The organism is Aeromicrobium sp. P2_G6 (genome assembly GCF_056403535.1).
Map to the genome: position 1 here is coordinate 509437 of NZ_JBFUFH010000001.1, position 115343 is coordinate 624779.

Annotated in this window: 97 protein-coding genes and 1 tRNA gene (1 of these 98 running past the window's edge); 28 read left to right on the forward strand and 70 right to left on the reverse strand. The window is 65.1% G+C overall.

Going from position 1 to position 115343, the window contains the following annotated elements; genetic code table 11:
- The first annotated feature begins 63 nt into the window (after positions 1-63).
- Positions 64-594 (forward strand): M15 family metallopeptidase, encoded by a 531-nt coding sequence (locus AC1DVU_RS02530; RefSeq protein WP_476920849.1) that lies wholly within the window; start codon positions 64-66, stop codon positions 592-594.
- A gap of 734 nt (positions 595-1328) precedes the next feature.
- Here AC1DVU_RS02530 and AC1DVU_RS02535 read toward each other — a convergent pair.
- The 4 genes from AC1DVU_RS02535 to AC1DVU_RS02550 all read right to left on the reverse strand — a co-directional run bounded on the left by AC1DVU_RS02535 (position 1329) and on the right by AC1DVU_RS02550 (position 7666).
- A complete protein-coding gene (locus tag AC1DVU_RS02535) occupies positions 1329-2297 on the reverse strand; it encodes an aromatic alcohol reductase (RefSeq protein ID WP_476920850.1) in 969 nt (322 codons plus the stop codon).
- A 542-nt stretch (positions 2298-2839) separates the two neighbouring features.
- The gene (locus AC1DVU_RS02540) at positions 2840-3904 is read right to left on the reverse strand and encodes a LacI family DNA-binding transcriptional regulator (protein ID WP_476920851.1); all 1065 of its coding nucleotides are present in this window, start codon (positions 3902-3904) and stop codon (positions 2840-2842) included.
- Positions 3905-4106: 202 nt separating this feature from the next.
- Positions 4107-5477, reverse strand: coding sequence for a 2-oxo acid dehydrogenase subunit E2 (locus AC1DVU_RS02545; protein WP_476920852.1), 1371 nt, complete (start codon positions 5475-5477; stop codon positions 4107-4109).
- Positions 5474-7666, reverse strand: a complete 2193-nt coding sequence (locus AC1DVU_RS02550) for an alpha-ketoacid dehydrogenase subunit alpha/beta (protein WP_476920853.1) — start codon at positions 7664-7666, stop codon at positions 5474-5476. The genes AC1DVU_RS02545 and AC1DVU_RS02550 overlap by 4 nt, the downstream gene beginning before the upstream one ends.
- 158 nt (positions 7667-7824) lie before the next feature.
- Between AC1DVU_RS02550 and AC1DVU_RS02555 the strand changes: the two genes are divergently transcribed.
- The 4 genes from AC1DVU_RS02555 (at position 7825) to AC1DVU_RS02570 (ending at position 10919) form a co-directional block, all read left to right on the forward strand.
- Entirely contained in the window at positions 7825-8355 is a 531-nt protein-coding gene (locus AC1DVU_RS02555; RefSeq protein ID WP_476920854.1) for a VOC family protein, read from the forward strand.
- The gene (locus tag AC1DVU_RS02560) at positions 8352-9095 is read left to right on the forward strand and encodes a GntR family transcriptional regulator (RefSeq protein WP_476920855.1); all 744 of its coding nucleotides are present in this window, start codon (positions 8352-8354) and stop codon (positions 9093-9095) included. The genes AC1DVU_RS02555 and AC1DVU_RS02560 overlap by 4 nt, the downstream gene beginning before the upstream one ends.
- Positions 9092-10468, forward strand: coding sequence for an NADP-dependent succinic semialdehyde dehydrogenase (locus AC1DVU_RS02565; RefSeq protein WP_476920856.1), 1377 nt, complete (start codon positions 9092-9094; stop codon positions 10466-10468). Before AC1DVU_RS02560 ends, AC1DVU_RS02565 begins: the two co-directional genes overlap by 4 nt.
- 64 nt (positions 10469-10532) lie before the next feature.
- On the forward strand, positions 10533-10919 hold the full coding sequence (locus tag AC1DVU_RS02570; protein ID WP_476920857.1) for a RidA family protein: 387 nt from the start codon (positions 10533-10535) through the stop codon (positions 10917-10919).
- A gap of 70 nt (positions 10920-10989) precedes the next feature.
- Here the strand turns inward: AC1DVU_RS02570 and AC1DVU_RS02575 are convergent, their stop codons facing one another.
- The 4 genes from AC1DVU_RS02575 to AC1DVU_RS02590 all read right to left on the reverse strand — a co-directional run bounded on the left by AC1DVU_RS02575 (position 10990) and on the right by AC1DVU_RS02590 (position 15517).
- Entirely contained in the window at positions 10990-12297 is a 1308-nt protein-coding gene (locus tag AC1DVU_RS02575; RefSeq protein ID WP_476920858.1) for a M24 family metallopeptidase, read from the reverse strand.
- On the reverse strand, positions 12294-13229 hold the full coding sequence (locus AC1DVU_RS02580; protein WP_476920859.1) for an NAD(P)-dependent oxidoreductase: 936 nt from the start codon (positions 13227-13229) through the stop codon (positions 12294-12296). The genes AC1DVU_RS02575 and AC1DVU_RS02580 overlap by 4 nt, the downstream gene beginning before the upstream one ends.
- A 98-nt stretch (positions 13230-13327) precedes the next feature.
- On the reverse strand, positions 13328-14533 hold the full coding sequence (locus AC1DVU_RS02585) for an acyl-CoA dehydrogenase family protein (RefSeq protein WP_476920860.1): 1206 nt from the start codon (positions 14531-14533) through the stop codon (positions 13328-13330).
- Between the two features lie 63 nt (positions 14534-14596).
- Positions 14597-15517, reverse strand: coding sequence for an N-acyl homoserine lactonase family protein (locus tag AC1DVU_RS02590; RefSeq protein ID WP_476920861.1), 921 nt, complete (start codon positions 15515-15517; stop codon positions 14597-14599).
- A gap of 307 nt (positions 15518-15824) precedes the next feature.
- Here AC1DVU_RS02590 and AC1DVU_RS02595 point away from each other — a divergent pair, with 307 nt between their 5' ends.
- Positions 15825-16484, forward strand: coding sequence for a helix-turn-helix domain-containing protein (locus AC1DVU_RS02595; protein ID WP_476920862.1), 660 nt, complete (start codon positions 15825-15827; stop codon positions 16482-16484).
- Between the two features lie 7 nt (positions 16485-16491).
- On the opposite strand, the gene AC1DVU_RS02600 is transcribed toward AC1DVU_RS02595, so the two are convergent.
- Complete coding sequence (locus AC1DVU_RS02600) at positions 16492-17028, reverse strand: flavin reductase family protein (protein WP_476920863.1); 537 nt, start codon at positions 17026-17028, stop codon at positions 16492-16494.
- A 475-nt stretch (positions 17029-17503) separates the two neighbouring features.
- Between AC1DVU_RS02600 and AC1DVU_RS02605 the strand changes: the two genes are divergently transcribed.
- Both AC1DVU_RS02605 and AC1DVU_RS02610 read left to right on the forward strand, forming a co-directional pair.
- Entirely contained in the window at positions 17504-18748 is a 1245-nt protein-coding gene (locus AC1DVU_RS02605) for an acyl-CoA dehydrogenase family protein (RefSeq protein ID WP_476920864.1), read from the forward strand.
- A gap of 451 nt (positions 18749-19199) precedes the next feature.
- The gene (locus AC1DVU_RS02610) at positions 19200-19886 is read left to right on the forward strand and encodes a GntR family transcriptional regulator (protein ID WP_476920865.1); all 687 of its coding nucleotides are present in this window, start codon (positions 19200-19202) and stop codon (positions 19884-19886) included.
- A gap of 32 nt (positions 19887-19918) precedes the next feature.
- Here the strand turns inward: AC1DVU_RS02610 and AC1DVU_RS02615 are convergent, their stop codons facing one another.
- The 3 genes from AC1DVU_RS02615 to AC1DVU_RS02625 all read right to left on the reverse strand — a co-directional run bounded on the left by AC1DVU_RS02615 (position 19919) and on the right by AC1DVU_RS02625 (position 22511).
- A complete protein-coding gene (locus AC1DVU_RS02615; protein ID WP_476920866.1) occupies positions 19919-20563 on the reverse strand; it encodes an MBL fold metallo-hydrolase in 645 nt (214 codons plus the stop codon).
- Positions 20564-20644: 81 nt separating this feature from the next.
- Positions 20645-21844, reverse strand: coding sequence for a pre-mycofactocin synthase MftD (gene mftD, locus AC1DVU_RS02620; protein WP_476920867.1), 1200 nt, complete (start codon positions 21842-21844; stop codon positions 20645-20647).
- Between the two features lie 160 nt (positions 21845-22004).
- Positions 22005-22511 carry an SRPBCC family protein gene (locus AC1DVU_RS02625; protein WP_476920868.1) on the reverse strand — a complete coding sequence of 169 codons (507 nt, stop codon included), beginning with the start codon at positions 22509-22511 and terminating at the stop codon, positions 22005-22007.
- A 338-nt stretch (positions 22512-22849) separates the two neighbouring features.
- On the opposite strand from AC1DVU_RS02625, the gene AC1DVU_RS02630 reads away from it, so the two are divergent.
- Together AC1DVU_RS02630 and AC1DVU_RS02635 are read left to right on the forward strand one after the other, a co-directional pair.
- Entirely contained in the window at positions 22850-23587 is a 738-nt protein-coding gene (locus AC1DVU_RS02630) for a hypothetical protein (RefSeq protein ID WP_476920869.1), read from the forward strand.
- A 29-nt stretch (positions 23588-23616) separates the two neighbouring features.
- Positions 23617-24051: a hypothetical protein gene (locus tag AC1DVU_RS02635; protein WP_476920870.1), complete on the forward strand. Its 435-nt coding sequence runs from the start codon at positions 23617-23619 to the stop codon at positions 24049-24051.
- Between the two features lie 189 nt (positions 24052-24240).
- On the opposite strand, the gene AC1DVU_RS02640 is transcribed toward AC1DVU_RS02635, so the two are convergent.
- The 6 genes from AC1DVU_RS02640 to AC1DVU_RS02665 all read right to left on the reverse strand — a co-directional run bounded on the left by AC1DVU_RS02640 (position 24241) and on the right by AC1DVU_RS02665 (position 30587).
- A complete protein-coding gene (locus tag AC1DVU_RS02640) occupies positions 24241-25704 on the reverse strand; it encodes a gamma-glutamyltransferase family protein (RefSeq protein WP_476920871.1) in 1464 nt (487 codons plus the stop codon).
- A gap of 127 nt (positions 25705-25831) precedes the next feature.
- The gene (locus tag AC1DVU_RS02645) at positions 25832-26788 is read right to left on the reverse strand and encodes a branched-chain amino acid ABC transporter permease (RefSeq protein ID WP_476920872.1); all 957 of its coding nucleotides are present in this window, start codon (positions 26786-26788) and stop codon (positions 25832-25834) included.
- A 119-nt stretch (positions 26789-26907) separates the two neighbouring features.
- Positions 26908-27780 carry a branched-chain amino acid ABC transporter permease gene (locus AC1DVU_RS02650; RefSeq protein WP_476920873.1) on the reverse strand — a complete coding sequence of 291 codons (873 nt, stop codon included), beginning with the start codon at positions 27778-27780 and terminating at the stop codon, positions 26908-26910.
- Positions 27777-28538 (reverse strand): ABC transporter ATP-binding protein, encoded by a 762-nt coding sequence (locus tag AC1DVU_RS02655; RefSeq protein WP_476920874.1) that lies wholly within the window; start codon positions 28536-28538, stop codon positions 27777-27779. Before AC1DVU_RS02655 ends, AC1DVU_RS02650 begins: the two co-directional genes overlap by 4 nt.
- On the reverse strand, positions 28504-29277 hold the full coding sequence (locus AC1DVU_RS02660; RefSeq protein ID WP_476920875.1) for an ABC transporter ATP-binding protein: 774 nt from the start codon (positions 29275-29277) through the stop codon (positions 28504-28506). The genes AC1DVU_RS02655 and AC1DVU_RS02660 overlap by 35 nt, the downstream gene beginning before the upstream one ends.
- Positions 29274-30587, reverse strand: a complete 1314-nt coding sequence (locus AC1DVU_RS02665; RefSeq protein WP_476920876.1) for an ABC transporter substrate-binding protein — start codon at positions 30585-30587, stop codon at positions 29274-29276. The genes AC1DVU_RS02660 and AC1DVU_RS02665 overlap by 4 nt, the downstream gene beginning before the upstream one ends.
- Before the next feature lie 575 nt (positions 30588-31162).
- On the opposite strand from AC1DVU_RS02665, the gene AC1DVU_RS02670 reads away from it, so the two are divergent.
- Complete coding sequence (locus tag AC1DVU_RS02670; RefSeq protein ID WP_476920877.1) at positions 31163-31957, forward strand: YoaK family protein; 795 nt, start codon at positions 31163-31165, stop codon at positions 31955-31957.
- A gap of 1000 nt (positions 31958-32957) precedes the next feature.
- Here the strand turns inward: AC1DVU_RS02670 and AC1DVU_RS02675 are convergent.
- From AC1DVU_RS02675 to AC1DVU_RS02685, 3 genes are all read right to left on the reverse strand, one after another.
- Entirely contained in the window at positions 32958-34031 is a 1074-nt protein-coding gene (locus AC1DVU_RS02675) for an acyl-CoA dehydrogenase family protein (RefSeq protein ID WP_476920878.1), read from the reverse strand.
- Positions 34028-35203, reverse strand: coding sequence for an acyl-CoA dehydrogenase family protein (locus AC1DVU_RS02680; RefSeq protein WP_476920879.1), 1176 nt, complete (start codon positions 35201-35203; stop codon positions 34028-34030). Before AC1DVU_RS02680 ends, AC1DVU_RS02675 begins: the two co-directional genes overlap by 4 nt.
- 124 nt (positions 35204-35327) lie before the next feature.
- Positions 35328-36080: an SDR family oxidoreductase gene (locus AC1DVU_RS02685; RefSeq protein WP_476920880.1), complete on the reverse strand. Its 753-nt coding sequence runs from the start codon at positions 36078-36080 to the stop codon at positions 35328-35330.
- Positions 36081-36942: 862 nt separating this feature from the next.
- Between AC1DVU_RS02685 and AC1DVU_RS02690 the strand changes: the two genes are divergently transcribed.
- Positions 36943-37626, forward strand: coding sequence for an SDR family NAD(P)-dependent oxidoreductase (locus AC1DVU_RS02690; RefSeq protein WP_476921591.1), 684 nt, complete (start codon positions 36943-36945; stop codon positions 37624-37626).
- 84 nt (positions 37627-37710) lie between these two features.
- On the opposite strand, the gene AC1DVU_RS02695 is transcribed toward AC1DVU_RS02690, so the two are convergent.
- From AC1DVU_RS02695 to AC1DVU_RS02725, 7 genes are all read right to left on the reverse strand, one after another.
- Positions 37711-38568 (reverse strand): SDR family NAD(P)-dependent oxidoreductase, encoded by an 858-nt coding sequence (locus AC1DVU_RS02695; protein ID WP_476920881.1) that lies wholly within the window; start codon positions 38566-38568, stop codon positions 37711-37713.
- A 202-nt stretch (positions 38569-38770) separates the two neighbouring features.
- A complete protein-coding gene (locus AC1DVU_RS02700) occupies positions 38771-40324 on the reverse strand; it encodes a long-chain-fatty-acid--CoA ligase (RefSeq protein ID WP_476920882.1) in 1554 nt (517 codons plus the stop codon).
- Positions 40321-41259, reverse strand: coding sequence for a crotonase/enoyl-CoA hydratase family protein (locus AC1DVU_RS02705; RefSeq protein WP_476920883.1), 939 nt, complete (start codon positions 41257-41259; stop codon positions 40321-40323). The genes AC1DVU_RS02700 and AC1DVU_RS02705 overlap by 4 nt, the downstream gene beginning before the upstream one ends.
- A 7-nt stretch (positions 41260-41266) precedes the next feature.
- The gene (locus AC1DVU_RS02710; protein ID WP_476920884.1) at positions 41267-42268 is read right to left on the reverse strand and encodes an NAD(P)H-dependent flavin oxidoreductase; all 1002 of its coding nucleotides are present in this window, start codon (positions 42266-42268) and stop codon (positions 41267-41269) included.
- Positions 42265-43818 carry an acetolactate synthase large subunit gene (locus tag AC1DVU_RS02715; RefSeq protein ID WP_476920885.1) on the reverse strand — a complete coding sequence of 518 codons (1554 nt, stop codon included), beginning with the start codon at positions 43816-43818 and terminating at the stop codon, positions 42265-42267. Before AC1DVU_RS02715 ends, AC1DVU_RS02710 begins: the two co-directional genes overlap by 4 nt.
- A complete protein-coding gene (locus AC1DVU_RS02720) occupies positions 43818-44636 on the reverse strand; it encodes an HpcH/HpaI aldolase family protein (RefSeq protein ID WP_476920886.1) in 819 nt (272 codons plus the stop codon). The genes AC1DVU_RS02715 and AC1DVU_RS02720 overlap by 1 nt, the downstream gene beginning before the upstream one ends.
- A gap of 581 nt (positions 44637-45217) precedes the next feature.
- Positions 45218-46333 carry a class II histone deacetylase gene (locus AC1DVU_RS02725; protein ID WP_476920887.1) on the reverse strand — a complete coding sequence of 372 codons (1116 nt, stop codon included), beginning with the start codon at positions 46331-46333 and terminating at the stop codon, positions 45218-45220.
- Between the two features lie 241 nt (positions 46334-46574).
- Between AC1DVU_RS02725 and AC1DVU_RS02730 the strand changes: the two genes are divergently transcribed.
- Complete coding sequence (locus tag AC1DVU_RS02730; RefSeq protein ID WP_476920888.1) at positions 46575-47621, forward strand: zinc-binding dehydrogenase; 1047 nt, start codon at positions 46575-46577, stop codon at positions 47619-47621.
- A 178-nt stretch (positions 47622-47799) separates the two neighbouring features.
- On the opposite strand, the gene AC1DVU_RS02735 is transcribed toward AC1DVU_RS02730, so the two are convergent.
- From AC1DVU_RS02735 to AC1DVU_RS02765, 7 genes are all read right to left on the reverse strand, one after another.
- A complete protein-coding gene (locus AC1DVU_RS02735; protein ID WP_476920889.1) occupies positions 47800-48393 on the reverse strand; it encodes a TetR/AcrR family transcriptional regulator in 594 nt (197 codons plus the stop codon).
- Between the two features lie 231 nt (positions 48394-48624).
- The gene (locus AC1DVU_RS02740) at positions 48625-49497 is read right to left on the reverse strand and encodes an ABC transporter ATP-binding protein (protein ID WP_476920890.1); all 873 of its coding nucleotides are present in this window, start codon (positions 49495-49497) and stop codon (positions 48625-48627) included.
- Entirely contained in the window at positions 49494-50492 is a 999-nt protein-coding gene (locus tag AC1DVU_RS02745; protein WP_476920891.1) for an ABC transporter ATP-binding protein, read from the reverse strand. Before AC1DVU_RS02745 ends, AC1DVU_RS02740 begins: the two co-directional genes overlap by 4 nt.
- Positions 50489-51355 carry an ABC transporter permease gene (locus AC1DVU_RS02750; RefSeq protein ID WP_476920892.1) on the reverse strand — a complete coding sequence of 289 codons (867 nt, stop codon included), beginning with the start codon at positions 51353-51355 and terminating at the stop codon, positions 50489-50491. The genes AC1DVU_RS02745 and AC1DVU_RS02750 overlap by 4 nt, the downstream gene beginning before the upstream one ends.
- Positions 51352-52299 (reverse strand): ABC transporter permease, encoded by a 948-nt coding sequence (locus AC1DVU_RS02755; protein WP_476920893.1) that lies wholly within the window; start codon positions 52297-52299, stop codon positions 51352-51354. The genes AC1DVU_RS02750 and AC1DVU_RS02755 overlap by 4 nt, the downstream gene beginning before the upstream one ends.
- Positions 52299-53855, reverse strand: a complete 1557-nt coding sequence (locus AC1DVU_RS02760) for an ABC transporter substrate-binding protein (RefSeq protein ID WP_476920894.1) — start codon at positions 53853-53855, stop codon at positions 52299-52301. The genes AC1DVU_RS02755 and AC1DVU_RS02760 overlap by 1 nt, the downstream gene beginning before the upstream one ends.
- A 204-nt stretch (positions 53856-54059) precedes the next feature.
- Positions 54060-55691 (reverse strand): amidohydrolase, encoded by a 1632-nt coding sequence (locus tag AC1DVU_RS02765; protein WP_476920895.1) that lies wholly within the window; start codon positions 55689-55691, stop codon positions 54060-54062.
- A gap of 127 nt (positions 55692-55818) precedes the next feature.
- Between AC1DVU_RS02765 and AC1DVU_RS02770 the strand changes: the two genes are divergently transcribed.
- Complete coding sequence (locus tag AC1DVU_RS02770; RefSeq protein WP_476920896.1) at positions 55819-56430, forward strand: TetR/AcrR family transcriptional regulator; 612 nt, start codon at positions 55819-55821, stop codon at positions 56428-56430.
- A gap of 118 nt (positions 56431-56548) precedes the next feature.
- Positions 56549-59518, forward strand: coding sequence for an aminotransferase (locus AC1DVU_RS02775; protein WP_476920897.1), 2970 nt, complete (start codon positions 56549-56551; stop codon positions 59516-59518).
- Positions 59519-59973: 455 nt separating this feature from the next.
- Here the strand turns inward: AC1DVU_RS02775 and AC1DVU_RS02780 are convergent, their stop codons facing one another.
- Positions 59974-61533: an ABC transporter substrate-binding protein gene (locus AC1DVU_RS02780; protein ID WP_476920898.1), complete on the reverse strand. Its 1560-nt coding sequence runs from the start codon at positions 61531-61533 to the stop codon at positions 59974-59976.
- Between the two features lie 889 nt (positions 61534-62422).
- Here AC1DVU_RS02780 and AC1DVU_RS02785 point away from each other — a divergent pair.
- Both AC1DVU_RS02785 and AC1DVU_RS02790 read left to right on the forward strand, forming a co-directional pair.
- Complete coding sequence (locus AC1DVU_RS02785; protein ID WP_476920899.1) at positions 62423-63001, forward strand: dihydrofolate reductase family protein; 579 nt, start codon at positions 62423-62425, stop codon at positions 62999-63001.
- A gap of 429 nt (positions 63002-63430) precedes the next feature.
- Entirely contained in the window at positions 63431-64465 is a 1035-nt protein-coding gene (locus AC1DVU_RS02790) for an NADP-dependent oxidoreductase (RefSeq protein ID WP_476920900.1), read from the forward strand.
- A 437-nt stretch (positions 64466-64902) separates the two neighbouring features.
- On the opposite strand, the gene AC1DVU_RS02795 is transcribed toward AC1DVU_RS02790, so the two are convergent.
- The 3 genes from AC1DVU_RS02795 to AC1DVU_RS02805 form a co-directional block, all read right to left on the reverse strand.
- Positions 64903-66135, reverse strand: a complete 1233-nt coding sequence (locus tag AC1DVU_RS02795; RefSeq protein ID WP_476920901.1) for an IS110 family RNA-guided transposase — start codon at positions 66133-66135, stop codon at positions 64903-64905.
- A gap of 895 nt (positions 66136-67030) precedes the next feature.
- Positions 67031-68731: an AIPR family protein gene (locus AC1DVU_RS02800; protein ID WP_476920902.1), complete on the reverse strand. Its 1701-nt coding sequence runs from the start codon at positions 68729-68731 to the stop codon at positions 67031-67033.
- A 318-nt stretch (positions 68732-69049) separates the two neighbouring features.
- On the reverse strand, positions 69050-70618 hold the full coding sequence (locus tag AC1DVU_RS02805) for an SNIPE associated domain-containing protein (protein WP_476920903.1): 1569 nt from the start codon (positions 70616-70618) through the stop codon (positions 69050-69052).
- 1085 nt (positions 70619-71703) lie between these two features.
- Between AC1DVU_RS02805 and AC1DVU_RS02810 the strand changes: the two genes are divergently transcribed.
- On the forward strand, positions 71704-71883 hold the full coding sequence (locus tag AC1DVU_RS02810; RefSeq protein WP_056210020.1) for a helix-turn-helix transcriptional regulator: 180 nt from the start codon (positions 71704-71706) through the stop codon (positions 71881-71883).
- Entirely contained in the window at positions 71883-72959 is a 1077-nt protein-coding gene (locus tag AC1DVU_RS02815) for a tyrosine-type recombinase/integrase (protein ID WP_476920904.1), read from the forward strand. Before AC1DVU_RS02810 ends, AC1DVU_RS02815 begins: the two co-directional genes overlap by 1 nt.
- A 7-nt stretch (positions 72960-72966) precedes the next feature.
- Here the strand turns inward: AC1DVU_RS02815 and AC1DVU_RS02820 are convergent.
- Positions 72967-73039, reverse strand: a tRNA-Thr gene (locus AC1DVU_RS02820).
- A gap of 95 nt (positions 73040-73134) precedes the next feature.
- Here AC1DVU_RS02820 and AC1DVU_RS02825 point away from each other — a divergent pair.
- Positions 73135-73425, forward strand: coding sequence for a chorismate mutase (locus tag AC1DVU_RS02825; RefSeq protein WP_082582276.1), 291 nt, complete (start codon positions 73135-73137; stop codon positions 73423-73425).
- Between the two features lie 79 nt (positions 73426-73504).
- Here AC1DVU_RS02825 and AC1DVU_RS02830 read toward each other — a convergent pair whose 3' ends face one another.
- The 9 genes from AC1DVU_RS02830 to topA all read right to left on the reverse strand — a co-directional run bounded on the left by AC1DVU_RS02830 (position 73505) and on the right by topA (position 85864).
- Complete coding sequence (locus tag AC1DVU_RS02830) at positions 73505-75040, reverse strand: alpha/beta hydrolase (protein WP_476920905.1); 1536 nt, start codon at positions 75038-75040, stop codon at positions 73505-73507.
- The gene (locus AC1DVU_RS02835; RefSeq protein WP_476920906.1) at positions 75037-76179 is read right to left on the reverse strand and encodes a DNA polymerase III subunit delta'; all 1143 of its coding nucleotides are present in this window, start codon (positions 76177-76179) and stop codon (positions 75037-75039) included. The genes AC1DVU_RS02830 and AC1DVU_RS02835 overlap by 4 nt, the downstream gene beginning before the upstream one ends.
- Positions 76176-76817: a dTMP kinase gene (gene tmk / locus AC1DVU_RS02840; RefSeq protein ID WP_476920907.1), complete on the reverse strand. Its 642-nt coding sequence runs from the start codon at positions 76815-76817 to the stop codon at positions 76176-76178. Before tmk ends, AC1DVU_RS02835 begins: the two co-directional genes overlap by 4 nt.
- Before the next feature lie 9 nt (positions 76818-76826).
- Complete coding sequence (locus AC1DVU_RS02845) at positions 76827-77684, reverse strand: methyltransferase domain-containing protein (RefSeq protein WP_476920908.1); 858 nt, start codon at positions 77682-77684, stop codon at positions 76827-76829.
- A 31-nt stretch (positions 77685-77715) separates the two neighbouring features.
- Positions 77716-78126: an MmcQ/YjbR family DNA-binding protein gene (locus AC1DVU_RS02850; RefSeq protein ID WP_476920909.1), complete on the reverse strand. Its 411-nt coding sequence runs from the start codon at positions 78124-78126 to the stop codon at positions 77716-77718.
- A gap of 9 nt (positions 78127-78135) precedes the next feature.
- Positions 78136-79305 (reverse strand): low temperature requirement protein A, encoded by a 1170-nt coding sequence (locus AC1DVU_RS02855; RefSeq protein WP_476920910.1) that lies wholly within the window; start codon positions 79303-79305, stop codon positions 78136-78138.
- Between the two features lie 43 nt (positions 79306-79348).
- Positions 79349-81439, reverse strand: a complete 2091-nt coding sequence (locus tag AC1DVU_RS02860; protein WP_476920911.1) for a phosphoinositide-specific phospholipase C-related protein — start codon at positions 81437-81439, stop codon at positions 79349-79351.
- A gap of 61 nt (positions 81440-81500) precedes the next feature.
- On the reverse strand, positions 81501-83135 hold the full coding sequence (locus AC1DVU_RS02865) for an FAD-dependent oxidoreductase (protein ID WP_476920912.1): 1635 nt from the start codon (positions 83133-83135) through the stop codon (positions 81501-81503).
- A gap of 41 nt (positions 83136-83176) precedes the next feature.
- Positions 83177-85864: a type I DNA topoisomerase gene (gene topA / locus AC1DVU_RS02870; RefSeq protein ID WP_476920913.1), complete on the reverse strand. Its 2688-nt coding sequence runs from the start codon at positions 85862-85864 to the stop codon at positions 83177-83179.
- 141 nt (positions 85865-86005) lie between these two features.
- On the opposite strand from topA, the gene AC1DVU_RS02875 reads away from it, so the two are divergent.
- Positions 86006-87226, forward strand: a complete 1221-nt coding sequence (locus AC1DVU_RS02875; protein ID WP_476920914.1) for an MFS transporter — start codon at positions 86006-86008, stop codon at positions 87224-87226.
- Positions 87223-87711, forward strand: a complete 489-nt coding sequence (locus AC1DVU_RS02880) for an N-acetyltransferase family protein (RefSeq protein WP_476920915.1) — start codon at positions 87223-87225, stop codon at positions 87709-87711. The genes AC1DVU_RS02875 and AC1DVU_RS02880 overlap by 4 nt, the downstream gene beginning before the upstream one ends.
- Positions 87712-87782: 71 nt before the next feature.
- On the opposite strand, the gene AC1DVU_RS02885 is transcribed toward AC1DVU_RS02880, so the two are convergent.
- The 3 genes from AC1DVU_RS02885 to AC1DVU_RS02895 form a co-directional block, all read right to left on the reverse strand.
- On the reverse strand, positions 87783-89249 hold the full coding sequence (locus AC1DVU_RS02885) for a DUF7059 domain-containing protein (RefSeq protein WP_476920916.1): 1467 nt from the start codon (positions 89247-89249) through the stop codon (positions 87783-87785).
- An 80-nt stretch (positions 89250-89329) separates the two neighbouring features.
- The gene (locus AC1DVU_RS02890) at positions 89330-91747 is read right to left on the reverse strand and encodes a sodium-translocating pyrophosphatase (protein WP_476920917.1); all 2418 of its coding nucleotides are present in this window, start codon (positions 91745-91747) and stop codon (positions 89330-89332) included.
- Between the two features lie 101 nt (positions 91748-91848).
- Positions 91849-92193, reverse strand: coding sequence for an STAS domain-containing protein (locus AC1DVU_RS02895; protein WP_476920918.1), 345 nt, complete (start codon positions 92191-92193; stop codon positions 91849-91851).
- 92 nt (positions 92194-92285) lie between these two features.
- Between AC1DVU_RS02895 and AC1DVU_RS02900 the strand changes: the two genes are divergently transcribed.
- Positions 92286-94610 carry a DEAD/DEAH box helicase gene (locus tag AC1DVU_RS02900; protein ID WP_476920919.1) on the forward strand — a complete coding sequence of 775 codons (2325 nt, stop codon included), beginning with the start codon at positions 92286-92288 and terminating at the stop codon, positions 94608-94610.
- A gap of 144 nt (positions 94611-94754) precedes the next feature.
- Here AC1DVU_RS02900 and AC1DVU_RS02905 read toward each other — a convergent pair whose 3' ends face one another.
- From AC1DVU_RS02905 to ssd, 8 genes are all read right to left on the reverse strand, one after another.
- Positions 94755-95087, reverse strand: coding sequence for an Rv3654c family TadE-like protein (locus AC1DVU_RS02905; protein ID WP_476920920.1), 333 nt, complete (start codon positions 95085-95087; stop codon positions 94755-94757).
- A 23-nt stretch (positions 95088-95110) separates the two neighbouring features.
- Positions 95111-95461, reverse strand: coding sequence for a TadE family type IV pilus minor pilin (locus tag AC1DVU_RS02910; protein WP_476920921.1), 351 nt, complete (start codon positions 95459-95461; stop codon positions 95111-95113).
- Positions 95461-95676: a DUF4244 domain-containing protein gene (locus tag AC1DVU_RS02915; RefSeq protein ID WP_476920922.1), complete on the reverse strand. Its 216-nt coding sequence runs from the start codon at positions 95674-95676 to the stop codon at positions 95461-95463. Before AC1DVU_RS02915 ends, AC1DVU_RS02910 begins: the two co-directional genes overlap by 1 nt.
- Positions 95677-95736: 60 nt before the next feature.
- Complete coding sequence (locus AC1DVU_RS02920) at positions 95737-95910, reverse strand: DUF4244 domain-containing protein (protein WP_476920923.1); 174 nt, start codon at positions 95908-95910, stop codon at positions 95737-95739.
- 114 nt (positions 95911-96024) lie between these two features.
- Positions 96025-96723, reverse strand: a complete 699-nt coding sequence (locus AC1DVU_RS02925; protein ID WP_476920924.1) for a type II secretion system F family protein — start codon at positions 96721-96723, stop codon at positions 96025-96027.
- Positions 96720-97520 carry a type II secretion system F family protein gene (locus AC1DVU_RS02930; protein WP_476920925.1) on the reverse strand — a complete coding sequence of 267 codons (801 nt, stop codon included), beginning with the start codon at positions 97518-97520 and terminating at the stop codon, positions 96720-96722. The genes AC1DVU_RS02925 and AC1DVU_RS02930 overlap by 4 nt, the downstream gene beginning before the upstream one ends.
- Entirely contained in the window at positions 97517-98659 is a 1143-nt protein-coding gene (locus AC1DVU_RS02935; RefSeq protein ID WP_476920926.1) for a TadA family conjugal transfer-associated ATPase, read from the reverse strand. The genes AC1DVU_RS02930 and AC1DVU_RS02935 overlap by 4 nt, the downstream gene beginning before the upstream one ends.
- Positions 98656-99696: a septum site-determining protein Ssd gene (gene ssd, locus AC1DVU_RS02940; protein WP_476920927.1), complete on the reverse strand. Its 1041-nt coding sequence runs from the start codon at positions 99694-99696 to the stop codon at positions 98656-98658. Before ssd ends, AC1DVU_RS02935 begins: the two co-directional genes overlap by 4 nt.
- 105 nt (positions 99697-99801) lie before the next feature.
- Here ssd and AC1DVU_RS02945 point away from each other — a divergent pair, with 105 nt between their 5' ends.
- The gene (locus AC1DVU_RS02945; protein WP_476920928.1) at positions 99802-100605 is read left to right on the forward strand and encodes an HAD family hydrolase; all 804 of its coding nucleotides are present in this window, start codon (positions 99802-99804) and stop codon (positions 100603-100605) included.
- Between the two features lie 301 nt (positions 100606-100906).
- Here the strand turns inward: AC1DVU_RS02945 and AC1DVU_RS02950 are convergent, their stop codons facing one another.
- Positions 100907-101710: an FkbM family methyltransferase gene (locus tag AC1DVU_RS02950; RefSeq protein ID WP_476920929.1), complete on the reverse strand. Its 804-nt coding sequence runs from the start codon at positions 101708-101710 to the stop codon at positions 100907-100909.
- A gap of 155 nt (positions 101711-101865) precedes the next feature.
- On the opposite strand from AC1DVU_RS02950, the gene AC1DVU_RS02955 reads away from it, so the two are divergent.
- Positions 101866-102726, forward strand: coding sequence for a TylF/MycF/NovP-related O-methyltransferase (locus AC1DVU_RS02955; protein WP_476920930.1), 861 nt, complete (start codon positions 101866-101868; stop codon positions 102724-102726).
- Here AC1DVU_RS02955 and AC1DVU_RS02960 read toward each other — a convergent pair.
- On the reverse strand, positions 102705-103379 hold the full coding sequence (locus tag AC1DVU_RS02960) for a CatB-related O-acetyltransferase (protein WP_476920931.1): 675 nt from the start codon (positions 103377-103379) through the stop codon (positions 102705-102707). The two genes, AC1DVU_RS02955 and AC1DVU_RS02960, sit on opposite strands and share 22 nt — an antisense overlap.
- A 16-nt stretch (positions 103380-103395) precedes the next feature.
- On the reverse strand, positions 103396-104652 hold the full coding sequence (locus AC1DVU_RS02965) for an oligosaccharide flippase family protein (RefSeq protein ID WP_476920932.1): 1257 nt from the start codon (positions 104650-104652) through the stop codon (positions 103396-103398).
- A gap of 164 nt (positions 104653-104816) precedes the next feature.
- Here AC1DVU_RS02965 and AC1DVU_RS02970 point away from each other — a divergent pair, with 164 nt between their 5' ends.
- Positions 104817-105569, forward strand: coding sequence for a hypothetical protein (locus AC1DVU_RS02970; protein WP_476920933.1), 753 nt, complete (start codon positions 104817-104819; stop codon positions 105567-105569).
- Here the strand turns inward: AC1DVU_RS02970 and AC1DVU_RS02975 are convergent.
- The 7 genes from AC1DVU_RS02975 to AC1DVU_RS03005 all read right to left on the reverse strand — a co-directional run bounded on the left by AC1DVU_RS02975 (position 105566) and on the right by AC1DVU_RS03005 (position 113592).
- Positions 105566-106747, reverse strand: coding sequence for a hypothetical protein (locus tag AC1DVU_RS02975; RefSeq protein ID WP_476920934.1), 1182 nt, complete (start codon positions 106745-106747; stop codon positions 105566-105568). The genes AC1DVU_RS02970 and AC1DVU_RS02975 overlap by 4 nt on opposite strands.
- Positions 106744-107511 carry a class I SAM-dependent methyltransferase gene (locus tag AC1DVU_RS02980; RefSeq protein ID WP_476920935.1) on the reverse strand — a complete coding sequence of 256 codons (768 nt, stop codon included), beginning with the start codon at positions 107509-107511 and terminating at the stop codon, positions 106744-106746. The genes AC1DVU_RS02975 and AC1DVU_RS02980 overlap by 4 nt, the downstream gene beginning before the upstream one ends.
- 78 nt (positions 107512-107589) lie before the next feature.
- Positions 107590-108804 carry a glycosyltransferase family 61 protein gene (locus AC1DVU_RS02985; protein WP_476920936.1) on the reverse strand — a complete coding sequence of 405 codons (1215 nt, stop codon included), beginning with the start codon at positions 108802-108804 and terminating at the stop codon, positions 107590-107592.
- Entirely contained in the window at positions 108801-109610 is an 810-nt protein-coding gene (locus AC1DVU_RS02990) for an FkbM family methyltransferase (protein WP_476920937.1), read from the reverse strand. Before AC1DVU_RS02990 ends, AC1DVU_RS02985 begins: the two co-directional genes overlap by 4 nt.
- Complete coding sequence (locus AC1DVU_RS02995) at positions 109611-110915, reverse strand: O-antigen ligase family protein (RefSeq protein ID WP_476920938.1); 1305 nt, start codon at positions 110913-110915, stop codon at positions 109611-109613.
- A gap of 51 nt (positions 110916-110966) precedes the next feature.
- Positions 110967-112421 (reverse strand): tyrosine-protein kinase domain-containing protein, encoded by a 1455-nt coding sequence (locus AC1DVU_RS03000; RefSeq protein ID WP_476920939.1) that lies wholly within the window; start codon positions 112419-112421, stop codon positions 110967-110969.
- A 94-nt stretch (positions 112422-112515) separates the two neighbouring features.
- Entirely contained in the window at positions 112516-113592 is a 1077-nt protein-coding gene (locus AC1DVU_RS03005) for a glycosyltransferase (protein ID WP_476920940.1), read from the reverse strand.
- A gap of 260 nt (positions 113593-113852) precedes the next feature.
- Between AC1DVU_RS03005 and AC1DVU_RS03010 the strand changes: the two genes are divergently transcribed.
- Together AC1DVU_RS03010 and AC1DVU_RS03015 are read left to right on the forward strand one after the other, a co-directional pair.
- On the forward strand, positions 113853-114818 hold the full coding sequence (locus AC1DVU_RS03010; protein WP_476920941.1) for an NAD-dependent epimerase/dehydratase family protein: 966 nt from the start codon (positions 113853-113855) through the stop codon (positions 114816-114818).
- A gap of 3 nt (positions 114819-114821) precedes the next feature.
- Positions 114822-115343, forward strand: the beginning of a protein-coding gene (locus AC1DVU_RS03015; RefSeq protein ID WP_476920942.1) for a glycosyltransferase family 4 protein. 696 nt of this gene lie beyond the right edge of the window; 522 of the gene's 1218 nt are visible here — the first part of the coding sequence; the start codon lies at positions 114822-114824; its stop codon lies off the right edge, out of view.

A 115343-nucleotide genomic window follows, 5' to 3' on the forward strand; every position in this document is an offset into this window, starting at 1 on the left:
ATATCGCCGGCGTATCAAAAACCACATACGTGCTGACAACGTCGCGCTGCCTTGACTGTGGGCATGTCCCTTCGCATTGCCCTCCTGGTCCTCGGCACCACGCTGGTCGGCGTCCTTGGCTACCCGCTGCTGGAGGCCTCCTCCTCGCAGGCCGACGGTCACGTCACCGAGAGCGTGACGGTGTTCGACGACGTCCCAGCCGTGGCCAACCTCGACTCCGACCTCGTCGCTGCCCTCCGGCGAGCGGCGACCGACGCTGCTGGGGACGGCGTCACGTTCAGGGTCACCAGCGGCTGGCGTTCTCGGGAGTACCAGGAGCGACTGCTTCGCGAGGCCGTCTCCGAGTACGGCTCGGCGGCGGAGGCGGCTCGATGGGTGGCCACGCCGGAGACGTCATCACACGTGTCCGGCGACGCGATCGACATCGGCGACTCCGATGCCATGCAGTGGTTGTCCCGGCGCGGCGCTTCATACGGGCTCTGCCAGATCTACGACAACGAACCCTGGCACTACGAGCTCCGGCCCGATGCCGTCGAGCGCGGTTGCCCGGCCAGGTACGCAGACGCCGCCCACGATCCCCGGATGCAGCAGTGAGAGAGTGCCGTACCCGGACACGTACTTCGACTTCACGTTGTCGGGGCCGGACGGGGAAGGTCAGAAATTCGTTGAGCCGCTTGTCAGAATCGAACTGACGACCTTTTCATTACGAGAGGTTGATAGGTACGTTTTTCCTTGAAATCGCAGGCCCATACGTGCCTCCGATTGCATCGATTCTCACGGCGGGGGCGCGCCGGGGGCGCGCGCCCATTCAAGGGTGCTGAACCATGTGCGAGCCTGACATCCTCACCACTAGTGACCTCGGACTGAGTTTTTTGCCCATCATTTCAGTTGCATTTATGACTTCGGGGGCGCTTTTCGCCGTGGGGGGCGCCGGAGTCCCTGACACGTTGTGACGCGCATTCCATCCACCCGAACGCTGCCGGCCCACATAGGGCCACGCCTAGGCCCGTGCCGTGCCCTATTCATCTGATCCCCCAATCGGGACACATTTGCGGCCAACCGACGGCGCTGCGCGTCCCGGCGCCCCGATTCTTCCCGAGACGATGGAGACTTCACATGGTCCACGACTACACGAACACGCGTATTGAGAAGTGCCCGCCGACTGCGAGGGCCGCACATGCCGTCGCGTCGACCCCCGCGGCGAGCAGGGGAATCTACCTGCATCGTTCGCCCCGCTCGATGAGGAGGTAGAACGAGCCAGTCGGACGGGTCCGACATCAGTCGTGAGTGGCCAGCCATGTTCGCGGCACTGTTGCGCCTGCGCTCGCTCACGTCGATCCAGTCTCCCGGACTGCGAGATTTTCTCCGATCCAGTCTCGTACGTCGGTCACGGGGACCCCGCGGCGTGCGTTGAACGTCCCGTTCTTGTCCCACGCCACCCCTCGGCCTTGAGCGAACACGGCGCGGTACTTCGCCGTCATGTTGTCGGGGTCGCCGGCAAGCTCGTCCAACAGAAAAGGAACGGTCCACTCCGTGCGCTTGAACGGACGCTCGAGAACTGCTTCCAGCGCGTCCGCTAGCTCTCCGTAGGTGATGGTGTCGCCGGCGAGGTAGACGATCTCATTGCGGATTCGGGGTTCGGCGAAGACAATGTCGGCGGTCAAGGTGCCGATGTCCTCGGGGGTCGTCAGCGTGACGGCTGTGTCCAGGCTCCCCAAGGCGTTGACCGTGTCGTTCGCCAGGTCGACCATGCCGACGTCCGGTTCGAACAAGTAGTTCATGAACATTCCGGTCGAGATGATGACCCATTCGGTCTCGTCCTGGGCTCGCAGCAGCTCGCGCACATCCAATTGCGAGTCGAAGATGTCCTGCGGACTTCCGCGACCGATCACGTCGAAATCGACGCCGAACTGCCACGGAAAATAGCGCCGGATCTTCGCCTGAAGCACCGCCTTTGCCACCTTCATGGGCGCGTCGAGCCCAGCGGTTATACCCGTGCACCCGATCACGGTGTCGTATCCCGCGAACAGCGATGCGAGTTCGCCAACGGAGTTCCTCACGAGGTCGCCCTCGACGATGTCGATCCCGAGATTGCGGATCTCGGCTATGTCACGCTGCTTCTCCGGCACGGCCGAACTGACGGTGCTCGCACGCAACAAGACACTGACGGTCGCACCCTCCGCGTTTCGAGCTCGGCGCGCAACATTGCGCAGCACGGGCATGCCGAGCTCCCCTGCTCCAATGACAAGGATCGATCGAGAAGTCGGGATGGAAGATGTGATTGGCATGGGTGGCATTCCTCATTTGCTTCTTGCATGTTCGAGCGATGTCTTGTCATCAGGCAATTCAGAATCGCTCGATGCTTGCCGTGCCCGGGTCGACATCGACCCCAGCAGGCGTGTGCGACCCAGTCTCGGACAGCCGACTGTTGAGTCCCAGATGAGCGTGTCAGCCAAGAACTTCGACGAAAGCTGCCACCGTGAAGAAGATTCCGATGAACAAAAGCGTTCGTCCGAGTCCAACCATGAGCTGCCATCGCCAGCTATTGCGGTCCGCCCACTCCACGGGCGCCCGCAGCGAGGTGCGTCCCGCCCCAGCCGAGATGGCCTTGATGTCAGATGAACCGAGGTGGCGAGCGGCGGCACTACCGCCAGCTTGGCCTCCCCGCGCATTGCGGATCACTCGAGTCCGCCCCGCCCATGCGGCCGGGGCCCTATGCTGTGCCGCCGTCTCGCGGGTGGTGATCGACATCATTCGTCCCTTCAAGGCCACGGTGCAATCGGTTGCAACGATGCCACCAAAACATAGCTATCGTCAAGGCCTCAACCGAACCCAGTGCCTAGATCGCCGGCATCTGGTGAGTGGGCGGCGCGGTCGATTCGCGAACGACCAACGACACCGGCAGCATCACGGTCTGTTGCTCGAGGGAACCTGAGTCGATCGACTCCAGAATCAGTTGTGCAGCACGCATGCCCATGGCCTCGGTGGGCACTCGAACAGTCGTCAAGGGGGGCCAGAAGTCCTCGGCAAAGGGCATGTCGTTGAAGCCGACGACAGACACGTCATCGGGGCAGCGCAACCCGCGAGCACGGATGACGCGCAACGCTCCCAATGCGATGAGGTCATTGCCTGCCACTACGGCGGTCGGCCTCACGTCACCGTCCAAAGCCTCGGCCATGCTGCGCTCACCAGCGTGGGCACTGAGCGCCTCGGAGGAAACGACGCGCCCTGTCACGCCGGGACTCTGATCGCAGGCAGCCTCGAACGCCTGGGCCCGCCTCAAGCTGGTGGACAGGTTCGGAGGCCCGGCGAGATGGACGATGTCCCGATGACCCAACTTCACCAGATACTCCACCGACGCCCTGACACCGCTCGAGTCGTCGCCGGTGACCAAGGGGTACGGCACCGATCCGGCGTCGCGGTTGAGCAGCACGACCTTCACGCCGGACTCGTACAGCTCGGTCAGAACGGATTCGTCCCGGTGGCCCGATGCCACGATGAGACCGTCCACGCGACGGTCAATGAGAGACAGCAGAGCGGTGCGCTCGGTCGCCTGGTCGCCATCGGTGTTGACCATCAACGACGTGTAGCCGCGGGGATTGACGAACCGCTCGATCCCTCGGATGACGGGAGGAAAGAACGGGTTGGTGATATCAGGCAACACGACGCCGATGGTCATCGAATTGCTGGTTCGCAAGCCACGGGCCAATGCGTTCGGCACGTAGCCGAGCTGTCGCGACGCACGCTCGACCTTCTCGAGCGTCTCGCGACTCACCTGATGCCGTGTGCGTTCGTTAAGTGCGCGCGAGACGGTGCCTTTGTGCACCTCGGCCATCTTGGCGACGTCCTCGATGGTTGCCCGCCGCGTCGACTCGATCCGTCGGGTGCCTTCCTCGCGATTCATCCTGGTACGACTCCAACCTCAGGCTCACGCCAGAGACCCCAGGCAACGCCGGATGCCTCGGCAGGCAATCGATGCGCATTTCGCATGCTGACGATCATCATAGGCGCGAAGGAGCGTTGCGTGCTGTAGGTGGACGGTCCGCGCGCCCACGCCCCGCGCCTCCGCCGCCAAGGCACTACGAGCGGTCCGAGCCGGAACACACCTAGATGATGATGCTCAACGGGTTCTCGATCCGTTTCGTCAACGCCGCAAGCCACGACGCGGCGATCGCACCGTCGATGACGCGGTGGTCTGCCGACAAGGTCACAGTCATCACCGACGCCACTTCGAGAGTGCCGTCGTCTGCGACCACGGGCTTCCTGGAAGCTGCTCCGACGGCGAGGATCCCAGCCTGAGGTGGGTTGATGATGGCGGAGAACTCCGAAACCCCATACATACCGAGGTTCGACACGCTGAACGCTCCACCCTCGATCTCCTGCTGCTTGAGCCGGCCGTCACGAGCACGTTGGGCTACGTCCTGGATCGCCACGCTCAGCTCGCTGACCGACAGGCGGTCGACACCACGGATGACGGGCGTGATGAGTCCGGACTCGATCGAGACCGCCACCGAGATGTCGGCGTGAGCGTACTGACGAATCGCATCGTCAGACCAAGTCGCGTTGGCTTGCGGGACGTCCATCAACGCACCTGCAACCGCCTTCACCACCAGATCATTGACCGAGATCCTCACGTCGCTGGCTTCATTGAGCCGTCCCCGCAGCGCCAGGAGCTCGTCCATCCGGCAGTCCGCACTCAGGTAGAAGTGCGGAACCGTCGCCTTGCTCTCGCTGAGCCGTCTGGCAATCGCGCGTCGCATGCCGGTGTGCGGCACGTCGACGTACGTCGCTGCGTCAGTTGACGGTGCCGGATCCTCAACGGGCCCGGCTGGCGCTGAAGCTCCGGCGCCGTCGGCTGCAGCTGGTGCGGCAGTCGCCGACTCATTGGAGCCTGCTAGCAGAGCCTCCAGGTCGCGCCTGACGATGCGCCCGTTGGGTCCCGAACCGTTCACACCGGTCAGGTCGATGCCGCGATCCCGTGCGAGGCGACGCACAAGCGGGCTCATGAACTGGCGCCCGCCGTCACCGGCGCCATGGCCAGAACCAGTCTCCGTGTCCGGCGCGGCTGGCGGCACATGGGTGATCGTGCGATCCGCAGTAGGCGTCGCGTGCTCAAGAGGCGGTGCCGTCTCACGTGAGTCGTCCGATTCTGCTACCGCTGATGCTTTCGCGTCGGCCGCAGGTTCTGATGGTGTCGCCGAGTCGGCTCGAGCTTCCGCGAGCGCGTCTTCCAGCGACTGGCCTCCGACCGCGATGGCGGCGATCGGGGTGCCGACCTCAGTCGCCTTGCCCTCGTCGACAAGACTCCCCGCGAACGTGCCGCTGAAGTCCACCTCGATGTCGACAACGGCTTTCTCGGTCTCGATCTCGACGATGGCCTGCCCCGCGGCGACGTCGTCGCCCGCTTTGACCAGCCATGTCTGGATGGCGGCCGAACCAGTGCCGGTCGCCACCTCCGGCATCCTCACGACCGTCATGACTGACCTCCCCATCCTTTGCGGGCCTTCTCCAGGCCTTCGACAACTTCCTCCGTGCGAGCGATGGCTGCGCGCTCGAGCACCTTCGAGATGCTCGGACTCGCCTCACCACCGGTCACCCGCTGCACGGGCTGATCCAGCCAGTCGAAGAAGCGGCGCTGGATCTCGTCGGACAGCCATCCGCCGTAGGACACCCCTCGTGCCCCCTGCTCGACGATGAGCACGTTGTTGGTCTTCTTGACGCTCTCTTCGATGGTGTCCCAGTCGATGGATGCACGATCGAGCCACCGCAGGTCCACCACTTCCGCATCGATGCCGGTCTGCTCGACCGCTTCGAGCGAGTGCCCGACCATCGACAGGTACGTGAGCACGGTCAGGTCATTTCCCTCACGACGGATCGCGGCACTGCCCGGCGGGATGATGTAGTCCAGGTCCGTATCGGGGAGGCGGTCCTCCTGCCCGTACAGATCGACGTGCTCGATCACCAGGACCGGATCCTCTAACGCTAGTGCAGCGTTCACGAGACCCACGTAGTCGGCGGCGTTTGAGGGGGCGACAATGCGCCAGCCAGGCTGCGTCGCGAAGATGCCAGCCGGGTCCATCAGGTGCTGGGAACCGTAGCCCGAACCCATCGAGACCTTGGTGCGCAAGATCAGGGGCACCTGGTTGTTGCTGCCGAACATGTGGCGCACCTTGCCCACCTGGTTGAACACCTGGTCAGCGGCGACCCACATGAAGTCTGGGTACATGAATTCGACGACGGGCCGGAACCTGCCATCGAGGGCGACGCCGCCGGCCAGACCGAAGAACCCGTTCTCGCTGATGGGGGTGCCGATGACCCGGTCGCCGCCGTATTTCTTGAACAGTCCCTTCGTGGCTCCATTCGTGCCGCCGTTGAGCCGGTGCACGTCCTCGCCGAGAACAATGATGCGTTCGTCCTGCTCCATACGACGGTCCATTGTGCTCGCCACTGCCTCGACGAACGTGACGTCGCGCCATGCGCCAGCATGTTCGACCGGGTCGGAGGCGGTGAGCGAGTCCAGCTCGGAGGCATCGCCTCGCACTCCCCTGTCGACGACGGCCGGGTCCGGCCAGAGGTCTGGGCGGATACGACGGCGTCCCGAGCGCTCCGGGTCGGGCTCTGTCAACTGTTCCGCGATGGCTGCCATCGCCTGCGTAGCCTGCTCCCGGACTCCCTCGATAAGGGTCTCGTCCAGCTGACCGAGCTTCATCATCTCGGTCGCCATACGCTCCAGGGGATCGCGAGCCTTCCACTGCCCTTCCTCGTCCTTCGTCCGGTAGCCGAACGCCGACCCCGGGTAGGGGCCGTTCTGGTGGAAGAAGCGGTAGACCTCGGCCTCTACGACAGCCGGACCTTCGCCGCTGCGCATCCGATCTAGCGCCTCGCCCATGGCGAGGTGCACGGCCAACGGGTCCATGCCGTCGACCCTCCACGACGGGATGCCAAATCCCTGCCCGCGGACCGAAAAGCGGGGGTCGGCGGTGACTTCACTGGCGTGGGTGGACACTGCATACAGGTTGTTCTCGACGAAAAAGGCAACCGGGAGCTTCCACGCGGCTGCCAGGTTCATCGACTCCAAGACCGAGCCGATCTGGCTCGCGCCGTCTCCGAAGTAGTTGATCGATACATCGGTCGTGCCGGCGTGCTTCTGCGCCCATGCGTTGCCGGTGGCCAGCGGCGCGCCGCCACCGACGATGGCATTGGTGCCAAGAGCCCCCGCCTCCAGCCACTGCAGATGCATCGAGCCGCCGCGTCCGCCGGAGAAGCCGGCTGCCAGACCGAGGATCTCGGCCATCGTGCGCTCGAAGAGCGACTGCAGAGGTTCGGTGACCAAATCGTCCAGCTTCAGTGAACCCGCGCTGACGTGTTCAATGGCCTTGGCCAAGAACTGGTGATGCCCGCGGTGGGATCCGTTGACGCCATCGCTCGAGCGCAACCCGACGATGGAGCCGACCGCACCGCCCTCTTGGCCGATGCTCGAGTGGGCGGGCCCGTGGACCAGCCCGGCACCCGCGAGGTCGAGCACGGTCTCCTCAAAGGCGCGGATGAGGTGCAGCTGTCCGAGGATCGTCGCGAGCAGGTCAGGATCCGCCGACTTCCAGTCTGCGGCCGTGGTCTCCAGCTGGATCCAGTCCGCCCCGGTCTCCAGCCGCCGTCTCTTCGCCATCACGCATCCCTCTCACCTCGAACGTGCCATCAATCGAAGGCAATGGCGACCACAATAGAGTGTCACTGGATCCAATGCAATGGGTTGCAGTACTCTAGGTCCGCAGTTTAGTCTGTTCACCGGACCGACTGCATCCAATCGAAGGAGGTGGGACGAGGATGACCTCGTCACTGCCGGGACTCAGAGGGGTCGACCATTTCGGCATCACTGTTCCTGACATCGAGGAAGCAGAAAGCTTCCTCGTTCGCGTCCTGGGTGCCGTCCCCGTCTATACGCTTCCCGGCAAGAATGCGAACGACGACTGGATGACTCGCCAGATGGGTGTACATCCAAGGACCACGATCAAGCACATCCGCTTCTACCGGCTGGGGAACGGCGGCAACCTCGAGGTGTTCGAATACGAGGCTGCTGACGGTCAGGCGTCTCAGCCACGCAACAGCGATCTCGGCGGCCATCATCTCGCCCTGTACGTGGATGACCTTGATGAAGCAGTGGCCTATCTTCGAGCCCACGACGTCGAGATCATGGGAGAGCCTACGGCCAGTCAGGACGCCTCTGCAGGACAGCGCTGGGTGTACTTCCGCGCCCCATGGGGTCTGCAGTTCGAGTTGGTGAGCTATCCGCAGGGCAAGGCATACGAACGCGCAACCGAAGTCCGCCTGTGGCATCCCGGCGGCAGCACGACATGACGACGATTCCTGAGGATGCCCCGCATACCCACGCTCGACGCACCCGCGACGGGGATGCTGGACTGCGCATCGCACAGTCCATCCGCGACGGGATCATCTCGGGCGAGTTCGCGCCCGGCATCCGTATCCGACAAGAAGACCTTGCTGAACGGTTCGGTGCCAGCCGCGTCCCTGTGCGAGAGGCCATTCGTCAACTGGAGTACGAGGGGCTGGTCACCGTCGTCGCCAACAGCGGTGCGTGGGTGTCACAACTGACCCTCGCCGAGTGCGAGGAGGTCTACCAGATGCGCGAACGCCTCGAACCCCTCCTCCTCGGAATCAGCGCACGCTCACTCGGCACGGACGACATAGACAGGCTGCAGACGTTGGCCGAACAGATCAGCGTGGTCGGGCCCGACGTCGATGCGTTCCTGCGACTCGATCGGGAGTTCCACCTGGCGACTTACGCCGGTGCTCAAACCGCGCAGCTGGGCGAGCTCATCCAGAAGCTGTGGAACACGACCGCTCCGTATCGACGCGCCTACGTCTCGCACTGGAGTCCGGAGTCACACCGGATCGCGATCGAGGAGCACCACCTCATGCTCGCGTCACTCAAGGACGGCGACACCCAAGAGGCCGAACGCATCCTGGGTAGTCACATCCGTCGCACGCGCCGCCAGCTCTCGCACCACCCGGACGTCTTCGACGTCACCGACTCGCGCGGACCGTCGCGCGATCCTTCACCGAGGGGAAACTCATGAGCATCACCACTACCAATCCGGCAACAGGTGCGGTCGAACGAGAGTTCGCCGCACACACGCCCGATGAGGTCGAGGCGCGTATCGCCGCCGCCGACGCGGCTTTCCATGCCCTCGCGTCCACCGACTTCGCCGCGCGCAGTGACTGGATGAGGGTCGCGGCCCACCTACTCGAAGGCGACGTCGAAGAGCTGTCGTCCGTCATCACGCTCGAGATGGGCAAGCCTTTGGCACAGGCCCGCGCCGAAGTGCTCAAGTCGGCCAAGGCCATGCGCTTCTACGCCGACCATGCAGAAGCGATGCTCTCGGGGCGGACCCTGGACGATCCGTCCGCGGTCGGCGCGAGTGAGGCGTATGTCCAGTACCAGCCCATCGGCGCAGTCCTGGCCATCATGCCGTGGAACTATCCCATCTGGCAGGTCATCCGATTCGCAGCGCCCGCTCTGATGGCTGGCAACACCGCTCTGCTCAAGCACGCGTCGAACGTTCCCCAGGCCGCGCTCTACCTCGACACGCTCTTCGAGCGGGCCGGCTTCCCGAGGGGAGCGTTCCATTCCCTGCTCATCCCGGCGTCGCAGGTCGAGCGCGTCATCCGCGACCACCGCGTCGTCGCCGTGACCCTCACAGGCTCGGAGCCAGCCGGTCGATCCGTCGCAGCCATCGCCGGATCCGAGGTCAAGCACGTCGTCCTCGAACTGGGCGGCTCCGATCCGTTCGTCGTGATGCCGAGTGCAGACCTGGGCGCGGCAGTCAGGACGGCAGTCGTCGCACGGACGACCAACAATGGTCAGGCCTGCATCAACGCGAAGCGATTCATCGTCCACACCGATGTGTACGACGACTTCGTCTCACAGTTCGCCGAGGCCATGTCCGCCCTGACGGTCGGGGACCCTGCCGATGCATCCACCGACGTCGGCCCTATCGCCACCAAGGGCGGCTTGAGCGAGCTCCACGACCTCGTCGACGACGCACTCGAGAAGGGCGCAAAGGCCCACGTCGGCAATTCCGGACCTGGCGGCGACGGATGGTTCTACCCGCCGACAGTCCTCACCGACGTCACGCCCGACATGCGCCTCTACGCAGAAGAAGCCTTCGGTCCCGTCGCGACCGTCTACCGCGTCGACGACATCGACCACGCGCTGCGCGTGGCGAACGACTCGACGTTCGGCCTGAGCTCGGCCGTGTGGACGACCGACCCAGCCGACACCCAGCGTTTCGTCAACGGCATCCAGGCCGGTGCCGTGTTCGTCAACGGGATGTCCGTGTCGTACCCCGAGCTCCCCTTCGGCGGGGTCAAGGACTCAGGAGTGGGACGCGAGCTGTCCGCCGAAGGCATCCGCGAGTTCTGCAACGTCAAGAGCGTCTGGAAGGGCTGAGACCCCGCCTGCAGTTTCCAACCCACCCAAGGTCGCCATACGGCGACCCGAACAGGAGATACACATGAGCAACGACCGCATCACCCGCAATCCCGCCCCCGTCATCCCGGGCATCTCCGACAGCGTCAAGGTCACCGCCGGCGACCTCCTTTTCGTCTCGGGAGCCGTCGGCTTCGAGGACGACGGATCGGTCCCGAGCGATTTCGCCCGTGCCGTCGAGCTGACGCTGCGTGAGGTCGAGAGGGCTCTGAAGGACGGCGGGGCAACCTTTTCGGACCTGGCGAGGGTCAACGTGTACGTGGCAAATCTCGATCAGGACAAGCTCATGACCTATCGCCGAGTGCGCGACACCATCATCGACACCGAGCGGGTCCCGGCCAGCACTGTCATCGGCGTCCAGTGGCTCTTCAACGACTCGACCATCGAGATCGACGCCATCGCGGCCATCTGATCTGGTTCACAAAGCGCTCGGTCCCTCGTGAGTCTCACGAGGGACCGAGCGCTTCTTCGTCTGCCGAGTCTCAGTACGGGTTGGCCACGAACAGCTCCTGAGCCGGGAACTTCGTCAGCACCTCGATGCCATAGTCGGTGACGACGACCTCCTCCTCGATACGAGCGGCTGAGGTCCCGTCTGACGCCGGGCAATAGGTTTCCATGGCGAATACCATCCCCACCTCGAGCTCGACCGGATCGCGCATCGAGTTCAACCGCGAGATGATCGGTCGTTCGTGCAGGCCCAGACCGAGACCGTGGGCGAACTGGAGACCGAATGCCGCGAGCTCGTTGTCGAACCCGAACTCCTCGGCCTTCGGCAGGACCGCTGCAACCTGGTCGCTGCCCACCCCAGGCCGGATGGCGTCAAGTGCCCGGTCCATCCATTCGCGCGCCTGCGCATAGGCGTCACGCTGGCTGTTGGTCGCCCAGCCCACGCCGAACGTGCGGTAGTAGCAGGTTCGATATCCGTTGTAGGAGTGGATGACGTCGAAGAAGGCTTGATCGCCGGGACGGATGATGCGGTCGGTGAAGTTGTGCGGGTGCGGGTTGCACCGCTCACCGGAGATCGCGTTGACAGCCTCGACCTGATCGCTGCCGTACTCGTAGAGACGCTTGTTGGCGAGGGCGACGATCTCACTCTCGCGCACGCCAGGCTTCAGCGCGTCGACGATGTCCTGATAGACACCGTCGACCATCGCGGCCGCCTGGTTGAGCAGCATGATCTCGTCCTGGTTCTTGATGACGCGGGCATCGAGCATCCGCTGCTGCGCGTCGACCACTCGCAATCCCTGCCGCTGTAGCTCGAACATGAACGGCGGCTCGACGATGTCGACGCCGATGGGTGCGTCGGCGACACCTGCGGCGCGCAGGAGTGAGACGATCTCTGCGACCGCGTCCACCATGAGGCCACCGCCCTCCGGGTCGACGGCTCCTCGGAAACCCAGAAAACCAGCGCGATAGTTCTCTTCGGGGACCCAGTCGGAGTACAGCTGGTGGTGCCGAACCGCTGAACCGAAGTCCCACAAGATGGGGTCCTGGCCACGGATCAGCAGGGCGTAGCGGATCATCTTGTCACCGAGCGCGCCACCGATCCACGTCTGCGTCGTGTAGCGGATGTTGTAGAAGTCGAAAAGCAGGAACGCACCACAGTCGCTCGCCTCGAGTGCAGCCTTGGCCCTGCCAAGCCGGTACGCACGCAGCCGGTCGAAGTCGACGCGTTGCTCGTAGTCGACGCTGTTCTGACCAGGAGCGCCGATGGGCCGCCGGTCTGCCGGACGTTCGGTTGGACGCTCGAAACGTGGCCTCCCGGGCGCCTCTTCACGGTCGAACATCATCGAGCTTCCTCGAGCCCGTCGCTCACGGCGGCATTCTCGGACGCCAGCTCGAGGCCCGAGCCCTTGGCGACCGTCAGAAGCAGCGATGCGAAATCCTGCTCAGTGTTGCCGCTGCCGGCCTCCTGGGCGACCAGGTTGCGAACGACGGAAGCGACCGGCATGACGACGCCCAGGTCGTCAGCAGCGTGCAGGCCGAGGTCGAAGTCCTTCTGGAGCAGCACGCTGGTGAACGTCGGCGCGAAGTCCAGATTGACCAAGGCGGGCGTCTTGTAGCGTGTGTAGACCGAACCCATCACGGAGTCGTTGAGAAACTCCAGGAAGTCCTGCCTCCGCACGCCCGCCTTCTCAGCGAGAACTGTGATCTCGGCCAACGACTGCGTGACGACACCGAGGAAGACGTTGTGGGCAATCTTGACGACGCGAGCGACCTCACCCTCGCCGGCGTACGTGACCCCCCGTCCCCAGGTCGCCAGCAGCGGCTGAACAACGTCGAAGACATCCTTGGGACCGGACGCCACGACGGTGAGCTTGCCGGCCGCGATGACTTTGGGATTGCCCGAGACCGGCGTGGCCAAGAACCCAGTGCCGCGCGCGTCTGCAGCGGCACGAACCTCCTCGCTGACATCGACGGACACGGTCGAGGCGTCGCCGACAATCTTCGGCGCGCGGTCGGGGTTCGAGAACAGCCCGCTCTCACCCAGCATCACCTGGTGCAGGTCCTTCGACGCCGACACCATGCTGAACACGATGTCGCGATCAGCCAGATCGACGGGGTAGTCCACCACCGTGGCTCCGAACTCCGTCAGGGGCTCGGCCTTGGACCGTGTGCGGTTGTACACGGCGACTTCGTAGCCGGCATCCAACAGGCGCTTGGCCAATTGATATCCCATGCGTCCGGCACCGATCCATCCAACGGTGGGCTTGGCGGTCATCTGCGACTCTCTTCCATACATGTTGAGTTGAAGCAATCGATTGCAGTGTAGCGTTTTGCGTGTGCGCTGCTCAAGGCAGGCGACAGGATCAGTGGCTGTCAGAGAACAGGAAGGAAGGCGCGCGCCTCCCCTTCCAGGCCGACCAACACCTTGCCGTGCGCCTCAAATCCGGTCGCAGGCAGCAGGTGGGCGTGGCGGGCCGCGGTCGCCTGGTCGCGCCAGTACCGCTGGATGGGGTTGGCGTCGGCGAATGCGCCCGAGCCGTGCGCGCTGACCAGCATGTCGACGGCTTGCGTCACGTTGTCGACGGCGTGGCCGATATGGGCTCGCATAGAGACGCGCTCGGCATAGCTCGGGTACTCGCCCCGCTCGGCCGCCTCGTTCAGGCGGTCGGCGAGACCGATGGCGACGAGCTCGGCCGACTCGACCAGGACGGCGGCCTTCCCGATCGCGAGCTGCACGGCCACCGAGTCGGCCTGTCGTTCGTAGCCGGTGTAGGCGATGCCCTTGTTCGCCGCCCTCTCCGAGACGAGATCAATCACCGCATGGCCCATTCCCAAGTGCGGCCCCACGAGTTGGAGCGCAAGGGCGGGGACGAACGCCGTACCGTAGGGGGCCTCCGGGTTGACCCCACTGCCCGGGTAACGACCCTCGATCGCGGCCGTCAGGGGGAAGATCCGGTGCTCGGGCACGAACACGTCGTTCGCGACCTGCGTGTTGCTGCCCGTCGACTTCATGCCGGCCACGAACCAGGTCTCCTCTATAGAGAGGTCTGCTGCAGGGATGAGCGCCAGGGCGGTGTCGACCACGTTGCCGGCCGCGTCCTCGATCGGGACCCCCAGCAGGGACCAGTGCGCGTGGTGCGAGCCGGTTCCGTAGGTCCACTTGCCCGAGACCCGGTAACCCCCGTCCTCTTTGGCCGCCCGAGACGTCATGGCCATGACGATGGAGATCAGCTGATCGGGACCCTCACCCCAGACGTCCTCCTGCGCCTGCAGGGACATGAGGCTCAGCACCCATGCCCCTGAGCTCAGGATGCCGTAGACCCAGGCCGCGCCTCCGTCTCCGCGTCCGATCTCACTCGCGACTGCCACGGATGCCCGCAGGTTGCCGGCGAGCCCGCCGAAACGCGTCGGCACAGACGTCCGAAAAGCCCCGGTCTGCACGAGCGCATCGAACGCCTCGACGGGAATGCGGCGGCCGAGCTCGCCGTCCGGTCCACACCTGACCAGGAGCGGAGCAAGCTCGCGAACCTTCTCGACGACCTCGACGATCTCGGCGGGCAGTGCGATTCGTGTACTCATGGGATGCATCCTCTTCGCAAGGGGCGGGCGGACACCAGGTTGAACTAGATCATCGCCCCACTCTCATCCGAGCAGTCGCGGCGCACCCAGCGGCGCGCGAGAGGCGTCGATCGTACGCAGGTTCACCTCGGTGATGGCATGTCCGCGTTCGGTCAACCACGACGTGTGGCGGTTCATGATGTCGGGGTCGTGGCCGGGGATGATGCGATTGGTCTCTCGCTTCAGCTCCACCATGAGCTGCTGGTACAGATGAACCAGATTGAAGGAGTTGCCCTGGACGTATCCAGGCGCCCGCATGCCCTCGATATTCGAGTACCAGTACACCGTGTCGCCTGCAGCGACGAAGGGCCCGTTCTCGGTTTCGATCTTGAACCACTGGGAGCCGAACGTATGCGAATCGCGCGCCAAACGCGCGGTGACGCCGGGAAGCAGCTCGGTGTCTCCGTCCACGAACTTGATGCGCCCGTCAGCCAGACCGCTTGCCGCCCGCACCAGGTCAGTCGGATCGAACGACGAGAAGATCCACTCCTTCTCTGCCTCGGTGGTCATGTTGTTCGCGATCTCGACGGCCGACGACCAACCCGTGAACTCATCGCGCTGGACGTACAGCTGGGCGTTCGGGAACGCCTCGAAGTTGCCCATGTGGTCGAAGTGCATGTGCGAGACCAGGATGACTTCAATGTCCTCGGGTGTGTAGCCGACACGTGCCAGCACATCCTTGGGGCTTTCCCAGTCGACGAACGGATATTTCTCAAGCCAGTAGTCGTCGCGGAATCCGCAGTCGATGAGGGCCACGTGCTCCTTGCCGCCGACCTCTCCTCCCACGATCAGGGTGTACAGCATGGGTATGCGGATGTACCCCTGGTTGCTGAAGACGCCCGACCCGCCGAAGAAGTCGTGGGGCATGTCCGCATGGCAGAACTCGAGCGAGTAAATCGAATAGTCGGTGCGAGCACTGTGATTGCTGGTGCTGAGATCGTCCATGGCAGTGGTCCTTCTCGTGATGGGTTGTGGCGCGGGTCGCAATGGTTTGTCCAAACGATCACGTGCCCAGCGTCACCGGGAATGACAGGCGCTAGCGGCGCCTCAAGCCCGAAACCAGAGCATGCAATCGATTGCTACGGTAGGGCTGGTTAAACGATGCGTCAAGGGTCGCGGAGCCTCTAGATCATCCCCGCCTAGGCGGGGAACCGCGTTGCCCCGCCCACGCGCCCTCAGGCACTACGGTGGTCGGGCGCACACGTTCCGCACCGAGCGGAACGATCACGAGGCCGGAGGGAGGTACGAAATCGTGAAAGGACATGCGGCGATCGGTGCCCGCCTGCGGGCCGCCCGCGAAGCGCACGGCATGACCCTCCGCACGCTAGCCGACTCCATGGGTGTGACGTCGAGCCTTCTCTCCCAGATCGAGACCGACAAGGTCCTTCCGTCACTCAACACCCTCTATCAACTGGCAACACGGCTCGATCTCTCGGTCGATGAGTTGCTCGGCATCGGCGCACGGAATGCGCCGCAGGACGAGCCAGCTGTGGTGGTCCAACGTCAGGCGGACAATCCTTCGATCGTCATGGCGGGCGGCGTCCGGTGGGAGCGTCTAGCTCGCCGGCCAGACCTCGGACTCGAACCCCTCCGCATCACTTACGGCCCAGGCACAGCGAGCTCGCTGGATAGGGCCTTGGTGGCCGCGCCTGGACTCGAGTTCGGCATCATCCTGTCGGGCACTCTCACACTCAGAATCGGCTTCGAATCGCACGTCCTGGAGACTGGGGACTCCGTGTTCTTTGACAGGTCCAGGCCCCATGTCTATGTCAACGACAGCGACCAGGACGCCGATGGCATCTGGCTGGTTCTGCACGCGGCCGCCAATTCGCCGACGCCGACGGTGAACTCAACCCAGATCGGTTCTCTCGCTGACGTCCTACGGGTGCTGGACTCTCACGAGGACTGGTGAGGTCTGCTCAGCCGGCGAGTGCGGAATTCACATCGAGCCGATGCCATGTGCGGTCGTGATAGACCACAGGCGACAGGGCCGCGAGCTCGTCGACAGCCCTGTACTTCACCAGGTCCATAGCCTCTGCGACACACAGAGTGGAGCCACCGGCCCGGAGCCTGTCAACGACAGCCGCACGAACCACAATCGGCGCGGCTGGGAAGTAGCGTTCGCCGGTGCTGAGCACGGACCACTGCTCGGCATTCGCGAACCGGGCAGCACCGCTCATCGCTCCGAGCTTGGCTAGCCACAGGCTATCCGCGTCGACCATGTGAATGATCACAGACTCCGCCCGATTGAACACTCCTGCGGTGGACGACATGTCGGACACGGAGAATCCGACCAAGGGCGGCGTGGCGCTGATTGAGAACAATGAGCTGACCGTCATGGCCACGTGCTCACCGTCGGCGACGGCCGTGAGGACAGCCACTCCCGCCGGGTAGTTGCGGAAGGCCGTCTTGAACTCGTCGGTCGAGATTCCCGGATTCGTCGCTTCGGTGTTCACGCGGTTCTCCATCCTGTCGAGCCACCACCCGTGGTGGCAGCGTTCGCCGCACCCTGCAAACTGCGCGTTGCTGATCGATTGCACTTCAGTTTCACTGAATATCTATCCATCGTGACTCAACTCACGGCGCTCGTCAAGGGTCTGGAGCAACTTCCCAGCCAGCTTGCCAAGCGCCATCGTGGGATCGCGCACAACCGATTGTAGAACGCCGCGTTCGATCCCCAGCTCTAACCTCAGTTCGTCAATCCAAACCCCCTGACGCCTGGGCGCACCGCACAAGCACCTCAGCTCTACGCACTCCGCAGCAGGCCTGGCTCTCGGTCCACGAAGCCCAGCTTTCGCGGCCAACGGGCCGAACGGGCTACGCGCAGCACCGAAATAGTCCTGCGCAAACCACGCCGGTGGGACGAGGATGCTGTATTGTCAGTCGCTAGGTCCCGCAATCGATTGCGGAACGAGTGAGGAGAGTCGGACAGTGAGCAGTGCAGTGCAGGAATCGCAGATCATGGATGCATTTTTTGGCGCACCGGGTCCCGACCCGGCGATCGTGGCAAAGGCGCAAGCGCTGCAGCCGCTGATCCGTCAGTTTGCACAGCAAGGCGAGGACGATCGACGTGTCGCCGAAGAGGTGATCACAGCGATGAAGGATGCGGGACTGCTTCACATCTCGATTCCGCGTCGCTGGGGCGGCTATGGAGCCAACTTCCGCACCTTTATCGACACGGTCGCGGAGGTGGCACGCGCAGACGGTGCGACAGGCTGGGTGTCTGCACTGTTGAACTCGTCGACCTGGTTCGTGACGCTCTTCTCTGACCAGGCCCAGGAGGATGTCTTCGGCGCCAACCCGCAGGCGAGCGTATCCGCGGTCTTGTCTCCTGGCGGACCGTTCGTCCAAGCCAACTCCACCAAGAAGGTGGAACACGTGGACGGGGGCATCCGGGTTACCGGCCAGTGGGGCTACTCGTCCGGTTCCTTGCACGCGGACTGGGCTATCGTTCCGGTCCGCACCGGTGAGGACGAGAACGGGCTACCCATCAACTCGCTCGTGCTGATCCCCCGCAGCGACCTTTCCATCCAGGACACGTGGTTCGTCGCAGGTATGCGAGCAACGGGGTCGAACACAGTCGTGGCCGACGACGTCTTCATCCCTGAACACCGCATCGAGCTCATCGGCGATCTCGCTGCGGAGGAGTACGGTCGCGAGTGGGCCGAAGAGGACAACTATCACGCTTCATTTGTGCCAGTGGCGGAGATCATTCTCAGCTCGGCACAGATCGGGATGGCCCGCGCAGCCATCGACCTGACGCGCGCGTCTGGCGAGAAGCCGGTGACCTACACAGTTTTCAAGCACGCCAAGGATTCCGCGGTTCACCAGATCGAGCTCGCGAAGGCGCAGTCGGAGGTCGATCAGGCGCACCTCCTCGCGGCCAGAAGCTGCGCGGCGATCGACAAGGCAGCAATCGACCGCAGGAAGCTGACGGTCGAAGAGCGCGCTCGCACGCGCATGGACAACGGTCAGGCAGCGCTTCTCTGCCGCACGGCCATCAACCGCTGCCTCAGCATTAACGGCGCGTTCAGCTTTGCGGCAGTGAACCCCCTTCAACAGATCTGGCGCAACAGCGAGACGGCCAGCCGCCACGCCTTGGTGTTCCCCGAAATGGGCGCCGAGGTGTACGGCAAGGTGCTCTTCGGCAACGAGGATCCGGTCCAGCCGTTCTAGTGCGTCTTGTGCTGGTCTCGAGATCTCGCATCGCCGCTACCAGGGCCCCTCGTCATCTGACAAGGGGCCCTGGCCCGTTCGGCCTCGGCGGCAACACCCGACGACCGGACGCTGCCAGTTGAACCACCCCGGGTCGCGTGCGATCTTGATCAGATCGATAGCTTCAGAAAGGGTCCACCATGGATGCAGTCACTGCCTGGGCGTACGCTCATGGCGTCATTTTGGAACTGGACGATCCTGAGGGAGAAGATCCCGTCACTGAAGGTGACCAGCCAAGGCGCTAGCCGGCGCACCGGCGAGTGTGCGGACTCGTAGCGAGGAGTAGTGCGCGTCCCACCTGTTGCTCTCTGTCGCCGCAGGTAGTCTCCTGTCCACAGGAAGTCGACCAAGGTGGATGTCGCTGTCCGGCATTTGGGCCGAGCGGGCGATCAACGACGACTAGTGAGGTCCGATGACGACGACAGCGCCCGGCGCGCACGGCACGGCGAGCCGACGCGTCGCCGACGCCATGCGCGACGAGATCTTGCGGGGCCGGATGCCTCCCGGCGCACGGATCCGCCAGGAGGAGATTGCGGCTCGATTAGGGGCGAGTCGCGTACCTGTACGTGAAGCGCTCCGAATCCTCGAAGCTGACGGACTCGTGACGCTCGTCGCCAACACTGGAGCGTGGGTCGCTCACCTCAGCCTGAGCGAATGCGAGGAGATCTACCAAATCCGCGAGCGCGTAGAACCACTCCTTCTCCGATATGCCGCTCCTGGTCTGGGCGAGGAAGAGCTTCACGCGCTGGAAGAATTGGCAAGCCGAATGGAGGCCTCGTCCGATCTGGAAGAATTCCTCCGCCTGGACCGCGAGTTCCACCTGCTCTCGTACAGCACCGCAGAGACCGGCTTACTCGGCGATCTGGTCACCCGCCTGTGGAACACGACCCAGCATTACAGGCGGGCCTACTCGATCAGCCTGGACGCGAGGTCGCGCCGCGTGGTGCACGACGAGCATCACATGATAGTCGCATCGTTGCGCGCTGGCGACCTCGAAGGCGCCGAGCGGGCATTAGAAGGACACGTCCGCCGAACCCGACGTGGTCTCGCTGAGCATCCCGAAGTCTTTCAGACCCCGAGGCCTTCCCGAGACACCTGAAGATCGGGGCCCTGCGAGCCATCCGCCGCGGCTCAAACCTCAACCGCGCTCAGCGAGTCGATGTGGAAAAAATCGATGCCGTACGGCTCGACTGCCGCTGAAATTCGCCGCTCGCAGAAATCTCGCCCGAAATCGGTCAGCATGTATTCGTGAATCTGAAATGCTCGAGGTGCCCCGACTGCGATCGTGAAGTCGATGACCTGTCCCGTCGTTGACCACGGCGCCTGAATCGGGACACAGAGCAGGCTGACCTGCCGCGTCGGCACCGTAAACGAGTCGCCAGGATGATAGACCCCTTCGACCCAATAGGCGACGTTCTCGATGACCGGAATCGAGCGGTGAATGATCTCGTGTTGCCCACCGTAGGCGGATACATGAAAGCCGCCAGCGTCGAACTCCGCGCCCGGTTGAACCGGAACAATCCGGTCGCCGAGAGGCGCGAGTTGTTCTGCAACGGCCGGCGGAGCCCAGATCAGCAGCTCAGGATCACGAGAAGCCGCGGTCATAACCGTGTCCACGTCGAGGTGGTCAAAATGCTCGTGGGTGATGAGAACTGCACGAACGCCGTCGAGCGCTCGCTCGGGTTCAGACCAGGGTCCCGGATCGATGACAACTGCCCGGTCGCCATCGTCAATGCGCACACACGCATGCCCGAACTTTGTGACGGTCTTAGCCATGTTGTCGTCGCCGGCGATGATCGCCGGCGGGGCCCCTTTCAATTGAGATTGGCAGGGGCCGCACCTGGCCCCTCCGAAGGATCAGCTGAGTTCCCGGTTGAGGAAGAATCCGTCCGGGATCACGAGATCGTCGATGCTCACATCATGGATCGATGACTTCCCGAGACCGACCAACGCGCGCTCGATGGTGATCCGGAAGGAGTCCAGGACTTCGTAGACACCGCGTTCCCCATCCGCTGACAGGCCGTAGAACCATGGCCGACCGATCAGGACTGATCGGGCGCCCAGGGCGAGGGCCTTGATCACATCTGTTCCGCGACGAACACCGCTGTCGAACGTGATCTCGGCCTGGTCGCCCGCTGCGTCGACAACCGCCGGCAGGAATCTCAGCGGCGAGGGGGTAGTGTCCAGATTGTTGCCTCCATGATTGGACACTCCGATCGCCGTCGCCCCAATATCAATGGCACGTCGTGCATCGTCCGGGGTCACGATTCCCTTCACCATGAAGGGCCCATCCCACAACTCGCGCAGCCAGGCAGCGTCGTCCCAGGTCGGACCTGGTGTACTCATCCATTCGATCAATGCACCGACCAGCGTCGGCGCCACCCCGTCGCTGTTGCTCATGTTGGGAGCGCTCAGACCTGGCGCCCTGCCACGACGAACATAACGAAGAAACCAACGCGGATTCCCAAGCGCCATCGGCGCATATCTGATGATCGTCTTGAGGTCCAGACCATCCGGATAGACGGGCGATCCCCAGTCGCGTGGATTGAAAGCGACGCGAGCCCCGGAGAGATCCATGGTGAGGATCAGCCCCTTCACACCGGCTCGACGGAATCGCTCCACGCGCCCCGCGACCGTGTCGCGGTCTCCGGACAGATATACGTGCTGGAACGTGTTCGGATTTTCTCGCTGCACGTCCTCGACCGGCATGGAGGCGACCATGCTCAGACCGGCTGCGGTGCCGGCGCGCTTCGCGGCCCGCGCCACTGCCAGCTCCCCATCGGGATGCATGGCAAACGCGGCCGCTGGTGCGATCACGACAGGCAGATCGATGGTCTGACCCATGAAAGACGTCTTCAGGTCCGGGGTCGTCGCCAGCTCTGCACCGACACGCGGAATCATGCCGATCTGTTCGAATGCCGAGAGGTTGCCCCGCATCGTGGCTCCAGAGTCACTTCCGCCCTGGAGCGCGGAATACACATCTTTCGGCAACACCTTCTTCGCCCGGCGTTGCGCCTCGCCGACACTTTCGATCGGCCTATGCTTGAACAGGCTCATGCACCATCCTCGCTTTCCTCAAATAGTTCAGGACGGCGCCGAGAATGTCCGGCGTCCTCTTCCCGTGTGACTAGGTGACGGCCTGGTCCCGCCGCCGACCCCGATGCGCCTGGTTGGCGCCGTGCTCTAACAGAACGGAAAGCCATGAGCTTTCTCGGCGTTAATGCTTGAAAAGTGCACGGAGGGCGGCAAGGCTGGTCTCCCAGCCGAGGCAATTTCGAGCGCACTGCTCGGCGCCGAGGAATCCTGTGTGACGAAGCGTCAGCCGCGTGCCGGCATCGACCGGCGACAGGACGTATTCGACTACGGAATCGACCTCTGGCGTTCCGATCATCTGCCATGTCTGCGCGATAAGACGGGGTGCCTCGACGACCCGGTAAGTGCCCGTGATTCCGTAGGGACCCCTGGCAGAATCTCCACTCGTGGCCCACTCGCCACCTGGGCGCACGTCGCCCTCCCAGGTCCGAGTGTCCCAAACGCCCGGTCGCACCAACCACGACGTCACAGCTTCCGACGTCAGCGCCGAGAACACCCGTTCTGGTTCGGCGTCGATCTCCACCGCCGCCAAGATGAACCCACCATCGAGGTCGGCGACCGCTCGGGGCTCAGCGATGCTCCCGATTGGGGCAACGTGGGGGGCGCCTGCGGTTGGGTCGCCGTTGGACATGCACTTCTCCTAAAGTGAGGCCTACACGATTTTGGATCCATTTAGAGTTCAGCGAACTCTGCCGGGGCTGGCTTGGCGGGAAGTCTTACGCCTGTATCGCGGGGTGTCAAGCCCTCGACAAGATTAATCATCAACCGTATTGTTGATGTTTGGATACATTCACAGTAGAGCTTACGTTTCTGGACCACGCCGGACGGCCGCCGTAAAGGCTGGGCGGCCCACCAGAGGCGGCAGCCCTGACCGGCGTCCGACCGACGGCGCTTTGCTCTAACCAGAGCGTCGTACGTACGAGCGTCCGAAAACAGACATGCGTTGATCGAACGCCGAAAGGAGTTGCAATGGCACCGAACGAGCACGACATCCCTACCAGTGAGGATTCGGCACTACACGCGGCAAGGCACAATGTCGCACTGCATCACCGCGAGCACACGCGGTTCAACTCGACCACGATGCTCGAGGTTGCAGCCGACATCAGCCGGGAGGCGGATCGCCTCAAGGTCTTCGGCGACTACTGGCAGCGGCCAGAGGAACCCCCACGTACTGCATCATTCGACATCTCCGACCCGCGCTTCGGCGCGGCTGGTTGCTCGGACCTCAATCCGCTGAGCGCGATCGCGGGTGCGGGCATCTTGTTCATGGAAGGCGTTGGCGAGCCGGACGAGATCCACACGCTCAAGGAGAAGCTGAAGTCAGAGGGAACACGGTTCTCGAACAAGGGACAGTGGCTCACCGACATCATGAGGATGACCTGGGAGTCGGACGTCGTGTTGCTCGATCCCGCTACTCCCGATGCGTGGCCGTGGATATCGATCGCCTCCGCCACTCTGGTAAGCGCGAAGCAGCGATCGATGGCTGGCCGCTTGCTGCTCGTGGCTCTCGAATACTTGGGGAAGGTCGACTTCACGCCGGGCGCAATCCGTGCAAATCGCGCGGCGTCAGGCAAGTTGGTCCTCTCGGCGGCATGGACGTTGGACGCCGCGGCAGCCGTCTTCTCCGAGAACGCCGCCGGACTTTCACGCGCAGAGCTGGAGTGGGCCGAGTACCTGGCCTTCTTCGGAGAGCCAACGCCCTACTGATTCCCAAATCAAAATCTTAGGAGTATTCGATGCCATCGACGATCGACATCAGAGCATATTCGAAGCAGCTACTAGGTGATCTTCAGCAACTCGATACGCTCATCGAACGGCTTTCGACCGGGGGCGGCGATGAGGATTTGGGGGATGTCGCCAAGCAGTCGCAAGCGATTGTGGAAACGCTGGGAAGGACACGTTCTGGTCTCCAGGCCGCGGCTGAGGCCGGACCCATCGCGGTGTCGAACCCAGCATCCAGTAGCCGGGCGATTGCCGTGTCACTCGCCGAGCTGCCGCTCGAGTCGGCACTACAGGTGCTTGGCGAAATGCCGCAACTGGTCGCGAAGATCGAGGCGCGATCCACCAGCACTGCGGTGCTACTGGTGCCGTTGTGCCTCGCCTACCGCCATTGCGTGGAGGCGCTCTCGCCGCTTGCGGCGGCATTGGATCCTCGGGACTTTGTGAGCTGACACCCGTCCCCTGCGTCGGGGTCGACAAAGGAGGGCTCTTTTGAGGACCGCACTGTCTCACGAGCGGGCCGCCTCGAAGGAGCCCTCCACTCGTACCACGTGGGAAAGAACGTTGACGAGGCGCAGGACGTCCATCAAGATCGGACGATCGCTCGGCGCCGCGCTATCGCCTGCATGGCACACGGTCACTCACAACCCGGCAGCGAACCCATCCATGCGGGGATCAGAGCCACCCAGGATTCGTCCGTCCTCGACCAAGATGGCCTGTCCCCCGCCAAACCAGACCCGCTCCGCGTCGAGAACGGTCTCGAATCCCGCCGTTGTGAGCTCGTCGGACCGACTCCACAGGCCTTCCTCGAGATGCAGCCGGCCGTCGTCTTCTGTGCGGAATCGGGGCCGATCAAGCGCCGCCTGCGGGTCAAGCCGGTCGTCCACTAGGGCGGACACCAGCTGTACGTGGGCCTGGGCCTGGATGAAGCCACCAACGACACCGAACGTCCCGATCAGTGTTTGGCCTTCCTGCAACATGGCGGGGATGATCGTGTGGTACGGGCGCCGTCCTGGAACGACCTCTCCCCCGACGCTGAAGCACTTGGCTCTGTTGTTGAGCAAGATTCCCGTTCCGGGGGCGACGACACCAGACCCGAAAGGCTCGAACAGGCTCTGGATGAAGGACACTGCCATTCCATCGTCGTCCACGACGCAAAGGTAGGTGGTGCCGCCGGCCAACTCCGCTCGCAACTTGGGTTGATCCTGGATCCGCTTGGCGAGGTACTCGTCGGTGAGCAGCTCTGAGACATCCGCGCCATCGCGCGTCAGGCGCCTGGCGTCCTCCAACGCGAGACCGACACAATGAACGGTGTTGGCGAGACTAGGTTCCACGGTGTTGAGAAGCGCGAGCCCTTCAAGCGCGGCGATCCCTTGGGTCGGCGGTGGAAGTTCAATGACGTCAACGCCTCGATAGCGGACCCTCATAGGTTCGACCCACTTCGCGCCGGCATAGGCGGAAAGGTCCTCCTCTTCCAGCCAACTCGCATCGCACATTGCTCGAGCGATCGCGCCAGTGTAGAAGGACGCCGCTCCTCCTTCAGCGATAGCACGCATCGATCCCGCGAGCTCGGGAAGCTTGAACACCTCTCCGACTCTGGGGGGTCGCCCGAAGGAAGCGGGTGCGCGGTCGAAAGTCTTCCAAAAGTGCGAGGCATGGAAGCCCGCGGCTACCCCGTTCGTGGCTGCGTCGATCGAGTACGCCAGGCACGTATCGAGGGCCCACCGACCGAAGCGATCACTCAAGGCCTGCCAACCAGCTACTGCCCCCGGAACTACTGCAGAGTTGGCACCGGCCGACGGCACGGGTGTACGCGGTGCGTCCATGGGCGCTGGACCCGCTGCGTCCATCGCGTAACACTCGCCGTTGGTGTGCACAAGCGCAAAGGCGTCACCGCCGATGCCGGTGGCATACGGTTCGGCGACGCAGAGGACTGCGGCAGCCGAAATCGCAGCGTCTACAGCGTTTCCACCACGCCGCAGGACGTCCAGGGCAGCCAAGGTGGCCGAAGGCTGGCTCGTGGCAGCCATGGCCGACCCGGCAACGGCGGGCCCGCGACCTGGAGAGAAGCGAAACGCCATCTGGTCGAGGGTTCGGGCATCCATTTTCACGTCGAATCAGTCCTGAGTTGCTCGGCATTGTCGGCGGGTTGGGCTTCTTGTGGGCGTCTATAGGTGGATGACCGCCCGAGTGCGCGATCACTCAGTTCGTGTGGCGAGAGCCTCATCCAGTTCAGCGACCCAAACGGGGGAGCCGAAACTCGCGGCCCCCGGTGAGACCGGTCGAGCGCCAGAGCAAGACGACCACGAGAGCGCCCGCGATGACCATGCCGCTGACACCGTCAGGAATCGTGATGATCAGATTGCCGATCTGTAAACCTTGTTCGAGGTGGAGCAGCACCTGGGAGAGCCCTGTGACCACGGCGCAGCCGACGACGGCACCCCACACGCTCCCGCTCCCGCCGATGATGAGCATGCCGAGAGTCAGGAACGTGAACTGCAGGTAATAGTCGCGAGCACTGGCCGCCGCAGAGTGGTGGGCGTACATGGCCCCGGCCAGTCCAGCCATCGCTCCGGAGAGCACGAAGAACAACAGGCGCAGCCGCCAGATGGAGACGCCCAGGGCCTGCGCCGCCAGGAAGTCCTCACGTGACGCCCGCATTAGCCTGCCGGCGCGGCAAACCCCAGCGCCGTACGCAACGACGATCGAGGCGGCCGCGAGGGCCAACGAAACCTCGAGCGCCGGGAACCGTGGGATCTGTGGCATCACCTGCGGGCCCGGACCGAGCGCTCGGGAGTTGAAGAAGATGTTGTCGGTCACCATGAGGACCGCGAAGGTCGCGATACCCGCCGCCAGGCCTTGCAGGCGCATCAGGAACGCGCCGATCACACACGCGACCACGGCCGCGACCACGATCCCGGCACCGATCCCCATGACCATGCTGGCGTGGGCGTGCTGGAGCGCGGGCGCGAGACCATCAAGCGCATTGGCCTTGATGAGGCTCGGCATGGTCAACAGCCCGGAGGTGAAGCCGCCGAGGAGCGCGAAAGAGCCGTGCCCGAAGGACAAAACACCACTGTTGCCGACAAAGATCTGGAGGGCGAGGACCATGACCAGCAACGCAAGGGCACCCTCGACCATGAACGTCATGCCGGTGGAGACGAAGGCGCAGGCGTAAGTGACGGCCACGAGCAGAACAATGGGGCCGAGGACTTCCGCCCACCTCCACCGAGTGACCCCACTCAGATGAGGATCGGGCGCAATTGCGTTTCGCACGGGGTCAACTCGCAGGGTCGCTTCTGCCGACATCACACACGCTCCTTCAAGGTGGCCTGCCCAAAGATCCCACTGGGTTTGACGAGCAGGACCACGATCACCAGCAGGAAAAGCACGGAGTAGGTATAGGTCCGGTCATCGCCGAGCACGTTGCTGAGAATGCTGATCGTCGCACCCACTGCCATGCCGCCGACGGCAGAACCCATCAGACTGCCAAGTCCGCCGATCACCGTGCCCACAAGGGCAAGAATGGTGATGTTGACGCCAAACAAGGGTTCGACCTGACCTCGCTGCGTGAAGACGATGAACGCGACCACCGCGGCGAGCAGCCCACTCGCCGCAAATGCCGCCGCAATCACACGGCTCGATCGGACGCCCAGAAGCTGTGCGGTCTTGAAGTCGCTCGAAGCAGCGCGCAGTTGGAGCCCGACCGAGGTGTGCTCGACAGCAAGCTTCATGCCACCGAGCAGTGCCAAGGTCAGCACGACTGTCACGACACTGCCCCGAGAAACCTCCGTCCCGCCCACGTTCCACACGTCTGACAACCACGCTGCGGCCTGTCCTGAGCGCGGGAACGCACCATAGATCGTCTCGTAGGCTCGTTGGAGCAGTACGCTGACACCGAAGCTCGCAATCAGCAAGACCCCAGGGTCCGCGCCTCGCAGCCTCGAGAAGACGCCAAGCTCGAGCAGCAGAGCGAGCGCCGTCCCCGCTGCCAGGGATATAGCGATCGCAGGAAAGAGCCCCCACGGTAGGCAAACAACAAGGAGATACGCAGAACATGTGATTAGTTCGCCGTGTGCGAAGTTGACCAGCCGCATCACACCGAACACGAGTCCGACACCGAGGGCAGCAAGTGCGTACAGACCGCCATTGCTGAGGGCGTCGATGATGACCTGAATCATGGGGTCGACAACTCCGTTCCGAAGTAGGCATGGGCCAGTCGGGCTTCATCGTTCTCCTCGGCCGGCGTGAGGGTGTCGCGGATGCGCCCCTCGCGGAGCACGTGGGTCCGAGTGGCAGTGCCGATGACCAAGTGGGCGCGCTGTTCGACGACGACGATCGCCGTGCCCCGGGCGCGGATGTCGGCCATCACGTCGAAGACGTCTCGGACGACTGTTGGCGCGAGACCGAGACTGGGCTCGTCGAGCATGATGACGTCGGGCTCAGCGACCAAAGCACGCGCTATGGCCAACTGTTGCTGCTGGCCACCGCTCAGATGCCCGGCCTTGTGGTCCGCGTGAGTCTCCAAAACGGGGAAGAGGTCCGCCATCGCCGCCACGGCCCGGGCCCGCGTGCTTTTGTCCCGGCGCGCGGTCAGGCCAAGCCGCAGGTTCTCGGCGACTGTGAGATCTGTGAAGATGTGTCTACCTTCGGGGACCAGCGCCAACCCCCGGCGGACGATGGTCTCGGGCTTCATCCCGACAACGTTCGTTCCCCGTAGTCGCACCTCGCCCCCCGTAGCTTTCACGGCGCCCCCGATCGCACCCAGCAAGGTGGACTTGCCCGCACCGTTCGGCCCGACGATGCCCACCATCTCCCCCGGTTCAACAATGAGATCCGCATCGAACACGACGGCTAGACCCGAGTAGCCAGCCGTCAGGCCGCTGACCGCGAGAAGACTGTCGCTATCCACGTGCTTCACCTGCGCCTTGGTCTGCACCCACGGCGCCAAGCGTCGCGTCCCCAAGGTAGGCGCTGCGAACAGCGGGATCCTCCGTGGCGGCATGAGGTGAGCCGTCGAAGATCAGTGAGCCGGCCGCGAGCACGACAACTCGGGAGCAAGCCCGTGCGACCAGTGAGACATTGTGCTCGATAAGCAGCATGCCGCAGCCCACTCGCTCACGTACGTTGTCGAGTGCGTCAAGCAGTGCCGGAACCTCGTGCTCGTTGAGCCCAGCCGCGGGCTCGTCCATCACCAGGTAGCGAGGTTGAGCCGTGATGGCGCGCGCCAAGCCTGTGAGTCGCGCCAGACCATGCGGGAGACCGGCCGAGCCGTGTGATGCCACGTGCGCCAGCCCGAGCATGTCGAGAGCCACCCCGGCACGCCGCGCTGCTTCGCGCGGGCTCGCTCCGACCCCGAGCGCACCGAGTGCGGCGTTCTCTGCCACGCTGAGTCCGGAAAACAGCCGGGCCGATTGAAAGGTTCTCGCGAGGCCCGCCCGCGCTCGACCTGCAGCGGATAGCCGATCGAGGGCGTGGCCATCCAGGGCAACTGCCCCCCCGTCGGCTTGCTCGTAGCCCGACAGGATGTTCACCAGCGTGCTCTTGCCCGCACCGTTGGGGCCAAGCAAACCCACCGCCTCACCGCGCGCCACCGAGATCGAGACGCCGTCGAGCACCCGCAGGGCGCCGAAGGACTTCTCGATCCCGGTGGCGGCGAGCCGCTGATCGACCGTCACTCGCCAACCGGCTTCTGGGCGGCTTGGTAGGTCAGGAACTTGTGCTTGCCGTTCTTGACCTCGAGAATCGCCATGGGTCGGGTGACGTTGATGTGCAGCTGCGGCGAGAACGAGGTGGAACCGACCGAGAGCTCGACGTCCTTGAACGACTCCAAGGCCTTGGCCAGCGCAGCACCATCGAAGCTCTTCGCGTCCTCCGCAGCCTTCGCGAATGCCTCGATCGACGACGCGCCGGTCAAGGGGCTGCTGGTCACGGCATTCTCTCCCGTCTTCGCCTTGTACTCCTTCAACAGCTTCTGGATCTTCACGTTCGGGTCGTCGCCAAACACCGAGGCGTATGTGACGTCGTAGAAGTTCGACAGGTTCGGGACGGCCCCGAGCCAGTAGGCGCCATCCATCGCGAATCCGGAGATCACTGGGGTGTTGTCGCCCGACTTGCGCAGGGCGGCCAATGCCTCGGCGCCGCCTCCCGGGTACGAGCACAGGGCGATCACATCGGGCTGCGCACCCTTGATCTCGTTGACCTGTGCCGAAACAGGTGCGGCGAGGGAGGCCTGCGGCGTCTGGTTGAACTGAGGATCTGCAACGATGGTGCCGCCAAGTTCCTTCCAGCGAGTCTGGAAGGCCTTGCACTGGTTTTGGGTGTACTTGAGCGACATGTCTCGGAAGAGCGCAGCCTTCGGTCCGAAGGTCTTGAAGGCGTACTCCGCCATGATTGCTGCTTCCCCAGGCACGGCCGAACCCATGGAGAAGCCAAGCGTCAGTCCAGACTTCGGCCCCATGATCGTGTCGCCGAGGCACGGGGAGATCACCAGGACGCCAGCCTGCTGAGCGATCTGTGACGCCTTGGCGGTGATGTCGTAATCGCAGGTGACGAGCAGCATTTTGACGCCCTTGCCGATCAGGTCGGTTGCGATCTGGGCTTCCTTGTCGGAGTTGCTCTCGCCGTCTACCGAAACCAGCTTGATCTTGCAGCCGAGGACGCCGCCGTTCTTGTTGACCCTGTCGATCGCGATCTTCGCCATCCCCAGGGCAGGTGCGTCGACCACTGACATGAATCCGGTGGCCGACATCGTGCTGCCGATCTTCACCTCGCCGCCCTTGCAGGCGCGACCGCCGGAATCCGCCTTCGCCCCACCCCCCGGCTCATCGTTGGTCGAGACGCACCCGGTCAAGGCCACGGCGATGAGCACGGCGAGACCTGCGATAGCGATGCGGGCGGGTCGGAATGGATTCAGCGAGTGCATAGATGTCTCCGGAGTTCTGGGCTTGTCGGCCGGGTTGAGGTGTTCCCTTGTGCTCTTCTTCATCGGTTTTCCTTCAGGAACCTGCGTGCGTGCTCTCGACGAGTCGGTTCAGCAGCCATCACGACTGGAAGGTATGCGTGTTCGCGGAGAAAAGACTCGCCGTCCGTCGTTGCGATGCTGAGCATGCATTGCGCGAAAGGGCTCACGTTGGCTCCAATCAGCCATTAGGGGATTCTGCTCACCAACCCCGAGGTTGGAAGTTTTGCCTGCTAGACCCGGCATTGTCAAGGAATGCTCACAAATTGGATCCATAAACATTCGGCCAATTGGATCCATGTTGGATATGCTTGAGAGCGTCGGGCGACTCGTCGAGCATCACGGGCCGACCGCTGGTGACGACGTCTGCTTGCATCGCCCGGGCGGAACGACGGCCGTCAGCAAACGACGTACCGCCCTTTTCACCCACCGAGCTCCAATGCACGGCGGAGTGAAGAAGCTGAGTCCCGTGGGACACGAAAAGCTTGATCACCGAAGGAGACCGTCGTGACGCACCTGAGCGACCGGACTGTGCGACCCGTAACTGGACCTGTGAAGGTCGTCGATCCCTCCGCACCCGGCCCCCCCGAGGAGCGTGGCTGATGGGCTCGTCACCCACCGTCGAAGTCGTCGCGACGACCATGAAATATGCCCGACGACGTCACTGTCTCCTACTTCTTCTCGCCTTTACGAGTGGCGCCATCGACGCTGTGGGGCTGGTTGCCCTCGGCGGCGTCTTCACGAGCGTGATGACCGGCAACATGATCTTTCTGGGGGCTGGCCTGGCGACCGGGGACCAGGACGCGGCTGCCAGGGCGTTCATAGCAATCTGCGCTTTCATGGCAGGAGCCTTCGTCGGAGCCCGGATCGCCGGCTCACCACGACCGGGAGATGCGTGCTGGCCGCGCGCTGTGAGTGTGGCGCTCTGCGTGGAGCTCCTGCTTCTTCTGGGCTTCTCTGTCGTTTGGTGGTTCACTGACGCCACCCCCGGCGCGGAGACGCGACTTGTATTGCTGGCTGTCGACGCACTGGCTCTGGGCGTGCAAAGCAGCGCGATACTCCGATTCGGCATCCGAGGCCTGAGTACGACGTACATGACCGGCACGCTGACATCGGTCATGTCTGCGCTAGCTGCGGGACGCCACCCCAGCAATTGGGTGTCGAGCGCCCAGATCCTGGTCAGCGTGGTGTGCGGCGGCGGGGCGGCAGCGGTCGTCCACTCTTCGGCGCCTGCCGCGATCCCTGCGCTCCAGTTCGGGCCAATCCTCCTGGTCCTTCTGCTCGTGCGAACAGTCAGGGACGACCCCGCCGAAATCCTGAGAGATCAGCACTTGGCAGGCAAGTTCTCGATCCGCCCGTCATCTAGGACGAAAAGGCGTCATCGGCGAAGCCCTTGAAGTCGTGCCGGCCGACGAACTCTCCTTCCTCCTCCGGACCGGACGGCGCCGAACCGTGAAATATCGTCGCCCGGATTCGCCGCGCCGTGGACCATGCCGACTGGGCATGCCTGCCGTTCCCTGAGCCTCCGACAGGAGGCGAACCCGCGACATCCTCATGACACGTGACTCAAGATTGAATCTTGCCTGTCATTTCAGTTGCATCTGTGGCTGCAGAGCCGTTGATCTCGCCGTGGGGGTGCGCCGCGGGTCACGTCATCATGACGAGAGTCGACGACTGAAGTCGGCTGGTCTACCCATTCGAGACTTACGCGTGCCGCCGACCTTTTCGACCTGTAGTCGCGGTTGCCCAAAGCCCGCGAGTTCACAGAGGCGGTCGACGCCCGCAGGCAACGCGACCGAGTCACATTTGAGGACGATCGGCGAGACCGTCATCCAGGAATCACCTGCCCGACCTGTCGTGCTCATCGGTCATTCGATGGGCGGAAATTCTCACAGCGGCGTCGGCTCGGCAGTCCAGGCACGTCCGCTCGGCCAGTACGTGCGTCGTTGTCTCCCACAACACCCGCCAATCCACAGACCAGAGACCACACAGCGTCCGAGGCGACATCGGCCTACGCAAATGAACCGAGGCGGGTGTTGTCACCGACTCATGGCGCGGCACTACGGGCTGAATCGACGCGACCGTCGTCATGGGTTGCACCCATACTTGTGCGTCGTTCCGGGCTTGGAGTCCCCGGGATGGTGCAACTTGGAGGTTGACGTCATGTATCGCGTCCTACGGTTGTGATCTGATCAGTCTTGGGTGCCGGATTGGGCTGCATGGACTTCGTTTCACTCACTGATACGCGGTGGGATGCACGGATCGTGCCAGAGCACGAGGAGCTCCCAGCGCCAGATTCGACGATCACGTCGTACCCCAGCTCGAGCAGCTGGACGATTGTGGCCCGCGTACCCAGCAAGCGAGTCACGCCGGCGCGACTCTCGTCCACGACTCGGATCAGCGCGGCAGCTCCACGAGCTCTGCAAGCCGAGCGCGGTGGCGTCCTGGGGTTCCGAGCGCGATCTGATCGGACTTCGCTCGCTTAAGGTAAAGGTGAGCTGGGTGTTCCCAGGTCATGCCGATACCTCCGTGCAGCTGGACAGCCTCTTCCGCAGCCAGGACGGCCAGGTCCCCGCAGTACGCCTGCGCGAGCGACGCCGCCACGGACTCGTCCGAGTCGCCTTCGGCCAAGGTCGCTGAACCGTACCGCGCGGCGGCCGTAGCGGACTCAACTGATGTGTACAGGTCGGCGAGGCGATGCTTCAGTGCCTGAAAGCCACCGAGGGGGCGGCCGAACTGCTTGCGCACCTGGAGATAGTCCACTGTGGTCTCAAGGCACCACCGCGCGAGGCCGACCTGCTCCGAGGCGAGTAGTGCAGCCCCGGCATCGAGCGCCCGGCGGACGGCGGGCTCCGCATCGTCCAGCACCAGCGCGCCCTCGGCTCCTTCGAGCGTGACGTCGGCGAGCTGTCGGGTCATGTCGAGTGAGACGTGTCGCCTCAAGGTCGCGCTGGACGCGTCGACCGCATACAGGTGCCCGCCGGCCAGCACCAGCAGGACGTCGGCCTCGATCGCCCCCGCTACGCTGGTGATCCGGCCGCTCAGTTGTGTGCCTTCGACTCGTACGCTCGACAGCTCGCCGTTCGGCGCAGTCGACCAGGGTACGACGAGCGCTGCGGTTCGCTCCCCTGTTGCCAGCTGCTCCAGCAATGCCGAGCCGCTCTCAAGCAGGACCGTGGTGGCAATGACAGAGCTGGTCAGAAACGGCACCGGCGCGACGGTGCGGCCGAGTTCCTCGAGCACTACGGCAGCCTCGCGTGCGGTCGCGCCCTGGCCAGCGCGGTGCTCGGGAACCAGCAGGCCAGCGAGGCCAAGGCCGGTTAGCGACTCCCAGAGCCCCTCAACGAGCGCCCGGTCACCGTCATACATCCGGGTCACGGCGGCGGAGTGGCACCGATCAGTCAGCAGGTCCCGCACGCTCGCGCGCAGGTCCTCCTCAACCTCGGTGTAGAGCAGATCGAGATCACTCACTTCGCGGTCTCCTTCCACGGGATGTCCTTGTCAACGCGGTGCTCGCCCGGAAGGCCCAGCACCCGCTCGGCGACGATATTGCGCAGGATCTCCGAGGTGCCGCCCTCGATGGAGTTGCCCTTGGCGCGCAGGTAGCGGTAGCCCGCGTCGCGCCCAGTCAGGTCGACGTGGTCAGGCCGGATCATGGTCCAGCCGGAGTATCGCAGCCCTTCTTCACCCAGTAGCTCCACTTCGAGGCCCGAGAGGTCCTGGGCGATGCGCGCGAAGCTGAGCTTCATCGCGGAGCCCTCAGGCCCGGGTTGGCCTTGAGCCAGTTTCTGGCGAAGCCGTACGCCGGCCAGCCGGGCAACCTCAGCATCGACCCAGAGCTTGAGCAGTCGGACGTGCAGCTCGGACGTCCGTAGCTCGGCGTGCTCACGCCAGCTCTGCGCGACGACACCGATCATGCCGTCCTCCCGGGCGGTACCCATGCCGATCGAGACGCGCTCGTTGTTGAGCGTCGCGTTGGCCACCTTCCATCCTTCGCCGACCGCCCCGAGCCGTTGGCTGTCGGAGATGCGTACATCGGTCAGGAAGACCTCGTTGAACTCCGCCTCGCCGGTGATCTGGCGCAGAGGTCGGACGTCGACGCCTGGATCCGTCATGTCGCACAGGAAGTAGCTGAGCCCGAAGTGCTTCGGCTTGTCCGGGTCCGTGCGCGCGATAAGAATCGCGAAGCGCGCGTTGTGCGCTCCTGAGGTCCATACCTTCTGTCCGTTGACTACCCAACCTTCGCCGTCGGGCACGGCTCGCGTGGAGACGTTGGCGAGATCAGACCCCGCACCGGGCTCGCTGAACAACTGACACCAGATCTCCTCGCCCGTCCAGAGCGGACGCAGAAAGCGCTGCTTCTGCTCATCGGTGCCGAACGCGACGATCGTCGGGGCCGCCATGCCGAGGCCGATGCGGTTGGCCCTCGGGTTGTTGTCTGGAGCGCCAGCCTGCAAGAGCAATCGCTCGACTTCCAATTGAAGCGCCTGGTCGAGGCCGAGCCCGCCACAGCCGACGCCAAAATGTACCCAAGCCAGCCCGGCGTCGAAACGGGCGCGAAGGAACTCGGTTCGCTCGGTCGTGAATGGGTCGTAGTCCGACAGGAAACCTCGAACGCGATCGAGGAGCTGATCGGAGTTCATCGCGCCGCCCTACGCTTGCGCAACTCGGTCGCGAGTGCGTTCTTGTGTACCTGGTGCGGCCTATCGGCGAATCCAAGCGTGCCCACGCCGGCGTAGAACGGACGCGTTCCTGTCGCTGTGGGCGTCATTCGGCCCCGGAAGTCAGCGTCACGCCGCCGTCGATGACGATGGTCTGGCCGGTCAGCCAAGCGGCGTCGTCGGACAGCAGGAAGGCAACCCCACCGCTAATATCTTGCGGCTCGCCAAGTCGCTTGAGCGGGTAGGCCCGACTGGTCTCGTCCTCGCGCCCCTCGTAGAGGGGGGTGGCGAATTTCGTCTTCACGACCGCCGGGGCGACTCCATTGACGCGGATGTTCGGCCCAAGCTCGACAGCAAGTAGTTCGGTGAGCGAATTCAGCATCGCCTTGGTGGCACCATAAAGGCCAATGTTTGGGGCAGTGCGAATGCTCGACACTGACGACACGTTGACGATGGAGCCGCCATGCTCGCGCATCCAGGCCGCGTACGCCTTCTGCACCCACGAGACCGCGGCAATGCAGTTGACCTCGACGGTCTTGCGCGCGGCACCGAGGTCGAGATCGACGAGCGGTCCGTACGCCGGGTTGATGCCAGTGTTGTTGACCAGGAAATCGATGCTGCCGAATGCCTGGATCGCCTGCCGGACCACGTCGTCCTGGTGCTCTGCGTCGTCGGCCTTGCCCGCAATGCCAAGGGCGTGCGCGGGACCACCGAGGCTCTCGACCGCCTCGTCGAGGGCTTCCTTTTGTCGAGCGGTGATAACGACCTTGGCGCCGTCGGCGACCAGGCGTTCAGCGATGCCGAAGCCGATGCCCCGGCTCGCGCCGGTGACGATAGCCGTCTTGCCTTCGAACCTCACGACAGTGGCTCCAGAACCATCGCGTTGCCCAGTCCCTGCCCGCCGCACATGCTCTCGAGCCGGAGAACCGGCCCGTTGCCGCCGGTTGGCAGTGCCGTCCGACGCCTCCACCTAGGGCAACGCATAGTGGCAAGCGACGTAGTGGTCATCGGACACCCTCCTCGGCACGGGTTTTCTTGGCTGCACGTTCGGTTTGCCATGGGTCACCGGCTGCGGAAGCGGCAGCCCGAGGGCGGCTCAATAGGAGAAGTTCGCCCATAAGAGTGGTGGCTCGCCAAACTGAATGCACTCAGAGTGCAGTCTTTCCGATAATCTGTCAAGTCCTCTCCGAGTGGAGAGCGAGAGCCGCGAACCACTCGCTCGATGGCCGAATCCATCGCTGCCAGCTCACTCATCACGCCACCGTCGACGCCCCAGGCCGCGGACGCAGCTACCCGCAACGTCCAGATCAGAAATGGTGTGGCACCGCCCCAACCCTGGCCATCGACGTGCTCGGCGAGGGGGAAACTTGACAGATTATCGGAAAGACTGCACTCTGAGTGCATCCAGTTTGGACAAGCGACACCGAGTGCTATGTCCCAACAGGACGGTGCGTCTCACCCAAAAGGCTTGTGCTGACAGTCCGCGTCGCAAGTCGGGGATCTAGCCTCACTAGGAGTACAAGATGCGGGTCGTAGCTACCGCTCAAACGCTTGGCGGCACCGGTCACGACGACGGACGCGTCCGAATCGAAGCCGAAGAAGGCATCCGTCGGCGATGAGCTCATGCCGTGGGTAGGCTCAGAGATCTCGACGTATTCGGGACGGGCCACAGTGATCGCCTCTCCCGTCGGCAGTGAGCGCAACGCTTTGTTTCTGGGGGCATCGGTCGCGCGACCGCAGTGCTCGCCGCGGAGCTCGGTCTGTCGGTCGCGGCGTGGGACCTCGACCGCGCCGGTCTGAGGTGCTTGCTGCCGCTCAGCGAGGGTGGACACCAAGTGGTGACGTGCGAGGTGGACACAAACACAGCCGACCAGGCCGCTGTCCGGCGCGGACTCGAGAAGAGCGTCGCCGCCCTCGGCTCGTGCTCTTTTCTGGTGAACAACGCCGGGCCTGCGCAGGACTCGGAACTGGGCTTCGGGGACGGCGTGGCGAAGGCACTGTCCAGCTACGGGCTCGTCACGGAGACTTGGTTGGCGGGCCCGGGGTCGAACGGCGGCACGGTGGTCAACGTCGCATCAGTCGCCGGCAACCTACAGGGCACAGGTGCGCAGCCGTGGTACTCGGCCGCCAGAGCCGGCATCGCCGGTTCCACCCGCTGGCTGGCCACCAAACGTCCGAGCGGGATCCGCGCCAACGTGATTCTGCGAGGCTCCACGTACACAGCGCGAACGGCCGCGCGGCTCGACTCAGCCGACGGAGCCGCCCACATCGCAAGAATCCCGATGGGCCGGGCCGGAGAGCCGCACGACGTCGCGCGGGCAGTCCTGTTCCTACTCGCGCCCGCATCGGAGTACATCAACGGCGCCTGCCTGCCGGTCGACGGCGCGATGTCCCTCGTCTGGTGATCGCGGGACGGACCCTACTTGACGCACAGGTGACTGCGGGTTTGCCTTGCGAGCCCTGCTAGAACTCAAGATCGGCGCAGGGCTCTAGCGACTATGGGCCGCTAGGTTGGCGACGATATCGGCTATGGCCTCGACGTCGAGTTCGTCGTTGCCGCCAAGTTGGTAGCCGTCGCCGTCCCAACTACTGCGCGAGGCGAGAATGATGCGTTGCCCGTCGTGACGCACAATCTGCCCATTGAGAGAGGCTGATAGATCGCTCAATAGGTACGCGACAACAGGCGCGACCTTCTCTGGCCCCTGCACGGTTTCCATGCCCGAGGACACGGTGGCCTCCGACGACTTGAACCACTCGCTACGGTGCTCGCTCATTCCCGTGCCAGCGATCGGCATCACGCCATTGACACGTACACCAGTACCCGCAGCTTCGAGCGCCCATCCGTAGACCATCGAGGCAACTGCAGCCTTCGTGACTCCGTAAGACGTGATCCCCGTAGCGCCGTTCAACGCTCCGGACGTAATTGCGACGATTGCACCTGAGCCTTGCGCCACCATGTGACGCAGGGCATTGACCCCGCAGTACATCGAGCCGAGCACATTCACTTCGACGATTCGCTTCAACGATGCCGACTGCTCCTTCCAAGGGAGGGAGTTGTGCAGAACCGCGGCGTTGCTCACCAGACCGTCCACCGACCCGAACGTCTCGGCGCAGACACTAACGAGCTTCTCCGCCACCGACCATTCCGCGACCGATCCCGTCACCACCTCCACACGAGCGCCGAGGGTGGCGAGTTCGTCGGGGACGTCGCCAACCAGGTCCGAGTCCAAATCGTTCACCACGACATCGCCACCCTGACGAGCGACCTCGAGGGCGTAGGCGCGGCCCAAGCCTTGACCTGCACCTGTGACGATGACGGACTTGCCTTTCAAATGCTGCTCACTCATACGTCTTCTCTCCTTGCGACTCGACGGCTACCAGGGCATTGCTCCGGCGTCGAACTGTTCAACGCGGTGTTCAACTACCTCGAGATCTGGCAGGACGCGGATGTGACCGTCAGCTCAGGTGACTCACACCGATGGAGTTCGAGCGCTTCAACACGATCACCGCCGCGTGAGGGTCGAAGGATTTCGATACGCATGGCCGTCATCAGCTCAGCTCGCGTTTGAGGATCTTGCCCGTGGACGTCATGGGCAGCTCGTCACGAAACTCTACGATGCGCGGGTACTTGTAGGCGGCGAACTGCTCCCTGCCCCACGCGACGAGCTCGGCCTCGGTGACTTCGACGCCCTGCTCGCGCACCACGACGGCCTTGACCTCCTCGCCGTGCGATTCGTGCGGCACCCCGATGACTGCCACGAGCGAGACAGCCGGATGACTCATCAGCACTTCCTCAAGCTCGCGCGGATAGACGTTGTAGCCGCCGCGCAGGATCATGTCCTTGGACCGGTCCACGATGAAGTAGTAGCCGTCGACGTCTTTGCGAGCCAGGTCGCCGGACCGGAACCACCCGTCACGGATAGCTTCAACGGTAGCCTCGGGGCGGTTGTAGTAGCCCTTCATGACGTTGTGACCCTTGATCGCGATCTCGCCGATGGCCTCGGGATCGTCTGCGACGTCGCTCCAGTCGTCGTTGATGAGTTTCATTTCCACACCCGGGATCGGCTTGCCGATCGAGCCGACATGCGGCTCCTCGCCCCACGTTGCAAACGAAGCGACCGGCGAGGTCTCCGACAGGCCGTAGCCCTCGAGGATCGTCACACCGAACCGCTCTTTGAAGTTCTTGTGCACCTCGACCGGCAACGCCGAACCGCCGGCCACAGCCACCCGAAGGTTCGAAGCAATCGCGGCGACAGGAACGTCGGCCGTCAACGCCGACAGCAGGCCCCAGTACATCGTCGGCACGCCCGCGAAGTAGGTGACCTTTTCGCGCAACATCAGTTCGATCGCAGGCTCTGGCTCGAACCGCGGCAGCATCACCACGGTTCCACCGAACGCGAAAGCGCCGTTTTGAATCACGGTCTGACCAAACGAGTGGAACAGCGGCAACACACACAGGTAGGTGTCGGGTCGGTCAGATGAGGCGGCGGTCTGCACCTCCCCGGATAGGGCGTTGTCGCGCATGTTCCGGTGCCGCAGCTCGGCGCCCTTGGGCTGGCCCGTTGTACCGGAGGTGTACAAGATCACGGCAGTGTCATCATCATCGCGCTCGACCGTGGTGAACGTCGTCGATTGCTCGGCCACCAGCGGCGCGAAGAGCTCTGGTCCCTCCCATCGCGCCGAGGCTTCTGAGTCGGGCCGGATCAGGAAGAAGTCCTTGCAGGCCGCAGTGGCCTGGAAGCCCGCGTGGGCGGACTCACCGATGGGCATCTCGGCGGTCCCTTCGAACGCGAAATACGCCACCGCGTCGGAGTCGGCAAGGTGATAGGCGACCTCGCGTGGCTTGAGCATCACGTTCAGCGGCACCACGGTAGCGCCAGCCTTCAGGATGCCGTAGTAAATGATCGAGAAGTACGGCAGGTTCAGGCACGACAGCGCAACCTTGTCGCCCGGCCGCACTCCACGAGCGACCAACAGGTTCGCAACCTGGTTGGCCGCGCCGTCGACCTGTGCATACGTGAGCCTGTCGTCACCGGAGACGATCGCCGTGCGCTCGGGAAACTTCGCTGCTGAACTCTCCAGCAGGTCGGATAGATTGGTCACATCGACTCCTGCGTTACGTCAGCGGCGGACGGTCCCCGCACACGTCCCTTGTCAGCCGTCGATGTCACCCAGTCGTCGTAGAACGGTGGCATGTCGCCCGACGCGGTCGCCTGAAATTCAGGACGCCGCTTCTCACGAAACGCGCTGACTCCCTCCGCACCGTCGGCGATACTGGTGTAGAACATGGCCAATGAATCGGTCTTGTGCGCCTCAACGGGGTGGCGCGCCGCAGAGTTCCTATAGATCAGTTGGCGGGTGAGCGCCGTGGCGACGGGCGAGCGGCCACCAGTCCAACGATCCGCAAGTTCCAACGCCTCGTCCATGAGCGCTTCCTCGGGGAGGACTGATCGCACCAGCCCAATCTCCAGAGCTTGCTCCGCGCTCAGAATCGCCGCCGAGTATGTAAGGTCCAACGCCGTATCGATTCCAACAATTCGCGGCAGGAACCATGAGGAAGCCGCTTCCGGCACGATTCCGAGTTTGCCGAAGACGAAACCGATGCGGCCGCGATCCGCGACCAGGCGGGCGTCCATAGCCAAGGTCATCGTGGCGCCGATTCCCACGGCCGCACCATTGATGGCAGCAATCACAGGCTTGCGGCAGTCATAAAGCGCTAGGGTCACTCGGCCGCCCGTGTCCCGCACGCGCGAGAGTGCAGGGCTGTGCAGATCCTCCATAGCTTCCATCTGCGGAGCGAGGGACTCGTCGAGCCCGAAGGCGTTTCCATCGACCCCCAGGTCCATGCCAGCACAGAACGCCTTGCCCGCTCCGGTCACGACGACTGCCCGCACGTCATCCATGTCATTGACTTGACGGAATACGAACTCGAGTTCGTCGGCCATCGTCACCGTGAACGCGTTCAGTGAATCGGGCCGATTCAGGGTCACGATCAGAATGCCCCGCGTCGTCTGCGTCTTAAGGGTTGTGAGTTTCATCGACTATTCACCGCTCACACGCATAACTCGGCAATGTCGAAATCAGCAGCCGGTGAGCATCTTCGATGATGGTCGAGACCACTTCCTCGACGCTTCCGATCTCGAAGATCAGGCCTTGGGACTGACCGGTCCACCACATGCCATCATCCAACTCGCCGTCCCGCAATACCCGTTCTCGACCACGGGCACCTGACGCCAGTTCCGCAACATCAGCGAACGTCGCATCGTCGCCAGCCTCGATCTCAAGGATTCGCTCACTGATCGAGTTCCTTGCGACTCGGGCCGTATTACGGAACGGCCGGAAAACCAAGACGGTGTCCCGCTCACTGTTGAGGACGATCTGTCGTTTCACATTTGGGTGGATCGGCGCCTCATCGGTCGCCATGAACCGGGTGCCCATATTGGCCGCACAGGCGCCCAGCGCCAAAGCCGCTACCAGCCCGGACCCAGTCGCTAGACCGCCCGACGCGATCACAGGAACGGACAAGGCGCGAGCCGTGGCTGGGATGATGACGAGGCCGGGCACATCGTCCTCACCGGGATGCCCCGCGGCCTCATAGCCATCGATGCTGATGGCTGCTACACCCAACCGTTCGGCGGACACTGCGTGACGCACGCTTGTCGCCTTGTGGATCACGCGAACTCCAGCCGCCAGGAAGTCCGGCATGTGGGGTGCCGGGCTCGCGCCCGCAGTCTCCACAATGGTGATTCCAGCGTCAATGATGGCGGCTCGATACTCCTCGTACGGAACCGTCTCCAATGTCGGCAAGATCGTCAGATTCACCCCGAAAGGCAGATCCGTGAGTTCGCGGGTTCTGGCGATCTCCTTGGTGAGAGCTTCGGGAGACGGTTGCGTCAGGGCGGTCAGAAATCCAAGAGCGCCCGCATTGGCGACCGCCGAGACTAGTTCGGCGGTACCCAACCCGGTCATACCACCGCACACCAGCGGATGCTCGACCCCGAAGGTCTCGGTGAATCTTGTCGAGATCTTCGTCCCGGTCTGGATCACAGGAGAACTTCGATCAGTCGCGGGCCGTCCTCCGATGCCGCTTCACCGAGCGCACGACGCAACTCACCCGTCGTCCGGACCTGCGACGCAGGCACGCCGAATCCATTCGCCATAGAAACGAATGACATATCCGGGTTCGACAAGTCGAGCATGGCCTCAGCTCTGGGGCCGGAGCCGTCAGCGCCCACCCGAGCCAGCTCGCGCCTCAGGATCGCGTAGCTCCTGTTGTTGTAGATGATCGTCGTGACATCAAGTTGCTCGCGGGCCTGGGTCCACAACGATTGGAGCGTGTACAAACTCCCTCCATCTGCTTGGAGCGAGTACACGCTTCTATCCGGTGCAGCGACTGCGGCGCCAGTTGCGACCGGCATACCTTGCCCGATGGCGCCACCGGTCAGCGTCAACCAATCGTGCTGCTTCGCTCCGCGGAGCGCGTCTCCCAATGAAGCTCCAGATGTCGCAGACTCGTCCGAAACAATGGCGTTCTCCGGCAACTCGTCAGCGATCACCAGCGCAACCGTGGTGGGGTCTAGCGGCACATCTCCCGTGCAGCGCTCGGACACATACTGCTCGACCTCCACTTGCGGTCCGCCAACGGCATCAGCTACTTGAAGGAGGGCTGCCAGCACGTCTTCATGACGTTCCCCTGCGCGGAGAACACGGGCGCCCTCGGGTGAGAATCGACCGGACTCTCCCGGGTACGCGAAGAACGAGACAGGTTCCTCGGTGTCAAAAAGTACAACCGCGGTGACGCCTGCCAATTGTTTGACCGCTTGCTCCCCGACGTATGCAAGCCTGTCGAAGTGGGGCAGGCCAGCGCCGTGAGCCATCCGGGCAGGAAAAGTCTCCCTGAACACCCGGACACCCGGCAGGCGCTGCAGGCTTGCGACAGCCCGGAGGCCATCTGGGCCACAGCACCTGCCGCCGACGATGACGGCTACTTCGTCGCCCGCGGTCAACGCCCGGATGACGTCGTCGGTGATCTCTCGCGGCACCGGCTTCGGCTCGAAGCGAGGGCGGGCGGCGACCACCGCTCCCCCCGGAAGCCAAGAGTGATCGGCAGAGACGATCAATGACGCCACACCTGACACGGGGCCAATCGCTTCAACGACAGCTTCGGCACCCTTCGCCGCGAGGTCACTTGGGGAATCGGCGAAACTGACCCACTTGCTGACCGTCTTCGCGAGCGACTCAACATCCGACTCCAGCGGAGCGTCAAATTCTTTGTGGTAGGTGGCGTGATCACCGATCAGGTTGACAACGCTTGAGAAGGCCCGTCTCGCGTTGTGAAGATTGGCCATTCCGTTCATCAGACCTGGTCCCAGATGAACCAGAGTGCTCGCGGGCGATCTGCGTATACGCGCGTAGCCATCAGCTGCGCCGGTAGCCACCCCCTCGAAGAGAGTCAGGATCCCGCGCATCTCCGGCACATCGTCCAGCGCGGCGACGAAGTGCATCTCCGACGTACCCGGATTCATGAAGCACGTGTCCACGCCACTTCCCACCAAGGTTTGGATCAAGCCGACCGAGCCGTTCACCGAAGCGGGCATCAAGCCTGCCCTCGCTTGCTACGAGTTTCGGCCGGTAGACCTTCTTCCATCTCCTTGGCGATCCGCTTGTAGAAATCACCGATCAAGAACGCGTCGTGGCCAATCATGACCCCATGCGCTCCACCAGCGACGAACCTCGCAGTATCTGCCGGGTTCACGCAAAACTCGATTAGGAGCTTGTCGGTCTTGCCGACTGCTTCGCGGATCTTGTTCATGGCTGCGCCGACCCGAGGGTCATCCCACGTGACATTTCCCAACGAAAGTGCGTAGTCACCGGGACCGGGCATCACACCAACGAGTCCATCCACCTCAAGGATCGACTCGATGTTGTCGACGGCCTCTTCGTTTTCGATGATGGCGATCACGGCGACAGACTTGTTCCGTTCCTCACGACGGCGGACCTCCGCCTCCCCTGCCACCCTCAGCGGGCCACGGCGAAAGGCAGTCCCCCGAGTTCCGAGCGGCGGGTAGTACGACCAATTGACAACGGTCTCGACGTCCTCGGCCGTGCGGACATTCGGCACGAGAATGCCTGTGGCTCCCCCGTCCAGGAGGCGAGCCACCAGGTTCTCCGTCGGGTCGCCGAGTCGCACGAGCGGGCTGGTGCCCGCAACCTCGGCCGCACGGATCAAAGACTGGATATCGTTCATGCTCCGCAGACCGTGCTCGAGTTCGAGAACGACGAAGTCGAAATTGCATGCACCCACCAACTCGATCAACGTCGGATCGACCAGATCATGGAATGAGCCCAAGAGCACCTCGCCGCCGCGCATCCGGGCGACGAAGTCGTCGGAATAGATTCGATCCAGAGCACTCATGATGAATTCCTTTTCACGGGACAGCGCCGAGCCCGATCTGGGCTCAGCGAAATGACTAAGCACGGGTCGCTGCGCTGCGATACTGCATCTACGAAGGGGGCACCGAAGTCCCGAGCAGGATTCCTCTGGATGAGCTGCGCCCTCTCGCTGCGATACCGCACTCGAGTTATGCGGCTCATCCAAACTGACTACACCCAGAGTGCAGTCTTCTCGGCTTCATGTCAAGCCCTGGGCAAACCTCACGAAAACTGCCCGCGAAGCGTCGATCGGGCTCAGGCATGGCCGACGTCCACGGGTCCAAACTCGAGATGGCGGTCAGTGGATTTCGCCCGGTCGGGAAGTCCAACTCGCGCCGATTAACCAGCTTGATCTTGGAGACCTTCGAGCGATACGGGACAGTCGGACTGCCTATGTCGACCTCGATGGCGAGCGGCACTGAGAGATTCGCCCAGTCGCGGATGCGGGCGACGGTCGTAGTGCACGCTTTCCGTGCACTTAGGACCGTGAAGGGACGATGGCTCCACTGAGCTACCGTGACTCAGCTCCGCCCGGCCTGGGGTTCTGAAATCTGTCAGACGCACTCACACCGTCAGCTGGAGCGCACGGGCCAAATCGGCTGACTGCGCCACGACCTCACGTTGCACTGGCGTGAGTTCCTGAGCCGGTAGCTCGGCCATCGCCTTGTACGGGTCCTCGACGCCTGTACGCTCCCCGCACAGCTCCTCGAGGACGGCTAGTCCGCAGAACGGGACGTAGACCGCCGAGTAGCCTCCTTCGTGTGACATGACCAGCCGACCGTCACAGACTCGCTCTGCGAGTTCGACGAGGCGGCGTGCAACAGCACGGAAGCCGTCGGCTGTCACGCACATCCGACCGAGCGGATCATACGCGCTCGCGTCGAACCCGCTCGAAACCATGATCAGCTCCGGACGGAATCGTTCGACCGCCGGTACGGCGACTTCATCGATCGCGTGGAGGTAGGCGCCATTGCCAGAACCGGCGGGCAGGGGGACGTTGATGTTCGTACCTTCCCCGGCTCCGTGTCCTACCTCGGAGACCAATCCGCTTTGCTTGCCAAACAACCGGTCTTGGTGAAGCGAGATGGCAAGCACGTTCGGGTCCGTGTCGTAAATGGCCTGCGCCCCGTTGCCATGGTGCACGTCGTAGTCGACGATGGCGACGCGCTCGATGCCATAAGTGGCGCGAGCATGTTCGATCGCCACGGCGACGTTGTGGAACATGCAGTACCCCATCCCAGTTTCAGGTCGAGCGTGGTGGCCTGGCGGGCGAACCAGAGCATAGGCGTTGTCCGCTTTGCCCTCCAGAACGGCGTCGACTGCTGCCATCGTGCCGCCGGCTGCCAACGTCGCGATGTCGAATCCACCGCGTCCAAACGGCGAAAAGCCGTCGCCCGAATCGCCCCCGCCAGCCGCGCTTGCTTCCATGACGCGGTGTACGTGGTCGCTTGTATGGACTCGCAAGAGGTCGTCGATCGTGGCGTGTCGCGGTGCGACGCGGTAAAGGCGGTCAAGAAGACCGGATACCTCGATGAGCGAGGCCATTCGCACCTTGCTCTCGGGACTTTCGAAGTTGCGATATGGCTCAACAGCGCCACCAGCAGGCACAACCCCCGCGTGCGTCCCGGTGTCGTGCCATCCGTACTGCGCGTGCCAGACATAACCAGTCGTGCGGGACATGTGCCTACCTTTCCTCTTCGACCGTCGCATGCACGCGGCGGTCGCTTGAACTCCGGATCCTGCGGACTCGGTGGAACGTAAAAGCTGAGGTACCTGCTTTGCCAACAGAGTGCTGGATCATTCCGCAGTTCGGCCATACGCCCGTGGGCTGCTTGCTTGATCTGACTTATGACAACTGAATGCACTCAGCGTGTAGTCTTCTCTATGATCTGTCAATCCCCCTCTGATCGGAGAAATGAACATGAGAGCAACCGTGCTGCACGGCGTCCGCGATATCCGGCTTGACGTTGTTGACGACCCGCGACTGCTCGTTGACTCCGATGCTGTGGTGAGGGCAGTTGCGTCGTGCGTGTGCGGCTCTGATCTGTGGCCGTATCGCGGCGCGAACCCGTTCAACGGGCCGACCCGCGCCGGGCACGAGCTCGTCGGCGTTGTCGAGCAGGTCGGCTCCGCGGTCTCGACCGTCCGAGAAGGCGACTTCGTGATCGTGCCGTTCGTCTACGCCGACAACACGTGCGCAGTGTGCCAGCGCGGTGTCCAGACTTCTTGCCCACGCGGAGGTTACTGGGGCTCACCGGACTCCGATGGGCACGCCGTCGACGGACTGCAGGGTGAATTGGTGCGCATTCCGTTCGCCGACGGCACCCTGGTCAAGACACCGACGATGCCGGACGCCTCGCTGATACCCCACCTGCTGACGTTGGCCGACGTCTTCCCGACCGGGCACCACGCCGCGACGTCCGCAGGCGTAACCACTGGGAGTACCGTCGTTGTGGTGGGCGACGGCGCAGTCGGGCTATGCGCCGTCCTCGCTGCTAAACGGCTTGGTGCCGACCGCGTCATTGCGATGTCACGCCACGCTGACCGCCAGGAACTGGCTCTCCGGTTCGGGGCCGACCAGATCGTTGCCGAGCGTGGCGACGAGGGGGCGGCCGCCGTTCGCGACATCTTTGATGGCATCGGCGCAGACTGCGTGCTCGAGTGTGTTGGCACGAACGAGAGCATGAAGCAGGCGCTGCGCTCGGCCCGGCCAGGCGGAAATATCGGCTACGTGGGTCTCCCTCATGGCGTGCAGCTCGACGTCCGGACGATGTTCGGCGGCAACCTAGGCCTCAAGGGCGGCCTGGCACCCGTACGCGCATACTTGCCGGACCTTCTGCAGGACGTGCTCGACGGTGTCATCACACCAGGCGATGTTTTCAACCTCACACTTCCGCTCGATGCGGTCGCCGAGGGCTACCGCGCGATGGACGAGCGACGTGCAATCAAGACGATGCTGACCTTCTAGCAGGGCGCGGAACGCCCGCGGTGTGCTGCCTCGATCAAGACGATGCTGACGCTGGTGATGGCATACCTGCGGATGGTGGATCGATCCCACAGAGACATCGCCCATTTAGCGATGCCTTGCGACTGCCCGCAGCACACTCAGAGTCCACGCTCGGGCACATTCAGGCGTCTTCGGTGGCTCATCGTTGGGCGCCGAGCAGTACGGCTCGGAACGTAGTTCTCATCACCGCTATCGCTTGCTTCGTGTCGAGTCGCTCGGCCTGCGTCATCAAGAGCCACGTCATTGCGTTCGCTGCGGCAAAGAGCGCTTGATGGCGAGGATCCGATTTTTCTGCGCCGATCTCGTTGCTAAACGTCGCGATGAGGTCGTCGTGCAGACGAACGTAGTGCTGACTTCGGGCATCAGTCAAAGCAGGCGAAAACGGCTCGGCGAGGAGCGCCGATGCAGCCGCTGGCGCTAGGTCAACTAGACGCGCTCCGCGCCGGTCACAGAACAGATCAATCCGCGCATCCAACGGAAGGTCAGCCGGCACAGGCTCCCAATTGCCGGCATCGCGGTCGAGCCAGTACTGGCCTGCCAACACAAACAAGGCTTCCATGTCGGCAAAGTGGAGCCAGAAAGTGCGGAGAGAGATCCCGGTCCTCGCAGCGATCTCTTTGGCTGTGGGTCGCAAGACTCCCTCGATGACGAGCTCCGCGTGCGCGTTGATGATGGCCTGCCGAGTGACCTGGCGGCGTTGGATCCGGCCATCGGGGTGAGCGCTTCCCGACATTCGAGTCTCCGATCGGTGAGGGCTGGACAGAACATCGGGGAGACTACACGCTAAATGCATTCAGTTGAACGACTCCCGACTCAAGGGGCGATCTCGCGGCAGTAAGAGGCGCCTACGGCGCGTCCGGGCTGAGCAGGCGGATTGTAGCTCACGCGGAATCAAGCTCAACGGCGAAGAGCCAGTAAGTGAGTGGGGAGCTGGTCACATTTCCGCCGGACTCGGTTGCATTGATCAGTCTGATGCGGCGACGCTATTACGTCTGCGCGGCTTCCATCCCGATCGGGGGACAGCGGACAGCAACTGCTGGGTGTATTCATTCTGCGGGGCTCGCAACACGTCGTCTGTTGCACCATCCTCAACAACGCGCCCATTCCTCATCACGATAACGGTGTCCGACACCTGCTGAACGACAGCAAGATCATGTGAAATGAACAAATAGGAGACATGGAGTTGGCTTCGCAGATCGGCGAGTAGATTGAGCACCTGCCCTTGCACCGAAACGTCAAGGCCAGAGACCGCCTCATCGAGCACCAGAAGTTCTGGTTCACACGCCAGCGCACGAGCGATGGCAACCCTCTGCCGCTGACCTCCTGAGAGAGAACTCGGCCGCCCCTCGGCATGCTTCTTGTCAAGGCCGACCTGTTCAAGAAGCATATTGCGGCGTGCATCTAAGTCATTTGCGGTCAACGAGAAATGGAACCTCAAGACCTCGTCGAGCCCATCCCCGACGGTCTGTCTGGGGTCGAGCGACGCATAAGGATCTTGATAGACCATCTGAACCTGACGGCCACGCTCCTTGCGTGTCGCTCGGCTCCGCGCGACCTTTGTCCTTGCTTTGCCGGAGATGGCGATCTCTCCGCTGGTTGGGCGCTCGAGGCCGGCCACCATTCGTGCAACTGTGGACTTCCCCGAACCAGATTCGCCAACGAGCGCAAGCGACCCTCCTGCAGGCACGTCGAACGAGACACCGTCCACCGCGACGAGGTCTCGTGAACCGCCAGCCGCCAGGCGAATACGGAACACCTTCCGCAAATCTTGGGCCACAACGGCATCGGATTCGATAAGGTCCATCTGCTGCGAAGACCCGGACGCGTTGGCCATCATGCTCCCATCACCTGATTCAGCTCGCCGCTCGCTCCTATTGACTCGGCAAAATGACACGCGACACTGTTGTCGCCGACATCACGGAGCATGGGACGCTCCTCCCGGCATCTGTCGACCGCAAATCGGCACCGCGGTGCGAACACGCATCCTGTATCCGCCTCGTACGCAGGCACCGCCCTCCCCGGGATCGTTTGAATTCTCTTTCGCTCCCCAATGGTCGGACGGGAGTCCAACAGGCCCGCTGTGTAAGGATGCAGCCGCGACTTCTCCAAATCAGCGGAGGGCAGCACCTCCACGACCAAGCCTGCATACATCACAGCAATCCGATCAGTTATCGCCGCTGCCAAGTCCAGATCGTGGGTGACAAAAAGCAGCGCCAGCGAACGACTGCGCCTCAGGTCGTCGAGGATCGCCACCACTTCCTCTTGAGTTGTGACATCGAGAGCTGTCGTCGCCTCGTCAGCTATCAGCAGTTTCGGATCCGTTGAGAGTGCGGCTGCAATCATGACGCGTTGGAGTAGGCCCCCAGACAGTTGGTCGGGGAATTCCCGCATACGCTGCCGCCCGTCTGGAATTCCAACCGCGTCTAGCAGCGCAACCGCCCTCTCTTCAGCCTCCCTGCGCCCAATACCAGATTCAGCCATTCCCTCTAGAAGGAAATCTCCGATAGTCCTCAGCGGATTAATGTGAGATCGGGCATCCTGATAGATCATCGCCACGTCATGGCGTCGGCAGGCGCCCAACTCGCCTTTGGTCATTCGATAGACGTCCTTCTCGCCGATCTGCACCCGCCCCTCGACGACCGCACGCGGCGGGTGCAGGCGAAAGACAGTACGCGCAGTCATCGACTTTCCGGAGCCGGACTCCCCGACGAGGCCAACCGCCTCCCCTGAGGACACAGTCAGGTTGACCCCTTGAAGGACCGTCCGATGGCCTTCGAAGGACGGCATCCGCAACCAAACATCATCGATCTCGAGTAAGCGGTCAGGCGTCATAGTCTACTTTCCCGTCCTTCAAATCTGCTTCCAAGACAAATCGTGAGGAGGACGACGCCGACAATCGCTAGACCCGCAGAGAGCGACTCCATCGGGTGGCCACTGAGCAGGCCCGACTCTCCGTCAGCGACCATCAGGCCCCACTCCGAGCTCGGCGGCTGAACCCCCAAGCCAAGGAACGACACGGATGCTAGTGCGACGAGTGCCTGCCCAAACGAGACGATAGCTTGCGACCGGATGATCGGCATCACGTTGGGAATCAAATGCCGGGTGCAGATACGCAACCCGCCGAATCCAACCAACTGACAGGCTTCAATGTACGGAAGCTCGCGCTCTCGGGCGACCACAGACTGCACGACCCTCGCGGCATATGGGGTAAACGCCAGGGAAAGCGCAACGACGGGGGCGGCGATACCCGGTCCTATAAACGCGACTGCCAAGATCGCGACAAGGAGCGGTGGGACCGCAAAGAGTAGGTCCAGGAAACGAGACACCACTAACTGGTACCAGCCGCGGAACCATACTGCGCTGACAGCTAAGGTGACTCCCAACGTCGTCGAAGCCGCGATGATTATTGCCGGCGCAAATAGGCTTATCCGTGCCCCAAAGAGCAGGCGAGAGGCCAAATCGCGTCCAAGCGCATCCGTTCCCAACCAGTGAGCCATGGACGGGCCCTCGTTCGCATCCAAGATGCTGGTCTGGTTCGGCGGATACGGTGCTACCAGTGGTGCAAGTATCGCCGCCAGCGCCAAAAGCAAGAGCGCACAGGCAAGCGCGATCGTGAGGACATCCCGTGATTGGCGAGTGCGCAAACTTCCGTTCGCCGCACCTCCATCTTGCACGAATACGCTTGCGTCGGTCATCGTAGAGCCCCCGCTCGGACCCTGGGGTCAATCACAAGCTGGGCGATATCGATCGTGATCGTCGCAATGACAAACGCGCCAACGTAAATCATGCTTGCCGCCATCACAACATTAAAATCCTTGTTCAACACGGCCGTAATAAGCAATGATCCGATGCCACCGAGGCCAAATACCTGTTCAACGATGATCGTACTGGCGATGAGTCCAGCTGCCGTGAGCGTAGATACCGTAAGGATCGGCATCATCGCGTTGCGAACCACGTGCTTCCTGAAGACACGCGACGGTCGCACACCGCGTGCGGTTGCAGTTTCAACGTGCTCGCGCTGCGCTTCAGTGAGCAGGCTTGTTCGCGTTATCTGCGCGAGATATGCGCCCCAACTAAATGCCAACGCGAAGGCGGGCAGCGTCAGATAACGAAGTCCGCCGAGGAACCCATGGCCCTGTCCGAGCGCTGGAAACCATCCGAGCCACAACGCAAATACCTGAATAAGTATGAGTGCGCTGAAAAAGACAGGCACGGCAACACCTATCCCAGCAACTGCCGTCACCACCCCGTTCAGGCGGCTGAAAAATATCGGTAGCGTTCCGAGACCAATGCCCATCACCAGCACGATCAAAAACGCGTATGCGGCTAAGGACAGGCTGACGGCGAGCCTGCTTACTATCAAGGACCAAACGCTGTCTCTGTACTGGAAGGACATCCCAAAGTCTCCGGTGAGCGCGTCTCCCGCCCATGAGACATACCTCTCGACCAGCGGTTGATCAAGATGAAGGTTGGATCGTATCTGGGCAATCTGCGCAGGCGTCGCCTTCTCCCCGGCCAGAACCGCAGCTGGGTCGCCGGGCGACGCCGCCAGGCCGCCGTAGATCACAATGCTTGCGACCAGTACCGTCGCGACCGCAGAGCCAAGCATGCGCACCAGTGGCCGCACGTACCACACCATTAGTCTGTGCCACCCAGCATCGCAAGACTCGGCATGTAGGTAGCCGCGAAAGACGCGGGTGCGCCGCTCATTCTCTTGTTCATGAACATCGTGTTACTCAACGACACGACCGGGATCACGATGTGTTGCTCGTCCTCCCAAATCCTTTGTGCCTCAACAATGAGCTTGGCCCTGTCTCGCGTATCAAACGTGGCCCGAGCCTGCTGCAAGAGCCTGCCCACTTCGTCTTGCTTGTCGTACTTCACGTACTGAACCGACCCGCCGAGGTGCTGCGGAAGGGCAAGGTAGAGAAGGCAATCGAGCGGATCGGTCGCGGAAAACGTATCGACCCAGAAGAAGTCGATGTCCGAACTTGCTCGATAGGCCGAGCTTGTTGCCAGCTTGGAGTTCTCCGCGAACGTGATCGCCCGGACCTTCACGTTCAGGCCGACCGTCTTCGCCTCTTCTTGAATTAGCGTGAGGCCGCGCAATTGTGCCTCGTTACCCTGGAGTGCGGCGATGACGATGGGCTTAGATGCGTTGGGGTTTCCGGCAATCACCTTCTTCGCGCCAGATGGATCGGGTGTCCGCGGCACCTTCAGTGCGTCGTAAGCATCCTTGTACAGGTCCTTCGCCCCGGCCTGCCACCAGTTTGAGGTCATCAACGCGTAGCTTGGGCGAGCGGCATTGAAGTAGATCCTCTCCGCGATGGCTTTCCTATCGATGATCATGCTGAGGGCTTTACGAATGCCTGGGTCGGCCCCAGCCCCGCCGGTTGGAATCAATACGGCGCTCCGAGCGCCTGCGCCGAGGTACAGCTTGCCACTGGTCACGGATTTGAGCGACGGGACAAGGGTCGCTGAGAAGCCGTAAGCTCCGTCGATCTGCCCTGACTTGAATCCCTGCACTATCGTTCCCGAATCGGTGACGAACTTGATATGTGCCGTCTTGGCCTTGGGTCGCCTCGTCTCGTCCCAATAGTCGTTGTTCGCCTTCAGAGTAATCTCTGACCCTGAATCCCATTTCTCGAATTCGTAAGGCCCGGAACACATCACGCCACGGCTGGGACTTCCATATCCATCCGGGTCCGCCTCGACATAGGCCTTCTCAGAGATCATTCCAGGCACAATGGCCATCTCGTGATGAAAGAGTTCATCGGGATCGTTGAAGCGGACGACGACGCGATCCGGGCCATCGGCCTTGACGGTCTTCACATTCGAGAAGACTGTGCTATTCACTGACCCCACCTTGGGGTCGAGGTGCTGCCCGAGGCTGAAAGCGACGTCAGCAGATGTCAGGGGCTGACCGTCCCAGAACTTGACGCCGGCACGAAGCGTGTATGTCAGCGTCAGGTGATCCTCCGAGTACTTCCAGGAAGTAGCTAGTCCCGGCTCGATCTCATACTTGGCGTTGATCCGCACGAGGGGGTCGCACGTGTTGGAGAGGATGAAGGTGTTGTTACTACTGGTCGACTGTGTCGGCGCGATGGAGCTCGGCTCGCCCGGTGGGAGATTCCACGTGACCTGTGAGAGAGCGCCATTGCCAGCCGGGGTAGTCAGAAGTTGGTTGTTCTCCACGCCCCCATCCTGCGAAGGTCCCCCGCTGGACGACGAGCAGGCGCTCAGCGTTGCGAACGCTGCTACCGCCGCCACAGCCAGCAGTCGTGCCCGCGAAGAGCGACGCGCCTTGCTTTCACCACTCCAACCTCTACCAGTCGAGACACGTCCAGCGCAGCCATCATGTTCATTTCTGGATTCATTTCGCATCGGTGTGTCCCTCTCCTATGACTTTGCGTAGACGGTCTTGCCAGCGAGAACAGTTTTGAGTACTGACGCCTCCAGTAGCTGCTCAGGCGGGCTATCGACGACGTTGCGATCGACCACGACAAAGTCCGCCGAGAGTCCTGGCCGTAGCTCACCGAACTCTTGTTCACCGCTACATGCCCACGCGGCGTCGTACGTCGCATGGCGGACGGCTTCGCCGACAGACATTGTGTAGTTCGGAATATTCGCCTTCGTCAGACCCGGCTCGAGGATCGAACGCCGAGTCGCGGCTACGTACAGGTTGGGCAGAGGCGACAAGGAGGTCACCGGAGCGTCGGTACCGAAGGCCAGCACCGCGCCGGCGTCGGTCACTTCGGTCGCGGGAAACGCACGGTCAATCCGCGCATCGCCCAGCATCGCTTGCCAGGTCGCGGCGATCGCGGGATCAGCATGCTCAGGCTGCATGCTGACAGTAATGCCCAGGGCGGCGATTCGAGCGATGTCCTCGCGCTTCACATACTCAAGATGCTCGATACGGTGACGGCGAGCCCGCGGACCATTTTCCCGCATCGCATTCTCAATCGAGTCAATGGCGATGCGAATCGCTTCATCTCCGATTGCGTGCATGGCCACCTGCAGGCCGCCAGCGTCAGCAGCGGCAACCGCTGGGGCCAGCGTGTCGTAGTCCCAAATTGCGTCAGCGAGAGTTCCATCCGAGTAGGGCTCGCCAACTGCTGCAGTACAGCCGTCGATCGTGCCGTCCACGATGAACTTGACTCCCGTCACCCGCAGGAATGGGGAGGTGTACTGCTTGCTCAGCTCGATCGCTCGCTCGATCTGATCGAGGTTTCCCTTCGGATCCTCAGAAAGATAGATCCGGAAATACCCTACGATTCGAGATTTCAGAGCGCCGGCGGCCTCGGCTCGCGCCATCGCCGCGAGTCCGGACTCCGTAAGCATCATCTCGGTCATTGCCGTCACTCCACATGCAGCCGCGTGTTCGACGGCTCGAGCGAGGTATTGATCGCGACCTGCGTCGTCAACCAAGCCTTCTAGGAATGGCCACACGTACGCATGCTGGGCAGTCTCGTCCACATAACCCGTCGGCTCGCCCGTCGTCGCGTCGCGCGCAATCGAGCCGCCCTGCGGGTCAGTCGTGTTCGCGTCGATTCCGACTTCCCTCAAGGCGGCACTATTCAGCCAGATGGAGTGGCCGTCGAACGATCTCGCATAGAAGGGTGTGTCAGGAAGGACAGCGTCCATCATCTGCCGAGTGGGCCGACCACCTGGGATCGAATCGTGTTTCCATCCGTGCGCCTGGATCCTTGGATCGCTCGGACGCTCTTGACGCCAATCCCGGACGAGTTGCTGGATCTCATCGAGGCTTCGCGCCGACAGCAAATCCAGCTGTCCCAACCATTCCCCAATCAACATGGGGTGCGCGTGCCCATCGACAAACCCCGGAAGCACGAGCGATCCTTCGAGATCGATCTCAGCCGATTCCGAGCCCGCGATTCTGCGTGCAGTTGCAAGGTCTCCGACATATGCGATCTTCGAGCCATCGATGAGCATCGCCTCAGCCCAAGCCGGCATTGTCGATGAAGCGGTGAAGATACTTCCGTTCGCATACAACGTCCGATTCCCCGCCATGCCGTCGCTCCTGTCAATCGCTCTCACGCTGCGCTACCGCCCTGATATAGATGACTCATTCAAACTGAATGCACTCAGCGTGTAGTCTTCTCTCCAATCTGTCAACCCTTTCTGATCGGAGATGTGAATGTCGGGAAGCGCCCACCCCGATGGCCGAATCCATCGCCGCGAGCTCACTCGTCAGGCCATCATCGACGCGCACGCGCAAATGGTCATCGAGGGGGATCTGCGTCCCACGTCGAAGGCCATTGCCGCGAGAGTCGGGATCTCACTCCGCACTTTCTGGCTCCACTTCCCCGACATGGAAGCCCTGCTCGCGTTGGCAGGCCAATACTGGCTCGACCGCGACGCCGGTAATTGGGAGCCCGTGCCAGCCGACCTTCCGTTAGAAACGCGGATTGATCTGTTCTGTGACCGGCGCGGAGCGCGGCTCGTTGACCTAGCGCCAGCGGCTGCCTCGGCGCTCCTCATCGAGCCATTCTCTCCTGCTTTGACTGACGCCCGCAGTCAGCATTACGGCCGCCTGCACGACGACCTCATCGAGGCGTTCGGCAGCGAGATCGGGGCAGAAAGAACGGACCATCGCCATCAAGCGCTCTTTGCCGCAGCGAACGCAACGACCTGGCTCCTGATGACGCGAGCCGAGCGACTCGACACGAAGCAAGCGATAGCAGTGATGAAAACGACGTTCCGGGCTGTCCTGCTTGGCGCGCCTGACCAGCCGACCCATATCAGCTGACCTCGGATCGGTGTGGCGGCATCACGCCGTTCGAGGCTTTCGCCTTGCATGCCGACAAACTAAAACGGGACCGTCCCACCAAGGAAACTTGATGGAGACCAAGTTGAATGGAGACCGAGTGAGCACCTTCTCAGCCGACTGGCACTTCGAGCCGCTGTCTCCCATCCCTGAGATGCACGCTGCCGCATTCTTGGCCGAGCGGTTCGGAGTAGGCGGGACCCTGGAGCGGCTGGGCAGCAACCACGACTGCAACTTCCGAGTACGGTCCGAACCGGCCGGAGACGGTCGAGGGGACTACGTGCTGAAGTTCTTCAATCCCGTGACCGACAGCGCCGCACTGGTGGCACACTGTGCGGCGATCGAGCGGGTGGCGGCGGCCATGCCCGAGGTCCGGCTACCCCGTGGCCGAGTGGGCCTGGACGGGCGGTTCCTCCAAACCTTCCACCATGACGACGGGGATCTGGACAGCCTGCTCCTGGACTTCGTCCCAGGAGAGCCCATCATGGACAGCCGGTACCTGGCGCCACGGGTCGTCGCCAGGCTGGGGGAGCTGGCCGCTAGGGTGAACACTGCCCTCAACCGATTCGAGAAGCCCCCTGCCTCTCGGCCGTCGATGTGGGACCTGCGCAACGCTCTCGGCGTCGTGGAGTCCTTGGCTCCACAGCTGCGGGACTCGGCAGTGGCGGCAGAGATTGTGGATGCGGCCAGACGGGCCGCACGCCTGGTCCAGCCGTACCACGAACTCCTTCCCGTTCAGGTGATTCACGGTGATCTCGCCGACAACAACCTGGTGTGCGAGGTCGATGTAGACGGGCGACCGCTACCGACGGGAATCATCGACTTTGGCGACCTGATGGTGAGCTGGGCCGTGTCGGAACTGGCGGTCGCCTGCACGTCGGTCCTGCACCACCACGACGCCGCTGCCGAGTCGATCCTGGCAGCCGTGGTGGCCTTCGATGAGGTACGACGACTGACCGACGAGGAGCTCGAGGTGCTGTGGCCGCTGGTCGTCCTGCGCGCAGCCGTCCTGGTTGTCGCCGGCCAGAACGTCGTACTGAGAGATGCCGAGAACTCCTATGCGTCCGACGCGTTGGATCGCGAGTGGCGCATGTTCCAGGTCAGCACCTCGGTGCCTGCCGAGGTGATGACCGCCCAGCTACGCAGTGTGCTGGGCCGCGAGCACCCAGACCGCCCGCTGTCTCCGACCGGCGTCCCGATCTTGCCCGGCCTTGCCGGGGAAGTCACGATGCTCGACCTCTCGGTCACCAGCGACGAACTGCATTCCGCCAGCTGGCAGGACGACCGGGCCGAAGCGACGATGGTCGCGAATGCTCTCGCCTCCGGCGCCGCAGCGGTGTTCACCCGCTACGGCGAACATCGACTCACCCGCACACGCGTCGACGGTCCCGACAACTTCGGCGTCGGCACCGCCACCCTCGCGCTCGGCGTCGAGGTACACCTCCCCGAGCCCGTGGCCGTGCAGGCGCCCTTCTCGGGCACGGTGACCCAGGACTACGACGAGGGCCTTACCCTGACGACCGAAGGACTGCGGTTGGTCCTGCGTGGGATCGACACAGGCCGACGCGCCGGACAGCGGTGGGAGGCGGCCGCAGGGCAGACGTTGGGAACAGTGGCTGCCCGTTCGGGCCGACGCAGGCTCCAGGTCCAGCTGACCCACCTGCCGACTCGCGAGACTCCTGAATTCGTCGCCGCCGAGCTCGGCGACGGGTGGTTAGCGGTGTGTCCCGACCCCACCGCGCTGATCTTCGACCGTGAGGTGGCGCCAGACGTGCCCCGCGAATCCTCGGGGGCGGACCTCCTTCAACGCCGGGACCGCTCGTTCGCCACTGTCCAGGAGCACTACTACGACACGCCGCCCCAGATCGAGCGGGGCTGGCGTCAGCACCTGTTCGACACGGAGGGTCGCGGCTATCTCGACATGCTCAACAACGTCACGGTTGTGGGCCATGGCCACCCGCGTCTGAGTGCAGCGGTGCACCGGCAGTGGCAGCGCCTCAATACCAACTCACGTTTTCATTATTCCGCGGTCGTCGAGCTCTCTGAGCGGCTGAGCTCGCTGCTGCCCGACGGCCTCGACACCGTCTTCTTGGTCAACAGCGGTTCTGAAGCCGTCGACCTGGCACTCCGTCTGGCCTGGGCCGCCACCGACCGCAAGGACGTCGTCGCGGTCGCCGAGGCCTACCACGGTTGGACCTACGCCAGCGACGCGATCTCCACCTCCCTAGCCGACAATCCCCATGCCGTGGACTCACGACCCAGCTGGGTCCACACCGTCCCCGCACCAAACTCCTACCGCGGAGCTCACCGAGGATCGGACGCAGCCAACTACGGGCCAGAGGCGGCGGCAATCATTGCCGACCTGGCCGACCGCGACCGCCCACCTGCGGCATTCTTGGCCGAATCCTTCTACGGCAACGCCGGCGGCATGCCCCTTCCCGACGGCTACCTGGCCGACGTGTACGCCGCGACTCGGGCGGCCGGCGGCCTCTGCATCGCGGACGAGATCCAGGTTGGCTACGGGCGCCTCGGCACGCACTTCTGGGGTTTCGAGCAGCAGCATGTCGTCCCTGACATCGTGAGCGTGGCTAAAGCGATGGGCAATGGACATCCCCTGGGTGCCGTCGTCACCAGGCGGGACATCGCCGACTCGTTTCGCTCGCAAGGGTACTTCTTCTCCTCGTCAGGGGGCAGCCCGGTCAGCGCCGTGGTGGGCCTTACGGTGCTCGACATCCTTCACGACGAGAAGCTTCAGGAGAACGCTTTGCTCGTCGGCACGCACCTGAAGCGGCGCCTCCGGGCCCTCCAGCAGAAGCATTCCCTGATCGGAGCTGTCCATGGGTCTGGCCTCTACCTCGGCGTCGAGTTCGTTCGGGACCACGGCACACTCGAGCCGGCAGCCGAGGAGACAGCCGCGATCTGCGAACGCCTGCTCGAGCTGGGCGTCGTCCTTCAACCCACGTCCGAACGCATGTGTGTACTCAAGATCAAACCGCCATTGTGCCTGACCACGGGCGACGCGGATCGCTTCGTCGCGGCCCTCGACGACGTGCTGACACACGGCTGGTGAGCAACCGGACGGTCGACCGCTGACGCAGGCCGCCCGATGTCGAGCCCAGAGAGCGTGGCCTTAGTCAGGCGCCGCGACCAGGCGCGGAGGCTGTCGCCACAAACTCTTAGCAATAACGGACAGACGTGCCGTCGATCGCGATCACTCGCCGCTGGCTGAGCGCACGGGCGCGAGTCCAAATCCACGCGCGACGAACTACGGGCGAGCCGGATGCCGCCGACACCCATGTCCAACATGTGAATTGGTCAATAGCGGTGTCTAACCTGCGTTGCCCGCATGCAGGAGTCGGGCTAGTGCTTAACCTCGCCGGGTCAGGACGATTCTGGAGGCAGCTACGGCTGGAACCCGAACGAGCGTTTCCAAGTCGCACTGTGGCCACCCGAAGTCTGCCAAGCGGGACGCGCCTTCATGCGGGCCTGGGCTACGCCTCACCAGGCCCGCATGAATGATGGGAGCTAGTCTGTGCCGCCCAGCATTGCAAGACTTGCCATATACACCCCGGAGAACGAGGCTGGCGCACCGCTGATTCTCTTGTTCATGAACAGTACGTTGCTCAACGACACGACGGGTATCACCAGGTTTTGCTCGTCCTCCCAGATCTTCTGTGCCTGCACGATGAGCTCAGCCCTTTGCCGCACGTCAAACGTGGCTCGAGCTTGCTGCAAGAGTTTGCCCACTTCTTCTTGCTTGTCATACTTCACGTACTCACCCGAACCGCCAACGTTATATGGAAGGACGGTATAGAGGATGTTGTCGAGCGGATCGGGGATGGAGACAAAGGTGTCGGCCCAAAAGAAGGCGACGTCCGAGCGCTTTCGGTATGCGGCGCTCGATGCCAAATTCCCGTAGACCGAAGGGGTGAGCGCGCGCACCTTCACGTTTAGGCCGATCGCTTTCGCCCCTTCCTGAATTAGTGCGAGCGAATGCAACTGTGCCTCATTGCCCTGCAGGGCAGCCATGACGATTGGGCGAGATGCGTTGGGGTCTCCAGCAATCACCTTTTTCGCGCCAGATGGGTCGGGCTTCCGTGGCAGGATCAGTGCGTCATACGCCTTCTTGTATATATCCTTCGCCCCGGCCTCCCACCAAGTTGAGGTCATCAATGCGTAGCTTGGGCGGGCGGCATTGAAGTAGATCTTCTCTGCGATGGCTTTCCTGTCGATGATCATGCTGAGCGCCTTGCGAATCTTCGGGTCGGCCCCGGGCCCGCCCGTAGCGAGCAGCACGGCGATTCGAGGGCTTGCGCCAAGGTATGCCTTGCCACTGTTCACGGATTTAAGTGACGGAAGAAGGGTCGGTGAAAAGCTATAGGCGCCATCGATCTGGCCGGACTTGAATCCTTGGGCTAGAGTCGCCGATTCGGTGACGAATTTGAGATGAACCACCTTGACTTTAGGCCGCCTCGCCTCGTCCCAATAGTCATCGTTGGCCTTCAGAGTGATCTCTGAGCCTGAACTCCATTTCGCGAGCTTGTAGGGCCCGGTACACATCAGGCCACGACTAGGACTTCCATATCCATTCGGGTCTGCCTCAACGTAGGCCTTCTCGGAGACCATTCCTGGCACAATGGCCATCTCATGGTTAAAGAGTTCGTCGGGCTCCTTGAAGCGGACAACAACGCGGTCCGGGCCGTCAGCTTCAACACTCTTCACGTTTGCGAAGATTGGGCCATTTAGCGACGCCACCTTGGGGTCTAGATTCTGCCCGAGGCTGTAGACGACGTCAGCAGATGTCAGAGGCTGACCGTCCCAGAACTTGACCCCCGAACGAAGGGTGTACGTCAAGGTTAGGTGATCCTCGGAGAGCTTCCAGGACGTAGCCAGTCCCGGCTTGTACTCATAGTCGGGGCCGATCCGCAATAGGGCATCGCATGTGTTTGAAACAATCGGGATGTTGTTGTTACTGGTCGACTGTGTCGGCGCAACCGAGTTCGGCTCTCCGGTTGGGAGATTCCACGTGACCTGTGCGAGAGCGCCCTTGCCCGCGGGGGTAGTCACAAGTTGGTTGTTTTCCACGCCCCCCTTCTGCGAGGGTGTCCCACTGGGTGATGAGCAGGCGCTCAGCGTTGCGAAGACCGCTGCTGTCGCCACAGCTAGGACTCTCGCCCGAGATGAGCGGCGAGCCTTGTTCTTGCGGGTCAAACCTCCACCGGACCATATCTGTCCAGGGCGGCCATCGTTTTCGTCCTCAGATTTACTTCGCATCGGGGGTTCCCTTCTATGGTCGACCGTCTGGCCGTAAGTCACTGTTCGCTGGAGGCCTCAGAGTGTTCAAGCCCACAACGACCTATCAACAGAAGCCCTCCAGATGAACCCGGTCGCTGCGATTCCACACCGAAAATCCGGCCCATCCAACTGAATGCACTCAGAGTGTAGTCTTCCCGATAATCTGTCAAGCCCTCTCGGATGGGAGAAGCGACCGTGCTGACCCTCATCGTGCGGCCGCGCGACTCAAGTGCTCGTGACCGCGTGCGTGGAGCGTGGCGTGACCTTCCTTCTTGGGTTTCCTGGGCGTTCGGATCCAGTGCGCCGTCCACGCCATCCCGACGAGAGTCGGCCCCTCGGCCTGCAGAACCATGACGGGAGGGCGACGGCATCCGTGACAGCTCAGGAACGATCGGGGTTGCGTACCAATCCGGTCGACCACTGCAATCGCTCAGCACCCCGGCCGCGCCCGCGCCAAATGGCGACATTCGGCATCCCGTCGCCGCACCCTCGTCGCCACGCTCGGCAACGATGTGGTCGGATATCGCGGACGCCGTGCAGCACGGTTGCTCATGTTCATTTTCGCCAATCCGAGAGGGCTTGACAGGTCACCAAGAAGACTGCACTCTTAGTGCATTCTGTTTGGACGAGCCAGCGCTCGTTCCGCCAACCGGACCTCACACAAGGAGGACACCGCACCGTGCGCTCTCTCACCTACCTCATCGCCACGACCCTCGACGGCTTCATCGCCGGTCCGGACCGGACCGATCCAACGCCGTTCTGGCCGATCGCGCCCGACTACGTCCAGCACGTCGTCGAAAACTTTCCCGAGACACTGCCCGGCCACGCACGTCGGCGACTGGGCGTCTCGGCCGAGGGGCGCGAGTTTGACACGGTGCTGCAGGGTCGGCGCACCTACGAGATTGGTCTGGCGGCCGGGGCCACCGACGCCTACCCGCACCTCCGACACCTCGTGTTCTCGACCACGCTCGGCGAAATCGCCGACCCGGCCGTCGAACTGGTGACCGAGGATCCCGTGGCGCGAATTCGGCAACTCAAGCAGGAGGAAGGCAAGGGCATCTGGCTGGCCGGCGGAGGCACGCTGGCTCAGTCCGTCGTCGACGAGGTCGACCGTCTGGTGCTCAAGGTCGCGCCGATGACCCTGGGCTCTGGAGTTCCGCTATGGGGCTCGGGAGCAGCGGCCGAGCCGCGGAGATGGCGGCTCACCGACGAGCACGTCCTGCCGTCCGGCACCCGATTCCTCCACTACTGCCGATAGCTCCTCCCCCGCACCGTCGACGGCTCGTAAATAGGGCCCGAGCACACAGAGCGTCCATCGCCGGTGATGCGTCCGCCGGTTGTGTTGCCGCCGGCTCACCACGTTCGCACTCGTCGCCCGAGGGCGCATGCGTTCCCGCGGGCGGATACAAGCGTAGGAACTGCCCAGTGGCTGACATGAGAGCTGCCCGCTGACGGTCACGAGATCTGCCCGGTGGTGGCCGTGGGATCTGCCCGAAGGGAGCTGCGGCCACCATCGACCGGAACGGTTTAGCCCAAGGGGCTCACCCCTTGGGCTAGCGAGAGCTTGGGTGAGCAGAACAAGTCAGATGTAACCACGGACAGCTTCTCTAGCTTCAGTAAGCGCCTGTTTAGTCCGGGCCTACACCACCCAACCCGACGACTCGTCAACACATGAATCGAGACCCCTTTGACTGAGAACACCCAAATCTTGCTCGCCTCCCGCCCTCACGGAGAGCCAACCCACGAGAACTTCTGCTTCAAGACCTCGCCGATGCCGACGCCGGGCGATGGCGAGGTACTGCTCCGCACGATCTACCTGTCGCTTGATCCCTATATGCGCGGTCGGATGAACGATGCCAAGTCCTATGCGGCGCCGCAGCCCCTTCACGAGGTGATGCAGGGCGGGACCGTCGCCGAGGTGGTCGAGTCCAACGACCCGTCGCGCGCGCCGGGCGACTTCGTGCTCACGTTCCACGGCTGGCAGTCGTACGCGGTCCTGCCGGCCAAGCACACCCGCAAGCTCGATCCATCGCGCGCACCCATCTCGACAGCGCTCGGGGTGCTCGGCATGCCGGGGTTCACCGCGTATGCGGGGCTCCTGCAGATCGGTAAGCCGCAGCCCGACGAGACCGTTGTCGTTGCGGCCGCTGCCGGTCCTGTCGGCTCGGCCGTGGGGCAGATCGCGAAGATCAAGGGGGCTCGAGCCGTCGGGATCGCCGGCGGGCCGGAGAAGGTCGCTTGGTTGGCCCAACTCGGCTTCGACGTGGCGCTTGATCACCGGTCGCCGACGTTCAAGGCTGATTTGAAGGCAGCCGTCCCCCGTGGCATCGACGTCTACTTCGAGAACGTCGGTGGTCACGTGTGGGACGCCGTGCTGCCGCACCTCAAAAGGTACGCTCGTGTGCCAGCGTGCGGTCTCGTCGCCAACTACAACGCGACTGAGCTGCCCTCCGGCCCTGACCGTACGCCATACCTGATGAACTCGATCCTGACCAAGAGCATCACGATGCGGGGCTTCATACAGGACGAGTTCATCCGGTCTCACTATAAGGATTTCCAGAGCGACGCGGCGGCATGGATCGCCTCAGGCGAACTGCGCCATCGTGAGCACATCATCGAAGGTCTCGAGAACGCGCCCGAGGCATTCATTGGTCTCCTAAAGGGCAGAAACTTCGGCAAGCTCCTCATTCGCGTCGGCGCCACATCCGAAGGGGTCCGTTGAGTCTGCGTCGGCCCTGAGTGGCGAGTCGCGAGCTGAGCCGGAACCTGCGCCGATCGGCCCGCAACGCGAGCATGACGAAGGTTCGGACCTGTTGGTCCGGACTCCTTTGGTAGCGCGACAGACGTCACTCGCGCAACCAATGGCGAACAAACCCGGAACCAGAGACCAGACAGCTGCGCCAATCCCTCCTAGGTCCCGCGGCACCCGGATCGACCAAGGAGGTCGAACTACCACTCCTACGAAAACTCCAAGGTGAGTCGGGTGCGCCAATCTCCTTGACTAGTCGAATCTGCGACCTCTCCAGGGAAAATTCTGGCTCCTCGACACTCCAACTCGAAATTGCACACCGAACGTCCACACAGACCCGTGAATAGCCTGACTCGGGGCGCGCGGTAGTGCCGTCGGATGGAGCCCGACGGGGCAGTTGCCGGTGACGGTCAGGCTGCGGGGTCGATGTGGACGGTGTGGCCGAGTTTCTCCAGCTGCGACACGAGCCGGTGGGTGCGGGCTTCCTCGTTGCGTTTGACCAGCCATTGCGGGCCGAGGTCTTGGTAGGGCTGGTCCCGTTTGAGGATGTAGTAGGCCGTCACCAGGATCGAGTGAGCGACCGCGACCTGGGCCCGGCGCATGCCACGTCTCTGGGTGATCCTCGAGTGCTGCACGGCCAGGTAGTTCTTGCCCTGCATCCGCCCGACGGCACCGGCGGCCTCGACGAGCATCCCGGTCAGCCACTTGTTGCCCCGACGTCGCCCGGCCGGGGATCGTCTGCCTGCGGACTCATACATTGCCGGCGCCAAACCAGCCCACGACGACAGATGCGCAGCAGTCGGGAATTTGGACATGTCGCCACCGGTCTCGGCGATGATGACCTGAGCGACCCGTGGGCCGACACCGGGGATGGTCTGCAGCAGTTCGATCTGATGGGTCCACGGCTGGCACGCAGACTCGATGACTTGGTCGAGCTCGCGCATCGCCTGCTCGACCCGGTCCAGCCGGCCCAGGATGGACTTGGCCAGCTGCGCATGATGGATGTCGAAGTTGCCCTCCAACGCCTGGGCCAGGTCAGGGATCTTCGAACGCATCTTGCCCTTGGCCAAATCAGCCAGCACCCGGGCGTCGGTCTCGCCGTCGATCATCGCGGTCAGCATCGCTCTGGCCGACACCGTGTTCAGCGACGACGCCACGGTCGAGAGCTTGATCGACGCGTCCTCCAGCATCAGCTCCAACCGGACCGTCTCCCTGGTTCGGTCGCCATGCAGTTGGACCCGATACCGGGTCAGCATCCGCAACCTGCGCACCGGTGGCGGTGGCACGAACGACGGCGTCAACAACCCATGCTCGAGCAGCTGCGCGATCCACTCCGCGTCCCGCACGTCGGTCTTGCGACCCGGCACCGCCTTCATATGAGCCGCGTTCAGCAACCAGATCTCCATCACCTCCTCCAGGCAGTAGAACGGCGGCTTCCAATACGTCGACGTCGACTCGATCGCCGCGATCGACACACCGGCCTCGACCAACCAGTCCCGCATCACCCTCAACGACCCCGACGTCGTCTTGAACGTCCGCGTCTCCGTGCGCCGGCCACGCCTCGCACCGGGCGTCCGGACACACACCGTCACCGACGCCTTCCCCACGTCCAGGCCAGCGACCCGGTCATACAGCACTTCCATCACCATCAGCTCCCTCACCAACTCGACCCACGACCCACCCAGGCGGGCGGGCCCGAGCCGCTCGGAGAGTCTTCCGCCGGGATACAGACCCACGTGCTCGAAGCAACAATCCAAAGGCACCCGAAGACCCCGCGTCATACACCTCAACGGGCTCACCCGCACCAATGTGTGCCGACGTCGCCGAGCGACCCATCCCCGATTCTCATCCCCCAACGCAGCGACGAAGTCGCACGCCGACACACCTCTTGCATTCTCGGTGGCCCCTTGCGTCCGCACGAAAGGCCTTAGGGGTCATGAATGCAGACAATGAGCGCGAAAATCGCCAGGAGAACCGCCGGAAGCTCGCCGGGGGAACATGCCCCCGATGCGGCAAAGGTGTGCGGAGGAAGTCGACCGGAAGACCAGCGATCTGGTGCTCGCAGGCATGCCGGAGAGCCGCATACGAGGAACGCCGCGCGGCCGCGCATGGCGCTATCGCAGTCGAAGTTGTGGAGCGTGTGGAGACTCACGAGCACCCAATCGGCACCTGCGTCGACCGAACGTTAGCCTCACCAGCTGGATGCCGACGCGTGGTCTACGAACTGGCCAGACTCGGCCGCGAGCGAACCTTGCAGTCAGACCCGCGTTGGGAGTCGACATACAACGCCATACGTAACGGACTCATGGACGCCCTATTCACGCCGTTTGATCGGCGCAGATAGGTTCCTAGTCGACGCGCCGGGCCAAGAGCATTCCGCCCATAATGGGGCATCGGATGTGCCACCAGTCTTCATTGCGGCAGCAAGACTAGGACGTCGTACTGATGGGTCGCTCTCAGCCAAACGGAAGCCGGTGCTCATCAGCAGCCTTAGGCCGCGTCGCAGTGACACCATCAGGCAAATCTCTCGAGTCCGCATCAACGGCGATTCGACGACGTCAGGTAGCGGGACATTCGGTCTCGAAGGGCCTCCGTGGTGCGAGGGGCTTTCGCAACCTTATCGAACAGAACCTCGTTGGTCGCTCGCGCCACCCGCGCAAATTCATCCTGAACCAACGCAAGCAGCTCTCGGAGAAGTTGGTTGGAGGGCATTAGTTCGATCGAACCAAGATCTTTCGCGTTTGGTCGAGGCTTTCCTGTTAGGGCTACTGCTGATGCCATTGACAGGTGGAAGACGAAATCATCGACTTGCCCTTGTGTCTGCCTGTTGTTCCGCAAGTACAGTTCGCACGTTCGCACGATCTGAATTGCCGGAAAGTACATGGCGATCGGGTTCTTACTTGCGAAGACGTCGTCGTACACGTCGTCTTGGAAGATGCGGGAAACCTCGCCTCGTGAGATGTGCGGCACTTGCACAAGAGTGGCCATCACGGCCTGACCCAATTGATCGATCGAAACCAAACTCTGCAGTGGAATCTGGCGATTGTGGTAGTAGTTCTTGCGCCGCTCGTAGTACAAGCCCTTTGTCCGAAAGTACTCTTCGATCTCTCGTTGCACCCGGTCAGTCGCGCGTAGAGAACTCAGACCAAGAGAGGTCTGGCTGTTAGTGGCCCTGATGATTCGATCCTTGATCACGTCATCGTCAGCTTGGATGACCTTCACAAGGACCCCGCGCCCTTCCTGCAAGTTCTCGGATCGGCCACGCTTGTAGATCTCGTGGGAAGTTTGAAGCCCATTGACGATCTGGGGTGACACCAGTTGCAACAGTTTGCCTGCTGGCTGAACCTTGTCGGCGACGATCGTTACGCCATTATTCAGCCACCAGAAGTCGACGTCTTTGTCCTCGTGCTCCAGCGTCTCTTGGATGCTTCTGTTGACGCCAGATTCGCCCTCGTAGTCTCGGACATTCGCTTCGAAGAGCGTTGCGTCGAGCTTCCCGGTCGTGTCTGTGATGAAATCCTGGTAGTCGGCGAGCCTCACCAAGCCGACGTATCCGCCGGCCATGTCCGTCGAAATCGGGTTCTCGGCCAAGGCCAGCTGCACGGTCACCGGTGGCTTGTCCCGAGCGAGATTGGCTATCGACGCCGCGTCGAGCAAGTGCGACTCAGGCTCGCAAGTTCCGAAGCAACTTTTTAAGGTCTCTCGCAGGTCTGCGGCTTTCGACTCCACATTGGGGTGGATCTTGTCCGCCTTTAGTGCCGCGAACGCTGTGAAGACGCGAAGCGCTGGCATATCCATCGCCCGATAGGTGTCGAGAAAACGGCGAGTGATCTCGATGAGGCGAGAGTTGAACTGCTTGGCGAGGCTTGCGTCGTTTCGAGTGAAATCCAGCAGCTTCGGCAGGTGCACAATGAGCTTGTCGACTGCGTCCTCGCCCAATCCTTTCGTGTTCTTGACCTGAATCAGGACGAGATCCAACTGTGGATTTCGGCCGAGGGCGCTCAGGTTTGTGTCATCGCGAAGGCAGTAACCGTTCGCGAATATGTAGACAGCGTCGATGCCGCCGTCGAGCGTGCCATCAACGATTCCGGACAGCAGGTCGTCGTGGCTTGGGCGGTAATCGGTCAGGTAGTGCCGAGATACGAAATAGGCCTCTTGCTCTGACGCGCTGAGGCCCGCGGTCTCAAGGCGTGATCTTTCCACCATGCCCTCCAAGAGGATGACGTCATTCGCACTCATTCAAGGTCCTTTCGGGACAAGGTGTAGTGGCACCGTACAAGGTCACCTCGACAGGGGGCGGGAGTTCTCGGCGCCGGCTTCCTCCCGTCGCCCACCAGATGCGAGCGGGGGACACCAAGATGCTGCGACTCTTAACGTTGCGACGACGAGACAAGGAGAGCTCGTGGGCGGTAACGAGCTAGAGCCGACTGACAGTCGGGTCGAGTGGGCGTGGGATGCGAGGGTCACGACTCCGTATCCTGCAATGCTGCGCGATCGAGCAGGCCAAGTCGAACTGGTGATTCCATACGAAGAAGACAGGCGTCGACGACATCGACATCAGACGGGTTCAGCGGCAGCATCAACAGGCCACGAAAGCCGGAACTCCTCAGCTGCGGCCGCGAGGTCAAATTCTAAAATCTCGACGTCGTGCTCCTTCAGAGCATCGAGCACATCCTGCGGACTGACCTTGAAGAACTCACGCCGGAGATTGATCTTGTTCATCCGCTGCTCCGAAAACTGCTGATGCAGCATGGTCTCCACACCGACAGCATCTTCGCTGAAGAACAGTGCGTGCACATCGAAGCGGAACGGCACTGACGCGTCTCCCAGTTCCTTCACGCGGTCCATCGGTTCAAGGCGCCGGGTCATTCCGATTTTCACGGTGCCCTCACCGAGGGAACCGACATTGGAGATGACATAGACGTACCCGGCTCGGATGTTCGCCGCGCGGTAGTCGACATCGGCGATCGCATGATCCACGTCTGCCAGCTTCTCCTTCAACCGGGCTACGCCTTCGGCGTCTCCGTTCGCCTCGAGCGCAGCGATGCTGTTGAGGAAATGCGTACGCTCCTTGTTCAGCCGATCCTGCTCGGCGCGCAGCTCGGCCTCAGCTCGTTTCTGTTCACGAAGCTCGGCTTTGTGTTCGCGATCGGCTTCACGCTCATCGGCCAGGCGAATCATGTGGGACGACGCGAGCTCCAGCTCCTTGAGTCGCAGCCGGTGATAAGCGGGCTCGACCCGAAGCTCGATCATTGATCCTTGTCGTGCGATCGCGTCGACTGTTTTTGAGAGACGAGATTGGGCCGTGGCCAAGTTGCCGGCCTTGACGCCCTTGATGCAGTTCTCGGCCTCAGCGTTGTAAGCGCGCAGCATGATGCGGGACATGTCGGAGGTGAACTTCCTGCCCTTGGCCGCCGAGTCGCCAAAAGTGATGTCTGCGCCGGCCTTGACGGCGTCCCCGATCTTGTTCATGGATTTGATCTCATACCGGAGTGCCTCCAGCTCGGTGGCGAGCTCAGCTGAAGTCTCTGCTGGGTGCACGTAGTCGAACAGTCCGACGTCCTGGACGGCCAGGGTGTCCCGGGCGGCAACGAGTCTGGAGTCGACGTCTCGAACCTGAGAGATCAAGTTGTCCAGTAGCGACTGCTGGGTCGAAATGTTCGACTCCAGCTCGGCCAGCGCGCTCGCCCGGCTTACCGCATCTTCGATGCCGTACTTGGCAACTACCTCCTGCAGTTCGTTGATCTCTGCGATGAGACCTTCGTTCTCGGTGATTAGTTCTTCTGCGAACTTCTTCGCGCCGAAGGTCGGGACTTTCCGGTCCAACGGTTTGCGCGAAGCAGCCGCGCTGGAGTGACTGTCCGCGATGACGGACGAATTAACCGTTGCCGCGAGACTGCTGTCCGCACCCTCGAGCGCGGCGACCAGTTCAGTCGCCGTCTCTATCGGCTCTCCACTACGGAGGGGCTCAGTCGCCGGGGAGTCCGTCGTCGCCGAGGCTGACGTCTCCACATGCGAGGACGGGTCGTGTGTATGTGAGGTCCAGGTCGTGCCGTCCCAGTAGCGGAGGACCGCGGACCCGGATGCGGCATGCGGATCGGGATACCAGTCGGCTGCAGCGGTCATGATGGATCCCGTCCTTGAGCCCGAGAGGGCGTAAACATCCTGTCTACCAGCGGCCGGGACCAGGCGTGACGCGTTTGCGCGATCGGCCCCCGGCCGAGGCAAGCCATGAACCAAACCAACCGGCTAGCGCGAACCCGCGTCACTCCGCCGCTAAAGCCCTAGCTTCTCGAAGCCATACGACTTCTGGACGGGCTTTACGGATCTTTGGCTGGTTCGTTGTTGTGTCGTCCAAAACGGTCGCCCCGCAGTAACCCTCGGGGGGTGAGGTCACTGCGAGGCGGCCGTGTCGAGACTAGGGCGCTAGACCTTCGTCGGTGTACGAACGCCGCGAAAGGTGATCCATCACACACCACCCTTACCGGCGATGACGGCCTCGCTTAGGACGGATTTCGGTCGGCGCATCCAGGTTCCAACGCTTGTACGCAACGCGTTTGCGCCGACTTGCCGGCCAGATGAGGTATGACAACCAACTAATGAGCTGAGTCATCGAGTCATCCTAGGGCTCGTACGGTTCACTAACCGGGTCGTAACAACAACCGGCTCTGATAGTTCGGTGTCGTGCCTGATGACGGTCTCATCCTGATGTCTCATCGTGCTCGGCTCAGTGGCGATCTCAATATGAACGGGCGTCCCTCCCGGCCCGCAACTTGAGGGAGTTGGGTAATCGCCGGGGGGACGACCGGACCAAACATAGGGTCCGGTATGTCAGTTACCGATGGGTACGTGGTGGAGGTCACAAAGCGTCGCTGACAACAACTGCGGCGTGGGTCGGCTGGGGACGTCTTGCGAGATCGCGCGAGGAGCATGAGCGGCCTTTGAGACCGGTGAAATCAATCGCCGTCGAACCAGGGGAACGTTTCCTTCCAACTTTCCCCCTGAACGTCCCCCCGAAAGTTGAACGTTTTCTGGCCACTGGACCGCCCAACGCGGCCTTGTGTTGCTAGCGCTATTCCACAGGGCGCAGGCATGCAACGGGTACTCCACAGATTGTGATCGAGCAGGTTCGTTCCCACCGCGACCGCTCGAGACTGGAGGGTCGAGCAGGTCGTAGAACTCACCGACGGTGGGAGGAAGGAACGATCGCCATGACAGAACTCAAGCTGCTGTCGCCCACCGAGGTTTCGAAGATCCTCGGCGTCGCGACATCGACGTTGTGCCGGATGAGGCAGAACGGGACGGGACCGCGATGCGTGTGGGTTACCGACCACGCGCCTCGCTATCGCGAGGACGACTTGCTCGCCTACGTCGAATCACGAGCGTCCTGATGGGAATCCGACAGGACCGATCCGGTCGGTGGCGTGCTGAGCTCAAGTCTGGGCGTGAGTACGTCGCCGGCCGGACGTTCGACACCAAGCGGGAGGCCGAGGCTTGGCTGTCGCGTGAACGCGCGTCGCTGGCCGGTGGTGTCGATCCTCGGGCCGGCAAGGTCTTGGTGAGGAAGGCGTTCGCAATGTGGCTCGTGGATCGCGAGGGCACCGTCGCGATCAAAACGACGAAGGCGGATCGATCGGTTCTCAAGGCCCTGCCGCCCGGCGTGGCCAATCTTCACGTCAACCGGGTGACCGACCGCGAGGTCCAGCGGTGCATCAATGACTGGTCGCGGCGCTATGCCGAGTCCACGGTGAAGCGCTACCGAGCGACCCTCATGGCGTTCTTTGCGTCCTGCATCCACGAACGGATGATCACGGTCAATCCGGTGTCGCGCACCCGAGTGCCAGCACAGCTGACGCCAGCTGCCGAGATGATGCCGTTCTCACGCCAAGAGCTGGAGGCCGTTCGCGACGAGATCGCAGTTCTCAATCCAGCCTTGGCCGATGCGGTCTGGCTCGCCGGGTGGACTGGGCTGCGGTGGTCGGAACTCCGCGAGGTGAGGGTAGCCGACTTCGTCGAAGTCCCGGTGCCTCGTTTGGTGATCCGACGCGCTCAGCCGGAAGGCATCGGCACCAAGCGACCGAAGTCCGGGCGCACGCGTCACGTTCCCCTCGTCGACGCCGTGCTGCCGCTCGTGAAGTCGATGACCGAAGGGAAAGGGCCGAACGATCTGCTGGTGACCACCGAGAAAGGTGCGCGGCTCTACGCCACCGCGTTCAAGAACTCGACGCACTGGACTGAGACCGGACGAGGTCGGCGACTCCACGACCTGCGGCACACCGCCGCGTGCCTCTGGCTGGAGGCCGGCGTCTCTCCGACGACCGTCCAGGCATGGATGGGACACGCGGATCTAACGACGACCCAGCGATATCTTCACTACCTCGGGACGAGCGCCGACGAGACCGGATTGAGCCGGTTGAACCAGTGGGGGCGCGCCGGGGGCGCGCGGCCTGCGGGGGAACATCAATAATTCGTTGAGCCGCTTGTCAGAATCGAACTGACGACCTTTTCATTACGAGTGAAACGCTCTACCGACTGAGCTAAAGCGGCCGAGGTTCGCCGGGGATCGCCCGCCGAACCGATCACTGAGTCTAGCGGGTGATCGCTGCAACATCACATCGGCCTCCCCCCGTAGAATCGCACTCGTGACCGACACGACGCAGGCCGAGCTCGAGGAGATCCGGGCGAGCATCGACAACATCGATGCCGCACTGATCCATGTCTTGGCGGAGCGCTTCAAGTACACCAAGCGCGTCGGCAAGCTCAAGGCCGAGCACGACCTGCCGCCCGCCGATCCCGAGCGCGAGGCCCGGCAGATCACCCGGCTCCGGGCGTTGGCGATCGAGGCGGACCTGGATCCGGCGTTCGCCGAGAAGTTCCTCAACTTCATCATCGACGAAGTGATTCACCACCACGAAGCGGTCCGCCAGCCGTAGTCGTAGGCGGCGGTGAGTTAGCGCCCACCTCCACCCGGCGCGTGGGCTCTAAGTCACCGCTCTCCAGGGTAGGTCGGGCCTACTTGCAGGTCAGGCCGTCCTTGGGCACGGTGCCCTCGGTGAAGAAGTTGTCGACCGCCTCGGTGATGCAGTCATTGCCGGAGTTGTAGGCCGTGTGCCCATCGCCCTCGCGGGTGATCAGCACGCCGGACGACAGCTGCGACGCCAGCGACTCGGCCCACTCGTAGGGCGTCGCCGGGTCGCGGGTAGTGCCGAGAACGAGGATCGGCGGAGCGCCCTTGGCCTCGATCTTGGGCAGCGGGTTGGTCACCTTGATCGGCCAGTCGGCGCAACCGAGTGCACCCCAGCCCAGCGCCCGGCCGAACACCGGAGACACCTTCTCGAACCGCGGGAGCGCTGCCTCGGTCTCTTCCACGGTCAACCGATCGGGCGCGTCGAGGCAATTGACGGCGTAGATGACCTGGCCGATGTTGCCACCGTAGGAGCCGTCCTGATCGCGCTCGAAATAGATGTCGGAGAGCCGCAGCAGGATGCTGCCGTCGCCCTCGAAGGCTGCCTTCAGTCCCTGCGAGAGGTATTGCCACGTGCTCTTGTCGTAGAGCGTGACGGCGACGCCGTAGAACGCCTGCCCCTCGGTGAGGTCGCGACCCGGCAGGGCCCTCATCGGTGTCGCGTCGAGCTGCTTCATGAGATCGGCGATCTTGCCGAGACCGGCGTCAGCATCGTCGCCCAGTGGGCAGTCGGAGTGCTCGACGCAGTCCTTGGCGTACGCATCGAGGGCCCGCTGGAATCCTGTGGTCTGGCCGAGGCTCGAGCCGATCGCATCCAGCGAAGGGTCGACCGCGCCGTCGAGGACCATGCGCCCGACCTTGGTCGGGAACAGCTGGGCGTAGACCGCACCGAGCTCGGTGCCGTAGGACGCGCCGAACCAGTCGAGCTTGGGCCGGCCGAGCAGCGCGCGCACGACGTCCATGTCCTTGGCGGCCTCGACGGTCGAGACGTGGGCCGCGAGCCCGCCGGAGTTCTTCTCGCACGCCTCGCCGAGATCCGTGATGCTCTTGCGCAGCGCCGTGACCTCACCGGGGTTGTCGGGGTCGGGATCGGTCTGCACGAACTCGTCGAAGGCCTTGTCCGGGAGGCACTTGAGCGGCGAGCTCTTGGCGACGCCGCGGGGGTCGACGCCGACGATGTCGTACATCGAACGGACGTCGTCACCGAAGCTCGTGGCCATCGTCTTGGCGAAGTCGATCGCCGAGCCTCCGGGGCCACCCGGGTTGACCAGGATGCTGCGCTTGGCCGTGCCGCCCTCTGCGGGATGCACGACGGCGCGGAGCCGGGTCGTCGCCCCGTCGGGCTTGGCGTAGTCGACCGGCACCTTGATCCAGGCGCACTTCGCGGAGCCGCAGCTCGACCAGCTGACCTTCTGGTCGTAGAACGCCTTGAGCCCGGACGGCGCGGAAGTGGTTGCCGGCTTGGGCTCTGACCACTTGTCGTCCTTGTCGCGGGTCACGGCGACGGTCGCCAGCGCGACACCCACGAGCAGAGCGAAGACGGCAACGACCGAGATCACGATCAGCGTCCTGTTGCGAGTCACCGGCGAAGTCCCATCATCATCCGTTCGAGCGCGAGCAGTGGAGCGGCGTTGGCAGTCAAGGCCTCCCGACATTCGACGATGGCATCGATCGTGTGGATCGTCGACTCGGGCGTCCACACCCGGGCCATCTCGGTGATGTCGTCGGCCACATCCGCGTTGACGAGGTCGACGCCGGTCGCGCACTGCACCGCCAGCACGTCGCGGCAGAACGACAGCAGGTCGAGCAGAACGCCGTCAATCGAGTCGCGGGCCATGCGCTTGCGCCGGCGATCCTGGTCCTTCTGGAGCGTCGAAAGCGCGCCCGCGTAGCCGGGCGGGCGGCGGCCGCGCTCCTCGACTCCCCATGTCGAGCGCAGGTCGTCGAGCTCGCGCTCGTCGGCCGGGTCGCAGAAGTCCTTGGCTCTCGCCGTGGCCTCCTCGTTGACCTGGTGGGCGGCTCGCAGGCAGTCACCGAGGTCGCGCAGGGCCACCGGGATCGACAGGATCGCCCGCCGGCGCTCGCGTGCGCTCGGGTCGCGGGCCAGCCCGCGGGCCCGCCCGATGTGGCCCTGCGACGCAGCAGCGACGGCATGCGCCAGCTCCGGCTCGACACCATCGCGGCTGACGAGCAACCCGGTGATGGCCGCGGTCGACGGGGTCCTGAGGAGTACGCTCCGGGCGCGGGAGCGGATCGTCACCGAGACGTCGTCGACCGCCGGCGCGCAGAGCATCCACACGGTCTGGCGCGACGGCTCCTCGATCGCCTTGAGCAGCGCGTTGGCCGCCTCGTCGGTGAGCCGGTCGGCGTCCTCGATGATGAGGATCTGCCAGCGACCGAGCGCGGGCCGCAGGGCGGACGAGCGTACGTACTGGCGGATGTCCTTGACGCCGATCGACAGTCCGTCGGTCGTGATGAGGGTGATGTCGGGGTGGCTGCCGGCCCGTGCGGTCGTGCACGAGTGGCACTCGCCGCAGCCGCCGAGCTCGCACTGCAGCGCGGCCGCGAAAGCGCGAGCGGCGTTGGAGCGTCCAGAGCCGGGAGGACCGGTGAACAGCCAGGCATGCGTCATCGATCGGCCGTCGCCGCCGGCCGATGCGACCGCGGCCTGCAGCGTCTCGACCACGGGTTCCTGACCGACCAGGTCGTCCCACACGGTCATGCCAGCGCCTGCCCCAGCCAGGGCTCGACAGCCTTGCGGATCTCGGCGTGGATCTCGGCGGGGGTGCCGCCGCCTCCCACCACGAGGTAGTGCCGCGGGTCGGCGGCGGCCAGGTCGAGGAAGTGCTGGCGTACGCGTTGGTGGAACTCGAGCGGCTCGGACTCGATGCGGTCGGCGCCCTCGAACCGTGCATGGCCGATCGCCGGGTCGATGTCGAGGACGATCGTGAGGTGCGGCCGCAGGTCCGACGTGGCCCAGCGGGCGATGTGCTCGACCTCGGCGGAGTCGAGTTTGCGCCCACCGCCTTGATAGGCCAGCAGCGAGTCGACGTAGCGGTCGGTCAGCACGATCGTGCCCTCGGCGAGTGCGGGGAGGACGACCTGGTCGACGTGCTCGGCCTTGTCGGCGGCGTAGAGCAGCACCTCGGTGCGGGGCGACAGCTCGCCGGTGTCGTTGTCGAGGACGATGTGGCGCAGGATCTTGCCCACCTCGGTGGCCCCGGGCTGACGTGTCAGCAGGACGCCGTGGCCGAGGCTCTCGAGCCACTCGACGAGCAGGACGGCCTGCGTCGACTTGCCGGCACCCTCCCCACCCTCCAGGGCGAGGAACACCCCGGTTTCGGTGAAGAGCGGATCCATGGGGCGAGCCTAGTCGCTGGTGCCCACGTCCTCCGAGGGAGCGTAGGCGTGACGGCCGAAGTACTCGACGATGCGTCGCATGTTGCCGCGCGACCGGGTGAAGAGCACATAGCGCTTGCGGGGGCCGGCCGATCCGGTGGCGATCGCGGGGACCCTGAAGTCGAAGCGCATACGGCTCCTGCGGGCGATCCGCCGGATCGCGTGCGGGCTGTAGTAGGAGACGTGGCCACGCGAGTAGAGGTAGCGGTGATTGGCCACGTTGCGGCCGTCGTAGATGTTGGTCGAGCAGACCAGGAGCCCGTTCCTGGTCAGCAGCTTGAACAACCGGGGAAACTCGCTGCGCGGATCGGTGAAGTGCTCGACGACCTCGCACGCGATGATCAGGTCGAAGCGCTCCGACGTGCCCTTGGTGATGTTGATGAAGTCGGCGTCGACGCCGAGGTCGACGACGTCGCTCATGACGACCCGGTCGACGGCTGACAGCTTCGCGATGTGCTGGTAGTCGAGGCTCCGCCCGGCGCCGAACACCATGACCTTGAGCCCTGAACGCTGCAGGATGTCGGCGCCCATCGCCGCCATGTGGAACTCACGACCCTGGTGCTCCGCGGTCCCGACGCGGGGCGTGAGGCGGAAGCTCTCGACCGACTCGAACGCGGTGTAGTCCACGGTGTTGGTGAAGTTGGAGACGTACTGGCAGCGCTGGCAGATCCGGATGGGGTATGTACGCGTCTTGCGTTCGACGGTCTGGATGCGCGTGCGTCTGGAGCCGCAGACCAGGCACGGCGTCGCGCGAAGGCGACGGGCCACGACCTGAGCTCCCTCCTTGGGATGGCGCACGAGCTGGGACACACGCTGCAGGGCAACCATCGGTCCACCGTAGCGGGACAGCACAGCCGAGCTAGCCCGGCGGGCCGGGTCGCTCGACCCTGGCGACGAGCTTCTGCGGAGCCAGCACGCAATAGCTGTCGGTCAACAGCTCCCCGAGCTCGTCCCAGTCGGTGTCGTCGCGCAGCTCGAGGCCCACGACGTCACGACCCCAACGGGCGACGAAATAGGGCGCGCCGGCCTGACGAAACGCCTCGAGCTCGTCACCCGGCGCCCGGAACGTCACGACCGTGACCGGACCCTCGTCGGCGATGAACCTCGCATAGGCGTCGGGCCGGCCGTCGTCGATCACCAGGACGTGCGCGAACGTCTTGCGCCGCACGCACCAGCGCAGCCCGGTCCACGCCGTCTCCTCGTACGTCTCGGGGAGCGCGAGGCAGATCGCACGGAGGCGGTCGACGACGTCGAGCGACACATCGGGCATGCGATCAACCTAGGTCGCAGCGCCGACACTCTCCTCGTCGCCGGTCGTCAGGCGGATCTCGATGATCAGCAGCGCGACGCCGATGAGGCCGGCCCACAGCTCGGAGTACGGCACGAACGTCACCGCGATCAGCGCGACCACCGCGGCGGCGAACGGCAGCGCCGTACGCATCGAGGGGTCGTGCAACCGTACGTTGATGAGCCACAGCGCTGCGAGGAAGGCCGCGCCCGGTCCGGTCACGAAGGCACTGCTGACCAGGTCCGAGACCTCGGAGTGGTGCGAGTAGTGGTCGACCCGAGCGGCGAGGCCCGCCCCGACGGCAGCCGCCGCGCCGAAGATCACGTAGTGGCCGAACCCCCAGACGTACCCGATCGAGTTGTCCGTGAGGATGCCGGAGTTGTCGCGCGCGAAGTAGAGCCACCAGCCGCTGAACGTGATCAGCACGCCGCCGGCCACGACCAGCCACAGCTCGGCGGGTGGGTGCTCCTCGTCGAACGCGCGCTGCAGCGCGATCGTCACCGAGAGGATCGTCTCGCCCAGCACGATGATGAAGAAGAGTCCGTAGCGCTCTGCGACGTGGTGCGGGTGCCACGGCGTGGTGCCGGCCAGCTCGGCGATGAACGGCACCCCGAAGTCGCAGGCCACGAGGACGACGAACAACCAGATCGGTACGTGTCCGTCGGTCGCGAACAGCGCAATGACCCAGGCGGCCTGCACCAGGATCAGCCCGTACGCGTACCGCAGCGCCGTCGTGCGCCGCTCCTGGTGCCCGGCGGCAGCCCGTAGCCACATCAGGACCAGGCCGACGCGCATGATGACGTAGCCGACGATCCCGAGTGTCAGGTCCTCCTCGAAGAACGCCGGCACGCCGGCGGCCAGCACGAGCGACCCGAACACCTGCAGCAGCGTGAGGATGCGGTTGACCGTGTCGTCGGGGTCGTACGCCGAGTTGAACCACACGAAGTTGAGCCAGGCCCAGAAGATCGCGAAGAACGAGACGCCGAACCACACGAGCCCGTGGCCGGTGTGGCCCTCGGAGATCTCGTGGTGCAGCGACAGCGCGGCCTGCGCGATCGCCACGACGTAGCAAAGGTCGGTGAACAGCTCGAGCGGCGATGCCGTCCGGTGCTCCTCGTGAGGGTCCCGCGGTGACAGTGGCCTGACGATGGGGCGCAACATGGCCCCGATTCTGGCAGGCGCGCCCGACGTGAGCACGCCCTTTCTACTTCACGCCGTTGAGCCGGTCCACTTGGGCGAACAGGTCGCCGCGGTCGTAATGGTCGACCGCCACATAGTTGGGCAGGTGCCCGCGCTCGGCCTGGCAGCGGTCAAGGCGAGGGCCCAGCACCGAGGCCGCGTTGACCCGGCCGGCGTCGCTGACCCGTCGCTGCGGTCGGTTGAGCCAGTGATTGACCAGGAACAACGACGCGTCGGCGGGACCTCTCAGTCGCTCGCAGCTGAAGTCCGAGACCTTCTTGCCGTTGAACGGCGTGTCCTGCACGACATCGAATCCCTGCAGCAACCACGGGTAGGTCGTACCGCCTCCCCGGTTCTCGGCCAGCACGACCAGACGGCGGCCCGAGTCGAGCATCTCGCCGAGGGTCGGCCAGGGCTGGCCGGCGACCGGGGTGAGGACCATCGACAGCAGACCGGCCTCCTCGAGGACCTTCGCCGTCACGGCGGGCGACAACTCGTCCTGGATGAACAAGGTGATGACCTCACGAGGATGAGCCCGCATCCACGTCGCGACGTCCGCCATGACCGGCTCGAACGCGGTGGAACCCAGCTCGCACAGCGCGTGGCACAGGTAGGGCTCGACCGGCCCGGTCGGCGTGAGGTTCGTGGCGTCCCGCAGCCGCAGCGCGCTGTTGACGACGCTCCTGCCGTATGTCGCAGTGGCCTGCTTCATCGCCTCGGCGCGGCTCTCGTCGGAGTTGGCGACGACCCCGGAGCGCGACGTCGTCTGTCCGGGCCAGGTGTCGATCAGGAACACGTGAATGCCGTCGTCGAGCTGGCCGATGATTCCCTTCGGCTGCTCCGCCAGGAACCATCCCGGCTCGTCTGCCGCCGACATCGAGTTGTGGCTGGCGGCGTAGGCGACCTCGTCGTAGCGGCGCTCGCAGAGCTCGGTATGCCCGTTGCGCAGCCCACTGTGGGACGACCCGATGGCCGCCACGGCACGCTGGGGCGGGCGGGAGTTCCACACCACCAGGCCGGCCAGGATCGCGAACGCGGCAACCGCGACGAGAGCGGTGCGGAGCTCCGGCCTCCTCATCAGGCGAGGCACCCAGGTCGCCGGCCGTTCCGGACGTCGCACCGATCGCGCCAGCTCGACCGCACCGTCTATGGCCACGACGAACCCCACGACCGACACGATCACGGCGATCGTCGTGACCGGGCTCAGTAGCGCCGCGACACCGCCGACCAGCAGCACCGCCCCGTGACCGACGCGCTGCCGCCGCTCTGCGAGGGGCAGACGAAGCCACCAGACGCCACGCATGAGGTACGCCCGGGGGTCCAGCCCCAGCCGGAGGGCTGCTCCGAGGATCAGCATGTAGCCTGCGGCGGCAACCGTCGCTGCCGCCGTCCAGAGAGCGGGGCTCAGCTGGTTCCACCCCGCGACACCCAGCGCCGACGGGAGGGTGTCGGTGTCGACTCGCGCCGCGACAACTCCCGCGACGAAGATCGCAGCCGCCACGATCAATCCGGCCGACACGATGGCCACACCCACGGCTCTGACGGCACGCGGCCGGTCACGAGCCGGCAGGATGACGGCCGCGAAGCACAGCAGGGCCAGCAGTGGCAGGAGCCAGGACAGCGTCTTCACGAGGTGTGCGTAGCCGATCGTGGACGACGAGACTCCGTTGTCGCCGAATCGTGCGAGTGCCACGTCAAGATCGGGCGGCAAGCCAGCCGCCGCCTGCGGGGCAACCGTCGAGAGTGCGGCGATCAGCACGGCCCCGACGTCGGCGAGACGTAGCACGACCCGGTCGTCGCCGTCTGTCGTGAAGGCCTGGTGGACCGGGACGAGCATCGCGCGTACGGCCGGACCAAACGCCTCGCTGCCGACGAGCGAGCCCGCCGTCGACTCGAGGAATGGCCGGGCGATCACCAGGTCAGGGTCGGCCGCGATGACCCGGGCGGAGATCACGATGCCGACCTGGCGCGAGACGGCTGGGTCCTTGCGCATGGCATCGGCGTGGGCGGCGAACCGGTGGCCGTCCAGGACTTCGTGGTTGACGACGCCGGCGAGGATTCCGGCCAGCAACAGGAGCGATCCGAGGACCTGCAGCGCACGAGAGGTCTTCTCCACGGCGCCTCCTCACCGACACGATGTCACCTGATCACGACGGTAACAGCGGCGAGTCACCTGGTCATTGCACTCTTGCTCGGGTCAGGGCGAGGTATTGATGGACGAAGGCGATCCCCATGCCGCCCTCACCCACTCCCGCTGCGACGCGCTTGACCGAGCCGGAACGGACATCGCCGATGGCAAAGATGCCGGGGACGCTGGTCTCCAACGCGAAGGGCCTGCGGTCGGCGGTCCACCCCGGCGCACCGGCAGCATCGGACCCGGTGAGGACGTAGCCGTGCTCGTCGCGAGCGATGGCCGGTGGGAGCCATCTCGTGACGGCGTCGGCCCCGATCATGACGAAGAGCACCATGGCTGGGCGGGACGACGTATGTCCGGCGGCCGCGTCGTGGACGTCGATCTCCGTCAGGTCGGTGTCGCCGTGCAGGCCGACGACCTGGCTGCGCGTCTCAACGCGGATGGAGTCATGGGCGACGATCTGGTCGATGAGATAGCGCGACATGCTCTTCTCGAGGGACTCACCGCGCACCAGCATCGTGACCGAGCGGGCGAACCTGGAGAAGAAGATCGCCGCCTGGCCGGCCGAGTTGCCGGCGCCGATGATGCAGACGTCCTGGCCCTTGGTGAGCCCGGTGTCGCTGCGTGCCGCGCCGTAGTAGACGCCGTGGCCCAGGTAGCTCTCGACGCCCGGCACATCGAGGGTCCGCCAGTCCACACCGGTCGCGATGAGGACAACCGGGGCGCGCAGCGTGTCACCACCGTCGAGGGTCACCGTGTGTTGCGGACCCGGATCGACGCCGGTGGCCTGCCGGGTCACGATGATCTCGGCGCCGAGCCGCTTGGCCTGCTCCAAGGCACGGCTCGCGAGGTCGTCGCCGGACACACCGTACGGAAATCCGGTGTAGTTCTCGATGCGACTCGAGGTGCCGGCCTGGCCTCCGGGGGCGATGCTCTCGACGACCAGTGTCTTGAGTCCCTCGGCTGCCGCGTTGACGGCCGCCGTGAGGCCTGCGGGTCCGGCGCCGAGGATCACGACGTCGTACTCCGCCTCGTCAGGGCTGACGTCGAGCCCGACCGCCGAGGCGGCCTCACGCAGGGTCGGGGCGACGAGGCGACGGCCGTCGCGGAGCTCGAGGACGGGGTGGTCGACGACGGCATCCGGGTCGTCCGGAGTGACCCGGTCGAAGGCCACCTGGTTGCGGGTCAGGAACGTCGCAAGCTCACGCACGCCGGCATCGACCCTAGGGCCAATGAGCGTCACCTCGGCCTCGGGCCGGACCGACGCCCAGACCTGGAGATCGTTCAGGTACGTGCGAGCGACCTCGGCGACCGACGTGGTGACGGTCGGCGCCATCGAGGCGAGCGTGTGCCACTCCGTGACACCCAGGCGAAGGATGCGCGCCGGCACCGTCGCCCGGCCGCTTGCCGGGAACTTCGTGCTCAGCGTCATCGGCACCTCACCGAACAGCATGCCGTGGGTGCGCTCGCCGATCACGCGTTCCTCACCGTTGACCAGCTTCGTGATCTCGGCGTGGCCCTCCATGACGATGAAGAGGGACCGCTCGTCGCCCTCGCGCGCGAAGTACTCCCCAGCCGCGAGATGGATGTCCTCCACGGCGCCGACGACGTAGGTGAGCGCCTCCGGCGTGAGGCCGGAGAGCAGCGGCACGTCACTCAGCTGGTCGGGAGTGATCATGCCGGAACGCTAGCGCGTGGCCGGGACCACCATCCAGCGTTCTACTTCTTGGCTGCAGCCTTTTTGGCCGGCGCCTTCTTGGCCGTCGACTTCTTGGCGGTCTTCTTCGCAGCCTTCTTGGCGGTCTTCTTGCCGCCCTTCTTGGCCGGGCCCTTGGCGCGACGCTCGGCGAGCAGCTCAAACGCGCGCTCCGGCGTCAACGTCTCGAGCGAGTCGTCCTTGCGAAGAGTCGCGTTGTACTCGCCGTCCGTGACATACATGCCGAACCGGCCGTCCTTGGCCACAACCGGCGAGCCGCTGACCGGGTCGTTGCCGAGCTCCTTGAGCGGAGCCGCGGCAGCGCGGCGGCCGTACGTCTTGGGCTGCGCGTAGATCGCGCGGACCTCTTCCTCGGTGATCGTGAGGAGCTGGTCCTCACGCTCGAGCGACCGGGAGTCGGTGCCCTTCTTGAGGTAGGGACCGTAGCGGCCGTTCTGCGCCGTGACCTCGGTGCCGTCCTCCTCGACGTAGACCACGCGGGGCAGCTTGAGCAGCTGGACGGCCTGGTCGAGTGTGATCGTGTCGAGGTCCATGTCCTTGAACAGGCTCGCGGTGCGGGGCTTGTCGGCCTTCTTGGCGTCCTCGGGCAGCGCCTCGGTGACATAGGGGCCGAAGCGACCACTCTTGGCCACGATCGCCAGGCCGGTCTCGGGGTGCGGCCCGAGATCCTTCTCCACGCCGGAGGGGCTCGCCAGCAGCTCCTTGGCCTTGTCGAGCGTCAGCTCGTCAGGCGGGAGGTCGTCGGGGACGTTGGCGCGGGTCGGCACCTTCTTGCCCTCGTCGTCCTCGGTGAACGGCGGGCCCTCGACGTACGGGCCGTATCGGCCGACGCGCAGGTCGATCTCGTCGCCGAGGGGGAACGTCGCGAGGCCGCGCGCGTCGATGTCGGGCAGGTTCTCCACGAGGCGCTTGAGGCCGGTGTCGCCCTCGCCGGTGCCTGTCCAGAAGCTCGTGAGGACGTTGAGCCGTTCTTCGTGCCCCTTGGCGACCTCGTCGAGGACGTCCTCGAGCTCGGCCGTGAAGTTGTAGTCGATGAGCCGCGGGAAGTGCTGCTCCATCAGCCGGATGACCGAGAACGCGATCCAGGCCGGGACGAGCGCGGTGCCCTTCTTGTAGACGTAGCCGCGGTTCTGGATCGTGCCGACGATCGACGCGTACGTCGAGGGGCGGCCGATCTCGCGGGTCTCGAGCTCGCTGATGAGGCTGGCCTCGGTGTAACGCGACGGCGGCTTGGTCTCGTGTCCGGCCTTGCCGAGCTCGGCCGCGGTGACGGTCTGGCCCTCGGACAGGTTGGGCAGCTTGGTCTGCTGGTCGTCGCCCTCGGCGTCGGAGTCGTCGTGCGACTCGACGTACGCCTTGAGGAACCCGTAGAACGTGATCGTGCGGCCCGAGGAGCCGAACACGACGTCTTCACCCGTCGCGGCCGTGGCGCCGATGCGGATCGACACCGAGTCGCCCTTGGCGTCGTTCATCTGCGAGGCGATCGTGCGCTTCCAGATGAGCTCGTAGAGCCGAAGCTCGTCGCCGCTGAGTCCGGTCTGGTCGGGCGTCTTGAACCGGTCGCCGGCGGGGCGGATCGCCTCGTGCGCCTCCTGCGCGTTCTTGACCTTGCTGGCGTAGACGCGCGGCGCCTCCGGCAGGTAGGCGGCGCCGTAGAGCTCGGTGACCTGGGCGCGAGCGGCGTTGAGCGCGGTCTGCGACAGCGTCGTGGAGTCCGTACGCATATAGGTGATGTGGCCGCCCTCGTAGAGGCGCTGGGCGACCTGCATCGTGCGGGCGGCGCCGAAGCCGAACTTGCGGGACGCCTCCTGCTGCATCGTCGTGGTGCGGAACGGTGCGTAGGGGCGTCGCGTGTAGGGCTTGGACTCGACCGAGCGCACGGTGAACGGGCGATCGTTCAGCGCTTCGGCCAGCGCGCCGGCTTGCTGCTCGTCGAGGTGCGCGACCTTGTCGGAGGTCAGCTGTCCGGCGTTGTCGAAGTTGTTGCCCGACGCGATGCGCTTGCCGTCGACACTGAAGAGCTTGGCCGGGAACTGGCGGGGGTCATAGCCCTCGCCGGCGTCGAACGTCGCCTCGAGGTCCCAGTAGGAAGCGAGGCGGAAGGCCATGCGCTCGCGCTCACGCTCGACCACGAGGCGCGTCGCGACGGACTGCACGCGACCGGCCGACAGGCCGCTCATGACCTTCTTCCACAGCACGGGGCTGACCTCGTAGCCGTAGAGGCGGTCGAGGATGCGGCGGGTCTCCTGCGCGTCGACGAGGTCCATGTCGACATCGCGGGGGTGCGCGATGGCGTACTGGATCGCGTCCTTGGTGATCTCGTTGAAGACGATGCGCTTGACCGGGACCTTGGGCTTGAGCTCGTCGAGCAGGTGCCACGCGATGGCCTCGCCCTCGCGGTCCTCATCTGTCGCCAGCACGAGCTCGTCGGCGTCCTTGAGGAGCTTCTTGAGCTTGGTCATCTGCGACTTCTTGTCGGCCGAGACGACGTAGATCGGCTCGAACTCGCTGTCGATGTTGACGCCCAGCCGGGCCCAGGTCTCGCCCTTGAACGCGGCCGGCACCTCGTCGGCGCCGCGCGGCAGATCACGGATGTGGCCGACCGAGGAGTCCACGACGTAGCCGTCCCCGAGGTAGCCCGCGATGCTGCGGACCTTGTTGGGGGACTCGACGATGACGAGGCTGGTCACTGGTGAACTCCTGATTGGTCAGACGGAGCACACCGTAGCGCGTGTCGTCAAGAGTTGGTGCATCCGCATCTGGGAGCGGGTGTCGCGCTCGATCGGTGACAGTCGGTCCGATCGTGTCTGTGGACGGTGGAAGAATGCCTTGTGGCCTTCTCCGGATATGCGCAGCTGTGGGCGGACAGATCCGTCCGCACGCTGTTCATAGCCGCGTTCTTCGCCCGCATCCCCATGATGGCGGCGCCGTTGGTCTTCACTCTCTATGTCGTCGACGATCTCGACGGCTCCTACGCCCAGGCGGGCGTGGTCGCCGCCGCCACGACGCTCGGTGCGGCGATCGGGTCACCGTGGCGCGGCCGCCTGATCGACCGGCTCGGTATGCGCCGCGCGATCCTCCCGTCGATCATCGCGGTGGGCCTGCTCTATCCCCTGGCGACGCTGTCGACGTACGTCTGGCTGATCCCGATCTCGCTGCTGATGGGGCTGTTCCTCATCCCGGTGTTCTCGATCGTGCGGCTCTCGCTGAGTGTCATGGTCGAGGAGCGCCAACGGCGTACGGCCTTCTCCGCTGACTCGATGATCGCCGAGGCGAGCTTCATCATCGGCCCGGCCGCGGGCGTGCTCGTCGTGACCCAGGCTGGTGCCGACGTGGCCCTCTACGCCGTCGGCGCGTGCGAGGTGCTCGCCGGCTTGTTGTTCCTCTACCTCAACCCGCCGACGCGCTCCGCGGCCCAGGATGGCGACGCTGCTCCTGACGAGTCGGCGGCCAAGACGCCATTCCTCTCAGTTCCCGTCGTGTTCCTCTTCCTCATCTCCGGCGGCACGATGGCGACGCTGATGGGCACCGACCTCGGCATCGTCGCTGAGCTGCGCGAGCTCGACAAGGTCGGTGCGATCGGTTTCACCTATGGCCTGTGGGGCCTGTCGTCGCTGATCGGCGGCCTGATCTATGGGTCGCTCAACCGCTCGATCCGGCCCACCTATCTCCTGCTCGCCCTTGGCCTGACGACGATTCCGGTCGGCCTTGGTGGCGAGGTCTGGTCGCTGTCGCTGTGGGTCATCCCGACCGGGTTCCTGTGCGCACCGACGATGACGGCCGCCGCCGAGTGGATCGCCAAGCTCGTGCCGGAGGAGCGCCGCGGCGAGGCGATGGGCTGGCAGGGCACGGCGTTCACGGTCGGCGGCGCGGCGAGCTCGCCGGTCGTCGGCGCGGCGATCGACGAGGTCGGTGCGTGGGGCGGGTTCGTGGTCGGCGGGCTGGTCGCCACGGTCATCGCCCTGGTGTGCTGGGCCGGCCAGCTCATCCCGGCGTTCCGCCCGGAGAACTATGCGTCCGTCGACGACCCGGTCGGAGGGGCCAACAGATGATCATCCGCGACGCCGGGCACGACGACCTGCCGGCGATCCTCGACATCCACAACGACGCGATCCGCACGACGACGGCGATCTGGGACGAGCACGAGGTCGACCTCGACGACCGCCGCGCGTGGTTCGACGGTCGACGCTCCGCGGGGCTGCCGGTGCTGGTGGCCGAGCTCGACGGCAGCGTCATCGGCTTCGCGTCCTACGGTCCATGGCGGGCCAAGACAGGCTACCGCTTCACGGTCGAGAACTCGGTCTACGTGCATCCCGATCACCGCGGTCGCGGGGCCGCGAATGCCCTGATGCCTGCGCTGATCGAGCATGCCAGGGGTGGCGACGTGCACACGATCGTCGCGGGCATCGAGGCCACCAACGCCGGGTCGATCGCCTTGCACGAGAAGTTCGGCTTCCGCCGTGTCGCGCTGCTGCCCGAGGTCGGCTTCAAGTTCGGTCGCTGGCTCGACCTCGCCTACCTCCAGCTCTCGCTCTAGCCTCGCTGGGAGTGACGTTTCGGTCGGGTCTCCACGGCGATTCGCGACCCGAACGTCACTCCCAGCGGGGTTTAGGTCAGGAAGCCGTCGGCGACGAGGTCACGGACCGAGCTCGCATACGTACGCCTGAGATCGGCGGCGTCGCGGTCGAGCAGTGAGGCCAGCGCGTCGAGGATCTGGCCTGCTGTCAGGTCGCCCTCGCTGGCGCTGACCAGGCCGGCCTCGACCGTGTCGACCTGGCGGGCTCGCCGTACGCCCTGCTGGAGGCGCAGCACGATCGACTCCGGGTGCTCCGCGCCCACCGGTCCGCGCGTCTCCTCCACGAGGTCCGGCGCCTGTCGGAAGGCGTGGCCGAGGAGCGCGTCGTCGTCGAGGCCCCGCAGCAGGTCTGCTCGTCGGCCCCAGGCCGCGACGGCCGGACCGATCGGCGGCGCGATCTCGCCGGTCCACTCCTCGAAGCGGCGCACCGGCGTGGCCGTCGTCTTGCGCATGCTGAGCCAGCCGAAGCCGACCGCCTCGATGCCGACCTCACCGAACCAGTCGAGCCAGGCGTCGTAGCGCTGCACATAGTCGGCCGAGGAGGCGAGGCCCGCGTCGGCGAGCCACATCTCGACGTACTCCGACGGGTCGACGAGCTCGCGCTGCACGACCCAGGCGTCGAGCGGCTGACCGGCGAACCACTCCTCGAGCCCGTCCTGCCACGCCGTGTCGGCGCGGTGCGCCCAGTTGGCGAGGATCTGGCACCAGCCACCGTCGTTGAGGTGCGACGCGGCGTTCTCGACGAGGTGGCGCACGACGCTGTCGCCGGGCATGCCCGAGTCGCGGTAGACCAGCACCTCGCTGCCCGGCGGTGAGATGACGAACGGCGGGTTGGTGGCGATGAGGTCGAACGTCTCCCCCGCCACGGGCTCGAACAGGCTGCCGTCCCGCACGTCGATGTCGACGCCGTTGAGCTGCGCCGTCAGGCGGGCCATCGCGAGGGCCCGGGGGTTGACGTCGGTCGCCACGACGTGGTCGGCGTGCTGTGCGAGGTGGAGCGCCTGGACGCCGCAACCCGTGCCGAGGTCGAGCGCGCGCCCGACCGGTTCTCTGATGGTCAGCTGCGCCAGGGACGACGACGCCTCGCTGATGCCCAGGACGTACTCGGTGTTCATGGGGGCCTGGTTGCCGTCGAGGCCCGGGGTAGGGTCGCACACGATCCACCAGTCGTGGTCCTCGTCGCCGTACGGCCGGATGTCCACCAGCGCGCGCACCTCGCCGCCGGAGGCCTGCAGCATCCCGGCGGTGACAAGCGGCTCGACGAGGCCCGGCAGTGCGGCGTCCGCGCGGCCGCGGTCGACCGGCACCTGCAACGCGAAGAGGCGCACGAGTGTCGCGAGCGCGCCGCTGCCGCTGGTGGCTCGCCGTGCCGGAATCGTCTGGTTGCGACCCAGGGCCCGGTGCGCATCCTCGCCAAGGAGCCCGAAGACTGCGTCGACCGTGAAGTCCGCCCGGGTCAGCGCCGCGCGGAGGTCCTGGACGTGCGCGGCTTCGATCATCCGCCCAGCCTGTCAGACCTGCACGGAAGACACGAACGGCGCAGACCCGGAGGTCTGCGCCGTTCGAGAGGTGGTGCGAGCTACGAAGCCGAAACCTTCTCCGGCTCGACCTCGCCGACGATGCCCGTGTCGAGGGCGATCGGGCGACGCTTCGAGATGTAGACCGCGATCACGATGATCAGCACCGAGACACCGGCGATCGTGTAGCGCGTCGGGTCGCTGGCATCCTCGCCGTACGAGTACTTGATGATCAGCGGCGTCGCGAGCAGGGCCACCAGGTTCATGACCTTGAGCAGCGGGTTGATCGCCGGTCCGGCGGTGTCCTTGAACGGGTCACCGACGGTGTCACCGATGATCGTCGCCTCGTGGGCCGGCGATCCCTTGCCACCGTGGTTGCCGTCCTCGACGAGCTTCTTGGCGTTGTCCCACGCACCACCGGAGTTGGCGAGGAACACCGCCATCAGCACACCCGTGCCGATCGCGCCGGCCAGGTAGGCGCCCAGCGGGCCGATGCCGAGGCCGAAGCCGACGGCGATCGGGGCGAAGATCGCGAGGATGCCCGGCGTCGCCAGCTCACGCAGCGAGTCACGCGTGCAGATGTCGACGACCTTGCCGTACTCGGGACGGCCGGTGCCCTCCATGATGCCCGGGATCTCGCGGAACTGACGACGGACTTCGTAGACGACCGCGCCGGCGGCACGGCCGACTGCGTTGATCGCCAGGCCTGCGAACAGGAACACCACGGCAGCACCGAGGATCAGGCCGACGAGGTTGCTCGGATCGGCGACGTTGAACACACCGTTGAGTGCGTACGTCTCGATGACCTTGAGGCCGCGGGCCTCTTCGCCGATCTTGGCGCCCTGAACGGCCTGGGTGATCGAGCTGGTCAACGAGCCGAACAGCGCCGTCGCGGCGAGAACTGCCGTGGCGATCGCGATGCCCTTGGTGATGGCCTTCGTGGTGTTGCCGACGGCGTCGAGCTCGGTGAGGATCTGTGCACCCTCCTCGTCGACGTCGCCCGACATCTCCGCGATGCCCTGCGCGTTGTCGCTGACCGGGCCGAACGTGTCCATCGCGACGATGACGCCGACGGTCGTGAGCAGGCCACAACCGGCGAGCGAGACCGCGAACAGCGCGACGACGAGCGAGCCGCTGCCGAGCAGGAACGCGCCGAAGACCGCCGCGCCGATCACGATCGCGGTGTAGACCGCCGACTCGAAGCCGACCGACAGGCCGGACAGGATGACGGTGGCCGCGCCGGTGAGCGAGGTCTTGCCGACGTCCTTGACCGGACGGGTCTCGGTGCCGGTGAAGTAGCCCGTGAGCGCCAGGATCACGGCGGCGAGCACGATGCCGATGAGCACGGCGATGATCGCGATGAGGCGAGGATCGGCGTCGAGTCCCGGCTTGTCCGCTCCGGCCTGCTGGCCCAGCGTGACGATCAGGGAGCTGCTGTCGATGCCGGGCAGCTTGGCGTCGGTGAACTTGGTGGGCAGCAGCAGGAACGCAGCGCCGACCGAGGCCGCACCGGACACGAGTGCCGAGATGTAGAACGAGCGGTTGATCGTGACGAGCCCACCCTCACCGGCCCGCGGCTTGGTGATGTAGACGCCGAGGATCGCGGTCAGCGCGCCGATCGCCGGGATGACGAGCGGGAAGACGAGTCCGACCTCACCGAAGGCAACCGAGCCCAGGATCAGGGCGGCGACGAGCGTCACGGCGTACGACTCGAAGAGGTCCGCGGCCATGCCGGCGCAGTCGCCGACGTTGTCGCCGACGTTGTCGGCGATCGTCGCGGCGTTGCGCGGGTCGTCCTCGGGGATGTTCTGCTCGACCTTGCCGACGAGGTCGGCGCCGACGTCAGCAGCCTTGGTGAAGATGCCGCCACCGACTCGCATGAACATCGCGAGCAGGGCTGCACCGAAGCCGAAGCCCTCGAGCACGACGGGAGCGTCGCCCGTGTAGATCAGGACGATGCCGCCGGCACCCAGGAGTCCCAGGCCGACGGTCAGCATGCCGACCGTGCCACCGGTGCGGAACGCGATGCGCATCGCGACCTCGCGACCTTCGTTCTGTGCGGCTGCGGCGACCCGGACGTTGGCGCGCGTCGCGAGCCACATGCCGAGGTAGCCGATGAGCGCGGAGAACCCGGCACCCAGGAGCAGCGCGACGTAGCGGCCGATCTTGATCTTCCAGTCGTTGTCCCAGCCGAGGACTGCCGCGTCGAGCGCGAACAGCATCGCCAGGGCGACGAGCGCGAAGACCGCGAGGGTCCGGAACTGCCGGCTCAGGTAGGCCGAGGCGCCCTCCTGGACGGCCTGGCCGATCTCCTGCATCTTCTCGGTGCCCTCAGATGCCTGGAGCACCTGGGAGCGGAACACGAACGCCATGATGAGCGCCAGCACCCCGACCGCGACAACTGCGTACAAGTAGTACGAGTTCTTGTCGGAGAAGTCGAGATCGCCGCCTACGGCGGCAACGAATGTCGCGTTTGCCATGAAAAGGTCCTCCAGATGTAAGGCAAGACGTTGAGCGGTTCTGGTGACCAGACCGCGTGACGCAGGTTACATGGAGGTCCTACTATCCGATGCGACCGGGATCACAGTGGCTGGGTTGTGCGAGCGTCCTCGATCGACGTGTGCAGGCCGAAGACCTTGTCGAGGCCCGTGATCTCGAAGATCTTGAGGATGCGCTCCTGCGTGCACACGATGTCGAGCGAGCCACCGTCGGCACGTACGCGCTTGAGGGCACCGACGAGGACACCGAGGCCCGTGGAGTCGAGGAATTCGACCTTCTGCACGTCGATGATGAGGTTCGTGTGGCCGGCATCGACCGCCGCCACGATCGCCTCACGGAGCTTGGGAGCGGTGTATACGTCGATCTCACCACCGACCTCGATGATCTCGAAGTCGCCCTCAGTGCGCGACGTCAGTGACAGCTCCATCCCCGCTCCTCTCTTCGATCTGCATTCAATCACGATCCGCAGGCACCTGCCGACGGGTGAGACGGTGGGGAGCCGTCTGGGAGAATCACGAGGTGGACCCCGCTGATCTCGTGCTGCGCTACGGCGAGCGGGTGACCCACGTCGAGCGGGTGCCCGAGCGGGAGGCCGTCATCGAGCCGTGGCCCCCGTGGGTCGATCCGGCTGTACGAGCGATGTATGAGGCCGAGGGGATCTCGGCGTTGTGGGGCCATCAGGCTGAGGCGCTGCACCACGTGCACGAGGGCCGGCACGTTGTGATCGCCACCGGCACGGCCTCCGGAAAATCACTGGCATTCCAGGCCCCGGCGTTGACCGGGCTGGCCGAAGGCCGCAGTGGCAGCGCCTTGCGGGGCAACCGGTTGCCGACCGTCCTCTACCTCGCGCCGACCAAGGCGCTCGCCGCCGACCAGCTCAGGCGGCTGGCCGGTGCGCGGGAGTTCGCGCGGCCGGCGACGGTCGACGGTGACAACTCGCGGGAGGAGCGCGTGTGGGCCCGCGACCACGCCAACTACCTGCTGACCAACCCCGACACGCTGCACCACTCGATCCTCCCGGCGCACGCGAGATGGGCGCGGGTCCTCGGCGGCCTGAGCCACGTCGTCGTCGACGAGTGCCACCACTATCGCGGCGTGTTCGGGGCGCACGTCGCCCACGTCCTGCGGCGCCTGCGCCGGGTCTGCGCGCACTACGGCGCCGAGCCGACGTTCGTCCTGTCGTCCGCGACGGTCGCCGAGCCCGAGGTGTTCGCGGGCCGGCTCACGGGGCTGGAGGTCGTACCCGTCACGGATGACGCGTCGCCACATGCCGCCCGCACGATCGCGCTGTGGGAGCCGCCGCTCATACCCGGTCGCGACCCGATCAGCGGCGACGCGACCGAGGGCGTCGTACGCCGGGCCGCCACGACCGAGGCCGGCGAGCTGCTCACGGACCTGGTGATCGGCAAGGTCCGCACGTTGGCGTTCGTACGCTCACGACGTGGCGCCGAGTCCGTCGCCGCGACGGCACAGCGCCGGCTCGGCGAGGTGGACCCCGAGCTGGTGGGCCGCGTCGCAACCTATCGAGGTGGCTATCTCCCCGAGGAGCGCCGCGAGCTCGAGCAGCGCCTGCGCAGCGGCGACCTCCTGGGGCTCGCCAGCACCAACGCCCTCGAGCTCGGCATCGACGTCGCCGGGCTCGACGCCGTCATCAGCGTCGGCTTCCCCGGCACGCGGGCGGCGCTGCAGCAGCAGTTCGGCCGGGCCGGCCGGTCAGGGCGGGACTCGATCGGCATCCTCGTGGCCCGCGACGATCCGCTCGACACATTCCTGGTGCATCATCCCGAGGCGTTGCTGGGCGCGCCGGTCGAGGCATCGGTGTTCGACCCCGACAATCCGTACGTCCTGGGGCCACACCTGGCGGCAGCTGCCCAGGAGCTGCCGCTGACCGAGGACGACTTCGCGATGTTCGGCCCGCGTACGGCTGAGGGTGTCCGGGCGCTCGAGGCGGCCGGCTGGCTGCGCAAGAGATCGTCCGGGTGGTTCTGGACCAAGCGCGAACGGGCGAGCGACCTGGCCGACATCCGGTCGAGCGGCGGTGCACCGGTGCAGATCGTCGACGCCGTGACCGGTCGGCTGATCGGCACGGTCGACGCCGGTTCGGCGGACTCCGCGGTCCACGACGGCGCGGTCTACGTCCACCAGGGCGACGTGCACATCGTCGACGACTACGACGTCGAGCACGGCGTCGCGGTCGTCCACCGGGATGACCCCGACTACTCGACGATGGCTCGGTCGGTCACCGAGATCTCCGTGACCGACACCGAGCGCACGACGCAGTGGGGCAAGGCGGCGATGTCGTTCGGGTCCGTCGACGTCGTCAACCAGGTCGTGTCCTACATGAAGCGGAGCACGACCGGCGGCGGCATCCTCGGCGAGGAACTGCTGGACCTGCCGGCTCGCACGCTGCAGACCAAAGCCGTGTGGTGGACCCTCGAGCCTGGCGCGGTCGCCGCCGCGATGGAGACCGGGGACGTACCCGGCGCTGCGCATGCCGCTGAGCATGCGGCCATCGGCCTGCTGCCACTGCTCGCCACCTGCGACCGCTGGGACATCGGCGGCGTCTCGACGGCCCTGCATGCCGACACCGGCACCATGACGGTGTTCGTCTACGACGGCTATCCCGGCGGAGCCGGATTCGCCGAGCGTGGCTACGAGCTCGCGGGCCGCTGGCTGCGGGTCACCCGCGAGGCGATCATCGCCTGCGAGTGCGCGACCGGTTGCCCGTCATGCGTCTACTCCCCCAAGTGCGGCAACGGCAACGAGCCGCTCGACAAGGCCGGAGCCGTACGCCTGTTGGACGCCTTGCTGACCGACGCGCCTACGGAGACCGTTGCGTCATAGGAAGTGTGGCCGGGAGCCCCCGGTTCTTATGACGCAAGCTGGTTGCGCTCACTCCTCCATCGAGCTCGGGAGTTCCAACGTTCACGAGTCCAGGACTCAGTCCCCGAGCGAGCTCGGGAGTTCCGACGTTCACGGGTCCACGAACTAGTTCCCGAGGTAGAAGTCGGGGGCGGCGCGCGCCTTCTGCTCGAAGGCCCAGCGGTGGCCCCACCACGTCCGGCTCGTCGCTCGGGCCGTGATCGTCGCAACGTCGTAGTCCATCCGGCACGTCTCGACCTCGGCACCATTGCGGCCGGCGATGCGGCGGGCGGCGGTACAGGCGTCATCGCCGCTGACGCTGGCCAGGCTCGCCGAGAGCGCTGCCAGGTCGGCGGCGGCAGCAACTCGATGACGCAGCCTCACCAGGCCCGCCATCTCGGTGATGATCAACGCCGCCACGACCAGCATCACGGCGATGGCTGCCGCGTGGACCGTCACGGAGCCACGGTCGGACCGCGGCATCACGGTGACTCCACCGCGGCAACCGAGGCAGAGTCCATCTCCTGCGAGCCGACCGATGAGAAGAACGGCAACGGCATGCGCGACTCCGCTGTCACGGTCACTGTCACTGTGCCTGAGTCGGCGTCGACCGATACCTTGGCATCGGCCGGAGCATGCTCACGGGCGACCTCCTTGGCATCCTGCACGGCCTCACCACGGGCAATCATCCGAGCCGCCTCCCGTGAGGCGTCTGCGATGCGGATCTGGGTCAGTCCCAACGAGACGACCCAGAGCAGGAGGAATGCAAAGGCGACCGCGAACGGGGCGATCGTCGCCAGCTCTGCGGTGACCATGCCGCGCTCGCGCCTCATCAGAACCGGATGCCGAACCGGGGCAGGTGGTGGAACATCTCGCGCATCGTGCCCCAGCGGAGGGACCGCTCGATGATCTCCCTGAAGGACTCCATCCACGGGTTGTCGTTGTCGAGGAGGCCGAACCGGTAGAGCACTGCGCCGATCATGACGGCACCGAGCGTGCCGACGGTGTATTCCGCGGTCGCCATGCCGCGGTCATCGTGGTGGGACATGTTGAAGCCCTTCGTGGTTGGGGTCCGGGGCGACGCCACAGCCGCCCCGGACCGGGTGGATCAGAACGGGAGGATGTCGGGGATCTTCTCGATCAGGTCCTTGACGAGCTCCCCGAACCACGGGGACTGGCCGATCTTGACGAGCACGCCGCCGATCGTGCAGGCGCCGAGGGTGCCGACCGTGTATTCGGCGGTCGTCATGCCTCGCTCGGCGCGGCGCAGGAACTGCTTCATGTGGAGTCCTTTCGATGGATGAAACTGTCGACAGGAAGAAGTGCTGCGGGCGCCGCGATCTGCTGGTCTGGATGCCGGGCTGGGGACAACGCGTTGGGGCACGAGCTCTGTGGATCAGAGGTTGAACGACCGGAACGTCGCGATGATCGTGGGCACGATCCCGATCAGGAAGAACGCCGGGAGGAAGCAGGCACCGAGTGGGGCGGCGGTCCGCACGGCGACCTTGCGGCTGCGCTCCCGCCGTGCCGCTCGCCGTTCACGACGCAGCTCGTCCGCCACGCCCGCCACGACGTGCGCCACTGGCATACCGGACACGGCGGCTCGACGGAACGCACGGCCCACCGGTGCGAGTGACCGATCGACCGCCAACGTCCGCCACACGGCCTCGGAGTCACCTGCGATCGCGAGACGGCCCGCGACCAGGCCCAGCTCGGTGCCCAACGGTTCGGCGGTCGCCTCGGCCGCCAGCTCGAACGCCGTCACTGGCGGACGACCCACCTCGAGCGCTGCCACCATGAGGTCGAGCGCGGTCGGCAGCTGGCCGGCGATCAGGGCACTTCGTCGCCGCGCGGCCGCGCTCTCGAGGCGGCTCATCGACCTGTGCACGACCGGAGCCAGCCCGAGGCCGATGAGCGGGCCCAGGGGTAGTCCCAGCACCATGATCGCCGCGACCGGAGTCAGCAGGGCGGCGACCATGGCCGTGTTGATCCGGGCCGTGCCCTCCCGTGCCCCGAACAGCGCCCGCTGCCTGGCTGCCGACGACACCGGGACGAGGCACCAGACGGCGATGCTGGCCAGCACCGCAGGAATCACGACTCGGCCTCCGCGCTCGCCGCGATGCGCTCGACCCACGCGATGCCGGCGCACGCGAGTCCGCACCCCACGGCAAGGCACACAACGCCCGGAACCGTGCCGATCAGGATCGCGACCGGATCTCCGCCCATGCCTGACCCGAGGGCCAGGCCGAACACGGGGAGCACTGCCATCAGGCGACCAGTCGCTCGTGCCGGCGCGAGCCCGGACTCGACCTCGCGTTCGATCTCGAGGTCTCCCCGAGCCGTCTCCTCGAGCCGGTCGAGCACCCGAGCCAGCGGCGCACCGGCTCGCTCCGCGACGAGCCACGCACCGGCAAGCTCGGCGAGCAGCTCCGCGCCATTCTCGTCAGCGGCGGCTCGCAAGGCCGCGGACACGTCACCGCCGAGATCGGCAGCGCGCGCCGCCGGCGCGAGGAAGTCGAACTCAGGCGCCAGCCCGGAGAGGACACGTTGCGGGAGGATGCCGGCGCGCAGCTCGGCCGACATCAAGCCGATGGCCTCCGCCACGAGCCGGCGGCGCTCGCGCAGCCGTTTGCGTAGCCGGGCAACTCGCCATTGTCGTATGCCGAACGTCGCGACTCCGGCCAGCGTGATGACGAGGAGGACGTGCGGCCCGGAGATCCCGGCTCGAACCGAGGCAACCACGACGGCAAGGGGGATCGCCATGAGCAGGACTGGCCGAGGCGCCTGGCGGCGAGCTGGCCCGAGCCCCAGGCGATGCCGGGCGACCCAGCGCCCGGGCGGCCGCCGCAGCCACACCACGACCCCGGCGGACAATGCAGCCAGCAGCGTCACCCGAGCACCACCTGCAGCCGCTCGTCACCAGGCCCTCGTTCGACGCCATGTGGCCCGGTGGACAGCGCAGGGACGCACCTGACGAGGCCCTCGCGATCACGTTCGAGGACCGCGATCTGCTCGACCTGTCGGGTGCCGCCGGCGTCACGCCCGAGGTGGATGACGAGGTCGAGGCTGGCCGCGAGCTGGCTGTGCACCGCGTCACGCGGCAGACCGGCCGCAACGCCAAGCGCTTCGAATCGGGCCGGCACGTCGGCCGTCGAGTTGGCGTGCAGGGTGCCGCAACCACCCTCATGTCCGGTGTTGAGCGCGGCCAGGAGGTCGACGACCTCGGCGCCCCGAACCTCACCGACCACGAGCCGGTCGGGTCGCATGCGGAGTGCCTGTCGTACGAGATCACGAACCGTGACGAGCCCCGCTCCCTCGACGTTGGCGGGTCGGGCCTCGAGGCCGACGACATGAGGATGGTCCGGTCGCAGCTCGGTGGCGTCCTCGACGATCACGAGGCGCTCGCGCGGATCGACCTCGGCGAGCAGCGCCGCCAACAGCGTCGTCTTGCCCGAGCCGGTGCCCCCGGTCACGACGAAGGCGACCCGGGCCGCGACGACGCGCCTCAGCACCTCCGCAGTCTCGTCGGTGAGCGAGCCTGCTGATCGCAGCTCGGTGAGGGAGAAGCTGCGCCGTGCCGGGACACGGAGCGAGATCAGCGTGCCGGGCCGGGCGAGTGGCGCCAGGACCGCATGGAGTCGCGTGCCGTCGCCGAGCCGTGCGTCGACCCAGGGGCTGGCGTCGTCGAGGCGACGTCCGGCCTGGGCGGCCAGGCGCTGCGCCAAGCGGCGTACGGACTCCTCGTCGGCGAACCGCACGGCGGACTTCTCGAGCCCGCGCCCCCGATCGAGATAGACCTCGTCGGGCCCGTTGACGAGGACATCGGTCACACCCTGGGTGGCGAGCAGCGGATCGAGCAGACCGGCTCCCCTGGTCTCACTGCGGAGCTGGTCGACCAGCGCCAGGACCGTGCCGCTCCCGGCCACGTGGTGCTCTGCCCGGAGCGCGGCGGCGACGGTGTGTGGTGTCGGCTCGGCTGTGCCGGCAGCCAGACGGCGCCGAACCCGCTCGAGGATCGGCAGCTCAGTCATGACGTCTCCAGCCCGAGCGTGTCGAGCAGCGCCTTCGCCGTGCTGCGGGCCGGGCGGGAGCGACCCGGCCCGAACCCGCGATCGACCGCACCACGTATGCGGCGGTCGACGCGGTGACGCGCGAGCACCGGCAGGCCCAGCGCCTCGGACACCGCAGCGGGGCCGATGCCGCCCGGCCGGCCGACAGTGACCACCACGATCGAGGACGCCACCTGCTGCAACCGGTCGAGGACGTGACGCGCCGCGCCCACACCGCAGATGTCCTCCGCGACGACCAGGACGCTGAGGACCGATCGCCCGACGATGTCGACCCCGAACTCGTCGAGATGCCGGGGGACGTCGGCGACGACCAGGTCGAACCCGCGCACGGCTGCGGTGAGGACAGAGGGCACCGCGGCAGGCAGCACCGCCGTGCCCGACCTGTCCCACGACAGCGTCGAGACGCCGTGGTGAACCGGCAGGACGTCCGCGAGCGATCCGGCGCTGAGCCGACCATGCGTCGCATCGAAGTCGTGCCACCGCAGCCCTTCGGCGCCCTCGGCACCCATGAGCAGCTCGAGGCCCCCGCCCAGCGGATCGGCGTCGAACAACAGCGACCGCAGGCCGCGGCGCTGGGCCGTCAGGCCGAGCGCGACGGCGAGCGTCGATGCCCCGACACCCCCCGAGCCACCGATCATGCTGACGAGGCACGCCTCACCGCGGCCGTCGAGCGCTGCCGCCAGCACCTCGAGGATGCGCTCCTCCTCGTCCGGACCGCACACCGCCGCGGCGCCGAGGGCAACGGCGTCGGGCCACCATCGGGACGGCTCCCTCGCCAGCAGCACGACGTGCTCTCGTCTCGGCAGAGCCGCGCGAGCCAGGTCGCCGGCCAGGTCCTCGCCGACGATCACAACTGATGCCTGGCGCCACGACCTGCGGGTCGCGGTGAGGTCGGGCGCCACCTCCGGCACGGCTCCGACCGCGGCGCACCAGCGCAGCGCGTCGTCCAGCAGCAGCTCGTCGGCGGTGGCGATCAAGGGAGCGGCGAGGTCAGGCATGCGTACGAGCGTCGTACGCTCGTCCAGCACGCGAAACCGCGATCCCGAGGCTTGTGGATGGCCAAAGCCGGACGGCCTGGATGTGGACCCGCCTATCCTTGAGCGGTGAGCCCCACGAGGTCAGCCGCATTCTTCGACCTGGACAAGACCATCATCGCCAAGTCGAGCACCCTTGCCTTCAGCAAGCCGTTCTTCCAGGGCGGCCTGCTCAGCCGCCGGGCGGTACTCCGCAGTGCCTACGCCAACTTCATGTTCGGTATCAGCGGCGCCGACCACGACCAGCTCGAGAAGATGCGCGCCTACCTGACCCGGATGGTCACCGGGTGGGACGTCGACGTCGTACGCCAGTCGGTCGCCGAGACGCTGCACTCGATCATCGACCCGCTCGTGTACGAAGAGGCTGTCGACCTGATCGAGGAGCACCAGGCCGCCGGACGGGACGTCGTCATCGTGTCCGCGTCGGGCACCGAGGTCGTCGTGCCGATCGGCGAGATGCTGGGGGTCGACCACGTCATCGCGACAACGCTGTTCGTGGAGAACGGCCGCTACACCGGCGACGTCGACTTCTATGCGTACGGCCCCAACAAGGCGATCGCGATGGAGCGGCTCGCCGTCGAGCGCGGCTACGACCTCGCCGAGTCGTACGCCTACTCCGACTCCGAGACCGACGCGCCGATGCTGCAGGCCGTCGGCCATCCGTTCGCGGTCAACCCCGACAAGGCGCTGCGTCGCATCGCGGAGGACAACGGCTGGCCCATCCTGTCCTTCGGCCGGCCGGTCTCCCTGCGTCACCGGCTCGGCCTGCACACCAAGGTCGGCAAGGCGGCTGCGGTCACGGTCGTGGCGAGCGCGGTCGGCGCGATCACGGTCGCCCTGGTGACCCGTCGCAGACACCGCGTCGCGGCTTGAGCTTGCAGCGCGAGCGGCCCTTGTGAAGGAAAGCGCACAACGTTACGGCTCAGTAGGACTCGCGCCGTTCCGCCCATTGGCGTAGACAAGGAACCAAGAACAACAAGAACTCCACAGCGGCAAAGCAGCTCAGTACCCACGCGGCGATCACCCGTCTCAATGGGAAAGTTGCTCGACGGACTCCGTTCCACTCAGGGATTCAGGCGGGGCCGCGACGACTCAGATCCAGCACGCCTGGTAGCCGAGCCAGCTTGCCAGGCGGCGCCATTCCCCCGGGGATCGGCGCCGCTGTTCTGTGTTGTCAGGTCGGCAGGACGGCGCGAAGCGCGCGCGCCCCAGCCGGGTCATCTCGGTGCGACACCGCGACATCCCAGAAGTGGAAGTTGCGGGTCGTGACCGGCGTGTCGAGCACCGAGACACGCTCGGTCATCTCGGCCAACGGGTAGACGCCGACCGGCTTGCCACCGTTGTCCCAGACACGCACGAGGTCGTAGCCGAGCGACTCGAGCTCGCGCCAGACCTGCAAGGGATCGTTGCCCGCGAGTCGTGAGAGCTCGTGGTCGTACTCGAAGAACAGCACCGGCCGCGTGTCGGACCACGTACGCGCGACGGCCGGGACGAGAGTGACGTCGAAGCCATCGGTGTCGGACTTGACCAGACGGAGTCCGTCGAAGTCGGGGTGACGTCGGCGCAGCTGCGAGACCGAGACCGTCGGCGCCGTCGTCTCCGAGGCGCCGGGAACGAACCGCGTCGTGCCTCCGCGTCGCACCGGTGCCATCGGCACGTCGTCGTCATCGTCGAGCAGGAGCGACGCCTCGATCGACACGCGGTCATCGCCGTCGACGTTGCGGTGCAGGTAGTCGAGGAAGAAGCCGTCGGCCTCGACGCACAGGACTCGGCCGTCCGCGACGTCGAGGATCTGCAAGGCAGAGTCGCCCACGTTGGCGCCGATGTCCATCGCCAGGAGTGGCCGGCCGTCGGCCTCCGCGAGAGCTGCTGCCAGACGCGGGAGGTTCTGTCCGTACTCCGGCTCGACGCGCGCGTAGTCGGGGAGCCGGTGGGACCACGGCAGGATCATCTCGACACCCTGAACCGTGCGCTTCACGGGCCGATCTGGCCACCGATCACGAATCGCCCAAGCCGCACGCCGGCGCATTCGCTGGGCGAAGGACTCGCCGGTCATTGGTGGCATGTATTGCTCTCCTTGAGGTCCGGAGCAGTCTACGACGCAGCACGCGGATCGGCTGGTAATCTCCTCGCGTGCCCCCTACTTTTGCCACGACCGAAGACCTGCGCGACCTCTATCTTGACCTGGTCAAGAAGAGCCTGACCGGAGCGCTCGCCGAGGACAACGACTCGATCCTCGGTGGCGTCCGCATGCAAGGCGCGACGTCCCTCAAGAAGAGGGCCGCCAACGCTGTGGCCAAGGTCGCAAACAGGTTCGATCTCGAGATCGCCTACAAGAAGCCGTACGACCCGGCCGCACGCGAAGCGGGTCAGGACTGGCCGGCACGGGCTGAGTCGATGATCGGGCTCAAGCGCATGTCCAACATCCAGGACAGCATCGCGGCGATCATGACCGACGACGTGCCCGGCGACTTCATCGAGACGGGCGTCTGGCGCGGCGGGGCGACGATCTTCATGCAGGCCAACCTCAAGGCCTGGGGCGACACCAACCGCAAGGTGTGGGTGGCCGACTCCTTCGAGGGCCTGCCGGCACCCGACGCGTCGCGGTTCCCCGCCGACACCGGCGACAAGCTCCACACCCAGACCGGCCTCGCGGTCGGCCTCGAGACGGTCAAGAACAACTTCCGCCGCTACGGCCTGCTCGACGACAACGTCGAGTTCCTGGTCGGCTGGTTCAAGGACACGCTGCCGGTCGCCCCGCTGGGCGAGCTCGCGCTGATGCGTCTCGACGGCGACATGTACGAGTCGACGATCCAGGCGATCGAGGTGCTCTACCCCAAGCTCTCACCCGGTGGGTTCTGCATCATCGACGACTTCGGCAGCCACGCGTCACAGGCTGGTCAGGCGATCCACGACTACCGCAACCAGCACGGCATCACCGAGGAGATCATCGCGATCGACGACTTCGGTGCCTACTGGCGCAAGTCGGGCTGACGCTCGGCGGCGACGCCACGGCTGCGGGCGTAGTCGATGAACGCGTCGATGTCGTCACCTGACAACAACGGCACGGCATCCCTGACCTCATCCTCCGGCCAGTCCCACCACTTGATCTCCAGCAGCGCAGCGCGTTGCTCCTCGGTGTGCCGGTAGGAGATGACGCGAGCCGGGCTTCCGCCGACGATGGCGTAGGGCGGCACGTCCTTCGTGACGACGGCACCGCCCGCGACGATCGCACCGTCGCCAACGGTGACCCCGCTGACGATGAGCGCGCCGATGCAGATCCACACGTCCGAACCGATGACGGTGTCACCCGTGGCGATGGGGAATCCGTCGGTCCCCGCGCCGTCCATGTTCATGATGATCCGGTGCGGGAACGTCGTGACCCGGTCCGTCGGGTGCTTGCCGCCGAGCATGATCGTCGAGCCGCCGGCGATCGACGTGTAGTTGCCGACCCGCAGTCGAGTGGTGTCGTGGATGTAGGTGGGGATGTTCGGCACGCCGTACGTCTCCCGGCCGAACGTGACCCGCCCGGCGCGCATCAGACGCCGCAGGTTGGCCAGCTCCTGCCCCAGCACGACGTCGCGACCCAGCAGCGTGTCGCGTACGCGTCGCCAGGTGTAGAGCAGGGATCGGAGCAGGGACTTCACCAGGGATCCTCCAGCATCATCTCTCGACCGGTTCGCCCGGCGCGGGTACGATCTGCGGGCTCCGACCGGTGTGGATCCAGAAGACCGCCACCCAGATTGTCACACCGACGGCGTGGCTGATCGCCACCCCCCACATGGCCGCCTCGGCCCCACCGACGTACGCACCGCCGGCCGTCAGGATGAGGATCAGCACGGTGGTCACGACGTCGATGACGACGGCCTTGTGCACGGCCCGCATACCGAGCAGGCCGGTACGCAGGCCGGTCATCAGTCCGATCAACAGGATCTGCGCAGCAGCCGGCAGCAGGAGGTGTTGGGCCTCGGACCAGGTCTGCCCCAGCACCGCACGGCCCAGGGCGTCGGGGAGCGCAAGCAGGACCGCGCCGTTGACCAGGGCCACGGCGGTCGTGAGCAGCGTCAGCTTCGCGACCATGCGGCGTACGTCGGCAAGCTTGTCGGCCACGCGCGACACCTCGCCAACACCACTGGCGATGACGGCGACCTGGAACGTCATGAAGGGGCGTTGCAGAAGCAGGGCACCCTGTACGGCTCCCAGTGCCCGGGCGCCCGAGATGGCGCCGAGCAGTGCCGCGGCAACCAGCCCGCTGCCCTGCGTCGAGCTGTAGGAGACGAGGTAGCGCCACGAGTACGCCCACGTCTCCGCCAGCCACGACAACGACAGGCGTGGACGGGCGCCGCGGTGCTGCCAGAACACCAGGAGTCCGGCCAGGGCCCCGGAGGCCGCCCACGCGAGGATGAACTGCCACAGGCTGTGTGAGTTCGTCACCACGAGCACCGCGATGGCGCCGAGCTGCAGGCCCAGCCAGGTGACGTCGAGGGTCAGGGCGCGCTCGGGGCGGCGGGTTGCGAAGCCGAGATAGCGGCCGATGTCCTGCACGATCAGCAGCGGCAGGAATACGCCCAGGACCATCAAGCCGTCCCCGAGTCGTCCGTCCCACACGTGCGCCAGCAGTCCGCCTGCCACGACGACGGCACCGAGTCCGAGGCCGAGCACCGAGGCCGTGCCGATCGCGTCGCCAGGACGCGCCTCGGCTTCGACCGGGTGCAGGAGCAAGGGCTCGCCGCCCAGCGCGCGGGCGCTGCCCAGGGCCAGCACGTAGACCAGGAAGACCAGGCCGAACAGGCCGAACGATTCGATGCCCAGGATCCGAGCAGCCAGGATCGAGATGAGAATGTTGGACGCGCCCGAGATCGCCTGGTCGATCGTCGCGACGCCGAGTCGACGGCCCGCCGACTCCTGGCTCGTGGTCACGTTGCGTCCTCAGGTCTGTGAAGCGGCGCCCGGCACCGTCAGCGTTCGCCCGGGAGCCTATCCGACGGCGCCCTGGGCGCGCAGGATGTGGGCGAACCTCGTCACGGCCCGAGGGCGTGACACCTATGATGTTGCTGCCTGCCACCCCGCGACCAGGAGACTTCGTGAACGGTTCCACCCTTCGCCAGCTGGCCAAGCGGGTGCAGTCCAAGCTGTTGTTCATCCCTGCGACATTCCACCTGCTCGTGGCGATGCGCCGGCGTCGGCCGACCGAGCTGTGGATCGGCGACTCCCACGCGATGAGCACCAATCACGACATCGTCAGCAGCATGTTCATGCGAGGCTCGGACGGCCAGCTGATCCTGCGGTGCGGCGCCAAGCTGCTCTACACCGTCGCTCGTGACGGCTGGCCGCCACGCGTCACCCGTGTCGTGCGCCTGGTCGGCCTGTTCGTTCGCCCGGGATCGCTGGTCCCGATCTTCAGTGCCGGCGAGATCGACATCCGTGCCCACATGTCAAAGCGGCCGGACGACCCCCTCGACTATGTCCCCGCGTACGTCGAGCAGTGCGAGACGATCGTCCGCCAGCTCAAGGCGAAGCGGTCGGCCTACCTCCTGCCGCCGCCACCGTGCACTCGCAAGGAGGAAGACGTGTGGTTCCCGATCGTCGGGACCCTTGACCAGCTCGTCGACAACGCTGAGCGACTGCACACGCGCCTCGCCTCGGCACTCGTCGCCGTCCCGCACGCCGAGATCCTCGACTTCAACGACATCCTCCGCGATCCGGCAACCGGAGGCATCCGACCGGAGTACACCGACGACGGTGCGCACGCGAACGCGCTCGCGGTGGCCCGCATCCGCGCCGCAATCCGGCAGCGGGACCTCGGCCGACCGCTGCCGGCAGAACGTACGGCCTAGCGCCACATACCGACGCCGCCGGACACCTTCGAACGAATCTTGCCGACAGCGTTGGGGAATCGTGCGCGCACGCGGTCGTACTCCTCGGGCACGATGACGCGCACGCCCTTGGCTGCGTCACCCATCAGCCCACGGGCGACGGGACGCCAGGCCTTGCGGCGCCACGCACGGTAGGCCTCGGCCTCCGACGCCACGAACGGCGAGGGCAGATCGGCCGAGGTCGCCTCCGAGCGGTACGCACGGCGCAGCTGCCGGGAGATCCGCTTGCCGGTGGTGTCCGCCAGGTAGGGATAGGGGCGGGGCGCAGGGAGGCTCTGCTCGTACGAGGTCACGATCTCGGCGTACTCCTTGCAGAGCGCGAGGATCGCCGTGCCGTCGCCGAGGTCGTTCTCACTGGTGTGCTCGAACCTGACCGAGAGCTTCTCGGGAGTCTTGGCGTCGAAGGCGTGGAAGTGGAACAACCGGAGCCGCTCGCCGTTGGCCGAGTTGTAGAAGCCGTCGTCGTCCAGGGCGAGCGGGCGCTCGGGCAGGTTGCCGACCCCGACGTTGTAGCCGGAGTGCCGCAGGCTCGCCGCCTGGAAGAGGGTACTGCCGATGTCCATCCACTTCTGGTCGACGAACAGGCCCGACAGCGGGTCGTAGAGGCACTCGTCCTTGAGGTGGCCCCACCACCAGTCGAGGAACGCGATCGCGCGACGGTCGACGCCGCAGAACCCGAGGTTGAACACGCCGACCGTGAGCATGTGGCCTTCGTTGATCTCACGACTGGGAGGAATGGGGTGAAGGAAGTGTGGCGTCAGCAGGATGCCGCCGTCGGAAGCGGCGAGCGCGCCCTCGAGCTCGATCATCGGCGACGTGAGGTAGGTGTCCGGGTCGAGGTACCAGACCTGGTCCGCGTCGGCCAGGAGCGACTTCAGGAGCAACGGCTTGACCGCCGTCGCGAACTCGACGAGGTCGTAGCCCATCACGAGGTTGAGGACTTCGCGCTCCGACAGGCCCAGCGACGACGTGCTGCGCGCGATGATCCCGTCGAGCTGGGGCAGGTCGTCATCATGGGCGATGTCGATGAACAGGATCGTGAGCGGTGAACCGTCCTCGTGGCGCCTCAGGCTCTCCGCCAGCGCGAGCGCCTTGGGCAGGTAGTTGGACGACAGGATCGTGCAGTACGTGGTGGTCATCGTTGTTCGGCTTTCTGGACGAAGATCATCAGGGTGGGTGCCAACCGAGGTGGCGTGAGGTGGTCCAGGGTCGCAGCGACCCGCCAGGCAACGGCCGAGCGACCGAAGTACTGCGGCTCGCTGGTGTGCCCGTAGACGTGAACCGCGTGCGGGGCGAACAACCTCTGCAGGTCGCGTCTGGTGTTCATGGCATAGCGAGTCGGGAAGACGTCCTCGGCCTTGCGACCGGGCTGCAGCCGGTTGAGCATGCGCACGTGGAGGCTGTTGGGGATCGCGCGCGCGCCGAGGCCGATCATCCCCCACTTGTTGGGGGTGCGGGCAGCGAACCAGCCGCCCGGCTTGAGCACCCGCATGACGTCGGCGGCCAATGCGGGGGCGTCCTCTGCGTTGACGTGCTCGAGAACGTAGTCGGCCACGACGAGGTCGAACGACTCCGAATCCAGCGGCAACGGCGCACCGAGCTCGACCACGTGCGCGGCATCGAGCGAGGGATTGGTCATGACGACGGGGTCGACATCCGTGCCGACCACTTCGGCGACCCGGCCGCGCATCCAGCGCAGCCGCTTGGACATGTTCGGCATCGGATCGACGGCCCAGTGACCGCGGCCGGCACCGAAGTCCAGCACCCGGCTGCTCTCGTCCACCAACGCGTTGACCCGCGTGTAGAACTCGATCTGCCCGTCCTTGCGGGAGAAGCCACCGACGGCTGCCTCGGGGTAGAGGCGCTGGAGCGTCGTGTTGGGTACGAAGTCGTCAGCACTCACGTAGGTCTCTCCTGGGATGAAGGTTGCGAGAAGTATCGTCGCACGCCGACGTCGCCCGTCGTCGCGACTCCTGCGAAGTCAGGACTCGAGCAGCTCGTCCACCGCCGCGAGGATCGCCGCGGGGTCGAGGTCGATGTCGGCCTGGATCCGGTTCATCGGGCTGTCGGGGCCGTACTGATCACTGCCGTCAGCGACGAGGTACGCGTAGTGGACATCGGGAATGGCCTGGGTGATCGCCCAGAAGCACGCCTTGACGAAGCTCGGGGGAAACAGCTCCAGGACCCGTACGCCGGGCTGCGCGAACACCAGGTTCGTGAGTGCCGCGCCGTGCGGTGCGACGATGACCTCCGCCGCGGCGAACTGGTCGATCTGGTCGCGTACGGACATCCCGCCGGGCTCGATGCGAGTGAAGCCTCGGCGTTCGAGGTGCGGCATCAGCGCGTCCTCGTTGACGACCCTTCGGGTGTTGCGCGCCGTGCCGCGGGTGACGTAGATCCGCTTGGGCAGGCCCTCGACCGGCTGGGCCGGCAGGCGGCTCCGGAGCCACTCCACGGTGGCCGTCGGCGCGACCTCCTTGGGGTTGGGCAGGCACGGGACGATCAGCCGGTCGGCGCTGACTGCCCGGTGCTTGCGAGTCTCCACGACGGGGATCTCGTCGAGGCCCGTGAGGGCGAGCAGGTCGCGTTGGTACTTCGCACCCGCAGGGACGTACAGGGCATCCGCCTTCCGGCCCGGCATGGTGTCCTGGAAGACGCCGAAGCGCGGCAGCACGTCCAGCAGGAAGTGGTAGTAGTTGCCGCTGCCGCCCCGCGTGGCCAACGACACCACCGAACCCTCGACGTGCTCGATCGGCGGAAGGCGCCGCCGGAGGAAGAGCGGGTGCTCACGCCAGCCGGAGATCCCGAAGTACTCGCTGGTCTCGTAGTCGAGGATCCCGCCCGGCGTCACATGCGCGCCGTAGTCGCCGACAACGATCCCGCCGGCGATCTCCATCGAGTAGCGCGGTGGGACGTCGAACGTACGCGCCTCCTGGAAGATCCAGTGGCCCGCCGGCGAGCCGTCGGCCAGCTCACGCCGAATGCTCTCGCCCTGCGGCACCTGGTGGATCGTGACGGCCGCGGGCTCGAGTGCCGCCGTCGCGCTCGACGAGGACGTCGCTCGGCGCGGCAGTCCTCGCGGCCCCTGGAAGCGCGAAACCCGGCGCGCCACCAGGCCGGACAGGAGTGACGCCATCCGGTGGAGCCGCTTGACCAACGGCCATGCCGGCTGCAGCGTGCTCGGCAGCCGGGTCACGCGGGGATGGGGTCCCGCGAAAGCCAGGCCATGCCGAGCCGGTCGAGGAACTTCTCGCGGTGCACCAGGTTGAGCCCGGCGGACGTGAAGAACGCCTCCAGCTCCTCCCAGGAGTGGCCCGGAAGATCGTGGTACTCCAGGACGACCCGGCGTACGCCGGCCCAGTCGGCAGGATCGGATCCGAGCACCATGTCGTACTCGCCACCCTCGGTGTCGATCTTGACGATGTCCGCCGTGCGTCCGCTGACCGCGAGTGCCTCGGCCATCGAGACGCTGCGGACCGAGACCTTCTTGGCGTCGGCCGTCAGGTGGAGCACACCGTTGTGGCCGCTCGCTGCACCGTTGTCGGCGAGCTCGAGAGTCCCGGCGGTGCCCTGGACCGCGAGGTTGTTGGCGTGCACCCGCGACCCGAGATCGTTGTCGGCGACGTTGCGCTGGAGGTAGTCAGCCGTCGACGGCGACGCCTCATAGGCGTCGACGCGGGCACCGGCGTGCTTGCGCGCGAACGCGACGGAGAAGCAGCCCACGTGCGCACCGATGTCGAGCGCGACCGGGTTGTCGCCGAGGTCGTTGGTGAACCAGCCCAGGCGGTACTCGTCCTCGACGAAGATCTCGTAGACCGGCACGCGGGCTCCGGGACGGTTGGGCACCGTGATGCTGGTGTTGCCGCCCATCCGGAACACCAGCTCCTCGGGCTTGCCGGTGACACCCTGGCGGGCGATCGCCGTGAGCAGCGACGGCCCGTTGTCGAAGCCGGACAGGGTCTGCCGGACCCTTCGAACGGCGAGGGGAATGCTGCGGAGCATCTAGGTTCCTTCCTTGACGAGAACACCATCGGGTGCGTCCTCGGACTTCGTCTGGTTCGGCGGTCGGGCATCTGCCACGAACGCCAGCGCGAGCACCGCCCAGATCATGCGTTCCCACAGGGTATTGGTCAGCGGCCCGATCGCAGCGTAGGCGAGCACCGGATAGCCGAGTCGGTGCCCCACGCCGTCCCAGAACAGGACACGCAGCGCCCCCCACAGGATCAGCAGATAGCCGATGAGCCCGAAGACACCCACCGCCACGGCGACCTGGAGATAGATGTTGTGCGAGCCGATCCCGCCATCGAAGCCGTTGCCGAGCACTGGGTGGGCCTGGAACTGCTTCCAGGCGGCGCTCAGGATCGACTGGCGCTCGAGGTCCGACCCCGTGGCCGTACCGCTGCCGAACAGCCGGGCGAGCGCGCTGTTGCCGTCGTCCTCCTTGATCCGCCCGGACAGTGCGAGGACGGTCGCGACGCCGAGCACCACGGCACCCACAGCCCGGATCGACCGCTCGACGAACGGGTAGACCACGATCAGCATGCCGAGCACGACCAGTGCCGCGCGGCTGCCACTGATCCAGACGCCGTAGGCATCGATGACGGCCGCGCCCCAGAAGATCCAGCGGTACTTCGGAGCGATCTTGGCGGTGACGTACGGGACCAGGCTGGCCGCGAGCAGGCACGACAGGCCGAGGTAGTTGGGGTGGTAGGTGAAGCCGATGTAGCGCGCGTCACCGGACACGGGTCCCTGCATGAGGCCGTAGCCCACGCTGAACACCGTGCCGAAGATGTATGCGCCGGCGAACCGCACGATGACGTGCGGCGGTGGGCGCCACACCATCATGAAGACCGGCAAGGCGAAGGCCCCGACGATCAGCCTGCCGACCTGTCCACCGCTGACAACCGGGTTGACGCTCGCCACGCTCGCGACCGCGCCCATCGTCAGCAGGACGCCCAGACCGAGCAGGAAGACCGCCGAGATGTGGATCCGGTTGTTCAGGACGGTGGGCGTGAGGATCCCGAAGCCGACGACGAACATGACGTCGGAGACCGTGATGTAGGACCCGCCAAGCCTCAGGTCGTTGAGGGGCGCGAGGAACATCGCGAACAGGACGAACAGCGTGCCGGCCTGCCGCAGGTCGAGACACACCAGGAGCAGGAGCGTGACGGCGAAGCCGAGCGCGACGACGGCCAGGAGGGCCGACGAGGTCGCCATCAGGAGCAGCAGCGCGAGCACCGCCGCGCACCCCATCCAGACCCCGGCACCGCCGAGCACCCGGCGAGCCGTCTCACTCCGCACGATCATGTCCCGGTCAGGCTGCCGCTGCAGACCGGACGGACTCGGCCGAACGCAACGTCATCGGGCGTGCCCAGACACCGGGCTGCTCTTGCGATCCGACCCGAGGGCGCGGCGCGACTTGGACCCTGAGCGGGAACCGCTCGACGGCGTGACGTTCTCGCCATATCCGTAGCCGTAGCCATAGCCGGAGACGGTGCGGCGCGGTGCCATGTTGAGCACGACACCCACGATGCGGCCACCGACGGCGTCGAGGCGTTCGACCGTCTGGGCCACGAGGTCCCGGCTGGTCTTGCCGTGGCGGGTGACCAGCAGGACACCGTCGGTCATCGGCGCGATGATGGCCGGATCGGCGACCGGCAGCACCGGCGGGGCGTCGACGATGACGACGTCGTAGGCATCGCGCACGGTCGACAGCAGGTCGCGCATCGCCTGGGTCTCAAGGACCTCGGCCGGGTTGGGCGGCAGCGGTCCGGTGGCGAGGAAGTCGACACCGCTCTCGTGCTGCTGGATGCACTGCTCGAGCGGCGCGCGGCCGACGAGGATCGTGAGCAGTCCGACCGAGTTCTCGAGGCCGAGGAGGCGGGCCACCCGCGGCTTGCGGAAGTCGCAGTCCAGGATCAGGACCCGGCGGCCGGTCTGCGCGAGAGTGATCGCGAGGTTGGTGGCCGTGACGGTCTTGCCCTCGTCGGGCACGGCGCTGGAGATGACGAGCATCTGGCGCTTGGCATCCAGGTCGACGAACTGCAGGTTGGTGCGCAGGACGCGGAACGCCTCGACTCGTTCGTTCGAGCCTTCGACATCGCTGATCAACGGGTGCTTGGGGACCGAGGAGTCGTAGGGGACGACGGCCATGACTGCCGCGCTGGTCGCCTCGCCGAGGTCCTCAGGCGTCTTGATCGAGGTGTCGAACATGTCCCGCAGCACCGCGCCGGCGACGCCGATCAGCATGCCCAGGAGCACGCCGACAGCGATGTTGAGCCCGAGATTGGGTGAGACGGGGTTGGCGTTGAACGAGGCATCGCCGGCGAGCCGCGCGACGATCGGCGAGGTCGGATCCTCGCCATCGACACCCTTGGAAGGAGTCTCGAGACTGGCGACGAGCTTGACGACCTCGTTGCCCTCGGCGCGGGCGAGCTCGCGGGCGATCTCCGGGTCAGGGTTGGTCACGCCGATCAGCAGGATCACGGTGTTGGGCTGGGCCACCGCCGAGACGCTGGGCGCGAGCTCGGCGGGCGTCATGTCGACACCGACGCGCTTGATGACGCGCTGCAGCACGGCCGGGTCCTTGGCCAGATCGGCGTACGAGGCGATGCGCGTGGCTGAGTAGATGCCGACGTTGTAGGCATCGAGCGTTCCGGTCGAGGTCGCGGTGATGTAGACACGCGCCTCGGACTTGTAGGTCGGGGTGATCGACGATGTGACGACGCCTGCTCCGATGATGCCGAGCAGCAGAACCGTCACGGTGAACTTCCAGCGACGCCTCAGGGTGCGAAACAGTTGACGTAGTTCCACTCGGGTCCTCGCTCGGGAATCGTGTTGCCGTCCGGTCGACAGGTCAACAAAGTGTATGCGAGGGCGCCTGTCTCACCATGACGCGCCCGCCGTTTCAGTGGGGCGTGGCGCCAAGAGCGGTCAGAGCCTCGCGGGTCTGGCGAACCGTACGCTCCCAGGTGAACGTGCGGCCCCACTCCTCTGCCGCCGCGATCTCGGGCTCCGGCAGCCGGCTCGCCGCCACCGCCGCATCAGCCAATGCGTCGGCGGACCAGTCGGCCATCACGACGGCGTGTCCGCCCGCCACCTCGAGGGTGGCCTTCTCCGGTCCGATGATGACCGGCTTGCCCAGGATCATCCCCTCCACCACGGGCAGGCCGAATCCCTCGAAGTCCGAAGGGAACACGATCATGCTGGCCTCGACCAGTGCCCGGTGGAACTCGGCGTCAGGGAGGAACGGCGCAAGCGTGACGGTGCCGGAGAGTCCGCTCCGCTCTATCCTCGCGGTGAGCTCGTCACGCATCTGCCCACGCACGCCGATGATCGTGAGCGGCGGGACATCCCCATCGCGGCCGGCGAGCAGCTCCCAGGCATCCAGGATGAGGTCAGGATTCTTGTTGGTGTGGTGGGCGAAGGCGATCGCCGGACCACTGCGATCTGGATCGGGCCACTGCAGCACGTGGTCAGCGCCCAGGTGCGTCACGACCGATGGCTTCGTCCGGGTCGAGGGGTGCAGCTCGTGGAGGTCGTCGAGGCTCCGGCGGGAGATGGAGAGGAACCCGTCCGCGATCGCGTACGTGCGACCGTACGAGATGCGCCGCAGCAGCTTGCGCGACCGGGTGAACTGCTCGGGTCGCAGCTCGTGGCGCAGGTCGAGGATCACGACGCCCATGGGCACGCGTGTCCGGCGCAGCGTGGTCGACGGGACCGTGACGAGGACGGCATCGGGCTGCAGTCGACGGACGAGGCCGCGGATCGCGCGGGTCTGGGCCAGCGGACGCCCGAGCGCCGACGGCCGTCGGACCGCAAGCTCGATGCGCTGGTGCGTGGCGGTGTCGAGATCGGACGAACGCGGCACCAGGACGTGCAGCTCGTCGTCGGGGAACGTCGTGGACCAGCGGCCGAGGAGATGCTCCACGTAGGTCCGGATGCCGCCGTACTCGGCGCACATGGCGTCCACGACGATCAGCATCCGGGACTTCCTGCCAACATCAGCCTTCTCCGACCTGTCATCGCGCGCGCTCAGATTTCCGGCGACACGCTACCGGGTTGCCGATCGCGGCGAGGCGTCAACGGCGGACAGGTGTCGGCGTGGTCAGTGCGCTTCGCGGAACCTATTGGCCGTACGCTCGTTTGCGTTCACGTAAATCACCCACTCAAGCGCCCGCGGCGCCGTGGCATCCCCGGAGCCCGCGGCAGCGAATCTTGGCATGACCCTCGGAGGCACAACAGATGACTGTCTTGGTAACCGGAGCTGGTGGCTTCATCGGCGGACACCTCGTGGCAGATCTCCTCGAGTCCGGAAAGACCGTCCGGGCCGTCGACATCAAGCCCCAGGACGAGTGGTACCAGGTGCACTCCGACGCCGAGAACGTCGTCGCGGACTGCGCCGACATGGGCGACGCCCACAAGATGGCCGTCGGCACCGAGGAGATCTACAACCTCGCGGCGGACATGGGCGGCATGGGGTTCATCGAGAACAACAAGGCCGAGTGCATGCTGTCGGTCCTCACCAGCACCAACGTGCTGGTCGCGGCCCGCGACGCCGGCACCCAGCGCTACTTCTACAGCAGCTCGGCCTGTGTCTACGCCGGTGACAAGCAGACCGACCCGAACGTCACGGCGCTCAAGGAGTCCGACGCCTACCCCGCGGATCCCGAGGACGGCTACGGCTGGGAGAAGCTCTTCAGCGAGCGCATGGCCCGCCACTTCCGCGAGGACTTCGGCATCGAGACCCGCGTCGCTCGCTATCACAACGTCTACGGCCCCGAAGGTACGTTCGAGGGTGGCCGCGAGAAGGCCCCCGCAGCGCTGTCCCGCAAGATCGCCGAGGCCAAGCTCAGCGGCAACCACGTCATCGACGTGTGGGGCGACGGCGAGCAGAGCCGCAGCTTCATGTACATCGACGACTGCGTGCGCGGCACCAAGGAGATCCTGGCCGGCGACAACGTCGAGCCGGTCAACCTCGGCTCGTCCGAGCTCGTCACGATCAACCAGATGATCGGCATCCTCGAGGACATCGCGGGCATCACGGTCACCAAGGAGCACGACCTGACGGCACCGCAGGGCGTACGCGGTCGCAACTCCGACAACACGATGTTCCACGAGATCTACGGCTGGGAGCCGTCGATCTCGCTGCGCGACGGACTCGAGAAGACCTACGCGTGGATCTACGACCAGCTGAGCGCGCGCGCCTGACGCATGAAGGTCATCGTCCACGACTTCTCCGGGCACCCGTTCCAGGCCGAGCTCTCCCGCAAGCTGGCTGACACCGGCCTCGATGTCGACCACGTGTCGGCCGAGCAGTACGTCAGCGGCAAGGGCCATCTCGAGGTGCAGCCCGGCGACAGCCCCACGCTGTCGTTCACCGGCATCTCCCTCGACCTGCCGTTCCAGAAGTACTCGCCGCTCGCCCGGCTCCGCTTCGAGCGGGCCTACGCGCGCGAGTGGATCTCCCGGCTCAAGGCAGCACCGGCGGACGTCATCGTCGCGTGCAACCTGCCGCTGGTCTCGATGTTCCTGTTCGCCCGCCACGCCAAGCGCAGGAAGCTGCCCTACGTCATGTGGCACCAGGACATCTACAGCTCGGGCATGGCCGACGAGCTGGAGCGCAAGTTCCCCCGGCCCCTCGCCCGCCTCGGAGCACGCGTGTTCGAGCGGATGGAGGCCTACTGCGCCCGCCACGCACGTCACGTCGTCGCGATCGGTGATGCGTTCAAGGAG

Excerpts from the sequence above, each read along its gene's own strand:
- AC1DVU_RS02530 (WP_476920849.1), top strand. The coding sequence starts at position 64 with ATGTCCCTTCGCATTGCCCTCCTGGTCCTCGGCACCACGCTGGTCGGC.
- AC1DVU_RS02535 (WP_476920850.1), bottom strand. The coding sequence starts at position 2,297 with ATGCCACCCATGCCAATCACATCTTCCATCCCGACTTCTCGATCGATC.
- AC1DVU_RS02540 (WP_476920851.1), bottom strand. The coding sequence starts at position 3,904 with ATGAATCGCGAGGAAGGCACCCGACGGATCGAGTCGACGCGGCGGGCA.
- AC1DVU_RS02545 (WP_476920852.1), bottom strand. The coding sequence starts at position 5,477 with ATGACGGTCGTGAGGATGCCGGAGGTGGCGACCGGCACTGGTTCGGCC.
- AC1DVU_RS02550 (WP_476920853.1), bottom strand. The coding sequence starts at position 7,666 with ATGGCGAAGAGACGGCGGCTGGAGACCGGGGCGGACTGGATCCAGCTG.
- AC1DVU_RS02555 (WP_476920854.1), top strand. The coding sequence starts at position 7,825 with ATGACCTCGTCACTGCCGGGACTCAGAGGGGTCGACCATTTCGGCATC.
- AC1DVU_RS02560 (WP_476920855.1), top strand. The coding sequence starts at position 8,352 with ATGACGACGATTCCTGAGGATGCCCCGCATACCCACGCTCGACGCACC.
- AC1DVU_RS02565 (WP_476920856.1), top strand. The coding sequence starts at position 9,092 with ATGAGCATCACCACTACCAATCCGGCAACAGGTGCGGTCGAACGAGAG.
- AC1DVU_RS02570 (WP_476920857.1), top strand. The coding sequence starts at position 10,533 with ATGAGCAACGACCGCATCACCCGCAATCCCGCCCCCGTCATCCCGGGC.
- AC1DVU_RS02575 (WP_476920858.1), bottom strand. The coding sequence starts at position 12,297 with ATGATGTTCGACCGTGAAGAGGCGCCCGGGAGGCCACGTTTCGAGCGT.
- AC1DVU_RS02580 (WP_476920859.1), bottom strand. The coding sequence starts at position 13,229 with ATGACCGCCAAGCCCACCGTTGGATGGATCGGTGCCGGACGCATGGGA.
- AC1DVU_RS02585 (WP_476920860.1), bottom strand. The coding sequence starts at position 14,533 with ATGAGTACACGAATCGCACTGCCCGCCGAGATCGTCGAGGTCGTCGAG.
- AC1DVU_RS02590 (WP_476920861.1), bottom strand. The coding sequence starts at position 15,517 with ATGGACGATCTCAGCACCAGCAATCACAGTGCTCGCACCGACTATTCG.
- AC1DVU_RS02610 (WP_476920865.1), top strand. The coding sequence starts at position 19,200 with ATGACGACGACAGCGCCCGGCGCGCACGGCACGGCGAGCCGACGCGTC.
- AC1DVU_RS02615 (WP_476920866.1), bottom strand. The coding sequence starts at position 20,563 with ATGGCTAAGACCGTCACAAAGTTCGGGCATGCGTGTGTGCGCATTGAC.
- mftD (WP_476920867.1), bottom strand. The coding sequence starts at position 21,844 with ATGAGCCTGTTCAAGCATAGGCCGATCGAAAGTGTCGGCGAGGCGCAA.
- AC1DVU_RS02625 (WP_476920868.1), bottom strand. The coding sequence starts at position 22,511 with ATGTCCAACGGCGACCCAACCGCAGGCGCCCCCCACGTTGCCCCAATC.
- AC1DVU_RS02630 (WP_476920869.1), top strand. The coding sequence starts at position 22,850 with ATGGCACCGAACGAGCACGACATCCCTACCAGTGAGGATTCGGCACTA.
- AC1DVU_RS02635 (WP_476920870.1), top strand. The coding sequence starts at position 23,617 with ATGCCATCGACGATCGACATCAGAGCATATTCGAAGCAGCTACTAGGT.
- AC1DVU_RS02640 (WP_476920871.1), bottom strand. The coding sequence starts at position 25,704 with ATGGATGCCCGAACCCTCGACCAGATGGCGTTTCGCTTCTCTCCAGGT.
- AC1DVU_RS02650 (WP_476920873.1), bottom strand. The coding sequence starts at position 27,780 with ATGATTCAGGTCATCATCGACGCCCTCAGCAATGGCGGTCTGTACGCA.
- AC1DVU_RS02665 (WP_476920876.1), bottom strand. The coding sequence starts at position 30,587 with ATGAAGAAGAGCACAAGGGAACACCTCAACCCGGCCGACAAGCCCAGA.
- AC1DVU_RS02670 (WP_476920877.1), top strand. The coding sequence starts at position 31,163 with ATGGGCTCGTCACCCACCGTCGAAGTCGTCGCGACGACCATGAAATAT.
- AC1DVU_RS02680 (WP_476920879.1), bottom strand. The coding sequence starts at position 35,203 with ATGAACTCCGATCAGCTCCTCGATCGCGTTCGAGGTTTCCTGTCGGAC.
- AC1DVU_RS02695 (WP_476920881.1), bottom strand. The coding sequence starts at position 38,568 with ATGAGTGAGCAGCATTTGAAAGGCAAGTCCGTCATCGTCACAGGTGCA.
- AC1DVU_RS02705 (WP_476920883.1), bottom strand. The coding sequence starts at position 41,259 with ATGAAACTCACAACCCTTAAGACGCAGACGACGCGGGGCATTCTGATC.
- AC1DVU_RS02715 (WP_476920885.1), bottom strand. The coding sequence starts at position 43,818 with ATGCCCGCTTCGGTGAACGGCTCGGTCGGCTTGATCCAAACCTTGGTG.
- AC1DVU_RS02720 (WP_476920886.1), bottom strand. The coding sequence starts at position 44,636 with ATGAGTGCTCTGGATCGAATCTATTCCGACGACTTCGTCGCCCGGATG.
- AC1DVU_RS02725 (WP_476920887.1), bottom strand. The coding sequence starts at position 46,333 with ATGTCCCGCACGACTGGTTATGTCTGGCACGCGCAGTACGGATGGCAC.
- AC1DVU_RS02730 (WP_476920888.1), top strand. The coding sequence starts at position 46,575 with ATGAGAGCAACCGTGCTGCACGGCGTCCGCGATATCCGGCTTGACGTT.
- AC1DVU_RS02735 (WP_476920889.1), bottom strand. The coding sequence starts at position 48,393 with ATGTCGGGAAGCGCTCACCCCGATGGCCGGATCCAACGCCGCCAGGTC.
- AC1DVU_RS02740 (WP_476920890.1), bottom strand. The coding sequence starts at position 49,497 with ATGATGGCCAACGCGTCCGGGTCTTCGCAGCAGATGGACCTTATCGAA.
- AC1DVU_RS02745 (WP_476920891.1), bottom strand. The coding sequence starts at position 50,492 with ATGACGCCTGACCGCTTACTCGAGATCGATGATGTTTGGTTGCGGATG.
- AC1DVU_RS02750 (WP_476920892.1), bottom strand. The coding sequence starts at position 51,355 with ATGACCGACGCAAGCGTATTCGTGCAAGATGGAGGTGCGGCGAACGGA.
- AC1DVU_RS02755 (WP_476920893.1), bottom strand. The coding sequence starts at position 52,299 with ATGGTGTGGTACGTGCGGCCACTGGTGCGCATGCTTGGCTCTGCGGTC.
- AC1DVU_RS02765 (WP_476920895.1), bottom strand. The coding sequence starts at position 55,691 with ATGGCGGGGAATCGGACGTTGTATGCGAACGGAAGTATCTTCACCGCT.
- AC1DVU_RS02770 (WP_476920896.1), top strand. The coding sequence starts at position 55,819 with ATGTCGGGAAGCGCCCACCCCGATGGCCGAATCCATCGCCGCGAGCTC.
- AC1DVU_RS02795 (WP_476920901.1), bottom strand. The coding sequence starts at position 66,135 with ATGGAAGTGCTGTATGACCGGGTCGCTGGCCTGGACGTGGGGAAGGCG.
- AC1DVU_RS02800 (WP_476920902.1), bottom strand. The coding sequence starts at position 68,731 with ATGAGTGCGAATGACGTCATCCTCTTGGAGGGCATGGTGGAAAGATCA.
- AC1DVU_RS02805 (WP_476920903.1), bottom strand. The coding sequence starts at position 70,618 with ATGACCGCTGCAGCCGACTGGTATCCCGATCCGCATGCCGCATCCGGG.
- AC1DVU_RS02810 (WP_056210020.1), top strand. The coding sequence starts at position 71,704 with ATGACAGAACTCAAGCTGCTGTCGCCCACCGAGGTTTCGAAGATCCTC.
- AC1DVU_RS02815 (WP_476920904.1), top strand. The coding sequence starts at position 71,883 with ATGGGAATCCGACAGGACCGATCCGGTCGGTGGCGTGCTGAGCTCAAG.
- AC1DVU_RS02835 (WP_476920906.1), bottom strand. The coding sequence starts at position 76,179 with ATGACCGTGTGGGACGACCTGGTCGGTCAGGAACCCGTGGTCGAGACG.
- tmk (WP_476920907.1), bottom strand. The coding sequence starts at position 76,817 with ATGGATCCGCTCTTCACCGAAACCGGGGTGTTCCTCGCCCTGGAGGGT.
- AC1DVU_RS02845 (WP_476920908.1), bottom strand. The coding sequence starts at position 77,684 with ATGGTTGCCCTGCAGCGTGTGTCCCAGCTCGTGCGCCATCCCAAGGAG.
- AC1DVU_RS02850 (WP_476920909.1), bottom strand. The coding sequence starts at position 78,126 with ATGCCCGATGTGTCGCTCGACGTCGTCGACCGCCTCCGTGCGATCTGC.
- AC1DVU_RS02855 (WP_476920910.1), bottom strand. The coding sequence starts at position 79,305 with ATGTTGCGCCCCATCGTCAGGCCACTGTCACCGCGGGACCCTCACGAG.
- AC1DVU_RS02865 (WP_476920912.1), bottom strand. The coding sequence starts at position 83,135 with ATGATCACTCCCGACCAGCTGAGTGACGTGCCGCTGCTCTCCGGCCTC.
- AC1DVU_RS02880 (WP_476920915.1), top strand. The coding sequence starts at position 87,223 with ATGATCATCCGCGACGCCGGGCACGACGACCTGCCGGCGATCCTCGAC.
- AC1DVU_RS02885 (WP_476920916.1), bottom strand. The coding sequence starts at position 89,249 with ATGATCGAAGCCGCGCACGTCCAGGACCTCCGCGCGGCGCTGACCCGG.
- AC1DVU_RS02890 (WP_476920917.1), bottom strand. The coding sequence starts at position 91,747 with ATGGCAAACGCGACATTCGTTGCCGCCGTAGGCGGCGATCTCGACTTC.
- AC1DVU_RS02895 (WP_476920918.1), bottom strand. The coding sequence starts at position 92,193 with ATGGAGCTGTCACTGACGTCGCGCACTGAGGGCGACTTCGAGATCATC.
- AC1DVU_RS02910 (WP_476920921.1), bottom strand. The coding sequence starts at position 95,461 with ATGAGGCGCGAGCGCGGCATGGTCACCGCAGAGCTGGCGACGATCGCC.
- AC1DVU_RS02915 (WP_476920922.1), bottom strand. The coding sequence starts at position 95,676 with ATGTCCCACCACGATGACCGCGGCATGGCGACCGCGGAATACACCGTC.
- AC1DVU_RS02920 (WP_476920923.1), bottom strand. The coding sequence starts at position 95,910 with ATGAAGCAGTTCCTGCGCCGCGCCGAGCGAGGCATGACGACCGCCGAA.
- AC1DVU_RS02935 (WP_476920926.1), bottom strand. The coding sequence starts at position 98,659 with ATGACTGAGCTGCCGATCCTCGAGCGGGTTCGGCGCCGTCTGGCTGCC.
- ssd (WP_476920927.1), bottom strand. The coding sequence starts at position 99,696 with ATGCCTGACCTCGCCGCTCCCTTGATCGCCACCGCCGACGAGCTGCTG.
- AC1DVU_RS02975 (WP_476920934.1), bottom strand. The coding sequence starts at position 106,747 with ATGACCACCACGTACTGCACGATCCTGTCGTCCAACTACCTGCCCAAG.
- AC1DVU_RS02990 (WP_476920937.1), bottom strand. The coding sequence starts at position 109,610 with ATGCTCCGCAGCATTCCCCTCGCCGTTCGAAGGGTCCGGCAGACCCTG.
- AC1DVU_RS02995 (WP_476920938.1), bottom strand. The coding sequence starts at position 110,915 with ATGATCGTGCGGAGTGAGACGGCTCGCCGGGTGCTCGGCGGTGCCGGG.
- AC1DVU_RS03005 (WP_476920940.1), bottom strand. The coding sequence starts at position 113,592 with ATGCTGATCGTCGTGGACGCCATGTGCGCCGAGTACGGCGGCATCCGG.
- AC1DVU_RS03010 (WP_476920941.1), top strand. The coding sequence starts at position 113,853 with ATGACTGTCTTGGTAACCGGAGCTGGTGGCTTCATCGGCGGACACCTC.